Source organism: Acidilobus saccharovorans 345-15 (assembly GCF_000144915.1).
Classification (GTDB): domain Archaea; phylum Thermoproteota; class Thermoprotei_A; order Sulfolobales; family Acidilobaceae; genus Acidilobus; species Acidilobus saccharovorans.
This window is the reverse complement of the sequence record NC_014374.1, coordinates 1-115343: the sequence shown is the minus strand read 5'-3', so window position 1 is coordinate 115343 and position 115343 is coordinate 1. Positions and strand designations below refer to the sequence as shown.

Genomic DNA, 115343 nt, shown 5'->3' with positions numbered 1-115343 from the left:
AGCCGCCTTTATCATGGCGTACTCGCCGCTGACGTTATACGCCGCCAGGGGCACGTCTGGGTAGGTCCTCTTGACGAGGCTTATGACGTCGAGGTACATGAGGGCCGGCTTGACCATAACTATGTCGGCCCCCTCCTCAAGGTCCAGCCTGACCTCCTTTATGGCCTCCCTGGCGTTGCGCGGGTCCATCTGGTAGCTCTTCCTGTCGCCGAACCTCGGGGCCGAGTCCACGGCCTCCCTGAAGGGGCCGTACATGGAGCTCGCGTACTTGGCCGAGTAGGCCATTATGCCCACGTCAGTGAAGCCCGCGGTGTCAAGGGCCTCCCTTATGGCCCTGACCTGGCCGTCCATCATGCCTGAGGGGGCTATGAAGTCAGCCCCTGCCTGCGCCTGCGACACGGCTATCTTCTGGTAGACCTTAAGGGTTGAGTCATTGTCAATTACTGTGCCCCTCCTCGAGTTCACTGGGATTCCGCAGTGCCCGTGCGAGGTGTACTCGCATATGCAGAGGTCCGTCATGAGCACGGGCTCCCAGCCCACCTCGGACCTTATGGTCCTTAGGGCCCTCTGCACAGGGCCATCCTCAGCGAAGGCCCTTGAGCCCACCTCGTCCTTGGTGGACGGGACCCCGAAGATCAGGAACGACTTTACGCCGACCTCCATGGCGGCATTGACCAGGTTTATGAGTTCTTTTGAGTCAGGCGGGTACGTGGTGTAGCCTTCAAGGCCGGGCGTTGGAATCGGCGACTTCAGGTTCTCGTCCACGAAGAGCGGCATTATGAACCTAGAGGGCGAGAGGTCAACCTCAGCTATTAGCGACCTGAGGGCGCTGGAGGACCTCAGCCTCCTCGGCCTTATCCTTGGGAAGCCGGTCAAGGTCTCCTTCCCCTCAGGCCTATCATAGAGTTGTACCTGTTCATAAGCTCTTTAGCTAGCTCCGCCCTGGACTCCGGGCTCTCCCTTAGGTATGAGAATATTGGGAACATGGTCTTCTTCACGGTGCTGTTCAGCGCCGTTAAGACCGCCTGGTAGGGGTCCTGGCCCCCAGCTATGTTCTTAGCCGTCAGCTTAGCCTCCTCGTCAACTATGACGCTTATGACCCTCATTATTGAAGAAATTGCCCTGTCCACGGCCTTCCTGAGTATCATCTGCTGAAGGCTCTCAAGCTCCTCCTCTATAATGCTCTCGGCCCTGGAGACCTCCGAGAGCCTCGCGGAGAGGTTCGCGTTTACAAACTCCTTGATTTCATCGATGCCCACGTGGAAGAGGGGCGACGCCGGAGGAGTCGAGATGTCCACGACGAGGCCTGACCTCCTCGCCGCCACCTCAAGCTCAGGCCTCATGCCGCCCTTTATGGCCACGAGCATCACGTCAAAGGGGGCCAGCGAGGGCAGCTGCTGAAGGGTGGCTGTCTCAACTTTGGCCTGCTGGCAGAGGCTTCCCAGGGCCCTGGCCTTCTCAGGGCTCCTGTCGGCTATAACCAGGGAGGAGGGCCTCCACTTAGAGCAGACCTGCTGAAGCATCTCGCCCGCTGCCATGCCAGCGCCGACCACTGCAACCCTCCTGCCGTCAAGCCCTCCCAGCCTGGCCGCGGCCACCTCAACCGCCGCCCTCGGGTACCCGAGGACGCCCCTTGATATGTTAGTGGAGCTCCTCACCCTGGCGCCGGCTGAGATAGCGCTGTGGAACACCGTGTCCAGGAGCTCGCTGCTGTACCCGGCCCTCCTGGAGTACACCCAGGCGTCCCTGACCTGGCCAAGCACCTCGTCCTCGCCAAGTATTGCGGACTCGAGGCCTGAGGCAACGCGGAGGAGGTGCCTGGCCGCGTCAACTCCTGTCAGGTGGACGTGGCACCCGAGCATCTCGCTAATTGCGCTGTCAGCCCTGTCGTGGGCGGGCGAGTCCAGGTACACCTCAAAGCGGTTGCACGTGGAGAGCACCACGACGCCGCGGGACAGGGGCAGCAGCTCCTGGTAGGCCCTTTCTACAAGCCTTCCGGCGTGCGAGGAGATGCTGAGGAAGCACGAGTCCCTGAATGTGACCCCGTACATCTCCAGCGAGCTTATGTCTAGGCTCTCCTGGTCCTCCAAGAGCGACGCCAAGGGTTCCTATGGGCAGGTCCCAATAAGGGCCTTGCATATGCCTGCGGCCCAACTAGACTAAACTAGTATATACACGTCTATTTTAAACATATACTGCAGCTGAAAAGACTGACCTGCTTTGCTCTATGTAGTCTATCATGATCCTGGAGGCGACAATTCAAAACTGGTAGAGATGGTCAGGCAGGTAGAGGGCGCCCTCCTCGTCAAGGTCTCGGAGGCCGCGTCAATAAGTCCGTCAGCTGATGACAACGTGGTCCTCCTGATGCCAATGAGGGGAGGGCACTCAAGGGAGGTCATGGAGGTCGCCGCGAGGTCAGGGGCCTCGTGGAGGGGCACGATACCGCCCGAGCTGACCGCGTCAGCGATAGCCAGGGCCGCCAGGGAGGCCGGGTGCTCCAGCGTCAGGCTCTACTTCTGGCCGGCCAAGAGGTTCCTTGAGGACCAGCTCGACGACGTGGGAAGGATAGCGGCTATGATAACGCTCAGCGGGCTGACCGTGGTTAATGACGGCTGCGCGGACTGCATAGCCCCCCTCGCGCTCCTCCCGGGCAAGATAGTCAGCGAGGCCGAGGAGGCGGCCAAGGCCTGCGGCTCAAGGGCCCTGGGCCCACTCATTGACGTGGCATTTGTTGAGATTAGGGAGTGGCTCAGGGAGCTCAGCAGGGGCCTCACGCTTAAAAGTTAGCCAAAGTATAGCTTCAGGGGCACTCAAGCGTGAGCGTGGAGTGGGACAAGGAGAGGCTCAAGCTGCTCGAGGAGCTGAGGTCCAAGGGGGTCAACCCCTACCCTCACAAGTACCCCATAACGCACACCATCAGGCAGATAAAGGACCTGGCGGCCTCAAGGGGCGACAGGCCTCACGAGCCCTTCCTCAGGGACATCTCAACAGCTGGGAGGGTGGCCAACATAAGGAGGCACGGCAAGGCGTCCTTCGTTGACATCTTTGACGAGGGCGAGAGGCTGCAGCTTTACCTGAGAGTTAACGAGCTCGGGGACAGGTACAAGGAGTTCCTCTATTATGTGGGAAGGGGCGACATAATTGGGGTCAGGGGGGACCTCTTCTACACCATGAAGGGGGAGCTGTCGCTCCTGGTTAAGGACTACCAGCTGCTGGCCAAGGCGCTGATAGAGCCGCCTGACTGGACCAAGCTGAGCCCGGAGTTCAGGTACGCCCACAGGTACGTTGACTTCCTTTACAACGACCAGGCCAGGAGGGCCATGGAGGTGAGGTTTAACACGATTAAGGAGATCAGGCAGTACCTCTACTCCAAGGGCTTCGTTGAGGTCGAGACGCCCGTGCTCCAGCCGGTCTACGGCGGCGCCCTGGCTAAGCCCTTCATGACCCACGTGAACGCCCTTGACGAGGACTGGTACCTCAGGATATCGCTGGAGCTCTACCTCAAGAGGTTCATAGTGGGAGGCTTTGACAAGGTCTTTGAGATAGGGAAGGTGTTCAGGAACGAGGACATAGACGTCACCCACAACCCGGAGTTCACCATGATGGAGCTGTACTGGGCCTACGCAGACTACAACGACATAATGGACCTGACCGAGGACATGATAAGGACGGTGGCAGCCAAGGTGCTCGGGACCACCCAGCTGAGGATACCCATGCCTGACGGCAGCGTGGCCGAGGTAGACGTGGGCCAGAGGTTCAGGAGGGAGACAATGTTCGACCTCCTCTCGGAGGCTCTGGGCAAGAACATAGAGGAGGTGAGCGACGACGAGATGAAGAGGATGCTCGACCAGATGGGCCTGGTGCCCAGGGGAGGGGTGTACTCAAGGGGCCTTATGGTAGAGAAGCTGTTCGACAAGCTAGTCACGCCCAAGCTTATACAGCCCACGTTCGTGCTGGACTACCCCATTGAGACCACCCCGCTCTGCAAGCCCCACAGGTCGAAACCGGGGCTCGTCGAGAGGTTCGAGCTCTACGTGGCTGGCGTGGAGCTGGCAAACGCCTACACGGAGCTAAATGACCCCGTGCTCCAGGACAGGCTCTTCAAGGAGGAGCAGGAGATGAGGAAGAGGGGCGACCTGGAGGCGCACCCCTACGACGTCGACTTCGTCAGGGCCCTCAGCTACGGCATGCCCCCCACCGGCGGCCTGGGCGTGGGCATCGACAGGCTCGTCATGATGTTCACAGGCGTGAGCAGCATAAAGGAGGTCCTGCCGTTCCCCATGGTAAGCGCTAAGCTGGTCCAGGGGGGCTGACCTCACGGCGTAGTTAGTTGGCCGGCGCCGGTTTCAAGCTTATATATCTTGTCCCCGTCTTTTCCCTTGGTGGGCCCGTAGTCCAGTCTGGCAGGATGCGGGGTACGCCAATGCCGAGGACTTGGCGCCCGACTCGGGTCCCTGTGGTCGGGGGTTCAAATCCCCCCGGGCCCACCAGTTGCTTCTGAAGAAAAGGCGGAGGAGGTTCTACCGATAAGGGTCAATGTTGGCTAGGACTCCTTGGGCGCGGTCAGCACTGAGACGAAGTAGGCGACCAGCGTCACCGCCGCCACGGCAACGAGGTCGAAGGGGAACGGTATGGGCGGGTCGCCCCCGTACACCGAGGAGAGGCCGTAGGGGCCTAGTATGTCAACCAGCATTATTGACGTCACAAGCCCCACGTACCACGCGCCGCCCCTGATTGAGGGCCTGAGGCCCCTGTCAATGAGGTAGCCGGCGGCCAGCGCGGCCGCGGTGGAAAGCACGGAGAGCAGCATGGCAAGGGCCAGGTAGCGCACCACCGCCTGCTCAGGGACGCTTATCCCTGAGCTTAGCGGGTAGAACACCTTGACCGCAAGTATGTAGTCTGAGAACGCTACGGCGGCCGCGTAGGGCAGGGCCACCGCTAACATTGAGGTGCGCGAAGAGAAGGCCCTTATTATCATGAACGCCGCCAGGGCTGATATGAACGTTATGAACACCGGTATCATGGGTATCATGCCGGCCCAGTAGGCTATCAGCGAGGCCCCTACGGCGCCCAGCGCGCCCGCCATAAGCAGCTTAACTGACCTGCTCCTGGCCGTGAAGGCGCCTAGGGCTGTCCCTCCAGTCACATAGGTCAGCAGGGTCGTGAGCACGGCGTAGCTTCCTATAGCGTACCAGCTTGGGAAGGGCAGAAGGAAGATGAGGCCAAGCGCTAGGGCCACTATAAGTCCAAGGCCAGGCACTGCGTACCTGTTGAGGCCGCTCAGCCTGCGGGGCAGGTGCCCGTTGGCTGCCATGCCGTAGACTATCCTGCCCAGGTTGCCCATCTGCACTACTGCGTTGCCCAGGGGCGAGACCCAGGCGTCTATTATCATGACTATGCTGAGCACCCCGAGGCCCACAATGGCCAGCTCGCTGGCCAGCGGGGCCGCGGCTATGTTTGACACGGCCAGGGCGCTCCAGTTGCCCGGGGTCACGGGCTCGAGGCGCCTCACTACGGTTCCGTTGCTGAGCCTGACGGTCTCGTTAACCTCTATGCTAGACCACCTGAGGCCCCCTATGAAGGCCACCTGAAGCAGTATGAATATGATCGCCGTTAACGCCACCGAGAGTATGACCGCCTTAGGGACGTCGCTGGAGGCCTTCCTGCCCTCGCCGCTGTACTCAACCGCCTGCCTGAAGCCCAGCAGGGCGTAAGCTATGCCTGTTACTGGTATGGCTGCAAATATGGCTGCTGCGCTCGAGAGCCCCTCGCCGGAGGCCTGGGTGCTAACGGCAAGGGCGAAGTTGTGCGGGTTAAAGGCGAGGGCCAGCAGGGCGGCTATCACTGTCAGGGGGACCGCTATTTTCCAGACCATCAGGGCGAGGCTCACGTTGCCCACGAGCGAAACCCCGAAGTAGTTAATGACGAAGATTACAATCACTATCGCCAGCGCCAGGAGGAGCCCCTTGGGGGTCAGCACCGTCAGCTGCTGCCCGAGCACCGTGGCGCTCTTGACGAGCCCTGGCACGTAATAGCTTGCGTAGTAGACCGTTGCCACCGCCTCAGCTGGAAGCAGCGACGATATTGAGAGCAGGTAGAGCGCGCCTGTAGAGAACCCCACGAGGTCCCCGTGGGCCATCTGCGGGTACCTGACCACGGCACCGGTCCTTGGCGCCGCCGAGGCCAGGTAGGCGTAGGCAATTGCCATGAAGGCCACGAGGGCGGCCGCCACCACCCACGAGGCCACCGAGAGGGGCCCGTTGAAGGCGGAAGCTCCAAGGGGCGCGAGGAGCCAGCCGGAGCCTATTATTGCGCCTATGTTTATTGCCACGTAGTGCCAGAGGCCCAGGGAGCGGCTGAGCTTCCTGTCCTCCTCTATAATGCCGCGGTCAGCCAAGCGGCCTCACCCCGCGCTTCATAAAGGAACTATAATGAGCACTACCAAAAAGCCATGAAGTTAAGCCTGAGATTCCTCCAGGCCCGATGACGGGCCTATGAGCCTCCACCACAAAGGTGGGTCGCCTGAGGCTTGGCCACAGGAAAGGATATTTAAGCTTTCCTACTGAGTGGCCTGGCCGTTACTGTATACAATTAACAAAAACAATGTTACGGGTAAGTTAAAAGGGAACTGAAGGCTATCAGGACTTAACTACTGGACCTATTACCTCCTTTCCGGCCAGCTTGTTTATCTCGGCCACCCTCTCATCAACGAGCTTCTGTACCTCCTCTATCTCGGCGGGCGTCAGGTGGGCGAACCTGCCCTGCAGCTTAAGGTACTCCGACACCGGCTTCCTCTTGGCTATCGGGAACGTGACCCTGAAGTTGCCGTGGTCAATCTCATAGAGCGGGAACACGCCGGTTTCAGTGGCAAGCCTTGATATGGTTATTCCGAGGGCGGGGTCGAACCTCCAGCCTGTTGTGCATGCCATCAGCACGTGTATGAACGACGGTCCCTCGTCGAGGACCTCCAGGCCCCTTATGAACTTGTTTATCATGTCCTGCGGGTAGGCAGGGTTGGCAGTAGCCACGTAGGGTATCCTGTGGGCGGCGACTATCATAGCTATGTCCTTCTTGGTCCTCCACTCGCCCCTCCACACCTTGCCTGCAGGCGTCGTTGTAGTCCACGCGTGGAACGGCGTCGCGCCGCTCCTCTGTATGCCGGTGTTCATGTAGGCCTCGTTGTCGTAGAGCACGTACATTACTGGGTCCCTCCTCTCCAGCATGCCGCTCAGGCTCTGCAGGCCTATGTCAACGGTGCCGCCGTCGCCGCCGACCGCTATCACCTTGACCTGCTTGTCCTTGGGTATCATGCCCTTCCTCTTCATCACCTCGATGGCCCTGGCTATTCCTCCAGCGCTGGCGCCCGCGTTCTCGAAGGCGGAGTGGAACCACGGCACCAACCAGTTGGAGTACGGGTACCTGGTCGTTGAGACCTCGACGCAGCCGGTGGCGTTCACTATTATTGCGTCCTTGCCCGCCACCTTGGTCAGCATCCTCATTATCGTGCCAGCCGTGCACCCTGCGCAGAGGCCGTGACCGCTCAGGAAGTACTCGTCCCTGGGCAGGTCGAACAGGCTCTTTATCCTGGGAAGCTTCTTAGCCTGCTCCGCCATCACTCCCTCACCCCATAGAATATGGTCTCAGGGTACTTCCTCGTCCTGGCCTCCCAGGCCAGGCGAGCAATAGCCAAGAAGTCCTCGTTCTCCATGGCCCTCTGCCCTATGCCTGCCACGACGCTGGTCAGGTTGAAGCCGAGGTCCTCCCTGACCTTGAGGCCGGCTATCTCGTTGGCCAGAGGCCCCTGGTAGGGCGCGCCGTAGCTTATGGCCCTGTCTATTACAAGCACGCTCTTCACGTTGGACGTGTAGTTGACGAAGTGCTTGACTGGGAACGGCCTGTAGAGCCTGAGCCTCAGCAGGCCTACCTTGAGTCCCTGCTTCCAGGCGTCCGGCAGCACGCTCTTCATGGTGGCGGCGTAGCTGGCGTTAGCAACTATTAGCGCCTCAGCTCCGTCGCACATGTAGCACTCCATGATGCCGTAGCTCCTGCCGAAGGTCTTGCCGAACTCCCTGTCTATCTCCTCAGCCTTCTCCGGCACCCCCTCCATGGCCTTGACCTGCTGGTACTTTATCTCATAGTAGTACTCAGGCGGCACTATGGGTCCTATGGTCACCGGGTGGTCCGGGTCAAGCCTGTACGGGTAGGGCCTCTTGGGCGCGAACTTGAGCACGGACTCCCTGTCCTCGACCACCACGGGCTCTGTGGTGTGGCTCATGACGTAGCCGTCATAGCCCACCATGACGGGCAGCAGCACGTCCCTGTCCTCGGCGAGCCTGTAGGCCTGTATTATGGTGTCGTAGGCCTCCTGGGCAGTGTGGACGAAGTAGATTATCCAGCCGGCGTCCCTCGCGTTGAACAGGTCCGTCTGGTCGTTCCATATGCTTATCGGTGCGCTGAGGGCCCTCATGGCTACGCTCATGACTATGGGGGCCCTCAGGCCAGAGGCCACGTGAAGCATCTCGTGCATGAATGCCAGTCCCTGGCTGGCCGTGGCGGTGAAGGCCCTCGCGCCCGCCAGCGAGGCGGCCAGGGTGGCGCTAAGGGCGCTGTGCTCGCTTTCCACGTGTATGAACTCAGCGTCAAGCTCGCCGTTGGCGACGAACTCTGAGAGCTTCTCGACCACCGTGGTCTGCGGGGTTATAGGGTAGGCCGCTATGACGTCAACGTCTAAGTCCTTGGCCGCGTGGGCCACCGCGTAGTTAGTGCTCAGGGGTATGGGCCTCTTGTACTGGACCTGTGCCTGCACCTCAGCTCACCTCCACAGGAACCATGTCGATCGCCTTAACTGGGCACTCCTGGGCGCACATGCCGCACCCCTTGCAGTAGTCATAGTCAACGTCATAGCTTATCTTGTAGACCCTCTTGGCCTTAGTTGTGTGGGGCTTGTCGAGCTCCTTTATGGCGTTGTCGGGGCAGACGTACCAGCAGATCCTGCACCTTATGCACTTGTCCTGGTCTATCACGGGCATGAGGACCTTCCAGTCGCCCGTCTTGTACTCGAGGCTGTTCCCAGGGTTCACTATTATGCCGCCGATCGCCATCTCCTTCCAGCCTGGCAACCTCACGGACATCCTGCTCACCTCCACGAGAGCTGGGTCAGGTCGTAGGCCTCCTTGACTGCCATCACGTTCGCCTCCGCAATCTTACCATGGAACCTGGACCTTATTACGTCTAACACGGTGTCTAACTTTACTATCTCCGTTGACTTGACCAGCGCCCCCAGTATTGCCGTGTTAACTATGTTGGCCTTCAGCCACTTCATGGCCACCGATGTAGCGTCGACCGTTGCGGCCCTGTACCTGTTGGCGAAGCCGAGCTTCTGGAGGAGCTCGTCCGGCTTGAGGGGGCTGTTGGCCACCAGGATGCCCCCGTCCTTCAGGCCCTCTATGTAGGAGGGCTTGAGCAGGCTCCTGTCGAGCACGACCACCACGTCAGGGTGCTCTATGGGGGTCCTGGGTATGAGGGGGCTGTCAGTTACCCTGGTGTAGGCCCTCACGGGCGCCCCTCTCCTCTCAGCGCCGAACTCAGGGAACGCCAGCGCGTACTTGCCCTCAATGATTGACGCCGACGCTATGACCTCGCTCGCCGTTACAGCTCCCTGTCCTCCCCTGCCGTGCCACCTGATCTCTAGCATAACCAACTTTGAGCGCCTCACCTGCAGTTCTGTGAGAAGCCGCAAATATAAGTAAATTGAGCTCTCCTCCCATAAAAAGTACCCAACTTAGATGATTTTCTTTTTAGAATAACATCTAATTTTCTTTAACGGCGTTAAAGTTATATATACGGCCATATACCTGTAGAGTCGGGTGCGGGAAGCTTGAGTGAAACCGCGACCACAAGGAAGGTCCAGAGGCTCGGAGGGTCAAGCCTGATAATAACGCTGCCGAAGCAGTGGGCCAGGAGGCTAGGGATAAAGGTGGGCGACGAGATAGAGGTGATCGAGAGCGGCGGCAAGCTGCTTGTGCAGCCCAGGGACCAGAGGGCAGAGGACAGGGCCGGCACGGTTGCCATAAGGTATAATGGGATAGCCAGGATGGCCGGCGTTGAGGCAATAGTTAACTGCGCCTTTGTGCACGGCTACGACAAGGTGGAGATACTTATCAAGGGCCTAGGGGAGGCCGACGTCAAGAGGCTCATGGCCGAGCTCAACGCCAGCAAGAAGGTGGCCTCCGTGGAGAGGGGCACGGACAGGCTGATAGTGACCCTGGCCCCCTCCCTGAACCTCGACGCTGCCAGACTCATAAAGGAGGCCAGCAGCTCGCTCCAGCAACTGCTCGAGGCCGCGGCCTCCGGGGCCGAGGAGGCCGAGATAAGGAGGCTTGAGGGGCAGGCCCTGGAGCTCATAGAGTCCTCCCTCAGGAGCAGCTCTAAGGGCTCAGACATCGTGGACCCCATGGCCTACGGGGTGCTCCTGGCCCTCCCCTCTATGGTGGCCGACTCCTCGGTTGTGCTGAAGGGCAGGGCTGACCTGCTCAACAAGCTGAAGGAGGCAGTGGGCGAGTTCCTGGGAGGCCTTGCAAGCGCCAGCGGCAGGAGGCTGCTTAACGCGGCCATGATTGCCTCGGAGCTGAGGGACATGGCACTCCACGAGGGTGGCGCCGCAGCGGTAGTGGTGCCGCTGGCCGACGCGCTGCTGAGCGCGTCAATGAAGCTCATATGCCCGAGCATACTTGAGCAGGAGGCCGAGGGCCTCGCCGAGTGATCACCTTATCTCTATGATGTCGCCGTCCTGAGGCACGTAGTCGGGCCCCACCCTCTGGCCCTCGTACTTGGCCCCCTTGCCCCATATCCTGGCGTACCTCATGCTGGTGGCCAGCGACGGGCTTATCTTCTCAGCTATCTCCCTGACGGTGGCGTCAGCCTTAACTATCAGGGGCTCAGGGCTGGGCGGCTGGCCAGGCTTCTTGGTGTAGATCCTCTTCACGTTGAGCAGCCTATAGGCCACGGGCCCCACGCTGCTCAGCCCCACGCCGGTCTCGGCAGATGCAAGTATCCAGGGCACGTCCCTCGGCAGCAGCCTCGCCGCCTCCCTGGCCCTCGACTCGGAGGCGGGTAGGTCTGCCTTGTTGAATATCACGAAGGTGGGCTTGTAGACCTTGAAGCTGAATATGGCCTCCTCAAGGTCGTCAAGCGTGGCGGGGCCGTAGACCTCAACGACGGCGTTGTAGACCCTGTAGCTGTTGAGCAGCCTCCTCGCCTCCTCCTCGGTGAACTTGGGGGTGCCCCTATAGATGAAGGTAAGCCCTCCCTGGGTCCTCCTCTCAACCTTGACGAAGCCCTTCTCCAGGGAGTAGGCTATGCCCCTGTCCTCGATGGCCTCGAGGCTGGCCGTCAGGTCCTTGGTTGGCTCAGGGGAGTCGAGCCCAATGACGACGGCTATGACGTCGGCGTTCCTGGCCAGGGCCACGACCCTGGAGTTGACGCTCCCGTCCGGGTTAAGGAGCGGCGGCGTGTCGACAAGCTGCAGCTTTACGTCAAGGTAGGTCATCATGCCCGGCACCGGGAGCTGCGTGGTGTAAGGTATTGGGCTCACTGTCACCTTGGCGTTCGTCAGCCTGGCCACTATGGAGCTCTTGCCAGAGTTGGGGGGGCCAAGCAGCACCACCTGGCCCGCCCCGGCCTTCTCAACGAACATGCCGGGCCTTGAGCCGCCCGACCTCCTCTGCCTCTCCCTCTCGGACTCCTCCCTGAGCTCGGCCAGCCTCCTGGTTGCCCACAGCCTCAGCTTCTCGGTGCCCTTGTGCTTGGGCACGGAGCTCAGGAAGTCCTCAAGGGCTTTGATCTTCTCCTCCGTAGTCCTGGCCTCGCTGTACCTGTTAAGCTTAGCTATGGCCTCAGCGGGCAGGTTGGTTACGATGGCTGGCCCCCAGGGTCTTCAGCTCCTTGAAATGCTTTTATCCGTTCCGAGCGGCCCTCGCTTTATAGCTGTCGGGCTTATCGCTTTGAGGTGAGTGGGGAGCATGTCCCTGGAGGCCGAGGCCAGGAGGCTGGCGGAGATGCTTCTGGCAGCTAAGAACGCCGTTATCCTAACGGGCGCCGGCGTCAGCACCGCAAGCGGCATACCTGACTTCAGGGGCCCAAGCGGCCTGTGGAGGAGGCTGGACCCGTCATTCTTTGAGATATCCTACTTCTACCAGGACCCCCTGGGCTCGTGGAGGCTCTTCATGGAGAGGTTCGGGCAGCTCAGGGGGGTCAGGCCAAACCCAGCGCACGTGGCCATAGCCAGGCTGGAGGAGCTGGGGCTCGTGAAGGCCGTCATAACGCAGAACATCGATGGGCTCCACCAGGCGGCCGGGAGCAGGAGGGTGATAGAGCTCCACGGCAACGCCTCGAGGGCCGTGTGCACTGAGTGCGGGAGGAAATATGACATAGAGGAGGCATTTAAGGCCGTCAAGGAGGGGAGGCTCCCCACCTGCCCTGTGTGCGGGGGGCTCCTGAAGCCTGACGTGGTCTACTTCGGCGAGCCCCTGCCACCTGACGCCCTCGAGGAGGCGTTCTCCCTCGCCGAGTCCTCGGACCTCTTCATAGTTGTGGGCTCGAGCCTTGCCGTGAGCCCAGCCAACCAGCTCCCCATAATGGCTAAGGCGAGGGGGGCGAAGCTGGCCATAGTAAACGTCGGGGAGACAGCGCTTGACGACATGGCTGACTTGAGGGTCGACGCCCCGGTCGAGAAGTTCATGCCAATGGTCTGCGCGATCGCTGAGGACATGATGGCTAAGGGCAGCGGCTGCAGGGCCGCGGCGGGCCTAGGCTAACTTAAAGAGCACCTGGCCCTCCCGGCTGACCTCCTCAACCTCTCCTATGACCTCAAGGTGCCTCAGGTGGGCCAGGGCCTCGCCTATGGCGAAGTACCTCTCGTAGGGGCTCATCTGGTCCCACGAGCTGGCCGAGGTCCTCCAGTTCATTCGCCTGGCCACGTCATAGAGCGTGGCCGGGGCCGAGAGGAGGGACCTCACCTCGTTAAGCCTGGCGCGGTGGTGCTCCATTATTTCATCAGCCCTCCTGGCCAGGGCGCCTATGGCCTCCCCGTGGCCTGGCATGGCAGTGCTGACGTTCATTGACTTGACCCTCTCGAGCGTCCTCATGTAGTCGCCCAGGGGGTCCCTCGAGGCCCGCGGGGTGTCCAGTATGACGTGGGGCGTTATCCTGTCCAGCACCACGTCCCCGACAATGGCAACCCTGTCGCCCACCAGGGCTATGTGCCCCGGCGTGTGGCCCGGCAGCTCCACAACCTTCATCATCCCGCCATAGGCATCCAGCGAGTCCCCCTCCCTCAGGGGCCTGGCGGCGTCTGCGAGCTCATCATACACGTCCCCAAGCCTCGGCACCGGGTGCACCTCCCTCATAGCATTGACCTCGGCCTCCGGGACGCCGTAGTGCCTGTAGGTCTCCAGCACCCCCTCAAAGTAGTCCCTGAACCCCCTCCTCACCACCTCGAGGTCAGCTGCCCCCATGTAGACCTCGGCCCCGGTCAAGTTGGCCAGCACGGGGGCCGCCGTGGCGTGGTCAACGTGAAAGTGGGTCACAATTATTGACTTCAGTTGCCTCAGGCTTAACCCGGCGCCCCTCAGCTCCCTGGCCAGGCCGTCAAAGCTGTTGGCCCAGTACATGCCCGGGTCGACGAGGCTGAAGCCGTCATAGTCAGCTATTACGTAGGAGTTCACGTGGCCGAGGGCCTTAATTGGTATCGCCACCTTCAGCCTCTGGACCTCCAAGGCATTCCCAGGCCCCGTGGGGCCCGCCCAAAGTTAATTTCTCCCCTGCTAGACAGCTGCCGAAAGGAGCTTAGGACACCCCTTTAATAGGTTCCGTCACCCATACTCTTACAACGGGTGAAAGGAGTGAGCGTGGAAGCGGGAAAGGTTGAGGTGAGCGCGAGGGAGAGGAGGGTGAAGTTCGAGGTGTCCGCCGAGGACGAGGCGAAGCTCGACTGGTACCTCTCCAGCGCCTTTGCCGAGGGCGCATAAACCTTAGCATTGTTGTGTCAACCTTAATGAAAAGCGATTCCTTAAAACTCAGCCGTGCCAACAAAACCCGGTACCTGGCTTGAAGCTCTCGCTGCTGGGCCTTGACGCCCTGTCGCCAGCCCTGCTCTCAAGGGCTGTCGAGAGGCTGAAGCTGAAGAACATAGGCGACGCAGTGAGGAATGGCAGGCCCGTGCCCCTCCACTCAATGCCCCCGATAACGCCCACCGCGTGGACGAGCATCGCCACTGGAGTAAACCCTGCCAAGCACGGGGTCTGGGGCTTCACGAAGTACTACAGGGGGCCAAAGGGCGAGCACCTCTCAAGGCCCTACACGTCATTGGACGTCATGTTCCCCAGGGTCTTCGAGGACGCTGCCCTGATGGGGCTTGACGTGGCCGTGGTCAACTACCCCCTGACCTGGCCCCTCGACGGCCTCTGCTGCCTTGACAGGATGACCGTGGTCGGGGACACCTTCCTGGCGCCCAGGGTTGACTACAGCCCCAGGGACCTGGCAGGCAGGCTGGGCAGGCACTTCATAACGTTCAGCGACATGCCTGACCCTTACGAGAGGACCAGGAGGCTGGTCGAGGGGACCCTTGAGCTCCTCTCAGAGGTTGACGCGGACGCTTACTTCGTGGTTCTCCCCTACCCGGACCAGGCCTTCCACAGGGACCACAGGGAGGTGCTCTCCGTTGGGCCGAGGTCCGCCGAGGTGTGGGAGGCCATAGACGAGCTCGCCGGCGAGCTCATGAGGAGGTCCAAGGCATTCGTGCTGGTCTCAGACCACGGCGCCGGGGTGCACAGGACCTGCGTCAATGCGCTCGCGCCCCTGATGAGGGAGTTCGGCGTCGGCGTGCCGAGGGGCCTCAGGGGCAGGCTGGCCCTTTACCTTGTGACGGCCGCCGACGTCATCTCAAGGGCGCTTCCCCCCTCGGTCTCGCCCAGGGAGCTCTCCAGGAGGGGGCCGCTGGCAAGGCTAAGGGGCAGGCTGGGCGGGGAGCTGGCAAACATAGCCGTGGCGGCCACCCACGAGTCCCCGGGCGAGAGCGAGCTGGCCAGGCAGCCGTTCACCTACGACGCGGGGGGCCTCTCAATAGACAGGATACTCTACTTCAGGGACGAGGCCTCCAGGGAGAGGGGCCTCAGGGCAATAGAGGGCTCCCCCGCCTCAAGGTACCTCAGGGTTTCAAGGCTTGAGGAGAGGTTCAGGGGGGCCTACATGCCCCCCTACCCGAGCCTCTTCGTCGAGTCCGTGGACGAGTCCAGGTACCACGTGGTCTCAAGCAGGTCCCTGGCGGCCCTCAGGCACGACATGATGCCCGACCACGAGGTGTACGGCGTCCTGCTCGTGAAGGGCGCCGAGGTGAGGGCTGAAGCCGCGGAGGTTTACGACGTTGCGCCCACGCTGCTCTCCCTGCTGGGCCTCAAGGTTCCCAGGGGGGCTGACGGCAGGAGCCTCGTGGGGGCGAGCGCCGGCGAGTACCCCTATGACGCGGCCGTCAGGCTGAAGGCGAGACTCAGGGGTCGTGCTGGCCAGCTGGGATGAGAGAAGGAAGGCTTAACAGGCTGTGGGAGTATAGTTGCACACAGTGTATGGTACATATACTTGTTCATAACTTCATAAAGGCATTTATATCGCATTAAAAATATTATTTACTGCAGCACAGTTTTGGGGGTGCATAGAGTGAGGTCAAGGAGTAGGAGGTCCATATCTACAGCGGCTCTGGCGGCTATTATAATAGTTGTAATAGTTATCGTGGCCGTCGGAGGCTACCTCGCGTACGTCTCGACGAGGCACCACGTCACAACCACAACGCCCACGACCACCACAACCAGCACGACCTCTACGACCACTTCATCTACAACTACGACGACCACAACTACGACATTTACGACCACAACTACAACCACGACCCCTCCGCCCACCACAACGACACAGGTGGTCACGCTTACGGTTGCAGACTCCTACAGCACCAGCGAGAACATAGCGTTCAACAAGTCCCTGGCAGCCTTTGAGCAGGAGTACCCGTGGATACACGTTGAGGTCGAGTACGGGGCCGGCGTAGGGACAAGCCCATACACCTCCGAGGCACAGGCCCACGACGCGCCTATAATTATAAGGGACACCAGCGACTCAGCCGGCGCCCTGTTCGCGGCCGGGATACTGGTAAACCTCTCCCAGTACTTGCCGCAGAGCTACTTCCAGAGGTTCAACCCAACCGCCATTGAGGACTGGACCCTCAACGGCTCTGTTTACGGGCTCCCTGACAACATAAACTACATAGTCATGTTCTACAACAAGAAGTACGTGCCCGAGCCGCCCAACACCACTGACCAGCTGATACAGATAGCCGAGCAGGTGAACAAGAGCGGGGTCTGGGGCATAGCCTACGGCGCCAGCGACGAGTACGGCTACAGGTTCGCGGCCTGGTTCGCGGGCTTCGGCGGGCAGATATTTGTGACCCAGAACGGCAAGGTGGTGCCAGCCCTCAACTCAACTGCAATGGTCAACGCCCTCAACTTCTGGTACAACCTGACGTACAACCTCAAGATAAACTACCTGGCCCCGAGCACTGGGGCTGGAGGCGCCGAGGGACAGCTCTTCATGGAGAACAAGGCGGCGATAATATTCGACGGCCCGTGGGACCTTAAGCCCTACTTCCAGGCCCTCGGCTGCGACCTCGGCGCTGCCCCGCTGCCCGTGGTGAGCCAGACGGGCCTCTACGCTGAGCCGTTCATAGGCAGCACCGGCTGGTCAATAACCACGCCGCAGGCCAACGGCGTGCCGGCGAGCCAGTGGAACGCCACGCTGCACGCCGCCCTGCTCTTCATAGAGTTCATGACTAACTACAGCAACGAGTACGGCCTCTTCGAGTACGCCGGTGACATACCTGCGCTTAACAGCGCCTACCAGGCGGCCCTGCAGAACCTGAGCGCGCCGACCAGCAACCAGACCCTGGCCTGCCTGCACCAGGTGATAAAGGGAATACTTGAGCAGAGCCAGCACGGCCAGAAGTTCCCGAACGTGCCGCAGATGGCTTACTACTGGAACTCGTTCCACCAGTATGCCAGCGAGTTCTTCGCCGGTAAGATAAACGCCCAGCAGGCCGCGCAGGGCATGGAACAGGCCTTCGTGAGCTCGCTGCAGAGCGCCGGGCTGCTGAGCCCTGCCCAGCTGCCTCCAAGCGAAGTTTTAACGGCGCCCGAGCTCCCCGCCAGCAGGTACTGAGGCGGGGAGCTGATGCCAAAAGTTTCACCTAAGCTTGAAGGTCTACTATATTTTTTACCTCTCCTGGCCGCAGTGCTGTTCCTGTTCCTGTACCCGCTCCTATACTCTGTTTACATATCAATGACCGACATGAGCCTGCTTCACTTCTACAGCTACAAGTTCGTGGGGCTGCTCAACTACGTCTTAGCGATAAAGCTGCACTACATCTCAACGCTGCTGATAAACACAGTCATCTGGACCGTTGGGAGCCTCGTCCCAATGATGGCCCTCGGCTTCGCGCTGGCCCTCATATTAAACCAGAGGGACCTCAAAGGGAAGTCGTTTTTCTATGCAATACTGATACTCCCGTGGGCCTTCCCCGGCTTCATATCGCTGCTGGTGTGGCAGGGCATGTGGGTGTACCCATATGGGTTCATGAACAGGTACCTGCTCCCCCTGCTCCACCTGCCCCCCATAAACTCTCTGTCTTCAGTGCCGGGCGCCTGGGCGGAGCTCATAATAACTAACCTCTGGCTTAGCTTTCCCTATTACATGACGGTCTTCTACTCGGGGCTGCAGAGCATACCTACTGAGCTCTACGAGCTGGCGGACGTCGACGGGGCTGGGGCCCTGACTAAGTTCCTTAAGATAACGGTGCCGTCCCTCAGGAAGACCATAGCCTTCGTGGCAATAACGAGCTTCGTGTTCACCTGGAACAACTTCTACCCAATATATGTGCTGACGGGCGGCGGGCCTGGAATTTCCACTGAGACCTACATAGTTTACGCGTACCAGCAGGCCTTTGCCTACAACAACTACGCCATGGCTGCTGCCCTCTCAATAATATCAACGCTGATAACCATCGTGCTAGCTATAGTGGTTATGAAGTACACGGGGGTCCTGGAGGGCATAACGTGAGGAGGGGGTGAGGCGCTTGAGCTCCAGGAGCCGCGCTAAGGCGCTGAAAGCGCTAAGGCTTACAGTGTCGTACTTAGTGCTGATAGTGATGGCCGCCTGGTCCATTCTGCCCATCTATTATATAATACTTATCTCGTTCAGCAACGTCACTAAGCTCTTCGCCTTCTCCGCGAGGGATCTCATACCCAGCCATGTGACGCTCGCGGCCTACAGGCAGCTGCTCCTTGGCCGCTTCCTGCCAACCATAAAGGCCCCCAACTTCCCGCTGTGGGTCATGCACAGCATAGAGCTGGCGGCTGCCACCTCCCTGCTCTCAATAGTGTTGGCCATGGTGGCGGGCTACGGGCTCTCCAGGCTTGACATGCCTGCCAAGAAGACGCTGGCCATGTTCACCTACATAATAACCTTCCTGCCGGTGACTGCGACCACCGTGCCGCTCTTCCTCCTGTTCGCCAGGCTTCATCTGCTTAACTACGTCGGCCTCGTGCTGGCCTACACCCCGGGCACGGCGGTCTTCGCCGCCTTCCTGGCCAAGCTGGCCATAGACTCAATACCGCCCGACTACGAGGAGTCTGCAATGGTCGACGGCCTCTCGAGGTTCGGGGCCTTCATAAGGATAGTGTTCAGGCTGGCGATGCCCGTGGTGGCGCTAACGGCGCTCCTTGGCTTCCTCGGGGCCTACATGGACTACGCGACGGCCTACGCCTTCATAGGCATAAACCCCAAGATGTGGACCGCCATGTTAGGCCTCTACTACCTGGCCGGCCTCTACAACCCGGCCTCCGCGCCTAACTATAACATATTCGCGGCAGGGGCCGTGCTGATGGGAATACCGCTCATGGCCCTGTTCCTGGTGTCGCAGAGGATGATGACCAAGGCCTACAGCAGCCTGGCCGGCATAAAGTGATTTTAAATGCAGGCATGCTAAGCTCAGGTGGGGTTGACATGGAGTACATAAGGCTTGAGGACGTGTGGAAGACCTACAGGACCAAGAACGTCACCGCGACCCCCCTCAGGGGCCTCAACATGAACGTCGACAAGGGCGAGCTGGTCGTGGTGCTGGGCCCCTCAGGGGAGGGCAAGACGACGCTGCTGAGAATCATAGCCGGCCTCCTGAGGCAGGACAAGGGGCACGTGTACTTGAGGGGTGAGCTAGTCGACGACATGCCGCCCAAGGACAGGAGGGTGGCCATGGTCTTCCAGAGCTACGCCATCTACCCGTTCATGAACGTGTACGACAACATAGCCTTCCCTCTGAGGCTGGCCCACAGGCCCAAGGACGAGATAGACCGCGAGGTCAGGAGGGTCGCGGAGATGCTAAGGATAAGCGACATCCTTCAGAAGAAGCCCTCGGAGCTCAGCGGGGGGCAGAAGCAGAGGGTCGCCATAGCCAAGGCCCTGGTCAAGGGGGCCGACATACTTCTCATGGACGAGCCCATGGCGAACCTCGACGCCCAGGTCAGGGTATTCGCCAGGGAGGAGCTCAAGCAGCTCCACAGGCAGCTCGGCACAACCATAGTTTACGTGACGCACGACCAGGTGGAGGCCCTGTCCCTGGCGACCAAGCTGGCGGTCCTCCACGACGGGGTAATACAGGACTTCGGGGACCCAATGGAGGTCTACAGGAGGCCGAAGAACGCCTGGGTGGCGTCGTTCGTGGGCAACCCGCCCATGAACCTGTTCGACGGGGTCGTGTCAGGCAACTACATAGTTGCCAAGAAGGGCAAGCTTAGGGTCCCCGTGCCCGAGGAGTACAGGAAGCTCGTCAAGGAGGGCCAGGAGGTCATATTTGGCTTCAGGCCGGAGGACATAAGGGTCGGCGAGGGGGAGCTCTCAGGCACCGTATCCATGGTGGAGAGGGTTGGAGCCTACACCGTAATACACCTTGACATGGGCGATGGGCAGCTGCTGAGGGTCGTCTACCCGTCGCTCTCAACGGTTAACAGGGGGGACAGGGTCAGCTTCAGCGTGCCCGCCGAGGCGGTCTCGCTTTACGACCCCAGCACGGGCAATAACTTAGAGCAGAGGCGGTGACTTTCCAGAACTAATAAGCTGTTGCCCTGGCCTTCTCATTGTAACGCTTAAATAGGGGGGCTCCATTAACCCCCCGAGACCCGAGGTGGAAGCTGGATATAGGAGCGGCGTGCGCCTTAAGGTCCTTGCAATCGTTGTCATACTAGTGGTTGTAGCTGCCCTGGCGGCCTCCTACGTCCAACATACAAGGTCCCAGGGAAGTCGCACGGTCCTGCAGCTCTCCCCGCCGGCCCCCAGCACCTACTCAGCGGTGGCGGGCCAGCAGCTCAGCCTCTACATACCGTCGCCGGCGGGCTACTCGGCTGAGGTGTTCCTGGGCAACGGCTCCAGCGTCACGGTCAGGGGCGACTACCTGACCGTAAGCTACAGGTGGCCCGGCAGGTACCTGATATACTACGCGCTCATGAAGGGGGGCAGGGTCGTGGCCTCCACGTCGCAGGAACTCATAGAGGTCCTGGTGACCCCCAACGTCAGCGGGCGGCTGTCCCAGGAGGTCAGCGTGCCGGTAATTGCGGTGAGCGGCTTAAACGGCACCCCAGTCTTTGATGTTGGGCAGAGGGTCAGTGTCTTCATAGGCTACCTTCAGCCGCCCTCGGGGCAGAACATGACCATATACAAATACTTCCTCAGCCTCGGCAACGGCACGACAATAGAGGTGAGCCCAAGGAACTACACGGCGTACCTGGATACCGGCAACTACACTTACCTGAGGCCCTCCGAGGACCCGGTGAACGTCAGCTTCAGCGAGCCCGGCCTCTACCCGCTGACGCTGACCATAGAGACGCTCAACGTGTCAAGCGGCCAGACCTTCAACTACAGCTACACGCAGACCGTGGCTGTCGAGTCCAGGGGCCTGAGGTTCTCCATGTTTAAGCTTGACGTCGACCTTCCGAACCCTGGAACAATAGTCGTAGCTAAGAACGTGCCAGGAGGTCCCTTCAGCTTCGACCCAGACATAGACTACGGCAACATAGGCTTTGAGGTGCTCCTTAACGTCTATTCAACGCTCGTAGAGTACTTTGGGGCTAACACTACCAAGTTCATACCCATGGCTGCTGAGTACATACCTACCGTGGGCAACTGGTCAAACGTGACCGCCAGGCACCTCTACGGGGCCATATCGCCGAACTACACTGTTTACGTTTTCAAGGTCAGGCCAGGCCTCAGGGCCGCCAACGGCGACCCGATAACCGCCTATGACGTGTGGTACAGCGTCATAAGGGACATGCTCTGCGCCGGCGGCACTCCCGGCACGCCAGGCTGGATACTCACCCAGTACCTCATACCCAACTACACGCCGTTCACCTTCGTTGTGACCTCCCCCAACGACACTCAGGGCGCGGAGGAGATCGTGAACGCCATAACCTACGACAACGCCACCGACACCGTGACGTTCCACCTGGTGAGGCCCGTGGGCCCCGTGGCGTTCTTTGACGCGCTTGCAGACCCGCAGGGCGGCTCGATCCTTGACGCCAAGTGGCTTGAGGAGGTGGGGGACGGCATAAACTTCACTGGGCTCTACGACCACAACCTCACCCAGCTGGCGGAGGCCTTCTACAGCTACGAGCAGACCTGCAGCGAGGGGAGCTACAACACGGCGGTCCAGTGGCCCTCGGGCCCAAGCGCTGGGTTCACCGGGCCGTACTACATAGCCGTTTACACTCCGGGCCAGAGCGTGGTTCTCAAGCCTAACCCGTACTGGCCCACGAACATAACTTACTTCCCGAGGCCCAACGACACCGTTATCATAGAGTGGGTCAAGGACCCGACGACAGCTTACGAGCTGTTCGCCTCAGGCCAGGCCGACATAGTGACGAACCTGCCGACAAGCTACATACCGAGGCTGCTTCAGCTTGAGTCCCAGGGCAAGGCGGTCATCTACTCCTTCTCGCCCTCGCTGCTTGAGTGGTTCTTCGCCTTCAACCTTCAGGTCAACGAGTCCCTGCTCTCCCAGCTCAACCCGGCCTACCACATACCGGGCTGGTACTTCGCCAACCCGCTCGTCAGGGAGGCCTTCGCCTACGCCTTCAACTACACCGAGTACATAGACGACATAGTCGGCAACGTGAAGTATCACTTCAACTTCGGCAGCCTTTACTGCGGAGCCCTGGTCCCAGGGCTTGACATTTACATACCCCCCTCTGAGCTCACGGGCTGCCCCACCTTCAACCTCACATACGCTAAGCAGCTGCTGGAGGAGAGCGGGTTCTACAACGTGAGCGTCTACTTCCCCATCGTGATATCAAGCGGCGACACCACCGACTACACCGCCGCCCAGATGTGGGCCGCGGCCCTCCACAACATAGACCCGAACATAAACGCTGTGCCAATGTACCTGCCCCAGGCGGTGATCGAGGCATACCAGGTTCCAGGGCAGAACGGCCTGCCTATATATTACTGGTACTGGAGCGCCGACTACCCAATGGCTGACGACTTCATGAACGGCATGTACCTGGAGGCCGGGGACTACGCCCTGCCGGACGGCTGGAACGCGACCTACCTTGAGAACCTCAGCGCGTACTTCAATCAGTCAAGGGTAAGCTACCCGGGACTGAGCCCGAGCGTCGAGCCTGAGATAGGCAGGTGGCTCTGGCAGGAGGCGGTGGAGTACATTAACATGAACAACACCATAGGTGTTGCGAACTACTATGATATAGCTGGCAACTACACGGGGGCGTATGAGCTCTACAGGCAGGCCGAGCAGGAGGCGATGAGCCTCTACATGTACGTCTACACGATATACCAGAACGCGCTGATGGTTACGAAGCCGTACATGCACGGCTACATGGGCATGATATCGTGGCAGGAGAACCCCATGTGGGGAGGCATTGACGACTACGCGTACTTCTGGTGGGTCAAGGGCTAGCCTTAGCAGTTATATAATTGCCGCACCATTTAAGCGGTCTGTGAAAGCATAAATTCTAAAACATGACCTGAGGGGCCAGGTGACGTGCGCTTGTCCCAGCAGGGTCCACAGGACAAGGCCACGCCTCAGGCGGCTCAGAAGCCTGCAGCGCAGTCGCAGGCAAGGCCCCAGGCAGCTGCGGCGCCCCAGGCCGCCAAGCCAGCCCCAGGGGCAGCCAAGCCTCCCGCCCCAGCGGCCCAGCAGGCGGCCAAGCCCCAGGCGCCGCAGCCTGTGATACTTCCGCCTCCCCCACCCGTTGACGTCGGAACCGTTGCCGTGGTGGAGCTCCTCGACGCCATAGTAAAGCTGAAGAGGAGCGGCCTGCTGGGCATGATCTCCTACCTTGCGGACAAGGCAGAGGACTCGTTCCTCTCAGCCGCCACCGACCCGGCGTTGATGAGGCTCATGGCTCTGCTGGCCTCTGTTAGCTATGGCGTCTCCAGGGTCCCACCTGATGACATAGCCCTGGCCCAGAACTCGGTGCAGGACCTCACATCCTGTGCCGTGACGGCCCTCGGAAGGGTTGACATAACGGAGGAGCGCAGATATGGGGCCCTCGGCATGGGCTACAGGCTCAGGGACCCCGACGTTGGGACCTCGCTCTGGATACTCCTTCAGATAGCTAAGGGGCTGGGCCGCTGCGTGAGGGAGAGGAACAAGTCAAAGTGATCCGGGGCCCGAGGCCCCATGTGGTGGGCCCGGAGGGACTCGAACCCCCGACCTACGGGTCTGGAGCCCGCCGCTCTAACCTGGCTGAGCTACGGGCCCGCCACTGAGGTCCTTGTCCTCCGAAAATTTAAAGCGTTAGGGCAGCTCAGAATTTTAACTCAAGGCCCTGACCAAGAGGGGGGTAGGCCTTGGACTTAGGCAGGGCAAGGGACGTGGTAAGCGCCATAAGGTCCGCCGTGAGGACCTACTACGCGGGCAACGACGAGGCCCTCGACACCGCCCTGGCAGCCATACTGGCCGAGGGGCACGTGCTCCTTGAGGGCCCCCCAGGGGTGGGCAAGACGACGCTGGCCAAGCTCCTGGCCCAGGCAATGGGGGGACAGTTCAAGAGGGTCCAGATGACCTCCGACCTGCTGCCCTCCGACGTGATAGGGGCAATGGTGTGGGACCAGGCCAAGGGGGAGTTCAGGTTCAGGCCGGGCCCCATATTTGCTAACGTGGTCCTCGTTGACGAGCTCAACAGGGCGACCCCGAGGACCCAGAGCGCCCTGCTCGAGGCCATGGCCGAGGGCCAGGTTACGGTTGACGTCAACACGCACCAGCTTCCGAGGCCCTTCCTGGTGATAGCCACCCAGGTCCCCAGGGACACGGGAGGCGTCTTCCCGCTCACGGCAACCCAGGTGGACAGGTTTGCGGCCAAGGTTGAGGTGGGGGCTCCGCGGAAGGAGGAGGAGCTGAAGATCATAAGGATGGCAGACGAGCTTATGTCGCCCCAGATAAAGGCCGTGGCCAGCCTTAAGGACATGGTGGAGGCTCAGGAGGCGGTCAAACGTATCAGGGTTGACGACTCGGTGGCCGAGTACATGGTTAACATCATAGACGAGCTCAGGAGGTCGAACCTGGCGGAGCCCCTGAGCGTCAGGGCGTCCCTCTGGCTCTACCGCATGTCAAGGGCTAAGGCCCTCATGGAGGGCAGGGACTTCGTGACCCCAGACGACGTTAAGGCTGTGGCCCTCCCGGTGCTGAGGCACAGGGTGGCTGTCAGCGAGGGGCTCTCCCCGGACTCACTCATAAGGTCAGTCCTTGAGAGGGTGCCCGTGCCGAGGGGCTGAAGTTGATAGGGGCCACCTCAAGGGGAGCCGGCGTCCTGGCCCTCTCGGCCTCCCTGTTGGTTATAGGCATTGCCGTGGGGGCCTACTTACTCGTCGCCTTGGGGGTCCTCCTGGCCCTGGCGTCCCTTGCGGACCTGGCAGTCCTCGTGGCGTCGTCAAGGCCCACGACCCTCAGGCCCTCGCAGGGCGAGGTGGCGTGCTCCGCGGGCTCCGGGGCCACAGTAGCCTTGTCGCACGGAAGGCTCAGGGGCAACCTAGTCAAGGATCAGCTGGTGGCCGGGCTTGAGGCGGGCGAGGGCGGCTCCCTGCTTAGGCTCAGCTGCCCCCACGCTGGCAGCTATCTCCTCTCCTTTGTCAGGTTCACGCTGAGGTCCCCCCTTGGCCTCTTCGAGGCCTCCTGGGAGGACCCCGTGAGGCCGCCCGTCAGGGCGTCGGCGAGCCCCAGGTTCCTGCCGCTGGCGGTCGCGGCCCTGGCCGGGGCAGGGGCAATGGGAGGCCAGGGGACTACGGCTTTCGAGGCCCCCTACACGCTGCCTAGGGGCGAGGACTACGCGTGGACCGAGAGGCTGCAGCCCGGCGAGCCGGCCGAGGTGATAGACTGGAGGGCCACGGCCAGGAGGGGAGAACTCATGGTAAAGAGGTTCTACCCCCAGGGCTCAAGGGAGGTGTCGCTCGTGGTTGACCTGACAGCGACCGACCCTGAGTCGGCTGACGAGCTGGCGGCTGCCTCGCTCTCCATAGCCCTTGGCCTCTCGGGGAGCCTCAGCGTGACGCCTTACATATATGACGGCGAGAGACTGGCCAGAGTTAACGGCATTGATGGCCTGGCCAGGGCGCTGCTTGAAAGGCTGGGGAGGCACTACCCGGAGGCCTTCAGGGTCCTAGATGATTACCCCGGCAGGCTCAGGCTCTCCGAGGGAGTCCCCGAGGGCAAGGTAATAGCTGTGACCCAGCTCCTCAGCCCCCTGCCCTCGCTCCTGCCTCCGGGGTGCACCGTTGTGCAGCCCACCAGGCCCTGGCTCAGGGCCCCCTCCCTGGAGGAGGCTTACCTCATGAAGGAGAGGCACGACCGCGAGGTTTCTCTGCTGAGGGCCTCGGGGTGCCAGGTGCTCTTCACCTACAGGAGGCTAACAACTATTATTATGTAGTTAGGTAGTCCTAGCCAGAGCTCTGCCCCCTCTTCATGGACCTCATGTGCTTCAGCAGCCTGTACTCCATCCTCTTCAGGTACATGCTCAGTATGCCGAGGAGCAGGCTGTTGAAGCCAGTTGCCGTGACCACAAGGGCCATTATGGCGTTGACAAAGTGGTCAACGTGCATGAAGTAGAACTGGTAGGCCGTCATGCCGCCCACCAGCAGGCCGGGCACCATGAGGAGCGCACCTGCAAGGAAGAGCGTGCTAGTCGGGTTGTACCTCCATGAGAGCCTGACCATGTCAAGGGCTATGCTGAGGCCGTGCCAGGGCCTCAGCTTCTTCCTCCCCAGCCTCTTCCTGTACTCTATGTCCACCTCGCCCACGGAGCCCCCGGTTGAGACTATGTGGGCCGCTATCTCGCTCTCCACGCTGAAGCCGCCCATCTCAAAGTTGGCGTCGGCTATGGCCTCCCTCCTCACCAGGTAGAGGCCGCTGAGCACGTCCCTGAGCCTGACCCCAAACATGGAGTCGAAGAGCCACGTGAGCAGCGCGTTGCCGACCCTGTAGACGAGGGGCTGCGAGCTGCCGGGCCTCACGCCTATAACCTCGTCGTAGCCCCCCTCCTTGAGCGCATTTACCATAAGTGGCACGTACTTAGCCGGATACGTGTGGTCAGCATCTATAACAAGTATGAGAGGGGTCCTGGCGTGCTTAAGGCCGCACCTTATGGCGTCTGCCTTGCCCCTGCCCCTCTGCCTGACCACCCTCACCCCAAGCTTTGACGCTATTTCAGGTGTCCCATCGGTGCTGCCGCCGTCGACCACAATTATGTTGTACGGCTGTATGCCGACGTCTATGAGCTCCTGTACCGTGGGCCCTATTCCCTCAGACTCGTTAAAGGCGGGCACTATGGCTGTCACGTCGTCTAAGTTCATGTTTTTACCCCAAAGGTGAGCCCCAGAAACCATGGTGGGAGGGCTTATTTAAGGGTTGAGGTCCCTGCCTCGGCGACGGACGTTATAACTTACACATTTAAACCCCCAGGGGGTTTCTCTAGCAAGAGATAACCATGAGCCTCAGGAGCAACTCCGTGGGGTTCCTGCAGCTGGCCTTTCTGAGCGTGTGCGCCATACTTCCAGGCTCCATATACCTTGTGGTCTCCAGGAACGCCATAGCCTACGCTGGGGCGGCGGCGCCCTTAGCGTTCCTGCTGGGGGCCCTGCTCGTCTTCACCAACGTGAACTCCATATACCAGTTCAGCTCTAGGGTCTCCAGCGCCGGCGGCTTCTACAAGTTCGTCGAGGCCGCATGGGGCAGGAGGGTGGCGGGCGTCATAGGAATGGCCCAGCTCCTGGCCCAGCTGTCGCCAATTATAATAACTCCCATAGCGCTCGCCTGGATCCTTGACGTGGCCCTCAGGGCCCTCTATAATATAGCGGTGCCCCTGTCGCTTCTCGTGGCCCTGGGCCTCCTGACGCAGGCCTTCATGTTTGCCGTGAGCTACCTCGGCGTGAGGCTCTCCGCCAGGGTCGCAATGATAAGCGGGGCCGCCCAGATAGCGGCGATACTCGCTGGAAGCGTAGTCATAGTCCTGAGGAGCAGGTACCTGAGCCTCGAGCCCTTCACGATGCCAAGCGTCGGGCCGGCCGGCTTCTTCCTGGCAGTGCTCACGGGGCCCTACACGGCGTACATAGGGTACTCAACGATAGTTAACTTCGGCGAGGAGGCCAGGGCGCCGAGGGAGACCATAAGGAAGGCCATAGTTGCGGCCATAATAATGATGGCTGCCTTCTACACGTTCGTCGAGTACTCCCTGGTGGTCTCGGTGCCGCCCTCGGGGGTTCAGGGCCTCAGGTCGCTCTTCCTTCCAGCGGTGGCCGTGTTCTCAAGGTACACTGGGAGGGCGTACTCAGCCCTGGTGCTCGCCATAGCCATTTCCGGCTACTTCACTGGAGTCCTGGTGTTCGGCAGCTCCGCCGAGAGGACCATGTTCTCCCTGGCCAGGGACGGCCTGCTGCCCAGGTACCTATGCAGAGTCCATGAGAGGTACGGCTCCCCCTCGAGCGCGTGCATAACCACCTTCGCGGTGGCCGTGGTCATGTCCCTCCTGACGGAGGCTGTCATGGTCGAGCTCTACGGCGTGGTCCGCGGGCTGCTCTATGGAATCCTCTTCTGGATAACCGTGATGAGCGTCCTCAACCTTGCCTATCACGTGGCCGTTAACATCTCGCTCTCCAGGGTGGCCGTAAGGGAGAGGCTCAGGGGACTTGCCACTGCCCTGAGCCACCACCTGCTGCCGGCTATAGGGACAGCAATATCGCTGGTGATAATATACTTCAGCCTGGTCGGCCTCAACGTTCCTGTGCTCTACGCCGTGCCTGCCATGGCGGCCTACCTGGCAGCGGCGATAGCCCTGGTCGTGAGGAGGCTCAGGGGCTGACGGGCTTCTCCACCTTCTCCCAGACGTACTCCCTTCCCCTGAGGTTCTTTACCATGGCCGTCACCAGGAACAGCTGCTCCAGGGCCCAGGTCCTGGCCATGCCTAAAGTCATGGAGGCGGCTATCAGCGCCAGGACCACGGCCGCCGGCAGCGAGCCCAGCGCGGCTGAAGCCACCAGCGACGCGAGCGACGCCAGGGCCAGCCAGGGGTTCACGAGGTGAAGGAACGACTCCCACGCCAGGACGGCCCTGTAGCCCTTGGGGGCCCTCGGCAGGTCCCTGGAGGCCCTGGCCATGTGCTCGACCAGGTGCTGGGCCCTCCTGAGCTTCCACCTGAAGTAGCCCCTGCCGGGCACGTACTCCCTGCAGACGGCGTCGGGCAGCGCTATTGACCTGAGGCCCTCCATCGCGACCCTGTGCGCCAGGTCGCTGTCGTCAGCGCCGGGCCTGAGGCCTCCAAGCTTAGTTGCTAGGTCCCTCCTCACGGCGAGGAGCTCGCCGTGGGCTATGGGGGTGCTGTGCGCCTGGCTCTCCCCAAGCCTGAGCACGTTGTAGAGGGACCTGTAGGTGCCCTCAACCCCCCTCGGGGGCTCCTTTATGCAGGTCACGAGGCCGACGCCTGGGGCGGCAAGTGATGAGAGGGCCGAGCGAAGCGAGCCGGGGGACCACTCACAGTCAGCGTCAGTAAAGACGACGACGTCGCCCCTGGCCTCCCTGAGGGCCCAGTTCTCGGCGGCGTGCTTGCCCGACCTGGAGGCCTCCCTAAGCACCTTGACTGGGAGCCCCCTCCCCCTGGACCACCTCTCGACCTCGTCAGCGGTGCCGTCCGTGCTGGAGTCAACGACTATTATCTCAAGCCTCGAGGGGTCCCACTGCGACGCCACGTTGTCGAGCTTCCCCCTTATTATCTTGGACTCGTTGTAGGTTGGTATGACAACCGTGACCGTGCCGCTGAAGGCGCCCTTCGGCGGCCTGTAGGCCCTCGACCTCCTTAACATTAAGGCATAGTATGCCAGCGCCGAGGCCGCGTGCCAGAGGAGCAGGGCAACGCCCGTTGCAAGCAGCAGGGCGGCGACGTACATGGCTCTCCCAGGCCTTGATGCGCTCCGAGCTTAAAGGCCTGGCCCCTACGCCTCACATGATAGGGCATGAGGAGGAGCCCATACTACATTGACGTCATGCTGGGAATGCCTTACTACTACCTTGACTTCGACTGGGGCCCGCTGGGGGCCCAGGTGCCGAGGCCCGACGGCTTCAGGGTTGTCGAGGAGGTGGCCGGGGCGCCGTGCACGGAGTTCAGGCCCAGCGGCTCGGGCAACATGCACGTTTACCTTCTGACCAAGGTTGGGGTTGACCACTCCACAGCAATGAGGCTCGCCTCAAGGCTCCTGGGCTCCAGGCCCCACGTGATTGGCATCAAGGACTCCAACGCGGTTACATGCCAGCTGGTCTACACGGTTGGGGGCAGCCCGAGGGTCAGGGAGGCCAGGCGGGGCGGCGTCGAGGTCAGGTACCTGGGGGACCACGACAGGAGGGTTGAGCACACGGGCAACAGGTTCTCAATAAGGGTGGTCACCCAGAGGCTCGACGAGCTGGCCAGGAGGGTCTCGGCCCTGGCCTCAGCTAAGAGGCTTCCCGCTTACTTCGGCTACCAGCGGTTTGGCCTCGTGAGGCCCAACAGCCACACGGTGGGCAGGGCCATAGTCAGGGGGAACCTGAGGGAGGCCCTGGACCTCCTCCTCGGGAGGCCCTTCAGCGGCGAGCCCGAGGCCTGGAGGGAGTTCAGGGAGCTCTACGACAGGGGCATGTACAGGGAGGCCCTGGAGGCCGCCCCTCGCAGCCTCTGGCCCGAGGCCAGGGTGCTCAGGGAGCTGCTCAGGAGCGGGGACCCCGCCAGGGCGATGAGGAGGTACCCCATGCCCCTCAGCTTCTTCGTTGAGGCATACCAGTCCTACCTGTTTAACCTGTGCCTCTCAAGGTACCTTGAGGCCAACGAGGTGCCGGAGAGGATAGTGGTGCCCTCCAGCGCCTCAAGGGCCGAGGGGGCCTGCAGGGATGTTATGAATGAGGAGGGGGTCAGTGAGCTGGCCTCCAGCGAGCTCAGCATAAGGGCCAGGGACATGGTGAGGGACTCCTTCATGGAGGTCAGGGGGCTGGGCCTCTCGGGCGAGTGGCTTGAGTTCTCGCTGGGCAGGGGCATGTACGCCACGGTGGTGCTCAGGGAGCTCCTCAGGCAAGACCCGTTAACCTTCGCCGGATAACCTTTAGAAATAATAGTCGCCCCGGCCCAGCTCCCCCGGGCTTAAGCGATGATTAGGTGGGCGGTCCTGCTGATAGTCATCGCGGCTGTCCTCCTGCCCGTAGTCCACGCCCAGGTTGAAGTGAGCTACGTCGGCGCGGTGGAGGCGTTGAGCTTCAACGTGACCTCCGCCCCGCAGCTCCTTAAGCTGCCGCTGTGCGCTGAGCCCTACTCGTATGCGGCCTATGAGCAGGGAGTCGGGAGCCTCTACGCTGAGTACTCAAACGGCACCCTGCAGGTCTCGGTGCTCAGCCCAGGCACGGTTAACGTGAGCGTCTACCTGCCCCCCGCTCAGTCCAGGGGGCGGTGGCCGCCTACTGGATGTACCTCCCCTACAGGACCTACGTGAGCGTGGCCAACGGCAGCGTGCTGGTCTACTACTCAGGCGCCAACGCGACCCTGGTAAACGTGACGACCCTGCTGGCCGGGCCGGGCAACCTCACGCTCTACGTGACCCCGCAGCCCGTGACGACCACATCAACGACTACGACTACAACTACCACGACAACGACTAGCACGACAACCACGATCACAACAACCACTACCACCACGACAACCTCGACTAAGCCCGTAACCACAACCACGTCTACAACTACTACAGCCACTACATCAACGACGACCAGCCCCACGACAACCACTACCACTCCGACAACCACGACGACGCCGAAGCCCACGTCGGACGTCTTCAGGTACGTCACAATAGTGGTGGTCCTGGTGGCTTTGGCCATAGCCGTCTCCGTGGCCGTGACCAGGAGGTGAACCGCTTGAGGCCCAGGCAGCTGCTCGCGGCTTCACTGCTCCTGCTCATCTTGTTGGCAGCAGTCCCCCTGTCGCTCCCGGCCTCCTCGCCGCCCCCTCAGCTGAGCGCAGCCTCGACCGACCTCTCAGTGCTGAGGGCCTACGGGGCTAACGTGAGCTCCCTCAACGCCACGCTCTCCAGGGCCCTCCAGCTGTACGCCGAGGGCAACTACACCGGCGCGGAGGAGCTGAGCCTGCGCGTGATGGAGGCCTCATACCTGTACCTCAGGGCCCAGTCCCCGAGGCCCGCCCCCTGGGCGGAGGCCGCGGGATACCTGGCGGTGCTGGAGTACCTTGCCTCCTCGCTCCGCTTCAACTCCACGTACTCTTCTGCGCTGGAGTCCTACGCTGCCAAGGCCTACGCGCTGCTGTCCCAGGGCAACTACAGCGGCTCCCTGGGCGTGAGCCTCAGGGGCCTTGGGCTTGCCAGCGGGTACTCGGCGGCCATGTCATCGTCTGGCCTGTCGGAGGGGCTGGCCCAGCTTCTCTCCCTGGCCCAGCGCGACGTGCTGGAACTGAACGCCACGGCAAGCGGCGAGGCCAGGGCAAACATGTACAGCGAGGCTGAGGAGCTCTACCTGCTCGTGTCAAGCGCCAACGTCACGTCGCCGGGGCAGCTGGTCGAGCTCTACTCGCTGCTGGCCCTCATAAACAGGAGCGCCCAGCAGCTGCAGCCGCTCCTCAACATGAGCTTCAGGGAGCGGGTGGCCGCCCAGGTCTCAGCCAACTTAAGCCTCGCCGAGGGGCTCCTGGCCAGGGCCGCCAACGAGACCAGCGCCCTGAACTCCACGTACGCGGTCATAATGAAGGAGCTCTCAAACGCCTCCTCGGCCCTCTCGTGCCTGCAGGGGGCCCTCGAGGAGGAGTACCTGCTGAGGGAGCCCGGGAACTGCAGCGCCCCGAGCCTCAGGCCTGGGCAGCTGGAGGGCAACATAAGCCGGGCCCTGGCTGACATCGTTGCTGTGGCCCAGCGGCTCCCGGGCGTCAACGTGAGCCTAGGCCTCCAGGCCGCCTATGAGAACCTGAGCCAGGCCATGGGCTACCTGAACCAGACCTACCTGCTCGTAGAGCAGGCCCTGGGCAGGATGTCAACTGGGGCGACGCCAGCTTTCAGCAACGCAGCGCTCTCCAGCGCCCTTAAGCTAATCAACTACGTCAACGCCTCCCCCCAGGGCCCCTACGTCAGGAGCGCGACGGCCTCGCTTGAGTCCCTGGCCTCCGCCCTGGGCGAGCTCGTGGCCGTAGTTAACGGGAGCGGGGCGAACCTGAGCCTCTCGGCCTCCATAGCCAGGGCCTCCCGCGCCCAGGCCTCAGAGCTGGCCATGCTCGACTACGAGGCCCTTGGGAACACGTCCCTGGCCATAACGGCTTACATAGGCGGCAACGACGGCCTGACCCTTGAGTACTCCTCGGCCTCCCAGCAGCTCGCGGATGAGGCCCTCCAGGACGCCACGACTTACTACATATACGTCAGCGCCCCCGTGAGGGAGCTGCTGGGAAACGTCAGCGCTGCCATAGCCTCGCTCGACGGCTACATAAACTACGCCGTGAACCAGTACCCGACCCCGCCGTCGAAGTACGTCCCCTACCTTAAGGAGGCCGCTAACGCCACCATGCTGCTCTCCATGTCGCTGCTCATGGACGCCGAGGCCTTCAACGTCACGGGCCCCCAGGCGGGCGGCGCCCTGGCCAACGCTACTGGCTACCTCTGGGAGGCGGCCCCTTACGTTGTCGGCTTGAAGGACGTGGCCTACTCAAAGGACCCCAGCCTGGCCCAGCAGCTCTCCCAGGCCGTCGCTGACCTCGGCGAGCTGAGCTACGCTGCATGGTCATCCCTTCTGCTCGGGGAGGCCCTGGGGCAGGCATACCTGGGCAACTACAGCGGCGCCTTAATCCTGGCCAACGCCTCCGCGGCCAAGGCGGCGGGGATAGGCAACTACTCAGCCGCCGTGAGGGGGACGCCCAACCTGCCGTGGCTCAACGCGACGCTCCTGGCGGCCTCGAGGGACGTGGAGGCAATAGTAAACGCCAGCGCGCCCCTGCGGGGGCTCCAGGCCGAGGCCCTTGACCAGGTGAGCCAGGTGGGCTCGTGGGCCTCCCAGGCTTCAGCTGACTGGAGGGACCTGGGCGGGGCCCTTTACCTTGACTCCGAGGCGGCGGGCTACGCCGCAGAGGGGAACTACAGCGAGGCTGAAGCCTACGCCTCAAGGGCCGAGGCCCTCACCCAGGGGGTAACAGGCGGCGGGCCCGTCGAGCTCATCTCGTCGCTGGCCCCGCTCGTAAGCAACCTGAGCGGCTCCCTGATGATGGCCTCCCTGAGGATGGGGGAGCTCTACTCCGAGGCCCAGGAGGACGCGGCCGCCGGAGGGGCCTCCGTGCAGGCCTACGCCTACCTGGGCCAGGCGGTGGGCCTGCTAGAAAGGGCCGAGGCGGAGCTCCTTGAGGGGGGCCAGGGGTCCGCCTACGCTTTAGGGGCCTACAACTACTCGCTCAGGGCAATGGAGGTGGCCAGCGAGGCCGGCGGCGAGGTTACTGCCTTTGAGGCCCCGGCCAAGCTTATAGCGTGGGCTGCCCTGGCCCTGGAGGGGGCCTTCGTGGAGGTTAACGTGACCCAGCTCAACGTTACGGTCATCTCATGCGCTGAGGTTAACGGCACCGCCTACCTGGTCGCCTTCAAGGCGGGGGGCAACATGTACCTGGGGCTCTCGCCGCGGCCCCTTGAGGGCAGCGTTGAAGTGAGGGCCGAGGGGAGGCTCGGTATTATCTACCTGGTGGCCCCCGAGGGCTGAAGTCCCTCTCCAGGGCGGGCGCATAACCCCTATCCCACAGGTGGGATTCTATGTGCCGCATACCCGGGTGTTACTTCTTAAATACCTCAATGGAGACCAAGTAGTCTGGCCAAGCATAGGTGAGCCATGTTGAGATCGTATAAGGCCCTAGCAGCGGTAGTCCTGGCCCTGGTGCTGCTCGCCCCCCTGCTGGGGGCGGCGGCAGCCAAGGCCTACTCGCTGCAGCCAGGAACTGGCAAGGTATTCACCAAGGAGGTCAGCGTCAACGGCATGGTCGAGTTCGCCTTCAACCTGTCGCCAGCTTACGAGGGAGCTGAGGCCCACATATACCTCTCCGCCAACGGCTTGCCAAACGTCTACTACGGCGACGTCGCTATAACTCCCGCCTTCTCGACCAGCAACGTGACGGCAGTGATAGGCAACATTACCATATCAGCCGGTGACGTGTACAACTTCCTCTGGAGCCTGAGCACCAACGGCTCCTCAGAGGACGCCCTCTCCGCAGGGGCAACTAAGGAAACCACGGTGCTCAAAGACCTGATCACCCAGGGATGGGCCCTCGTCTACCTTAAGTACTCGACGGCCGCGCCCGTGCAGTATGGAGGCTCAGCGCCAGCGATAGCGGCTGGGCCATTCAACCTGACCATAAAGCCAATGATAAAAGTCACAATTAAGCCGATGAACAACCTGAGCTACGTGCCAATAGCCCAGGTGACAACGGCCAACAAGGCCTTCCTCAACGTCACTGGCGCCAACCAGTTCGCCTCAGGCATAATAAGCGACGTAGTGAGCAACAAAATGGACTACGACCTATATGGCTCCTTCTCGAACTTCAGCGTGACGACCGGGTCTCTCCTGATAGGGGGTAACTACCCAACCACATCGTCAGACGTCTTCAGCTCAGTCAGTCTAAACTCCAGCGCGACCCCGCCCTCGCTGGGCATATCCGGCACCCTCCTCTCGGGTAGCATAATACTGCCGGCCCTCACAAACGCCGTCCACCTCAAGTCGGGCGCTATGACAAGCTACTTCAACATGAGCGCCTTCCAGCTCAACGTAATTAGCAGCGCGACATCGATAACCATCGGGACGAGCAGCACCGCGTACGTGAAGCTTGAGCCCAGCGGCACCTACACCTACGGCACTGGCAGCGTGACCTTCAGCCCAGTGAACTACAGCCTCACGAACTACGGCGTGAGCCCGTCGACCTTCAGGCCCTACGGCCTCTTCACGCCAAACACGACCTACGGGACCCTGAACATATTCCCGAGCTTTGAGGTAGTCTCAGAGAGCCCAGGCGTTGCCGGTCCAACAGGCCAGCTCAACCCAGGCGACATGCTTACCTTCGAAATCTACGACGTGCCTGAGGACACCACTTTCGCCGCGGTGGCGGCCATAGGCAACGACACGCTCCTGCCGACCAGCCCGTACCTCTACCCGGCCGAGGAGAACTCAGAGAGCTTCTACACCTCAAGCGGCTACTTCGTTGAGTCCCTTGGCTTAACCTTCGCCAACTACTCGTTCACGTACATAGTGTCGCCGCTAAGCGGCTCCGGGTCATTCTATGGCCTCATACCCAACGCGCCCTACTACCCGCTCTCCTACCTGGGCCTCGAGTACGAGCTGCACTACTCGCCGATAGTGGTGTCAGGGACCATAAGCCCGTACAACTTCATAGCCAACGACACGCTCTGGTACAATAAAGCAGGCGTCCCGGTGTACCCGTTCTACCAGGTCTTCACCAGCAACAGGTACGGCATGTTCTACTTCAATACCACCGCCACTGGCAACTACCTGCTGCTCGGCAACTACCTGCTCGTGAGGGGCTTCGGCTTCACCACGTCCCTGGCGCCGGCCGAGTACCCAGTCATGACGTACTCGACGTACTCCTCAACGCTGGCGCCGCTCAGCAGCTCCCTGGTGGCAGCTGACACGTACGGCGACTTCGCCTACATAAGCCAGGTGCCTGTGAGCGGCAGCCTCTACCTCAATGTGTTCTCAAAGGCCCCAGGCACCTACCCTGTAACCGTGGCGAACCCGACCTACACGTCCCTGACCACGAACGCCAGCGGCTTCACGGTGCCCATAAGCGAGCACTCCGGCAACGCCATAGTATACGTCAACCCGACGCCTGAGGTCTTCGGCCCAACGCCCATAGTCACCGGGCTGCTCGGCCAGGTGATGCTGCCGAGCTTCCTGCTGAAGTACCCATACGAGGCAACCCAGTACATAACTAACATGACCGCGCCGCTCATACCCGCCTCGGAGGGCGAGATAAGCACAGTAGTGGTCGCAGGCGCAGGCTTCACTGCCAACGTGAGCACAGGCAAGTACGGCACCGTGGTCCTGCAGTTCAACATGTCCTCGCCGTCGCTGTCGGAGTACTACTTCGCAGGAGTGAACATATCCCAGGTAACCCCGTTCGACGACAAGGCGTTCAGCGGCACCTGGTACGCCGGAGGCTACGGAGTGTTCTACAACGTGCCAGTGCCGAACCTGCCGGGAACCGCGGCGTACATACCTAACGCCTACGACTACGCGTACAACATAAGCATATACAACGCCTCAGTGCAGGCGGGCTCAACCCCGAGCTACACCGGCGTCTTCGTGGCGAGGGCCGCTGACATACTCGTTGGGCAGTATTCGATAGGCTACCTGCTGACCAACTTCACGCACTACAACGGAAGCGTGATAGTCAAGCTGTCGCCTCTGCTCACGAGCCCAGGCTACCTGCTGACCCTTGTAGGCACGCCGTTCACCGAGTACATCTTCGGCTCGCCGATAAGCTACAACACCACGCAGACGCTGAAGAACCCGTACTCACTGCCCGTGTACATAAATGTAACCACTCTGTGCGGCCTGGCGTTAGTGCAGGTACCCATAGGCTACATAATCAACGGCACCCTGTTCAACTTGCAGCTCACTGGCGTGGGCTCAACCCTGCAGGCTGGCGTGACGCTGCAGCTCTGCCCAGGCTACAACACGATAAGCGAGAGCATAACTGGACCATACGTGCCGCAGACAGCCATACCGCCGGTCACAGTGACCAGGACCATAGCGCCGGGCGAGGTGACGCTCTACTTCGTGCAGACCCTGCCAGCGTACCCAGTGCAGGTGCAGGTAGTGGCGCCTGCCTCGGCCAGCGGCTCCCCGGTTGAGGTGCTGGTGCCCACCGAGGTGCCGGTGCTCGGCCTGCCGGTGACCTACACCTCCGACTTCTTCGTGCTCTCGAAGCCTGTCATTGCTGCATACATAAGCACGCCGACCGGCGTGGAGCAGCTGCCGTCCTCAGACATAATGTACGTGACCACGATACCGGGCTACTACGTGTACTTCATAGTACTGCCGAGCAACGTGACCGGAGGGACCCTGGCTGTGACCGTGACGCAGACTGCCACGTACATATTCACTGGCGAGCAGTTCACGGGCGAGGCGGCCGCGGCGACTGGCGTAGTGCAGGTCAACACAACCGCTATACAGGCTGCCCTCAACAAGTTCGAGAGCCAGATAGGCTCGCTGCTGCAGGGACTCAACTCAACGGTCAGGAGCGAGTACGCGGGCCTCTCATCGCAGCTGAGCGGCCTCTCAACCCAGGTCTCAGGCCTCAACGCCACGATAGCCAAGGACTACGCCTCCATGGCCTCAATGCTCAGCGGCCTCTCAACCAAGGTCTCGAGCCTCAACTCAACCATAGCCTCCGAGGCCTCAATGCTCTCATCAGAGATAGGCACCGCTGAGTCCACGCTGAGCGGCTACATAGCTGGCAACTTCAGCGCGGTGAACGCCTCGCTCAACACGCTGGAGACCGACATAACTAACCTGGGAGGCCAGCTGGGCGCCATAGCAAGCAACGTGGAGTCCATAAAGGGCACCGTTAACACCGTGGCCAGCGACCTCAGCGGCATATACTCGTCGCTGCAGAGCGTCAACAGCACAGTGAGCTCTGCCGCCTCAACGATAAGCAGCGTGGCCTCGAGCCTCAGCTCGCTCAGCAGCACAGTAAGCTCAATGAGCAGCACTGTCAGCTCCATAAGCTCAACCGTGACAAGCATGAGCTCAACCCTTAACAGCGTGAGCAGCACAGTAAGCTCAATAAGCAGCACTGTCACAAGCATGAGCTCAACGCTCAGCTCTCTCAGCAGCACGGCCTCAGGCGCTGAGAGTGAGGCCCACAGCGCGGCCTCAACGGCGGCCTCGGCCGCGACCTACAGCCTCGGCGCGCTGATAGTCGCCATAATAGCCCTGGCCCTGATAGCATACGTGGCCTTCGCCAAGTTCTGAGGGCCCTAACTTAACCAACTTTTTCTTTTTATTATTTTTATATTTTTATTTAATTTTCTTCTTCCCGTCGCCTGGCAGGGCTCCACTTATTTAACCCTCCAGGCATCAAGGCAACCCGTGAGGCGCTTTGGCCAGGAGGCTGTTCGTCCTGGGCCTTGACTCGCTGCCGCCATATGTCCTCTACGAGGGCCACGACGGCGGGGGCTTCAAGTTCATAAGGGGGCTCGTCGAGGACTCCGCCAGGTACCTCATGAGGACCTGCCACCCTCCCATAACCGTGCCCGCCTGGATGGTCATGTTCACGGGGAGGAGCCCGGGCGAGCTGGGAATCTACGGCTTCAGGCACAGGAGGCCGGGGACCTTTGACTCCTACGTGGTCACGTCGCAGGACGTGAGGGAGCCTGCCATATGGGACGACCTGGGCAGGAGGGGACTCAGGTTCGGGCTCTTCGGGGTCCCCCCGACGTACCCTCCCAGGCCGCTCAACGGCTTCATGGTGACCGACTTCAACACGCCGGGCCCGCAGAAGCCCTACACGTGGCCGCCCTGGCTCAGGCAGGAGCTCCAGTCCAGCGTGGGCGACCCGCTGTTCGACATCGTCTACAGGACCGAGGACAGGGACGCCGCCAGGAGGGACCTGCTGGCGATGGTTGAGAACCACGGCAGGATAGTGAAGTACCTGGCCGAGGGCAAGGCCTGGGACGCCTTCATATACGTGGAGATAGGCATAGACAGGGCCCACCACGCCTTCTGGAAGTACTTCGACGAGAGGCACCCAAGGTACACCTACCACGAGGTCTACAGCAGGGTGATACCGGAGGTCTACAGCAGGGTCGACTCATGGCTTGAGGAGATGGCCAGGGGTCCCCTCAGGGACTCGATAATAGTGATAGTCAGCGACCACGGCACAAAGTCGATGCACGGGGCCTTCGCAATAAACCAGTGGCTCGAGCAGGAGGGCTACCTGAAGCTTAAGGAGAGGCCGAGGTCCCCCGGCACGGACCTGACGCCAGACATTATAGACTGGGACCACACCAGGGTCTGGGCATGGGGAGGCTACTACTCCCGCTTCTTCTTCAACGTGAGGGGCAGGGAGCCCCACGGCATAGTTGGCAGGGAGGAGCTGGAGGACCTGGTCAGGGAGGTGAAGGGGGCCATCATGAAGATAAGGGGGCCTAACGGGGAGGCCTGGAGGAACGAGGCCTACGAGCCGCAGGAGATATACCCTGTTGCCAAGGGCGACGCCCCGGACCTCACCGTTTACCTAGACGACCTCAACTGGAGGCCCATAGGCACCGTCGGGTGGCCCTCAAACTACACGGACAGGAACGACAAGGGGCCTGACGACTCCATGCACGACTGGCTCGGGGTGCTCTCGGTGTACGACCCGGAGGGCACGGTCAGCAGGGGCGACATGGGCGTAATAGACATAACCAGGGTCAGGGGGCTGCTGGAGGAGCTCTTGGCATCCCGCTGAGGACGCCGTCGCAGAGGGGCACGTCGCCGACGTATATCAGCCTGTTCCCCTCAAGCCTGAACTTGTGGGCCTCCACCCTAGCCCCCGCCTCAACCATTTTGACGAACTGCGAGGAGAACGCTGGGTCCGTTGACCAGTTGGGGGACACGCAGAGGGCGTCGTCCCTCATTATGAGGAACATCATCGTGGCCCCGTGGCCCTCCTCCCTCAGCCTAGCCAGCTCCTCTGCGTGCCTCCTGCCCCTCTCGGTGGGCGCGTCGGGGAAGAGCGCGACCCCGCCAACTACCAGGGTGCAGCCCTTCACCTCGACGTAGGTGTCGTCATACTTGAAGTCCAGCCTGCTGTCCCCGACCCTGACCTCCGGCGTGGCCTCAGGGGGCAGGAAGAGGGAGGCGACCCTGTTGTGGATCCTGCTGTCGACCACCACCCACCTGCCGTTTGACCACGCTGCCGTCACTGAGCAGGACGTCCTCAGCCCCCTGGTGGGCCTCACGAGGACCCTGTTGCCGGGGTATATGAGCTCCCTCAGCCTCCCTGGGTCGTGGAGGTGGCATTCAGTGCCGTCATCAAGTATAACGAGGAACCTGTTGGGCCTCCCCCTCACCCTGGCCTCCCTCAGGGGGCCCTCAAAGGTGTAGGCCACGTCGCCCGGCCTAATGACCCTTCGCCCTCTCGAAGGTTGCTAACAGGCTGGAGTATATGAACTCCCAGGCGCCGGCCTCCCTGAGCCTCAGGTCCTCCGGCCTCCCCTCGCCGACCAGCAGCCTCAGCCTCCCCCTCCTGGCCTCCAGGGCCGAGGGTATGCAGTAGGAGCCGTGGGCCGCTATGACCACCTGGGCCCCGGCCTCCCTGCAGGCCCTTATGAAGGTTGGCCTCCTCTCCCTGGCGTTTAAGGCCGGGTTCTCCACGACCTTCTCCACGGCAACAGAGGTGCCGTCCAGGACACCTAAGGCCATGTACTTTGCCCTGGAGGACACCGCGACCCTTCCGCCCTCGTCAAGTGGTAAGCACGCCCTCAAGCTGGCCCTGGAGCCTGAGGGGCTCGGCCGGGGCTATAAGCGACCTCCTATACCCGAGCAGCATGTTGCCAGTAGCCATGAGGCCGCCGGCGGCCCCGACCTTAGCGCCGGGGCCCAGGAGCACGGATATCGCCGTGACGGCGGCCGCCACAGCGACTATCAGCCAGTGCGGGGCGTCGTAGACCAGGTGCCTCAGGGCGCTCCTCGAGGGCGAGGCTATGTCCCAGTGCACCAGGTAGTGGTCCCTGTACTCCCTCACGTGCACCGACCTCCCGTCAGGCATTACCTTCTCCCAGTCGGCCCTCTGGCCCCTCGGCTCCGAGAGCCACCTCCTCCTGAAGCCGGAGAGCCTGGGGCTCGGCAGCTGGGACTTGAGGAGCGCCAGGTCCCTGTGAGGGGGCATGGAGAGCACGACCTTAACTACGTCGTCCCAGTTCAAGCCCTTCGGCCCACCCTGCCTGGCGCGGCTGCGGTTAATAATCCGTGCTCCCGGCAGGGCCCTGAGGGGCCTTGGCGTCGCTGCTCAGGTACGCCAGGAGGATAATGGGAAGGAGGCTCACGTGGGCCGCCTACAACGCGATGGCCACAGTGGCGAGGGGCCTCAGGCTCGTTGACCCGTCGAGGGAGGGCAGGCCCCTTGGCATAAGCGCCACCGTGATAGTTTACAACGACCCGGACTGGCTCCCCCTGGCCCTTGAGGACGCGGCCTCCGTGGCTGACGAGGTGCTCGTGGTGGACTCCTCCGACCCGTGGGACGAGACGGAGCAGGTGCTTGAGGACGCCAGGTCTAGGCTGGGCGTGAGGGTGGTCAGGCAGTACCCTCCCAGGGGCTACGCCGAGGCCAGGGAGCTGGCCCTCAGGGAGTCCAGGTACAGGTACATACTTGTCTGGGACTCAGACTTCATAGCCTTCGAGGGCCTGGGCAGGGCCCTCAGGGACTTCGTGGAGGGCGAGGGGAGGGACAGGTACGTGCTCCTCTACTGGCCCTTCATAACGCTCTGCGGCGACCTGAGCCACAGGTGCAGGGCTGACAGGCTCCACGAGGAGCACTGGGCCTTCACCTACTCGAGGAGGCTCAGGTACCTGTGGGACGGGAGGTTCGAGTACCTCTACGCCCCGCCCTACTACTTCAGGAGGAGGCTCTCGTCAAGCCCCATGGGGCTCCACCTCACGGGGGTCAGGAGGCCCGAGAGGGTGGCGGTGAAGAGGCTCATGCCGAGAGCTGACTTTTACTCAATAGCCTCGACCCAGGGGGTTGGGAAGGCAATGGAGGCCGTCAGGGCTGAGGCGAGGAGGCTCTACGGCACCGACGACCTCAGGGAGGTGGGCCTCAGGATCATGGAGGAGGACGCCAGGGGGAGGCCGTGCTTCGACGTGGGTCTCCTGCCTAGCAAGGTGCTGAGGCGGGCCAGGGAGATAGGGGTGCCCCTGGGCTCCTGCGGCTCCAACGCTTAAAACTAGGACCAGGACAACGCCCTCGGGAGGGGCTTGCTGCAGGAGGCAGTGGTCGCAGTAATATCGTCGCTCGTCGCCATGGGCTCAGTGATGGCTTTAGAACCATCGTGGATAGCGGTGGCCAGCTCAAGGGGGCTCGTGGGCTCCGACATGAACAAGCCAGACAGAAGGAAGGTGGCCGAGGCGGGCGGGCTCTGGGTCATAGTGGGGGCCTCCCTCGGCCTCCTGGTAATGGAGGCCATAAACACCTTCGTCAACGGCTCCCTCTACAACCCGGTGCCGCTGTTCTCCATGCTCTCCCTCCTCATGCTCACGGGGCTCATAGGGCTCCTGGACGACATACTTGGCTGGAAGAAGGGCATACCCCCCGCGGTGAGGGTGCTGTCAACCATACCCGCCGCCCTGCCGCTCATGATAGCCAAGTACAACGCCTACATAGTTCACGTGCCGATACTTCACGTGCTCTACCTGGGGCTTCTGTTCCCGCTCGTCGTGGTTCCAGTAGGCGTCATGGGGGCCTCCAACGCCTACAACATGATAGCCGGCTACAACGGCCTGGAGGCCGGCATGGGGGTGGTAATGCTTGCCTTCACGGCGGCCTTCTCCATAGTCAAGGGCCTCTGGCTCACTGCGTACCTCTCGCTAATAATGATGGCGGCCCTCCTGGGCTTCCTGTTCTACAACTGGTACCCTGCCAAGGTGTTCCCGGGCAACACGATGACTTACGCTGTAGGCGCCTACTACGCCGGCATAGTGGTCCTGGGCGACATAGCGGCCTTCGGCCTCTTCATGTACATGCTCTACTACGCGGAGCTCCTGCTCTTCATAAGGGGGCTGATGCACGGCGTCTACAAGGAGAACTTCGGCAGGGTGCGCCCTGACGGCTCCCTTGAGCCCCCCTACGACAGGTCCTACAGCCTGACGCACCTCATGATAAGGCTTCAGAGGAGGCTGATGGGGAGGGCCACTGAGAGGGGGGTCACGGTTGGCCTCATGGCGCTGCAGGCCGTAGTCGGCGCCGCTGCCCTGCTGATATTCCTCAGGCTCTCCTGAGCTCGTAGACTATGAAGGCCTCGGAGTAGGCGGCCCTCTGCCTTGAGAACCTCATGTAGCCGTCGGCGTCGCCGGCGACGAAGAACGGCGGGTCCGTGTCAAGTACCTTGACCTGGCCGTTTGAGAAGACCCTGCCCCTGTAGTACTCAATGGGCCTCCAGGTCCAGGAGTCCACGTAGCCGGGCCCCTCCAGGCTGACGTCCTTGGCCTCGTCGAGGCCGAGCCTCCTGGCCAGCTCCGGGGCCGTGACCCTTGCGCCGTCGCTGAAGTACACCCTGTCCACCTCCTTGAACCCGAGCGACAGGGCCAGGGCGTTTGACGGCACATTCCTCTCGCTCGCCATGACCCTGAACACCTTGCCTCCCGTGAGCTCCATAACGTACGCCGCGAGCTGCCTCCCGACGCCCTTCCTCCTTATGTCGCTGCTCACCCCGATGCCCTCCATCCACACGGCGTCCTCGAGCTGCCTGGCGTGAAGGACGCCCACGATCCTGTTGTCGGAGTCAACGGCCTTTATGAAGTAGCCCTCCCTGAGCCACCTGTCGAAGGTGGCGTTTATGTCGACGTGGCTCAGCTCGGGCGCACCCCTCAATATGGACAGCACTGCCTCCCTGTCATCGGCAGTGACCCTCGCGAAGGAGACCTTGACCCTTGAGAGCACGCGCACCACCTTGGTTTAAGTTGCATACAGCTCACGCTTACAGTTCGCATTGGATCTATTTATTTTTTCCCAGCGACCGCTGGGGCCAGCATTAAGATTTATAAGGCTTGTATCGAATATTCGAGTTGGGTGAGCGATATGGGCTGGTGGAGGTTTGGGCGGTGGGGCGGAGGGCCCTGGCCAGGCCACGGGCCCTTCTCGTACCTGCCCCCGTGGGAGAGGCCCGGCTGGGCCATGGCGTGGTACGGCTACTACGGCTACTATGATAAGGACTCAGAGCTCAGGGCCCTTGAGGCCTACAGGCTCTACCTGGAGGACCTCAGGTCGTGGGCCGACGGGCAGCTGAAGGAGGTTGACAGGAGGATAGCCGAGCTGAAGGGCCAGCAGGCCAATGCCTAGGTCCCTAACCTTTTTTAAGTTCTAGCCCCCTGAGCTAAAGGTGAAAGGGGGCTCCATTGAGTGTTAACGTGAATGTGCTAAGTAGCCAGCAGATTATAACGACGTTCCACCAGTACCTGCAGAGCCTGCACCTCAGCATATCGACTTCGAGGGCCCTGATGGCCTACGCCGCCGGGAGCGCCATAACTGTTGGCGTGGCCCTCGTGGTGGAGCTGGTGATAATACTTCACGGCCTCCCCAGGGGCAGGGCGCAGGGGGCCAGGCAGCCCCTGCCTGCAACCCCAAGGGTCTCGGTGATAGTGCCCACCTACAGGGAGGGCGAGAGGGCCCTCAGGGCGGTCAGGTCGCTCCTTAACCAGGACTACCCCAGGGGCCTCTATGAGATAATAATAGCGGCCGAGGCCGACGACCCAACGGTTGACGGCGTGCTGAGGGCCCTCGGCCTCAGGAAGGTCAACGGCTCCGAGGCGACAGTGGATGGCGTCAGGGTCAGGCTTTCCCTGGGCGACGGGATGACCAGGGGCAAGCCGGCGGCCCTCAACAGGGCTGAGTCCATGGCTACGGGTGACATAATAGGGGTCCTTGACGCCGACGGCGTCGCTCCCCCGGACGCCATATCAAGGGCCGTGTCGGCACTCGCGTCAGGCTACTCCGCGGCCCAGCTGCCCAGGGAGGTGGCCCTGCCGCCTGAGGCCAGGAGGACCTTCGCCGGGGCCCACATGAGGGCCCAGGCGGCGGAGATGAGGCTCTACAACCAGTTCCTGGCGCCGGCCCTGATGGGCTTCACGGGCTCCGCCTGGATAACGGGCTCCGGCTACTTCGTGAGGAGGGAGGACCTGGAGGCGGTGGGCCTCTGGACTCCCTGGGCCCCCACAGAGGACCTGGACCTCTCGGCTAAGCTGCTCAGCAGGGACATGAAGGTGGCGTTCCTCAGCGGCAGCCCTGTAGTCGAGGAGCCCCTGACCTCCATAAGGGCTGTGATCAGGCAGAAGGAGAGGTGGGTCAGGGGGTCGATGCTGGCCACCTTCACGGCCCTCAGGGGGGTCAGGAGGACGTGGCCCCTGCTGCTGTTTCTCATAATGCCGGCCTGGGGCTACCTCATAACTCCGTGGCTGGGCATGTTAGCCGTCGCCAGGCTTCACCCGGAGCTGCTGACGTGGACCCTGGCCTGGTCAGCAGTGTGGCTGGTGCCGAGCGCGGCGTACTACATAATCGCCGTGGCCAAGGCTGGGAAGGCCGTGAGGCCCCTGCCGGCGGCCATAGCCCTCTACCTGCTCGCCGGCCTCGTGGCCCTGCCAAAGATGGCCTTCAGGAGGTACGAGTGGAGGGGCTCAAGGTCTTAGTCTCTCCCTCATGTAGCTGTAGGTCAGCCTGAGGCCCTCCTCGAGGCTCACCCTGGGCTCCCAGCCAAGGCTCTCCCTGGCCCTGCTTACGTCGGCGCAGCTCCTCCTTATGTCCCCCGGCCTCGGCTCCCTGAACTCGGGCCTCAGCTCAACGCCCGCCACCTTAGATATGAGCCTGAGGAGGTCCAGGACGCTCACCTCCCTGCCCGTGCCCACGTTAAAGGGCCCCGTGGCCCTCCTCCTGACCGCCTCGACGAAGGCCCTGGCGACGTCGTCAACGTAGACGAAGTCCCTCGTGTTGAGGCCGTCGCCGTATATCACCGGCCTGAGCCCCCTTATGGCGGCCTCCATGAAGTTGTAGATCACGCTCGCATACGGCCCCCTCCTCATCCCTGGGCCGTAGACGTTGAACAGCCTCAGGTAGGAGGACCTCAGCCCGTAGTCCCTGTAGGCCTGCTCAGCAAGCTGCTCGTCAAAGAGCTTAGTGAGGCCGTAGAGGCTCGTGGGCCTGAGCGGCGCGTCCTCCTTAACAGGGACGTCGCTGACGTCGCCGTAGACCGCGGCGCTGCTGGCGATAGTTACGTAGGCGTCGAGCCTCCTAGCCATGTCGAGGACCTCCTGGGTGCCGAGCACGTTGGCCCTCACGGCCCTCGAGGGGTCTTCCCTGGCCTCCACGACGCCCGAGACCGCGGCCAGGTGGACTATGGCGACCTCGTCGCCCCTGGCCATGGCTTCCACGCCCTCAAGGGCCCTCCTGTCGGAGACGTCACCTATGACGAGCCTTGCGCCGGCGGGCACGTTTTCCCTGGCGCCCGAGGACAGGTCGTCAACAACTATTACATCGTGCCCCTCGCTGAGGAGGAGCCGGGACAGGTTGCTCCCTATGAAGCCGGCGCCCCCGGTCACTATGAACTTCAAGCTCGCCCCCGGGCTACCTGCGCCAGGAGGTTATTATCTGAGCCAGTTTGACCGAGCCGTCGTCGCAGGCGGCCGGCTTAGCCTTCATGGCCTCCTCCACGGCCCTCTCTACTCCCTCGGGGGTCACCTGGTCTGGCGGCAGCAGGACGGCGCCTATCCTCTTGGCCATCATGCTGGCCTCGACCATCCTCACCGGGTTCCTCATCCACACCCACTCGGTGTTCGGGGCCAGGACTGTTGGCTTGCCGTACTTGCATGCGGCCTCCACGGCGGTCCTCCCGAAGTGGGTCACAACGACGCTGGCCCCGGCTATCATGTCCTCCAGCTCCGGGCTGAAGCTGAAGGCCCTGAGGCCCGCCCTGACGTAGGGCCCCGGGTCCACCCTGCCTGTCTGCAGCACCAGCCTGTCCCTGATGCCTGAGGCGGCGGCAGCGTCAAAGAGCGCCCTGTAGCCGTAGCTTCCGGCCGTCACAAGGACATAGCCCTCGTCCCTGACCCTGTAGTGGAGCTTCCCGAGCAGGGGGCCCACTACAACCCCCTTGGGCGCGAACCTCCTCTGCTCCTCCCACTGAAGGGCTACCAGCTTAGATATGGGGGACAGGGCCCTGACGGCCCTGCTCGGCTCCACGAACCTCTCAGTGGCCTCTATTGTGACCAGCCTCGCCCCCTTGAGCCACGCCGCTATGCCAGAGGCTATGCTGTGGTTGCTCCCGCTAGCCACGGCCACGTCGTAGCCCCTGGGGACCCTGGCAAGCGACCTGAGCAGGGCCCCCGGGAGCCTCAGAACCCCCTCTGCGAGCCCCTCGCCCGGGTCAAGGAACTTCGGCGTCCTCGCGACAACCCTGCCCAGCCTGGAGACCTGCTCCTCGCTCCACCTGTCGCCCTCCGGTATAACGAAGTCAACTATCGCCCCTGAGTCCACGAGCCTCTCCGCCAGGGCCAGGGCGTGCCCGGTGTGGCCGCCGCCGCTCGCTATTATCAGCGCCCTCAAGCTCCTTCGCGGCTTTAAGCTGGCTAGGGGCTCTTAACGCTAACCGTCCTCGGAGCCAGTGTTAAAGGAAGCCCCTACGGGTGAGGCTTATCATGTTTAGGTAAAGTAATCATAACATATATTGAAAGGTAGCGGCACCGCCTTACGAAAGTCAACAGATAAATTCTCTGAATGTAATACCACAAGGCAGCGTGGTAGCATGCGGCACGCGTTGAAGCTAGTCCTTGTAGCCTCCCTGTTCGTAGTGTTCAGCCTGGTGCTGCTCAACCCGCTCGCCTTCACTGCGAGGGCCCAGACGTCAGGGCAGCCCGCCTCCACAATAATACTGAAGAGCTACTCCGGCTCAGACACTGCAGGCGTCGGCGACTTTGACCACGGCTACATAGCGTTCTATGACTACGCAATACCTCCATACAAGATGGGCACGCTGCCCTCAGGGGCGGTGGCCTACGAGATGCCCTCAACCTACTACGACGTGCTCCTGAACCCGGTTGAGTACATACAGAACCCCAGCGGGCAGGAGGTCCTCAACCCGTTCTACTACCAGAGCGTCAGGTTCGCAATTAACTACATAGTTGACAGGAGCTACTTTGTCAACGACGTCCTCTACGGCTATGGGATACCGTCCCTGACCCTGTACGGTGGGGAGTATGAGATGCTGACCACCTCAAACGTGACCGCGAAGTTCTCCAACATAACCTACAACCCGTCCTACGCGAACGAGACCATATACAAGACCCTCACGGCCCACGGCTACAAGTACATAAACGGCCAGTGGTACTACCCCAACGGCCAGCCCGTGGTGATATACGTCTTCGTCAGGAGTGACACCACCGTGAGGTACATCTACGCCTCATTCCTTATAGACCAGCTCAAGAGCCTGGGCTTCGAGGTGCAGCCGATATACGGCAACCTGCAGAAGGAGATAACAGACATATACAGCATGGTGCCTAACGAGACCACCTGGAACGTGCTCATAGAGGCCTGGGGCGGCACCTACGGCTTCTACGACTGGAGCCTGCCGGCCTCGCTCTACGGTGCTGCATTCGGTAATCTGCCCGCAAGCGACGCCTACGGCACGGCGTGGGGCCTAGGGGTCAACACGACCAACATACAGGAGCCTGAGCTGACCCAGGAGCTCAACATCATAGACAACCTGAGCCTCAGGCTCGCCCTCAGCGAGTTCACAAGTGAGCAGCAGTACTACGAGTGGCTTAACACGATAAACTACTATGGCATAGTCTCAGCCATAAGGATCGGCCTGGGCATGAGCCTGATACCGATATTCGTCAACAGCAACATGGTGACTGGGCTGGTGCCCAACTACATAGAGGGCCTGGTGACCCCGTTCAGCTTCCTGAACGCCAGGACCCCAACAGGAACCCTCACCATAGGTGTGAGGCACCTGGCCATGGGAAGCATGAACCCGGTGGCCGGCTTCACTGACTCCTACAGCGTCGCCACAGCCTCGAGCGTCTTCCTGCCGATAATATACTACATACCTGGCAACGGCTTCCCTGTGCCCGCTGGCTTCACCTACAAGCTCGTGGCCCTGTCCCCGGTGGCCAACATAACCGTGCCCACGTCGGCCCTCATGTACAACGCCACCAGCATGAAGGTGCAGCACGTGCCCCCGAACACAACTGCCAAGGTGGCTGTAATAGTTAACTTCGCCCCGCTCCTGCAGAACGACAGGTTCGTTGACGGCCAGCCGATAACGCTTGCTGACCTCATAGAGCAGTACCTGATAGCGGCCAACGTGAGCCTGTCAAGCAACAGCCCAATATACGACTCGACGGCGGCCGCGGTTTACGGCCCGTCGCTGCAGCAGATAGTCGGATTTGAGATACTGAACAGCACCTCGCTGGAGATCTGGAGCACCGCGTGGTGGTTCAACCCTGAGTACGCCGCCCTGAGCACCGTGGGCGACTTCATAATACTCGGCTACGCAGAGCCCGGAGGCGGAATGATGCCCTGGCCGCTCTACGCAGCCATGGCATACGTGGTGGCCCACGGCGAGGCGGCGTGGAGCACGGGCGCTGCCACCAGCGAGCACGTCGACTGGCTCAGCCTAGTGAACCCAACTGACGTGGGCAACGTGCTCAAGGCCATGCAGCTCTACAACAGCACGGGCTACATACCAGAGGGCCTGCTCGAGGTCCAGAGCCTGAGCGGCGTCCAGCTCGTTAACGAGACGTTCGCACATGAGGCCTACACTGACGCCATAAACTACATCAACACCTACGGCAACGCAGTCATAGGCGAAGGGCCCTACATGCTGGTGGCCTACCAGCCCGGCCAGTACGCCAAGCTCGTGAGGAACCCCTACTTCAACGTTCCAGTGCCCAGCATACTAACCAGCACCCCGGTGCTGTACTCCGTTCACGTGGCCCTGCCGCCGCTGGGCATGGTGCCGGCCGGAGGCAGCATAAGCGCCACAGTCTACGGCACGCCTGACGGGACGAACGTCACGACAACGCAGAGCGGCGTGTTCGTGATAGCACAGTTCGTGACTCCTGAGGGCGCCGTAGTAGCGCAGGAGAACCTGACCAGCGGCGCTGACGGCTCGGTGAGCATACCTGTGCCCGCGAGCCTGTCGCCTGGAAGCTACTACCTGGTGCTGTGGGCCTACACGCCTGCGAACATACTGCTTGACCCAGTGAAGGTGCCCATAACTGTGACTCCGATGGTGACCACCACGACCACCACTACAACCACCACAAGCACGACCACAACAACGACGACCACAACAACGCCTGTGGCCACCACAAGCACGACCACAACAACGACGACCACAACAACTTCAACCACGCCGGTAACTACCACGACACCTAAGCCTGTGACCATCTCGACTACACTGATAGTGGGAATAGTCGTCGTTGTAATAGTTATAATAGCCGCCGTGGCACTCCTGGCCAGGAGAAAGTGAATGGCCAGGGGTGACAGCCACTAATGGGTTATAAGACTTTTTTAGCTAAGACTGCGATTATATACATTACTGTACTTTTTGCCGCCATGATTATACTCTATGTCTTCACCTACCCCGTGATACAGAAGCTTTACGCCGACTACGTGAAGTACTCGGCCAGCCAGCTGAAGACGGAGCTCATAAGGCACGCCAGGGGAAGCCTCAACCTGACCCAGGTAAACCTTGAAGTCGAGAGTTACGAGAAGTCCCTGGAGGCCGCCTACGGGCTCAACCAGCCCCTCATAGTCAGGTTTGCCCTGCAGATGAAGGCCCTGATAACCTTTCACTTCGGCGTCACCCCTCCGGGCGTAAGCTACCCGGGCTACACGTCATCTAATAACATAGCCCAGATAATTGCCGTAGCCCTGCCGAGGACTATAATACTGTTCACGACTGGAACAATAATAATAATTGCGGTGGGAACGCTCCTTGGAGTGCTGGCGGCCAGGTACCAGGGCTCCGCCTACGATAAGGCCATACCCGTGATAGCCGTCGTGCACCAGAGCCTGCCCACGTGGTGGATAGGCTTCCTGCTCATAGCGGGCCTGGCCTACGGTCTCCGCTGGTTCCCGCCCGGGGGCATAGTGAGCGCCGGGCTCAACTTCTCCAGGGAGCCCCTTCAGTACGTGGCGAGCCTCCTGGACCACATGACCTTGCCGCTCCTGGCGTTCTTCATAGTTAACGTGGGAGGCTTCGCCTACGTGGTCAGGAGCCTGACCCTGGCAACAACCAAGGAGGACTTCGTGCTCACGGCTAAGGCCAGGGGGCTGCCAGAGAGGAGGATAGTGTTCGGCCACATACTTAAGACGGCATCGCCCTCAATAGCGACTCAGGCCATGCTGTGGCTGGCGAGCTCCTTCGCCGGAGGCCTGACCACCGAGATAGTGTTCGTGTGGCCAGGCATAGGGCTGCTTACGTATTATGCCGTGCTTGAGTCGGACGAGGCGACCGTTATGGCGATAACTTACGTGCTGACCCTTGTGCTTGTAATAGCGTTGTTCCTTAACGAGATAATAAAGGGGATACTGGACCCGAGGATAAGGGCAAGCCAAGGGTGAATTTGAATGTCGGAGGAGGCAGGATCCAGCTTTACGTTCTACCTGAAGTACGTGCTGAAGAGTAAGAGCGCCCTGGCAGCGCTCGTGATAATATTTGTGTTTGTTGGGCTCGCCGCCTACGTGAGCACGTGGCCCAAGAGCGTGGCTTTCAACTACATAAACAACCTCCAGTACTGGGAGAGCGCATACCCAACGGTCGCGGCGCCTTCCTGGATGGCGGCGCTGAGCCCCTCCAGCTACGCCCCCTCCCTGTACGTGAACCCCCACTCCGTGAAGGTGTATGAGCACGTCGGCACCGTCTACGTGTATGAGCTCACGTACATCTTTGAGTGGCGCTACTCAAAGGTCCCAACGGACGTGGTATTCAACTTCGCCTCCAACGCAACGATGCAGTACATGCTGGTGGAGTGGGTTAAGCCCTCAGGGTCAACTGTCAATGCCACAGTGACCGTGACGGGAACGACGTACTCCTTTGACCTCAGCGCCCTGGCCAAGCCTCTCTCGGCCTACCTGCTCCAGAAGACGGGCACCGTGCCCACGGTGCTGACCACGCAGGCCCTCGCAACGGCCCTGTTCAGCAACCTCTCCAGGAGGACCGTGGGCCCAACGGAGCTGGGCACCTACAGGGTGAATGTCTTCATCGCGACCGCCGGGCCCGCCAAGTTCAAGGCCGCCCAGGTGAGGGTCATGGGGAACGCCTACGGGGCGCTGGGCACAGACATCTACGGCAGGCCGATATTCCTTGGCATACTGCTTGGGCTCCCCAACGCGCTTGAGATAGGGGTGGTCACCTCGCTGCTGGGGGTGCTCATAGGCGCCTTCATAGGTGGATACGCGGGCTTCCTGGGCGGCAAGACGGACGCCGCGCTCAACTGGTTCAGCACGGTCATACTGGCCCTGCCAGCCCTGCCGTTCCTGGTGGCCCTTGGGCTGCTGCTGAAGTCGGGCCTCTCAATAATGGAGGAGGCCCTCCTGATAACCTTCCTGAGCTGGCCGTTTTACGCAATAATAGCCAGGAGCGCGGCCCAGAGCATAAAGACAAACTCGTTCGTCGAGGCTGACAAGCTGATGGGCATACCCTCCTACAGGACGTTCCTGACGCACTTCCTGCCCAGGCTGGTGCCGTTCATAGTGGCCTACACCGTGCTCGGGATACCCGGGGCGATACTGCTTGTTGAGACGCTCGCCTTCATAGGCATAGCCCCGCCCAACATAGTGACGTGGGGAGGCATACTTGACGCCGCGTACGACGCCAACGCCGCGCTCAACGGGTGGTGGTGGTGGATACTGTTCCCAGGCCTTATGATAGTCTTCGTCAGCCTGCCCTTCGTAGTGGTGGGCTTCGCGATAGAGAGGGCCTCGTTCGGCGGAAGGTAAGTGCATAAGCCTTTTTGCCAGGCCCCTTCTTTCTCCTGGGACCAGCGTTGAGGATAGCGGTCGTCGGCAGCAGGGGCTTCGGCTCCGTCCACCTGGCCGCCATGTCGAGGCTTAAGGACGAGGGCTTCGACATAGAGTACTACACCTACAGCTCCTCCGAGCAGGAGGCCAAGGCCATAGCGGAGAGGTTCGGGGCCGCGGGCTACTTCACAAACTATGATGACGTCCTCTCGTCGAAGGTTGACGCGGTTGACCTGGTCATAAGCCACGACGCCCACATGCCCATGGCGACGAGGGCCCTCAGGGCGGGCAAGCACGTCATGCTTGAGAAGCCCATAGCCAGGAACATGGAGGAGGCAGAGGCCATAGTCAGGGCCGCTGAGTCCTCCGGCCTCAAGTTCATGGTTGCCGAGAACTACCACTTTGACGAGACTTTCAACGAGCTCTACAGGCAGCTGCCCAACGTGGGCAGGGTTCACACGGTGATAGTGAGGGACATACACTACAACCAGCCGAGGACCTGGAGGAAGGTCAAGGAGCTCATGGGCGGCGGGGCAGTCATAGACGGCGGCATACACATGATACACGTCATGCTTAACGTGGCGGGCGACTACTCGTCCGTGTGCTCCATGGTCTACCGCACGGGCAGCGTCGACATGGAGGGGGAGGACGTGGGGGTCGCGATGTTTAACTTCAGGTCGGGCGCCAGGGGGGTCTACATGTACGGCTGGGCCTTCAGGAGCGCCGCCCCGGCGCCCATAATAGAGGTCTACGGCGACAAGGGGTCCATATACGAGGACCCCTCCTCGAGGCTCTTCCTGGAGTCCAGGGGCTTCAGGTACTTCGCCAGGCACGGGGACCTGGTGGTCAACGGCTCAAGGGTTGAGGTGGCGAAGAAGGACATGATAGGTGAGGAGGTAAGGGCGTTCGCCGACTACGTTGACGGCAGGAGGAAGGACAACCCTATGCCCACCGAGCTTGAGCTCAGGGACCTCAGGGCCGTCCTCGACATATACTCCTCCTCAAGGTGCTGACCACTTCTTGGCCCTCTCCACCTTGTCCTTAATGCAGAGGAGCGCGACGTCGTAGGCATACTCCACGTCCCTCTGGGTCAGCACCCTGTAGGCGGTGCCGCTCCTCAGCATGTAGTGTCTCCTGAGCACTGCAGGCACTATGGAGTCCAGGTCCTCGCCCCTCATTATCATGGCGGCCACCTCCCTCACGACCTCGTTGTTGCAGTCCCCTGGCCTGAACGGGGTGGACCAGCTCCTGACCTTTACTAGGCCTTCCTCGACGCACTTGGCGGCCCTGAAGTAAAGGGACTCGAACTGCTCGTCGTTCATGTCAAGCTTAAAGTCGTAGTGTAGGGCGGCCCTTATCATCTCCTTAGTCATCCCCAGCGCTATGAGCCCTGCCACGGCCCTCAGGGTGCCCCTGCACTCCTCGCTCATTTTGCAGCACATGCTAACTGTTTTATTTTACGGCAAATTACGCCTTCGTGGCGGTCCAATGGACTGGCTGGCCATAGAGAGGGCAATGGTCAAGGCGCCTTACCACGTTGACTACGTTGTGCCCAAGGACTCCGTGCCCAGGCCTGAGGAGCAGTGCCTCGAGCCCTCCTTCGGGAAGCCCAGGGGGCAGCTGAGAAACTGGAGGGCCACACTGAGCGACGGCAGCTGCCTCCACGTGCTCGAGTTCAAGCACTTCTACGTGGTGCACAGGGACAGGGCCAACCTGAACGACAGCGTGATAAGGCACGTGGCCCTTGACGAGCCCAGCATGGCCGTGCTCTCCTTCTGGCTCCCCCTGCTGGAGCTTCTCAGGGCGCTGCTTAGGGCCAGGAGGAGGAAGAGGCTCAGGGCCATGGGGAGCCCCTGCTACTAGCCTTATTAGCTTCACAGCCAGGCGCAGGCCGGGGATGGCGTTGACCGAGGAGAGGGCCCAGGTGTCCATACCCAGGGACCTCTACGAGAAGGCCAAGAACTACGTGGAGGCCCAGGGGACCTTCAAGTCCGTTGACGAGCTCGTTGAGTTCCTCCTCAGGCAGCTGCTGGAGGAGCAGGAGACCAGCGTCATGAGCAAGGAGGACGAGGAGGCCGTGAAGGACAGGCTCAGGAGGCTCGGCTACCTCTGAGCCTTGAGGTTATGAGGTTAACCAGCTTCTCGGCGTTCTCCTCAACGCTGTTGTTTACAGTGTCAAGCACCAGGTCGGGGCTCAGCGGCTCCTCGTAGGGGTCCGAGATCCCCGTGAAGTGCCTGATCTCACCTGCTAGGGCCTTCCTGTAGAGGCCCTTGGGGTCCCTCCTTATGCACTCCTCCAGCGGGCACTTGACGTAGACCTCGAGGAAGTCCGCCTCCTCGGATATTATCTTCCTGACCTCCTCCCTGGCGTCCCTGTAGGGGGAGACGAAGCTGCATATCACTATTACCCCGTTCCTTGCCAGGAGCCTGGCCACCCACGAGGCCCTGACCAGGTGCCTCACCCTCTCCTCCTTTGTGTAGCCCGCCTCGGGGTCTATGTGGGACCTGAACCAGTCGCCGTCAAGCACCTCGACCCTGTAGCCCATGGCCCTGAGCCTCTCGGCCGCGGCGTTTGCTATCGTGGTCTTGCCGCTTCCCGGCAGGCCTGTCAGCCAGGCAACTAGCCCCCTCAAGCCCCAACACCGCCGAGCCGACGCGTCCTAAGGGGCTTTAAAGCGTGGGCTTTAATTAAGCTTAATTAAGCTTAAATATCCCTAATTAAATTTAATTAGGCGGTGAAGCCAATGGCCAGGAGGCCTGAGGGCGAGAGGGGGAGGTACACGACAGTCTCAATACCGACCCCGCTCTACGACAGGATAAAGAGCCTCATAGCAGGCACCGGCTTCAACAGCGTCTCCCAGTTCGTCACGTACGTCCTCAGGGAGGTGGTGAGCGACATGGAGAGGGAGAAGGTGCAGAGCGCCGTGAGCGAGGAGGAGAAGGAGGAGATACTGAGGAAGCTCAAGAGCCTGGGCTACCTGTGAGGTGTCCAGGATGGCATCCCAGCCCCACGGAGGAAGGCTTATTGACAGGGTGGCCAGGGGGCCCAGGGCGGAGAAGCTCTCCTGCGAGGCCGCTGAGCTTCCGGCCGTTGAGCTCTCCGGGGCGTTAGCGTATGACGTGGCCAACATAACGCACGGAGTCTACAGCCCCCTCGAGGGCTTTATGACAGAGGACGAGTACGAGAGCGTGCTGAGGAACTCGAGGCTCACGAACGACCTCCCGTGGACCATACCCATAGTGCTTGACGTGGAGCCCAGGCTGGCCAAGGAGGTCCTCGGCTCGGAGATAGCGCTGTCCTACAAGGGCGTCAGGTTCGCCATAATGAGCGTTGAGGACGCCTACCAGTGGGACAGGAAGGCCTTCGCCGAGAGAGTCTTCGGCACCACCGACCAGGCCCACCCGGGCGTGGCCCTCCTCTACAGGAGGGAGGGGCAGGCCCTCATAGGAGGCAAGGTTGAGCAGTTCGCTGAGCTGCCCGAGCCGTTCGAGAAGTACAGGCTGTGGCCCAAGGAGACCAGGGTGCTCTTCGACCAGCTGGGCTGGAGGAGCGTAGCGGCGTTTCAGACAAGGAACGCCCCTCACATGGGGCACGAGTACGTCATGAAGGCGGCCCTGAGCTTCGTCGACGGCCTCTTCGTGAACCCCCTCGTCGGCTGGAAGAAGCCAGGCGACTTCACGGACGACGCCATAGTTGCTGCCTATGAGGTCCTGCTGAGGGACTACTTCCCCAGGTCGAGCTACGTCTTCAGCGTGCTCAGGATGAAGATGGTCTACGCAGGCCCCAAGGAGGCCATACACCACGCCATAATAAGGAAGAACTTCGGGGCAACCCACATAATAGTTGGCAGGGACCACGCTGGCGTCGGCTCCTTCTACGGCCCCTACGACGCGTGGAACATATTCAAGGAGTTCCCAGACCTTGGGATAACCCCGCTGTTCCTCAGGGAGGCGTTCTACTGCGTGAAGTGCGGCGGCATAGTTAATGACAAGATATGCCCTCACGGCGACGAGTACAGGAGGAGGATAAGCGGGACCGAGATAAGGAAGCTCCTCTCGGAGGGCCAGAGGCCGCCGGACTACATGATGAGGCCAGAGGTGGCCGACGCCCTGATAAAGCTCAGGGACAGGCTCTTCATAAGCTCCTCCTCTCAGTGAACGCAAGTATTATGGTGCCGACTATTATTGCGTCAACAGAGTAGCCCACGGCGTTGTTATAGAAGCCGTGCTCCAGCCTAATGGGCTCCAGCCTCAGCGGGCCCGTCGGCGCGGGCTCCCCGCGCGAGGCGCTGACGTTAAGCCCCTGCAGGGACAGCCTGTAGGATCCCAGGGGGCTCAGGTGGGACCTCTCCAGGAGGGAGGGGGTGACCACCGCGGGCCTTGAGGACGTGGCCCACCCTATGACGGAGCCGTTGGCCTCAAGGTAGCCCTGCACGGTCCCATTGATGTAGAGAGCTATGTAGTCGCTCCCTGAGCCCACGAACAGCTGGCCGAGGTACACGATGCCGTGGAGGAACGGGTAGGCGGCGGTCAGGGAGAACGGGTAGTCGAGCGCCGCCGTGGTCTCGGCCTCTGGAAGTCCGCCGTAGGTGTATAGCACTGAGGCCCACCCGGACGGCGGCCTAAGGTAAAGGGCGAGGCCGTTCAGAGTCCTAGCAGCAGCGAAGACGTAGGCCTCATCGCTGTAGACATATGCCGTCCCGTTAAGGGATATCATGGCCTCCTGCAGGTCGTTGACCATCTCCGAGCCCGCCAGGAGCGGCGCCCCGTCGTAGCTGCCAACGTAGTCTATGGTGACGTTGCTGCCGTAGTAGTACGCCTGGGCCCCCGAGGGGTTCACGTAGACTAGGTAGCTGTCGCTGAAAGCTACGGCAACCCCGCCACTGAGCGGGGCCGCGCTGTAAGGGGGCACCAGGGTGGTGAAGTTAGTCGCGTACGCCCTCAGCGAGCCGTTCCTCAGCGAGACCGCCAGGAGCCTGTAGGGCGGGAACGGGGTCGTGTTGAGCACGCCGGCCGCGGCAACGACGCCGTTTTGACAGGAGACGGCAGTGAGGTAGCCGTAATCATCAACGCTGTAGTACGTGGCCTCGGAGCCGCTGAGGTCCACCAGCGAGGGCCTGTCGTGGGATGAGCCGACCACTATGAGCTGGTCCCCCAGCTGGCACGCGGCCGTCGCGGTGACGTTAAGCGAGAGCCACCTGCCGTTGAAGTAGGCCACAGCCGTGCCGTTCCCATCGGCGACCACCCACCCGCTGCTTGGGCTGAAGTAGATGAGCCTGCGGCCCTCCAGGAGCACCCCCCAGTCGGTGGAGGCGCTCACGTAGGGGTAGGCGGCAGCGAAGATGGCCCCGGCTATCAGTATTGAGTAAACTAGGACCGCCACAGCCCACCTAGGTATCAAGCTTGAGCCCCGTGCTCGGTCGCCTGTGAAGTTAAAAGCGGTGAGCAGTGCGCGAGGGAATGGAAGCCCAGCGTTGCATTATGCAGATATGCATATAACTCTTCCCGACACTTTAAGTTCCTTGAGGTGAAGTTATTGGACATCAGGAGGGCCCTCGCCGCGGCCGCGTCAATGCTGTTAATAGCGGCCATAGTCCTCTACCCCGCGACCTCGCTTGCTGAGGGCGTTCACGTCAACAAGAGCAACTACATCTACGTCTACCCCAACAGCGCGGTAGTCGTGTTGGTTAACGGGACGGCGTCGCTTGAGCACGAGGTCCCCAGGGAGAACCTGAGCCTTGAGGTCACGTACTACAGCGCATCGACCTACCTGAGGCTCACATACAGCGGCCAGCTGCCCAGGCACGCGCACTTCAAGTTCAGCGGGATGGGCAAGTTCGAGGGCAGCGGGCTGGGCCTGCAGTCGCTTAACGCCTCAGGCTTCATCAACAGGACCTCCAACGGGAGGGCGTCGGAGCTCAGGTTCAACGGCACTGTGGCCGTGGTGGGCAGCGAGGGCCAGTTTGAGGCCAACGTGAGCCTCTACAGGCTCATAGAGGCGGTTACGTCGCCCTCGCCCGAGTACGTTATAACGTTAAATGTGAACGTGTCCCACACCCCGTACCTTGCGCCCATACAGCTGGCCAAGTACGAGAGCCTGAACACTACGGGCATAAACATAACTGAGCTCAAGGTCTACGAGAACTCGACGTTCACAGAGGTGCTGCTCAAGGCTGTAGTTAACGCCACGCCAGCGCCGCCCAACACCACCCTGGGCCTGGTGCAGGCCCTCATAGGGGCGGCCCTGACGCCCGGCTTCATAAACGGCAGCTACCACTATTACGTTAACTACCAGGCCAGGGTGGCCTCAGGGGAGGTCAGCGTAAACGCCTCCAACGACCTGATAGGGCTTCTGGGGAAGGCCTTAACTGGGGGCGCGCAGGCCCTAGCCAAGCAGGGCGACCTCCAGGGAGGCGCGGACCTGGGTGACTACGGTGGCCTCCTGGGCGAGCTGGCTGACAACGCCGAGCCATTCATCAACGCCACGTCAGAGCTCATAAGTTACATACAGCAGAACTTCAGGGTAGTGGTGCCCTCGACGGAGGAGATAAACGTAACGGGCTACGGCCACAGCGTGACTTTCAGCTTCAGGAGCCCCATGATAATAAAGGCCAACGCCAAGAGCCCCAAGGACACGCTGGTCGCCATACAGTACCTCTTCAGCAACGCGTCGCAGTTCTACGAGCAGAACGGGCTTGACCACATAGCTAAGGCCTTCGCCTCCGTCGAGGGGGAGGAGGTCACCCTTGTTGGCGTCGACGGCGTCGCTGTGAAGCCGTCGCAGACCACGATAGGCAACCTGAGCTCCGTGGTGGTAACTGTGCCGAGCGGCAGCGCGCCAGCCAAGGAGGTCATAGGAGGCTCTGCAGTGGTAGTCGGACTCCTTCTCGTGGCCTTCTTCCTGCTCAGGAGGCACTGAGGCCCGTCGTTTAGCCCCTTCATTTGTTCCTTCACAAGTGCTAACACTTTTTATGTAGTTGTATAACAGGCCTCTGGGACTAAGCTTGGCGTTCGGTCCCAAGGCCACGATAAAGAGGTATGTAATATTCATGGACTTTGATGGCTTCAGGTACAGGGGCCACGAGTCCATAGAGCTTGAGACGCAGGAGGACCTGAGGCTTGACGCAAAGGGCGTGAAGGTGACCTCGGTCAAGGCCAACGGGTCCCCGGTCCAGTTCGCGCAGGACGACGAGGGGGTCACGGTAAGGACCGGCAGGTTCTCGGGCACCCTCGAGGTGGACTTTGAGGGCGAGGCGGCTGAGAAGCTTGTGGGCATATACAGGGCCCCCTACGAGGGCGGCTACGTCATATCGACGCAGTTCGAGTCCGTCCACGCCAGGGAGATGTTCCCGTGCGTCGACAACCCGGCCTACAAGGCCAGGTTCAAGCTCTCGGTGAGGGTGCCCAGGGACCTCCACGCCATATCAAACATGCCCATAGAGAGGGTGACGCTTGATGGCGACAAGAAGGTAGTTGAGTTCATGGAGACCCCGCCCATGTCGACCTACCTGCTATACGTAGGCATAGGCAAGTGGGAGGAGGTAGTCGACAGCGGCGGCCGCTACGTGCTCGCCGCCGTCCCGGGCAAGACAAAGTACGGCTCCCTGGCCCTGTGGGCCGCCAGGAACAGCGTGGACTTCTACGAGAGGTACTTCGGCATACCATACCCGCTGCCCAAGATGCACCTGATAGCCGTCCCGGAGTTCGCCTTCGGCGCCATGGAGAACTGGGGCGCCATAACCTTCAGGGAGAGCGCCCTCCTCGCGCCTGAGGACGCCGACATGGCCCAGCGCAGGAGGGTCGCCGAGGTGGTGGCCCATGAGATAGCCCACCAGTGGTTCGGCGACCTTGTGACCATGAAGTGGTGGGACGACCTCTGGCTGAACGAGAGCTTCGCGACATTCATGAGCTACAAGGCGGTCAGCTCCTTCGCCCCGGAGCTCCTCATGTGGGAGAACTTCCTGCTCGGCGAGACCGACGGCGCCATGGTGAGGGACTCCCTGAGCACGACCCACCCAATACACGTGGAGGTCTCGTCACCTGATGAGATAGAGGAGATATTTGATGACATAAGCTACGGCAAGGGAGCAAGCATACTCAGGATGGTCGAGTACTTCCTGGGCGAGTCGTTCAGGAAAGGGCTGTCGTCGTACCTGGAGCACCACGCCTACTCAAACGCCGTGGCCCAGGACCTCTGGACCGCCATACAGCCGTTCACGTCGGTGCCGGTGGCGGACCTCATGAACGACTGGATCACGAAGCCCGGCTACCCGTACCTCAGGGTCACGGTGGAGGGCAGCAGGGTGAGGCTCGAGCAGCACAGGTTCTCGCTCTCAGGAAAGCTGGAGGACCTGACGTACATGGTGCCGGCCACCATCGAGGTCAACGGCAGGAGGGTAGACGCCATATTCAGCTCCAGGGTCCACGAGGTCGACGTGGGCGAGGAGGTGAGGCAGCTCAAGGTGAACCTCGACAGGGCTGGCTTCTACAGGGTCCTCTACCCGGACCTCTCGAGGCTCGCCAGGCTGAACCAGTTTGAAACCTACGGGCTCCTCAACGACTACTACTACTTCATGCTCGCCGGCCTGGTCAGCAGGGACGACTACCTCAGGGTAGTTGACATGAACTTCAGCGTCCCCGACTACCTGCCCGCCCTCGAGCTGAGCAGCGAGCTCTTCAACCTGTTCCTTGTAAACCCGGCCGTGTTCGCCCAGAGGGCCATAGACTACCACAGGTCGCAGTTCGCCCTCCAGTCCAGGAGGCCCGAGGAGCAGCACAGGGAGCTGGCGGGGAGGGTGGCGAACAGGCTGGCCATAATGGACCGCTCCTTCGCCAACGAGCTCGCGTCCCAGTTCGGCAAGGAAGTCGACCCAAACATGAGGCAGGCGGTATACACGGCTTACGCGGTGGCCGCAGGCGACCTTGAGGGCCTGAGGAGGGAGCACGAGAGGCAGCAGCTGGACTCTGAGAGGATAAAGGTCCTCGTGGCCGCGGCCCAGATAAGGGACAGGTCGGCCCTGCAGCAGGCCATAGAGTGGATAGCCTCAGGGAAGAGGCAGGACATGCTCTACGTGCTCACGGTTGGGCTCAACCCCGATGGCAGGGACCTGGTCTGGGGCTGGCTCAGGGACGGGGGCCTCGACAGGCTGGAGAAGGCCTTCGAGGGGACGGCGATAGTGCAGAGGTGGCTCCTGGGCTACCTGCCGTTCATAGGGCTCGGGAGGGAGAAGGAGGTCAGCGACTTCTTCGCCTCAAGGCCGGACGGCAGGAGCGCGGAGGTAAGGGGAGGCCTGGAGATCCTGGAGGCCTACTCAAGGCTGAGGCAGTGAGGCCTTCAGGCCCTAGCTTTTATTTTTCCCACCGCAGCGATACCTGGGGTTCAACTTGTCAGGCATGTCGCCTGAGGACCTCTCCAAGCTCACCTTAGTCTCAAGCCCGGCGGCCTCGCCCGACGGCTCCAGGGCCCTGTTCGTGGTCTCAAGGCCTGACCTTCAGCAGAACAGGTACGACAGCTCCATATGGCTCTACGACGGCAGGTCCTACTACCCCGTGACCTCAGGCCCTGGGGACTCCTGCCCCGCATGGTCCCCGGACGGTCAGACGATAGCCTTCATCAGGACAGTGAGGCAGGAGGGGCAGCCGGCCCAGACCTCCGTCATGTTAATGAGGCCCGGCTACGAGCCCGTGCCCCTCTTCACCTGGAGCTTCGGGGCCTCAGCAATATCGTGGTCCCCTGCGGGGAGCTCAATAGCGTTCCTGGCCAGGAGGCCGCTTGGGCAGGGCGAGTGGAAGGACTACTCCAAGAGGGAGGCCCTGGTGATAGAGAGGCTCCCGCCCTTCTTCAACGGGGAGGGCTACATATTTGACAGGCCCAGGAACATCTACCTGGTCAGCGCCAACGGAGGGGAGCCCAGGAGGCTGACCTCCCACGCGCTTGACGTGAGCGACTTCGCCTGGTCCCCGGACGGCAGGAGCATAGCGTACGTTAAGCAGCTCGAGGAGGTGCACGCCCAGTACGACGAGCTGAGGCTCATTAACGTTGAGACTGGCGAGGACGTGCAGCTGCTCTCCAAGGTCTCGATAGCTGGCCTGGCCTGGTCCTCGGACGGCAACAGCATTGCCCTGCTCATGCACAGGTTCGAGAGGGGGCTCTCGAGCCACTACAAGCTTCACTCCTATAACTTGAAGACCGGGGAGTTGACAAAGGTAGAGCTTGGCCTCGACAGGAACCTGCTCAACAGCGTCAACAGCGAGGCCAGGGGGCCCTCCTGCACTAAGCCAATACAGGCCTCGGGCGGCTGGCTCTACTTCAGCGTCAGCGACGCCGGCAGGGCGTGGCTGTACAGGGCGACACTCAGCGGCAGGGTGGAGCCCGTGCTCAGGCCTGAGGACGCGGTGATCGACGACTTCAGCGTGGCCCAGTCCTCCGACGTGGTCTACTACACGCAGATGAACGAGTCCGAGCCCGCGGAGCTCTACGTGCTAAGGGGGACCTCGGGCAAGAGGCTCACGTCCTTCAACGACGACTTCCTAAGGCAGGCCTCGCTGCCGAGGGCCTTCAAGGCCAGGGCAAGGGCGAGGGACGGCACGGAGCTTGACTTCTGGGCGCTGCTGCCCAGGGACGCCAAGGGGAAGGTGCCGTGGATGCTCTACATACATGGAGGGCCTAAGACGAGCTACGGCTACGGCTTCATGGTGGCCTTCCACGTCCTCGCCTCGGCTGGGATAGCCGTGGTCTACGGCAACCCGAGGGGGAGCGACGGCTACAGCGAGGACTTCGCTGACATAAGGGGCAGGTGGGGCACCGTCGACTACGAGGACCTCATGACTATAGCTGACGAGGCCACGAGGCAGTTCCAGCAGCTCGACCCCGGCAGGGCGGGCGTGGCCGGCGGGAGCTACGGGGGGTTCATGACCAACTGGGTTATAACCCACACCTCCAGGTTCAGGGCAGCCATGACTGAGAGGAGCTGCGTGGAGTTCTACAGCGACTGGGGCACAAGCGACATAGGCTGGTTCTTCGACGAGGACCAGCTGATGGCCCAGCCTCCGTGGAAGTCGGCCGAGCAGTACCTCAAGGCGAGCCCGATGACCTACATAGAGTCCGTTACAACGCCGCTGCTCATAATGCACGCCCTTGAGGACTACAGGTGCCCCGTGAGCCAGGCCCTCCAGCTCTTCACCGCGCTCAAGGTGCTCGGCGTTGAGGTTAAGCTGGCCCTCTTCCCCGGCGAGGACCACGACCTGACCAGGAGCGGCAGGCCCAAGACAAGGGTTGAGTACCTCAAGCTGATGCTTGACTGGATGAAGGGCCACCTGGGTGAGGGCAGGTGAGCGAGCCCAGGCTGAGCTCGAGCGAGGAGCTCTGCTCGGGGGCCAGGGTGAGGCTTGAGAGGGTAAGGTTCTCCTACAACGGCAGGGAGTTCGACGCCGACAGGGTGACCTTCGGCCTCTCCGTGGCCGTGCTGCCCGTGCTTGAGGACGGCAGGGTCATACTTGAGAGGCAGTGGAGGCCCGCCACTGGCTCCTGGGTCCTTGAGGCCCCGGCGGGCAGGGTTGAGCGGGGCGAGACGCCCGAGGAGGCGGCCATGAGGGAGCTGGAGGAGGAGACGGGCTACAGGGCGTCAAGGCTGACGAAGGTTTACGAGGCCTACGTGAGCCCGGGCTACAGCGATGAGGTGCAGCACGGCTACATAGCTGAGGGCCTGACAAGGGTTGGCCAGAGGCTTGAGCCTGACGAGGTCATAAGCCTCGCCTTCATGAGGCCCGAGGAGGCCCTTGGGCAGGCGAGGGACCTCAAGACCATAGCCCTGTTGGAGGCCTACGTCAACTTAAGGCGGGGCTAAATCTGTAGAAAGATATAACGGTCACGGGGCCACATGATTTCAGGTGGGCCATGCAGTCCCAGCTAAGCCTAACTGAGGAGGACATGAGGAAGATAGAGGCCTACTGCAGGGACGAGCTGGGCACATACCTGCTCTACGAGGCCCTGGCTGACGAGGAGGAGGGCGAGCTCTCGCAGAAGCTGAGGCAGGCAGCCGAGCAGGAGAGGGGCCACTACCTCTTCTGGAGGTCCCTCCTAGGCAGGGACTGCCAGGCGTCGCCGCCGGGCAGGGCTTTCAGGCTGCTTTACAAGGTCTTTGGGCCAGTGTTCACCTTGGAGGCCCTGGAGAGGAGGGAGGCCAGCGCCGCGAGGGAGTACAGGAGGTTCATGCCCAGGATGCCCCAGGAGCTCAGGCCAAGGCTTGAGCAGATAATAGCCGACGAGGAGGGCCACGAGTCGGAGTTCCTCAGGGGGCTCAAGGACGTCAGGGTTGAGTACCTGGGCTTCGTGGCCCTCGGGATGGCAGATGCGATAACTGAGCTAGTTGGCGTCTACGCTGGCTTCCTGGGGGCCACGGCGAGGACCCTCATAGTTGGGCTCGCCGGCCTCCTGGTGGGCTTCTCGGCAGCCATATCCATGGCCGCGGCGGCCTTCCTGCAGTCCAGGCAGGAGGGGACCACGAGGCCAGGCCTCAGCGCGGCGGCCACGGGCCTCTCCTACTTCGTGACGGCCCTGCTGCTGGGCATACCTTACCTGCTGCTGAGCAGCACCGCCGAGGCCCTGGCGGCGTCCCTGATGATAGGCATAGGTGTCCTGGCGGCGTTCCACTTCTACAGCGCCACGGTCAACGGGACCAGCTTCGCCAGGGAGCTCGGCCTGGGGCTGCTGATACTCCTCGGGGCCACCGCCGCGGGCCTCCTGTTCGGCGACGTGATAGGGAGGGCCTTCCACCTCACGGGCCTCTTCTCTGTGGCGCTTCAGGCCCTGAGGTAGCCTCATACCTCTTTTATTGATCTTCACTAATTAGGCCACGAGGACCAGGTAACAGGCGGGGGTCGGTCTTGTCCCAGTCAAAGGTTGACAAGTACACCGTGATAGAGCTGAGGCTGACTGACGCGGAGCTGGCGGCCCTTGAGAGGAGGGCCAAGGACGCCGGCTACCAGGACGTGAGGTCGTACCTGGAGGCCATAGTCAAGGGCGGGGGCCCTTCTCCCCCGGCCCAGGGGGAGAGCTTAGAGGGGCTTGCCAAGAGGCTCGAGAGGCTAATACAGGACATGCTGAACCCGTTCACCCAGAAGGTGGACGACCTGGCCAAGAGGCTGGCCCAGATAGAGGAGGACATAGAGTCGCTGAGGCAGGAGAGGCAGGCCGCGCAGCCGCAGGCCGAGAGGAGGGAGGCCGAGGCTGGGGGCAGGCAGGGTGGCAGCACGGCGGTTGAGAGGCTGAGGAGGCAGGGGGTGGTCTTCCAGGAGGAGCTGCCGTGGCTCAAGGCCCCTGACAAGTTCTTCGCCAAGCTGGGCAGGGAGGGGGCGGTGGTGCTCACCCTGAGCGACGGCAAGGCAGCGGTGGACCCGGAGTTCTGGAAGAAGTTCGTGGCCGAGGTGGAGTCCACCTCGCTCAAGGACCCGAGGCAGGTGAGCGACAAGGTGCAGGCCGACATGGGTGACAGGGCGGCAGCGCTGTTCAACAAGATGGTGAGGAGCGGCCTCATAATATACGACGAGGACACAAAGAAGTGGAGGGTGGCTAAGACCGCTGGGAAGGGGAGCGGCGGGCCGCCGGAGTACGAGGCCGAGGAGGACGAAGAGGACGAGGAGGGCTACCTCTGAATGCCATAAGGGGTTACGTAAACGCGCCGCAGGCAGGCTAATTAGCTTGGGCCAGCCTCAGGGGCTCAGTGTCAGGCTTGAAGTTCGCTGAGCTCCTTAACCTCATGGCGGAGCTCGACGAGAGGACGGGCTACCCAATGCCAGTGCCCCCGGGGTTCGCGTCGAGGTGGTCCGAGGGCCTTGGCCTTGGGAGGAGGGGGGAGCGGGAGGCTGCTCTTCACCGGGGCCCTCTACCAGCTGGTGCCCTACATAGAGGGCACGGTGGAGCTCCTCCGAAGCCTTGAGAGGGCCGAGGGGGTCAGCTGGGCGGCCCTGAGGGCCGCAAGGGTGGCCTCAAGGAGGCTCGACCTCTCACTGCTCGTCAGGCCTGACCCCGAGCTCGTGGAGTGGTCAAGGAGGGTCCTGAGGTCGATGGCGAGGCTGCTGCTCGCCTCCGGCGCGGAGTTCGACTACGTGCCCGAGCTCTCTGACATGTACAGCGGGGCGCTGCTCAGGGACTACGGCATGGCTGAGGCCTTCAGGAGGCACGCCGAGAGGGTGGTGAGGGCAGTGAGGTCCGCCGGCTACGAGGAGCTCATAGTGGTGGACCCCCACACCATGGACACCGTCACCAGGGGCTACCAGGAGGTCCTCGGGGAGGGCCTAAGGGCCGTGAACTACATGGAGCTCGTGAGGCCCACGGCCAGGCGCGGGCTGGCGGCGACCGTGCACGACTCGTGCGTGTACGCGAGGAAGCTCGGCATTGTAGACAGGCCCAGGGAGCTCCTGAGGGAGGCGGGCGTCAATGTGACGGAGGTCAGCAGGTCCGGCAGGTGGACCTACTGCTGCGGCGGCCCCCTCGAGGCCCTCCTCCCCTCGCTTGCCCAGGCTGTGGCGGCGACCAGGGTCAGGGAGCTGGCGGGCGCGGGCGACACGGCGATAACCATGTGCCCCATATGCTACGTGAACCTCCGCAGGGCCTCGAGGTCCTCAGGGGTCCCGATAAGGCTCCTTGACCTGGCCGAGGTGATAGGCGGTGAGTGACGAGCTCCTCGAGGGGTACGCCAGGGCCATACTGAGGGCCCTGGAGGACCCAGACCTTCAGGAGGCCCTCCACACCTACGTGCCTGGCTCCGAGGAGAGGGTGAGGAGGTTCCTGGAGTCCAGGCCTGACATAGTCCAGCTGGCCAGGGAGGTCAAGGCAATAAAGGAGTACTCCATAGCCCACATGGACGAGCTCATAGACGAGGCCATGAGGTCGCTTAAGTCTGTTAACGCGGTCCCCCACTACGCCGCCGACGCCAGGGAGGCCAGGGAGCTGGCCCTCAGCCTGGTGGGCAGGGGCAAGGTTGTAGTCATGTCGAAGTCCATGACTGCCGAGGAGCTCGGCATAAGGGAGGCCCTGGAGGAGGCCGGCAACGAGGTCTGGGAGACCGACCTGGGGCAGCTGCTCGTGCAGCTTGAGGGAGGGAAGCCCATGCACTCCATAGCGCCTGCAATACACATGACTGTGGCCAGGGTGGCGCAGCTGCTGAGGGACAGGCTGGGCCTTGACGTCAGCCCCAGCGACGCGCCCCAGCAGATGGTGGCCAAGGTGAGGGAGTTCCTCAGGTCCAAGTTCGTAAGCGCAGACGTGGGCATAAGCGGGGGCAACGCGTTGGCCGCCAGGGAGGGGGCCCTGCTGCTTGTCGAGAACGAGGGCAACATAAGGATGGTCACGAACCTGCCCAGGCTTCACATAGCCTTCGTGGGGGTCGAGAAGCTGGTCCCAACGATGCTTGACGCATTCAAGGTAATACTCGTGCAGGCGGCCTTCGCCGGCCTCTACCCGCCCACCTACGTAAGCCTCATAGCCGGCCCGAGCAGCACCGGCGACATAGGGCACAGGAGGGTCTACGGCGCCCACGGCCCCGTTGAGGTCCACGTTGTCCTTGTGGACCACGGCAGGAGGGCGGCAGCCAAGGACGTGGTGCTCAGGGAGCAGCTCAGGTGCATAAGGTGCGGCTACTGCCAGTTCGTCTGCCCCGTGTGGGGCCAGGTGGCAAACAACTGGGGAGGCTCAACGTACGGTGGGCCCATGGGCGTCAACTGGACTGCCATAACCGAGGGAGTTGACAGGGGCGCGGCCCTGGCGATGCTCTGCCTCGGCTGCGGCAGGTGCGACGTGGCGTGCCCCGTCGAGATACCCATCTCCGGCATACTCGCTGACCTGAAGAGGAGGTTCACGTCATCCCTTTGACTTGCTCACCCTTAGCTGGTGGCTCCTGGGGAACTCGAAGTCAATGAGCCTCCTGAGCAGCTGCCTCAGCTCCTCCTCGCCCACCTCGTAGGTGGCGTTCTTGAAGCCGTGCTCCGTGACTGAGAAACCGTCGCCCCTCTTCCTGGTGATCTCAAGCCAGCGGTCCCCCTTGAAGCTCTCGACCCTGAGGGTCTCGCCGTCCTTGAGCTTGAGCGACTGGGATATCACCAGCCTGTCGGCGGAGCCCGCTGGGACCCACGGCAGCCCAGCTCACCTCGGCTCGAGGGCCCGTATGGAATAATACGTTTAAATTACTACTGGCAGTAGTAACAAGGATTCCCATGTCGGGCAGGAGGCTTCCGGTGATAGTGGCCAGCGCCACGGTGACCATGTTCGCCTGGGGAGTGGTGCTCGCGCTGGCGCCGCTGCTGACCGAGTGGCCCGTGGTCCCCAGCAGCTACGACGTGTACCTCCTGGTCGCCTCCCCCGCCTCCCTCCTGGCCGGCAGCTTCATAATGGGCAGGTTCACGGACGCCTTCGGCAGGAAGAGCGGCTTCATAGTTGACATGGTGCTCTTCGCCGCCTCCATACCGTTTATACTGTTCGCCACCGGCCCCCTGGACCTCATAGTCGGCATAGCCCTCGCGGAGTTCTCGCTGGGCGGCGACGAGACCACCCTGCTGGCCTACCTAGCCGAGGAGGCGCCGGAGGCCCACAGGGGCAAGATACTTGTGGGGGTCACAAACGCCGCGAACGTGGGCGCCCTCACGGCTTCAGCCATATCGCTCGTCACGAGCTTTTCAGTGGGCCTCCAGAGGCTCGCCTTCGCCCTCCTGCTGGCATCGGCAGTGCCCGTGATAGTTGTCACCAGGTTCATGGCGCCGGAGTCCTTCAGGTGGCTCAAGTACAGGTCAGGGGAGAGGGTCTCGCTGGGGAGGGGCGACTACGCGGTCAGGGTTTACCTCCTGCTGACCATGGCCATAACCGTCGTGCTCACCTACGCCCTCATGGCCCTGGTTATAGGCCCCTACCTGTTCCCCAGGCTGACGAGCCTGATAGTGTTCACCTACAACCTGGGCGAGTCCCTCGCAGGCTTCGCCCTCCTGCCTATAATAGACTCGACAAGCAGGAGGACGTTCCCGTTCATAGCATACCTCGGGGGCGTCATAACCATGGCCCTGTTCATACCCCAGTACGTGGTGGCCAGGTCGTCGCTGATGGCGTTTGAGTCCCTGCTCTTCCTCAACGGGGTCTTCGGCGAGATGGCCTGGGCGGCCAGGGTGGTCCTGGAGCCCGAGCTGTTCCCCACGAGGCTCAGGGCCACCGGGGTTGGCGCGGTGAGGGCGGCGGCCTACGCGCTCTACACGGCCTCCATATTCTTCACGCAGCCCTTCAGCGAGTTCTCGTACCTGGTCTACAACGTGGGCCTGTGGGCTGTTGGCCTCTCCGGTGCGGCCCTCTGGCTCGCCAGGGGCATGGACACGGCGCGCAGGCCCCTTGAGGCCATATCAGATATACAGGTCCCCGTGAGGAAGCGCTAGCCCCTGCCCTGGAGGGCCTCGTCTATGGCCTTCATGTCGTCGTCCTTCAGGCTCACGCTGAGGGCCTCGACCGCCTCGTCTATGTGAGAGGCCTTGGTGGCGCTGGTTATGGGTATGAGCGTGACGCCCAGCTGCTCCGACCTCTTGATCACCCAGGCCAGGGCGAGCTGGGCCATGGTTATGCCCTTCGAGTCCGCGACCTCCTTCATGGCTTTCAGAACTGCCGCCGTCCTGTCGCTGAAGTACCTCCTGCGTATCTCATCCGTTATTGACGCCCTGCTCAGCTCCGGCACGGCCCACCTGTTCTCCTTGAAGTCGTAGTACTTGCCCGTCAGCACCCCCTGGGCCAGTGGGCTGTACACCATCACCGCCAGGCCATACCTCTTGGCCACCTCAAGCCTGCCGTCCCTCTCTATGCCCCTCTCGAGTATGTTGTAGAGCTCCTGCATAGTTACGAAGCGGTCGACCCCCACCCTGTCCGCCAGCTCCAGGAACTCGACAACGTCGTGGGCGGGGTGATTGCTTATGCCCGTGTAGTTCACCAGGCCCATCCTCACCAGGTCCTGGAGGGCCCTCAGCGTCTCCAGCTTTGGTGTGTCGGGGTCCGGCCAGTGGAGCTGGTACAGGTCTATGTGGTCAGTGCCGAGCCTCCTCAGGCTCTCCCTCGCCTGCCACATTATGTGCTTCCTGCTGAGGCCCTCGCCGTTGGGCCACGCGGCCATCTGCCCCCTCACCTTGGTGGCCAGCACTATGGACTCCCTGTCAACGGTCGCCAGGAACTTGCCCACGACCCTCTCTGAGTTGCCGACGTGGTTCAGGTCCACGGGCTGCATTATGCCGTGGTACCTGTTGGCGGTGTCTATGAAGTTGACCCCGAGGTCGTAGGCCCTCCTCATGGCCTTCAGGGCCTCCTCCTCGTCGACCTTGAGGACCCCGAACTCGTCGACCTGCCTTGAGGGCGGCAGGTGCCACGTGCCCAGGCACAGCCTGGAGACCTTCACGCCGCTCCAGCCGAGCCTCACGTAAATCATTTCAGGTCAGTGAAGGCGAGGATGGAGGGCTTTTAGGCGTTTCTACCTTACCCCGGCCCTCCTGAGGAAGTCGTCCTTGTTTACCACGACCCTCTCGTGCACCCCCTCGCCTACCAGCCTCCCGCAGCACTCGGCCCTGAAGCTGAGCCTGGCCCTCTTGCCGTCGAAGTTCTCAACCCTCACCGTTACCTTGACCGTCGCCCCCTGGGGCGCGGGGGCCTTGTGCCTCAGCTCCACGTAGGTGCCTACCGTGGTGTACCCCGGGCTCACGGCCCCCGAGAGGCACCTTGAGGCCACGGACTCGACAAACGCGAGGAGGCTCGGGGTGGAGAGGACCTCCACGTCTCCTGAGCCAACGGAGACCGCCAGGTGGGCCCTCTCTACCCTGAAGTCGTCGCTGCACTCCACCAGCTCAGCCATTGGGGTCCCTTGGAAGCGATGTTAAGGTTATTAAGCCTCGGATAAAAAGGCTTAGCCTGACCGGGAGGACGCCCCGCGCGAACTGACCCGCGTCCCGGGTCTGCGTGTGCGCGAGGCTTTCCCCAGCCCGGTGCTTGGCCTTGAAGTTCATAGTGATGGTGGGGCCCGCGGGCTCCGGCAAGAGCACACTAACCATGCAGTTAGCCTCAGCCATGGAGTCACTCGGGGCCACGGTGGTCAAGGTGAACTTTGACCCGGCCGAGGACAAGCCGCCCTACGAGCCTGACGTCGACGTGAGGGACTACGTGACGGCGGAGGAGTTCATGGAGAAGGGCCTAGGGCCGAACGGGGCCCTGGTGAGCGCCATAGACTCGCTGATAAACCACGTGGACAAGGTCAGGGAGGAGGTCGAGCAGTTCAGGCCGGACTACGTGATAGTGGACACCCCGGGCCAGCTAGAGCCCTTCGCCTACAGGGTGGGAGGCCCCCTGGTGCTCGACGCCCTCATACAGGACGACAAGGCGGTCACAGTGTTCCTCATGGACTCGGTGTTCTTCGAGAGCCCAGCCGACATAGTGTCCATACTGACCCTGGCGTCCTCCGTTAACGTGAGGCTCAGGAGGCCGCAGGTAAACGTGATCAGCAAGGCCGACCTGCTGAGCCCTGAGGTCGTGAACAACGTGCTCCCCATGCTGCACGAGGAGGGCTACCTCGAGGCGGCGGTCAGGGACTCGAAGGTGCTGAGCGGCACCGAGCTCAACCTGTCGCTGAGCCTCGCCAGGGCCCTGTACGAGGCGGGCTACATAGGTGAGATACTTCCCGTCAGCGCCTACGACGACGTGAGCCTGAAGGAGCTCTACGGCAAGGTGCAGGAGGTCCTCGAGGGAGGGGACGACTACAGGATATACGACGTTGACGAGGATCAGGGGGACTGAGCCAGGCTTACCAGCGCCAGGTAGCTTATCCCCCTGGACCTGTAGTTCAGGAGGGAGTTGATCGCCAGGCTAGTGATGTTATCCACCTCAACTGTTATGTAGACCCTCTCGACCCTCGCCAGGGCCTCCTCGGTGGCCACGCTCGAGAGGCTTATGCCAACCTTCCTGCTCCTGTACTCGGGGTCCACGAAGAGGGAGCCCAGGTACCACCAGCCCTCGGCCATGGCGTAGGTGGCGGCCACCCCAACCAGCCTCTCGCCGTCCCACGCCCCAAAGGCGGTGCTCCTCATTATCATGTCGTCGGCCCACTGGGCCCTTGACTCGTCCCACTTGGAGAGGAGGTCCCTGAGGTCCTCTATGTGGTGCTCGTCCAGCGTCGAGAACTGGATGAAGTCCGGCCTCCCCTCGAACCTCCTGAAGCTGGCCCTGTCAACCTCCATGACGTGAAAGGCCGTCAGGCCCTCGACCCTGGCCCCGCCCCTAACCAGCTCCTGTATCACGCCGAAGTTTGACGTTGATACCCAGGCCCTGCCGTAAGACCTGAGGTAGTCAAGCGCGGCCCCTAGGGCGCCGGAGCAGGGCCCCCTGCACACGACGTCTATGAAGTAGTCCTCCGAGTAGTTGGACCTCTGGAGGCCAACGACGTCGCCGTCTACCTCCCTCACCTCCTCGAGGGAGCTGAGCCACTGGGTGCCCTCAAGGGAGCCGAGGAGGAATATCGAGGGCATGTCCATGGTGTCCCTCAGGAGCCTCGCGCCGTCCTCGCTCAGCATGCTGGCACCGCTGAAGCATTGTCATCAAGGCTTAAAAATCCTGAGCCTTAGCCCTGAGCCCAGTGGGAACGTGGACAGGGCGGTCGCAGTTATAGGCGCTGGAACCATAGGGGGCGCAATAATCAGGGGCCTCCTGAGGGCCGGAGGGGGCTACAGGGTAGTCGCCACCGCCAGGAGCAGCTCAACCGTGGAGAGGCTCAGGGGCCTGGGCGTCGAGGCCACCACGGATAACGTTGAGGCCGTCAGGGAGGCCGACCTGGTGATCCTCACTGTCAAGCCCTACGTCGTGGCTGACGTGCTCAGGGAGGTGGCGGCCGAGCTCGAGGGCAAGCCGCTCGTGTCCCTCGCGGCAGCCGTCAGCACGGGCTACATAGCCTCGAGGGCTCCGAAGGCCAAGGTGATAAGGGGGATGACAAACATAAACGTAGAGGTCAACGAGGGCTTCACCACGCTCTCGGCCGGCCCCAACTGTGACCAGGCCGCCAGGTCGGCCGCCGAGGAGCTCTTCAGGAGGCTCGGCACGGTGGAGTGGGTTGACGAGAGGTACATGGACGCCCTCACCGCCCTGAGCGGCAGCGCCCCGGCGTTCATAGCGGAGGTAATAGACGCGCTGGCCCTGGGCGGCATAGCGGCCGGCCTCCCGAGGGACCTGGCATACAGGGCCACCCTCATGGCTATGATGGGCACCTCCAGGAACCTGCTTGAGACCGGCAGGCCTCCCCACCAGGTCAGAGACATGGTGCTGACCCCCGCAGGCACAACCATAAGGGGGGTCATGGTGCTCCAGGGCAACGGGCTCAAGAGGACGCTCATGGAGGCCGTGCTGGAGGCCACCAGGAGGGCCAAGGAGATGAGGGACGAGATGGGCCTCTCCTAGGGCTTTAGGCGTACCTAAAATTAATAAGGGGCTGGACACAACTATAGATATGGAGTAGCCCCTTCCTGGCAGGGGGTGATGGCCAGAGGTGATGCCGCTTGATATCGAGGAGCCTGCTGAGGCACGCGTCAAGGCTGTTCCTGGTCACCGGGCTGGCGGGCCTCCCGCTGGCCGTCTACGAGCTCTACCTCGGCCTCGGGAGGGGCTACTACCTGCTTCAGGCTGACGGCTACCACGCCCTGTTCGACTCCCTCCTCGCGGTGCTGTACGCCGTCCTGCTGAAGGTCGCCTACAGGAGGTCCAGGTCGTTCCCCTGGGGCCTCTACAACGCCGAGGGCATAGTGACCATACTGGTGTCCATATTCGTGGTCTACCTTGTGGCCTCGGCCTTCGCCGACTCACTCGCCGGCCCCCAGGTGATGCCCTCCTGGACCTCCTGGATACTCTGGGCCAGCGCCGCCCTCTCGGCGTCAGTTGCCATAGCCGAGGTCAGGTACATGAGGCTGCTCATAGTGAAGTCGGACCTGATGCACGCCAGCGTCGACACCGCCCTTGACTTAGTCGCGGGGGGAGTGATATCGACGGCTTACTTCAGCCTCACGCCTGTGGTGTTGGGCGCTATGATGTTGGTAGTCCTCTACAACGCGGCTGAGAGCTCCTGGACCTCGCTCCAGTCGCTGCTGGGCGCCGAGGTCTTCGGCACCGGCCTCAGGGAGGCCATAGGCAGGGGCATAGCAGCCATGGGGCTGAGGCCCCTCAGGATATACGTGGCCAGGGCCGGCTCCTTCTACCTGGTGCAGGCCATAATAGCGCTGCCGCCGGAGACGACGCTGGCAAGGGCCTACAGGATCAAGAAGAGGGTGTCTCGCCTCATAGCATCCTTTGACGGCGTGGCCATCGCCGACGTCAGGGTGGTCCCGAGCTCTGAGCTGAGGCAGCAGGGGGCTAGAGCTCGTCGGACAGCCTCTTATCTTTGATCGCCAGCCCGGGCAGCTCCCCTTCCTCCTTCAGCTCCTCCTCGAATGACTTCACCTGCCTCGCCCTGCTCTCTATGGCGAAGGAGCACCTGCCGTCTGGCAGCATGGCCTTCTTCTCACAGTAGGCGTACCTGCACTGGGTGCCCACGCACCTGTCGCCCACCAGCGAGCACATGGCTACCTTTACAGGCCTTCCCCTGTAGTGCTCAACCGACACCCTCAGCGCCCTCTGGCCGCACCTGAAGAAGGGGCACAGGGGGTTGCACCTGTCCCCTATGGGCTTTGGCCTTGGCTCCTGCCTAGTCCCCTGGCTGGCCTCAGGCCTCGGGTCCCCTTGTCTTCTGTGGCCGAAGCTCACAGCTGTTCCGCCCTTCGCTCAGAGGAATTAGTTAGGGACGAAGCCATTTAAGCATTATATAATATGGCTCCTCCCCTACCTGGCCAGTGGTGGCGACGATGAACGTCTTCTTGACACTGTGGCTCAGCCTCCCGGCCCTCACCAGCTCAACGGGGTCGAAGGGCTCGTCGGGGTCGTAGTAGTGTATTATGAACGGGGCGTGCTCCAGCCCCGGCCCCTTCCTGTAGGCCACAAAGGAGGCCCCGTACTTGAGGCCTGACCTGACCACGAGCCCCCTTGACCTCAGGGACCTGTAGAGCAGGTACAGCTTCTCCTGCCTGCCGGTGAGCCCCAGGGCCTCCCTCAGGCCGCTGAAGTCAAGGACCCTGCCGTCCTCGCCCTCGACCTCTATCATGCCCCTTTCAACCAGGTACAGGGCCTCCAGGGGGTCAAGGACGAGGGGGGACGATATGGAGCTCGGGTCCCTGACCTTCTCCACGCCCATGGGCCTGCCGTAGAAGCCGATGGAGTAGAGCCTCCTGGAGCCCTCCACAGAGGGGACTACCACGACGCCGCCTATTAACTTGGCCCTGACGGGCTCAGCTGAGGAGTCCAAGGCCGACTAGCCTCACGTAGGTCGAGGCGTTGTAGGCGCAGTCTACAGCGTCCTCGAAGGAGTCTATGACCTCCTTGAGCATGAGCAGCTTGGCGGCCTCGTTGGAGTACCTCTCGGCCACCATGGCCAGCGCCTCGCGGTATATAGCGTCGGCCCTCTTCTCAGACTCGCTGACCAGGTCGAACTTGTCGTCGAGGAGCTTCCTCCTCGCGGCCGGGTCCTTCACAGGGCCCTCGCTGGCCCTCAGCATGTCGACCAGGGCTATTGAAGAGCCCTGCAGCTCCCTCAGCAGGCCCCTGACGCTCTCCACGAGGCTCTCGGGCAGGTTCCTCTCAAGGCTGAGGCTCAGCAGGAGCCTGTAGGTGCCCGCCTCGAGCCTGCTCATTATGCACTCCATCTGCAGGGCGGCCTCTATGTAGAACTCCTTGTAGGCTATGAGGCTGAGCCTCCCGTTGGCTATGTAGTCGAGGAGCCCCTCCTTGCCCTTGGTGACCACGTCCCTGAACTGGAGCAGGTCCTGCCTGTAGGTCTTCTCAATGAGCTCCGGCGAGATGGGGGCCGAGCTGAGCACCTGGAGCATGTGGCTTGAGGTGTCCTCAACCCCCTGGGCCATAGTTATGAGCCTCTCAATGATGGTGTTGGAGGTGATGCTCTCTCCCATTATTAACACCGGCCGGGCTGTATAGTCGCGCGTAACCATATAAGTTTAGCGTTAGGCGAACACGTGAGGGTCAGGCGTGGCCAGGAAGCTCATAGTGTTTGACTGCAGGGATGTCAGGGTCGTGGACCCGTCCCAGCTGTCCCAGCTGGACAGGGAGGGGCCCGGGGACCTGTTCATAGTGTTGATAGATGGTGACGTCATAGCCAGCGGCAGGCTGACGGTGGTCAGGAACATAGTGGAGGGCCAGCAGGAGGCCCAGCAGGCCCCCGCCGCCCAGCAGGCCCAGCGGGGCGAGAGAGGCGGCGTGGCCGCAGTCCTTGACCAGATGTTCAGGGGCTACTACCCTGACGTCATAGAGAGGGAGGAGCCTGACGTCGAGCTCCACGTGATAGTTGGGAGGGGCCTCCAGGCGCCCCAGCAGGCGGGGCCCAGGAGGGTGCTGGAGCCAGCCAACGACGACTTTGACGTGCTTAAGGTCGTTGAGAGGGTCGCCAGGGGGGCCAGGAGGGTGCTCTTCTTCACGGGCGACAAGAGGCTCGCCGGCCAGGCCGAGGTCACGGCCTCGCAGCTGGGCAACGTGGAGGTCCACTACATGCCCCCGAACGAGTTCCCGGGCAAGGAGAGCCTGGCCAAGGCGATGATAGAGGCCATAGAGAAGGCTAAGGCCTCCCTCCCCTCCACCTGAGGTAGAGGCTGTTGTCAACCCCCAGCGAGTCCAGGATCTTTCCAACCATGAAGTCTACCAGGTCCTCAACTGTCCTGGGCTTGGAGTAGAAGCCCGGGGCCAGGGGCATCACCACCGCCCCCATCTCGGCGAGCGAGAGCAGGTTCCTGAGCTCCGCCACCCCAAGCGGCGCCTCCCTGAAGGCCACCACGAGGGGCCTCCTGAGCCTAAGCATGGCAAGCGCCGCCCTGGCCACGAGGTTCAGCTCGAGGCCGTTGGCTATCAGGGCCACGGTCTTCATGCTGGCGGGCACTATTGCCATGCAGTCTGGCTGGCTGCTGGAGGAGGCCAGGGGGGAGGTCATGTCGTCCTCACTGTAGGTTTGCGAGTACCTTGAGGCCAGCTCAAGGAGCTCGCCGGCCCTCATGCCCTCCTCAGCCTGGGCCACCAGGTCGGCGGACCTGGTCACAATTACCCCCGAGAGCCTGAGCCCCAGCTCTGAGGCGGCCTGAAGGAGCCTTATGCCGTACCTTACCCCGCTGGCCCCGGTTATCGCAACTGAGAGGGTGCCGCAGGGCAAGCCAATCACTCAGCCGGCGGCTTGTCCGCTATGCCTGCCTCAACCTCCTTCCTGTGCTCCTGGTAGAACTTCTCTATCTCCTCAATGGGGGGCAGCGCGTTGGCCCCAAGCATAGTAACCTTGAGGGCGGCCACGGCCTGGGCGTAGACTAGGGCGTCCCTGAGCTTATCGCCCCTTGAGAGCCTCAGCAGCATGGCGGCCGCGAAGGTGTCCCCGCTGCCCGTCGAGTCCCTGACCACGCTGACCTTGAAGGCCGGCACGTAGCCCGTGAAGTCGTCGCTCAGGGCGTAGAGCCCCCTGGGGCCCATCTTCACTATCACTGTGGAGGGCCCCACCCTCTGTATCTCCTCGGCGCAGGCCACGGGGTCCCTTATTCCGGTTAGGTTGGCGCACTCCCTGCTGTTAAGCTCAACTATGTCGACGAACTTTATGAGCCCCCTGAGGGCCTTCAGGCCAGCCATGCTGAGCCTCCTCCCGGGGTCCCAGGAGACCATGGCGTCGAGCTCCTTGGCCCTGACGGCCGCCCTGAGGCTCGTGTCGGGCCTCAGGCTGGCTATGTGGACGAACTTGCCCCTAGCTATGACCTTCTCGTCTATCTCGTCTGGGTCGAGCTTCTCCGCGCAGCCCTTGTAGCCGTAGAGCACTATGTTGCCCTCCTTGTCTATCATGAGCACTGAGAAGCCCGTCGAGCCGAAGCCAACCTTGAGGCCAGATATGTCGACCTTGCTCCTGACCAGCTCCTCGACTATCTGCCTGCCGAAGTTGTCAAGCCCTATCTTGGTTATTACGGCTGCCTTGCCCCCGAGCCTTGAGGTTATCAGGGCCACGTTTATCGCTGAGCCGCCGGGGCCCGTGCTCTGCTCCTCTATGTCAGCCTCCTCGTCGGGGGAGGCGAACTTGCTCACCGTGAACCTGAGGTCGACGAGCGCGTGCCCTATGGCGACGACGTCAAGGTCCTTCTGCTCCATAAGCTTGGAACACCACCATCACTCAAGGTTGAAGCGCTTCGCCGCCTCCTCCGGGCTCAGGCCCTCGTGGACCACGGCCATTACTGCCCTGGCCATGGACTTTATGTCCTTGGCCCTAAACACGTTCCTCCCGACGGCCACGCCGCTGCCGCCGGCCGCTATCACGTTGCTGAGGTCGGTGAGGAAGTCGACCGGCCTGTCCCTCACGGCGCCGCCGCTCATGACGACGGGTATGCCCTGGGCCATCTCGACCACCTTGGCGAAGGTCTCCCTCGAGCCGGTGTAGTAGGTCTTTATCAGGTCAGCGCCGACCTCTATGGCGGCCCTCACGCCGTACATGACCACCTCGGGGTCGTACCAGTTCTTGAAGTGCGATCCCCTGGGGTACGCGAGCTGGAGGGCGGGCATGCCGTAGGCCTCCGCCTCCTCCTTTATTATCATCCAGTTCTCCATCATCTCCGACTCGTGCTCGCTGCCCCAGTAGACCGTGGCCGCGACGGCGTCGGCGCCGAGTGCAACGGCGTCCTCCACGGTGGCCAGCCTGGTCTGCAGGTATATGGAGCTCTCGGGCCTTAGCTCAGTCTTGCTGGTCAGCTTTACTATGAGGGCCGTCCTGCCGGCCCATATGTCGTGCGTCAGCCTGGCCATGCCGGGCAGGAGCATTATCGCGTCAACGCCGGCGTCGACGACCTGCTGTATTATGTTCCTGGCCGCCACCCTGTCCTCGGGGAAGTCCTTGGGGCCGTGCTCAAAGCCGTGGTCGAAGGCGAATATCACGGCCTTGCCGTCCCTGAGGATCCTGCCGAGCCTCACCCTGACGCCGACGGCACCGTAGTTAACGCCTGGGTGCGTCATAGCCTTAACCTCCACGAGGTGAGGGGTCACCGTGTCTAATAAGTTCAAGTTACAGCTCCTGAAGGGAGCGTTAACGGCCCTTAAGCGGGCCCCTTCAACGCTATTAACTTGAACAAGTTAAATTTCATGGAAAAGGTTTCAAGGATATTTATAAGCAATCTAAGGAGTGCTCCTGCTGGGTGTTGGCTTGAGGTCCCTGGGCCTTGTCGGGGTCGCGGTCGTCTTCTTTCTTGTGGGCCTGTTCCTTGGCGGCTTCGTCCTGGCCGCCCACGGCGGAGCGGGCGTAGGCCTCAGCCCTGGGGTCAGGGCCTCCTTCGTAAACGGCACCCCAGTAACGCCCTCGGCCCTCGAGAGAGTCCTCAGGACCCCCAGGGTGGGCATAGTGACGCCCATGGCAATGGAGATGGCGCCCCTGCTGGCGGCCATGAAGCTCGCGGCCATTGTCAACTACTCGGGCTACACCTTCTACGTGGGCAGCATAGGCGGCACGCCAGTTGTCCTGGTAAGGAGCGGCGAGAAGGAGTACGCCGCCGTGGAGGCCACGACGCTCATGGACGCGCTGTTTAACGTGAGGGCCGCCATACTATCGGGCACGGCGGGCAGCAGGAACCCCTACGTGGTCCCAGGCGACGTCGTGATAGGCGCCTTCGTGGTTGACAAGTCGAGCATACACTACCACAGGGCGTCCCTGGTGAACTCAACCATGGCCTACAGCGAGACGCCGTACTCGGGCGTCGAGGTCGTCAACGTGACGCCGCTCAGGGGCGACCTGGTGTCGGGCTTCGGCGAGGCCATGCCGTCGTACTCCAACGCCTCCTCCTACGGCTACGGCTATGGCGTCGACCTCAGCTACGTCTACGTTGAGTACCTGGCGGCCTCGGCCCAGCTGGTGGAGATAGCCGAGCGGGCTGCCTCAGCGCTGAGCCCCATTCCCCTGGCCAACGTGACCGGCCTCAACGTCAGCGGCGAGCTCGTGCCCAGGGTCATAGTGGGGGTCATAGGCTCGGCCAACCAGTGGACGGAGCCGCTCTCCTGGATGGCCCAGCAGAACGCGCTCTACGAGACCGACGCGGGGGAGAACGAGGGCATGGGGTTCGCCTACGTCAACTCGAGGCTCGGGATACCGTGGGTCATAGTGAGGGGCATCTCTGACAGCCCCTGGTTCCCGAGCGTCTACATAGGTCCTACCGCAGCGGAGGAGGCGGCCAACGTAACCATCTACATAGTTGAGCACCTGGACCTTAACAGCGTGAGCGACGCCCCGGCCGCGTTCTCAGCGCTGTCAAACGTGAGCAACGCCGCCATCCACGGCTACATAGTCGCTGCCAGGGCCTACTACCTTGGACTCAGGGTAATTGGGGTCTCCTACGTGAGCCAGCAGGGGCAAATGGTCAACGAGACCGGCCCTGCCTTTGAGTATGAGTACTACAGCGAGTACTCCTACTCGGCCGCCATGAAGGACCTGCTGGTGGCCAACAAGGTCATAGGCTAGCGGCCGGCCGCAGGGCGGCGGCCTGCAAAAAGTCAGCTAAGGCTGCTCAGGCACGAGCTCGTAGGTGAGGTAGCCCTCCGGCTCCCTCTTAACGACCTCCAGCCTGACCTTCATGCCGACCCTCAGCCTCTTCGGGTCCCTCTCCCTGACCCAGGCAAGCACCTGGACGCCGTTGCTGAGCCTGGCTATGCCCACCGTGTAGTCGTCGTAGTGGCTGAAGCTGTAGGGCTTAGTGTATATCACAGTGTAGGTCACCAGCTCGCCCTCCCTGGGCAGCTCCACCCACTCCACCTCGCCGTCCTTGACGCCGGGGCAGTCCACCTGCGGCGGGAAGAAGACCTCGCCCGTCTGCCTGCACCTGGTGGCGAGCACCTTGCCCTCGCTGAGGGCCTCGAAGAACCTCCTCGTCCTCTCGACGCTTATCAGGAACTTGAACCTCATCTCCCTCTGGTCGTACCATATGGCCACGTTTGTCTTGGGGTCCACTATGACCGGGACCCCGACGGACGACTTCATGGCGTTGGCGTAGGCCTCAAGCTGCTTTAGGTAGGCGTCGGCCTCCTGCCTCTGGCTCACGACCCCTCACCTCCCCCTGGGCTTCTCGAGGCCCAGCACGGTGACGTAGGCGTAGTGGCCCGTGCCGCCGACGTTGTGTGCCACGGCCATGCCCTTGTTTATGGTGGCCTGCCTCCCGGGCTCCACCTCGTGGAGGAGCTGCTTGGTCAGCTCAACCGCCATGCTTATCCCCGTGGCCCCCAGCGGGTGCCCCTTGGCCTTGAGCCCCCCGCTGAGGTTGACCGGTATGAGGCCGCCTATGTAGGTCTGCCCCTCCCTGACAAGCTTGTAGCCCTCGCCGCGCTTCACGAAGCCCAGGTCCTCGTAGGCCATGACCTCAGCTATGGTGAAGCAGTCGTGGACCTCGGCCACGTCAAAGTACCTTGCGGTGTTCTCAGCCTCAAGGCCGGCCACCTTGTAGGCCGCCCTGGCCGCCAGCTGGGCCGCCATGAGCCCAGTGAAGTCGTCCCTCCTGGACAGGTTCGCCGTGCCCGAGGCCATGCCTATGGAGTGTATCCACACCGGCGAGTCGGTCAGCTTCTTGGCGACCTCCTCGCTCGCCAGGACCACCGCGGCGGCCCCGTCGGTTATGGGCGAGGAGTCGTAGAGCTTTATGGGCCAGGCTATGTACCTGCTGCTCATGCAAGTCTCGAGGTCTATCTTCCTCGGGAACTGCGCCTTGGGGTTCATGCTGGCGTAGTAGTGGTTCTTGACGGCGACCCTGCAGAAGTCCTCCTCCGTGGCCCCGTACTTGTTCATGTAGGCCGTGGCGTAGAGGGCGTAGTAGCCGGGGAAGGTCAGGCCGAAGTTCTGGAACTCCCAGAAGTAGTTGCCGGCCCTGCCTATGAGCTCCACCACGTTGGGGGTCGGGCTCTCGTTCATCTTCTCAACTCCAACCGCGAGTGCTATGTCTGCCATGCCTGAGGCCACGGCCTCGTAGGCCGAGGCCAGGGCTGAGGAGCCGGAGGCGCAGGCGGCCTCCACCCTGTGCAGGGGCTTGCCGGAGAGCCCGGCGTACTCTGCAACCACCACGGCAGGCAGGGGCTCGCTGCTCCAGCCGCCCACGTTTGAGACGACCACGTGCTCCACGTCCTTAGGCTCCAGGCCCGCCTTCTCGAGGGCCTCCCTTATGGCCTCGTAGGCTAGCTCGGCCAGGTTCACCTCGTTCCTGACCCCGAACTTCGTGTGGCCGTATCCCACTATTGCCACGTTCCTCAAGCGCTCACCTGGTTAAGCGTAAGGCATGAGGGCCTTACGTGTTAAGGCTTGGGAAGTTAGATACATCAAGGCGTGGGGCCCTTTAAAACCGCCTCCAAGGCTTAAGGGGTTTAAAAGGGGCCAAGGCAAGCCCATAACTGCGGCTTGCCCATCCAGGGCTATTACCTACATCGGTCACCCCAGCCCTGGTGGGAGTTTGGTTACACTGGACGACGTTAGGAAGGCCCTCCAGCAGCTCTTCTCGAGGGCCGTGGAGGAGGTGCCGGAGATAAGGAGCTGGGACAAGGTCTACCAGTTCTCAGTGCAGGGCCTGGGGGACTTCTACGTTGAGATAAAGAGCGGCGCCCTTAGGGTGGTCGAGGGGAGGCACCCGAAGCCAATAGCGACCCTCACCACGACCTCCGACGTGCTGGAGAGGATGATGTCGGGCCAGCTCGACGCGATGAAGGCGTTCCTGGGAGGGCAGCTGAAGATAACCGGGGACGTGCTTGACACGATAAACCTGAAGAAGCTAATAGACGCCGGCCTTGGAAAGGTAAGCGAGATGTGAGCCGTCAACCCTGAGGGCCAGGCCGGCCCTGGCCCTCCTAACTATCGCCGAGGCAGTGTCCGCGGCCGAGAGTATGCCGGTGCTGTAGGCGTCCACGAGGACCGCGTGGAGCCTCCTGCCCTCCTCAACGGTCCTCGGCTCAAGGCCCGCCGCCCTGTAGCCTCCAACCATGAGGGCCTCCAGGACGGCGGCGGGGGCGCCCCTGAGGCCCTGGGACCTGGCTATGAGCATGGCCTCCTCGGCCTCGCCCCACGGGTCAGGCAGGTTCCAGGCGGCGTTGTCGCTGCCGAGGCCCAGGGTGACGCCGAGGCTTATGGCGTCGGCCACGGGAGGGGGCCTGAGGCCGTGCCACATGTTGCTCCTGGGGCACATGACAAGGGGGACCCCCTTCTCGGCGATCGCCTGAAGGTCGTCCCGCGAGAGGTGGGTGCCGTGCACTATTGCTGTGAAGCCGGCCCTCAGGGCCACCTCAAGGTCTCCCTCCCTCCTGTTCTCCGGGTCCTCGGCCACGTGCGTGAACGACGGCCTGAGCTGCGACGTGAGAGCCCTCAGCACCCCCTCGCTGTAGTCGAGGGGGCTGGAGAGCCCAAGGCCCTGGCACCAGCCGGGGAACGAGGGCCCTGGGGTGCCGAGCACCAGCACATCCATGTCAGGCACCATCGACCTGGCCCTCTGGGCCGCGAGGCACCCCAGGCCTCCCCCCTCCCTGAAGTCGACCAGGAGGCCGACCCCGAGCTCGTAGGCAGCCCTGTAGGTCCTCCAGATGCCCAGGGCCGTCTCAGTGGGGCCGAGCGTGGAGAGCAGCCTGTACTTGAGTCCATCAGGAGGGGCCACGAGCTCGTGAAGGCCCAGGTCCACGCCGAACTCCGGGAAGCGGCCGTCAGCGCTGTGCACGTGGGCGTTGGCCGGCTGGGGGAGGAGGGCGGCCCATCCCCCCTGCGGAGTCCCACGGGCAGCTGCCCCAGCCCTCCACGGACTCCACAAAGCCATCACCGTCTACAGTGACGCAGACGTCCCTGACCGCCCTCAGGTCGTCGCCTATGAGCGCGAGGGAGGCCCTCAGGTGCACTTGGCTCACCGCCTGGGCCTGAGGGCATTGGCATGTTAAGTCTTTAATCTCGGGCCCTGGAGTAGAGAGCGGAGGCTTCAGCCATGGCCTACATGGAGAAGATGGGCAGAATGGTGGCGCTGAACCAGCTCTACATATTGATATACAGCGCCCTGGCGGCGGTCATAGGCATAAACGTGTACCTCTTCCTGCTCATATTCGTGTTCATAGCCATAAGCATGTTCGTGCAGAGCATACTCATGAGCAGCGGCCTCAACGAGAAGTCCTCCTACGTGGCCGAGGTGCTCTCCGGCAAGAGGCTCTTCCACGAGGACAACACTAGGGCCATACAGAGCAAGGACACGCTGATATATGTCGACCTTCAGGAGCAGACGAAGTTCTCCCTCTACACGACCCTCGGCATACTCATAGGCCTGGCCTACTTCTTCGTGCTGTGGAGGTACGTGCCTGACCTGGCCGCGTACCTGTCCCTGGAGCTCTTCGGGAGGCAGATAAAGGACGTGGGCATCGAGTACCTCAGGCTCCTCCTCTTCATAGCCTTCCTGCTCTACTTTGAGGGGTACTTCGTGATAAACCAGGGAATAATGATGTGGTCGCTCTCAAGGATAAAGAAGCTCCCCGCCCTCAACGTGCCGACCTCCTACATAGTTACCGACAAGGGCATAGTGATCAAGGGGCTGATCACTACAAAGGGCATAAGGTTCCCCCTGCCCCCCGACATAGAGGTGGTACTTAACAAGGACAGGAGGTTCGTGGAGCTCACAAGGCAGGGCAAGAGGACCGTGACGAGGCTGAGGCTCTACACTAAGAACCCCGAGAAGCTGTACGAGATAATAAGGAAGGTCGCCTTCCCGGCCTCCTCAAGGGGGCAGGAGTCCTAGCGCTTGGAAGCCAGCGCCCCTCCTTAGCTGGGCTCAGGGGACCTCCGGGGGAAGGAGTAAGTATCGTACCCTATATTCCCCGGCCCGCCCAGGGTAGGGTTACGGGCATTAGCCTGTCCCAGGGCCCTGGGGAGTGGCGTTGCAGGACGACGAGGAAGTACTCTCGCTGCTGAGGCCCTACGTGGCCGCCTGGTTCAGGGAGAAGTACGGCTCCTTCACCGACCCGCAGAGGGAGGCCATACCGCTAATAAAGCAGGGGAGGAGCGTGCTGATATCGAGCCCCACTGGGACGGGCAAGACGCTCGCGGCCTTCCTTGCAATACTCGACGACCTCCTCGCCATGGGGGAGAGGGGGGAGCTGGAGGACAAGATATACGCGGTCTACGTCAGCCCCCTCAGGGCCCTGGACAACGACATGTACAGGAACCTGGTCCAGCCGCTGGGCGAGATATACGAGAAGGCAAAGTCCATGGGCTTCCAGCCCCCTGAGGTCAGGGTGGCCACCAGGACTAGCGACACGCCGGCCAACGAGAAGGCAAAGATGCTGAGGAGGCCCCCTCACATACTTATAACGACGCCCGAGAGCCTCGCCATAAGCCTCGTGGCCCCCAAGTTCAGGGAGAGGCTCTCGACCGCCAGGTGGGTCATAGTTGACGAGATACACGAGCTCGCCTCCAGCAAGAGGGGCTCGCACCTCGCCCTGACGCTGGAGAGGCTCGAGGAGCTGGTCAGCGAGGCCCAGGGAAGGGGGCTCCAGAGGGTAGGCCTCTCGGCAACCATATCGCCCCTCGAGGAGGTCGCCAGGTTCCTGGGCGGCTACTACGACGATGGGACGCCGAGGCCAGTGGAGATAGTGGACGCCAGGTTCGCCAAGCCCTTCGACATAAGGGTGATAACGCCTAAGGTGGACCTCATACACGGCGACCCGGAAAAGATAAACGAGGAAATATACAACACCGTGGCCGAGCTCTCGAGGACCGCCAGGACCACGCTGGTCTTCACAAACACCAGGAGCGCCACGGAGAGGGTGGTGTTCAAGCTCAAGAAGCTCATGTCCTCCAAGGGCTACGTTGACATGGATGAGATAGAGGCCCACCACAGCAGCCTCTCGAGGGAGGTGAGGCTCGACGTAGAGGAGAGGCTGAAGAGGGGCGAGCTCAAGCTGGTGGTGTCGAGCACCAGCCTAGAGCTCGGCATAGACATAGGCTACATAGACCTCGTGGTCCTCCTGAGCAGCCCGAAGAGCGTGAGCAGGCTCCTCCAGAGGGTTGGCAGGGCTGGGCACCACGTGAGCCAGGTGAGCAGGGGCGTCATGGTGGCTGTTAACAGGGACGACCTGATAGAGTGCACTGTGCTGGCCAAGGCAGCCATGGAGAGGAAGATAGACAACGTGAGGATACCAAGGAACCCGCTTGACGTGCTGGCCCAGCACATAGTTGGCATGTCAATAGAGAGGCCGTGGAAGGTGGAGGAGGCCTTCAGGGTGATAAGGAGGGCCTACCCGTTCCACGCGCTCAGCTGGGAGGACTACATGAGCGTCCTCCGCTTCCTCGGCGGCAAGAGCCAGGGGCTCGAGGACGAGGGGGTCTACTCAAAGATAAGGCTTGACGAGGACCTGGGGGAGTTCGGCAGGAAGAGGAGCGCCAGGATGATATACCAGCTCAACGCGGGCACGATACCGGACGAGGCCAAGATAAAGGTCATATCTAAGGGCAAGAGCATAGGCAGCCTGGAGGAGGAGTTCGTCGAGATACTTGAGCCCGGCGACATATTCGTCCTCGGGGGCAAGACCTACAGGTTCCTCAGGGCTGACGGCATGAAGGTTTACGTGGAGCCCGCCGAGAACGAGAGGCCCACGGTGCCGAGCTGGTTCAGCGAGATGCTGCCCCTGGCCTTCGACAGCGCCCTCCTGGTCGGGGAGTTCAGGGAGAGGGTTGGGGAGCTCATAGCCCAGGGCAAGTTAGACGAGGCCAGGAGGATGCTCGTGGAGGAGTACAGGCTGGAGCCCCACGCCGCCGAGGAGGTAATTCAGTACGTGTGGGAGCAGCTGGCCTACACCGGCGTCGTGCCGGGCAGGAGGAACATACTCATAGAGTACTTCCAGGGCGACGAGGGCGAGTGGAGCATAGCCTTCCACACCCTCTTCGGCAGGAGGACCAACGACGCACTCTCCAGGGCCTACGGCGCGGTGCTTTCCGACAGGCTCAACGTGCCCGTCAAGGTCTCGGTCACGGACAACGCCTTCATGCTCACCTACGAGGGCAGGGAGCCGGACGAGGGCCTCATAAGGTACCTGCTGAGCTCCGTGAGGAGCGACAACCTCAGGCAGCTCCTCGAGGGCGCCGTGGTGAGGACTGAGATGATGAGGAGGAGGTTCAGGCACGTGGCCCAGAGGAGCTTCATGATACTGAGGAGGTACAGGGGGCACGAGAGGAGCCCGGAGAGGATGCAGCTCTCGGCGCAGAAGCTGCTCGACGTCATGCTTGAGGAGATGCCGGGCAGCCCAGTCATAAGGGAGACCTACAGGGAGATACTTGAGGACTACATGGACATACAGGACGCGGGGAGGGTCCTCAGGTGGATAGAGGGCGGCGAGGTCAAGGTCACCGTAAGGGGGCCGCTGCCATACCCGTCGCCCTTCGCGCACAACCTGTTCATAAAGGAGTACAGCGACGTGGTGCTCATGGAGGACAAGCAGAGGATAATGGCGTACCTCCACGACAGGATAATGGAGTACCTGAGGTCAAAGGGCAAGGTCCTGGAGGAGGGCGTCCAGCAGGCCCAGGGCGAGGAGGCTCACACGTAGCCGGCCTCAACTATCCTCCTTGAGGCCGACCTCCAGAAGCCCCTGAGGGCCATGAAGGGGGCCGCCACAAGCAGCGAGGCGAGGCCGCTGTAGACGCTGACGCTAAGCGACGCCATCGCAGCTGAGATGAGGGCGAACGGCACTATAATTATAAAGGTTATCACCAGCCCCCTGGCCCTGACCTGGCCCGGCATGAACCCCTCGCTCCTCACCTGCGGCGACACCGCCATGTAGGCGGAGGCAGCGTATGAAAGCAGGGAGAAGGCGGGGCCCACCAGGAGCAGCTGCGGCACCATGTTAATCGCCTCCCTGAGGCCCATGAGCCAGAGGGTAAGGTAGGCGGCGGCGAAGGGGAGGGAGGCGAGGAGCACCACGAGGGACCAGGAGAGGGCGCCCAGCCACATGTAGGCGCCGGGGTCCGCGGCGGTGAAGGCAAGCCAGGGCCTCTCGTTGCCCACCTGGGAGGCGCTGGAGCCTATGAAGAAGGCCTCAACGGCGATGGCAGGCACGAAGAGGAGCCCGAAGAGCACCCCGTTCCCAGGGCCCTGGGGGGTCAGCCTCTGGGGGACGAGCCCCGTGGCCATTAGGGCCACGCCGACCGCCAGGTACGCCGCGGCGGCGAGCGACATGTAGCCCATGAACTTCCTCACGCTCACGGTGCGGGTGAAGTACCTGGAGCCCCCGGCGCCGAAGCCCCCGACCCTTCCAGTTATGGTAAGAGTGTTGAGCTTCATCCTGAGCTCGGCCCTGAGCCCCCTGACGCCCGCGAAGGAGAGCGCGCTCGAGGCCACCTGCCCCCTGCCCTCGCTGACCACCGAGGAGTAGCCGTAGAGCAGCGGGGCCCTGCCGAGCCTCGTGGCCACGTAGGAGGTGAGGCCCAGGGAGAGTATGGCTAGCGTGGCCGTGCCCGCCAGGTAGTAGCCGTCGAAGACCCCGGAGGGGCTGACGGGGTTCCTGAACAGGGCTGATATCGACCAGGCCGCCAGGGCAGCGGCCACGGCGACCCTCCTCTTGGCCTGCAGCTCCGCTATTGAAGCTGTCAGCGACGTCAGCAGGAGCACGAAGAGCACCATGTCGACTACAGCGTACCCCAGGGGCACGTCTATGAACGGGAAGTACCAGCCGAGCCAGGCGATGGCCAGCAGGCCGCTGAGCACCATCTGCCCTATGTAGAGCGAGAGCGCGAGGCTCCCCCTGCTTATTGGCAGGGTGAAGAGGTAGTCCCTGTCTGACTTTATCACAGTGACGCCTCCCTGCAGCGAGGCCAGGAATATGACTATGGCCGAGTATATGACGGCCATGGTCCTCTCCTGGGCCACCTCGCTCGGCGGGAGCTCTATGTGGTTCGCGTAGAGGTAGGCGCCGCTCATGACGCCGTAGAACAGCATTATCAGGGTTATTATGAGCAGGGGCCTGGATATCCTGGTCTTGACCACGAAGGCTATGAGCTTAAGCCTCGACACTCCTCATCAGCCTCGCCACGACGCTCTCCACCGGCTCCTCCTCCTTCGCCATCCTCCTCAGGTCGTCGAAGGTGCCCTGCCAGACGAGCCTCCCCCCGCTTATCATCAGTATGTGGTCCGTCAGCCTGCCGGCCACGCTCATTATGTGCGTCGACACGAGCATGGTGGAGCCCATCCTGCTCAGCACCCCTATGACCTCCTCCTGGGTCGGTATGTCGAGGTAGTTCAGGGGCTCGTCCAGGAACACCACCTTGGGCTCGTGGATTATGGCCAGCGCTATGGCGAGCTTCTGCACGTTGCCCCTGGAGAGCGCCGACACCCTGTAGTTCTCGTATTTCCTCAGACCCAGGAGGTCCATCATCTTCTCCGCCCTGTCCCTAGGGTCGTCGAGGCCCCTCAGGGCCGCTATGTACTCCAGGTTCTCCCTGACCGTGAGGGCCAGGTACGGCGTGGCGTCCTCGGGCAGGTAGCCCATTTGGGCCTTCACACTGTAGTCGTCGGCCGGGTCCCTGCCGAGGACCCTGACCTCGCCCCTGTCGGGCTTCATGAGGCCCACGAGCAGCCTCAGGGTGGTGCTCTTGCCAGCGCCGTTGGGGCCCAGGAGGGCGTACCTGCCGCCCTCGGGCACCTCGAAGCTGAGCCCCCTGAGGGCGGGCACGGTTCCGTAGAACTTGACTACGTCCCTTACCTCGATCGCGTTGGCCAAGGGGCTTCCCAAGGTGATGGGTGAGGCGGGGCTATAAAGCTTTGTAACGCTAGGCCCTCCTCCTCAGCCTGTCCAGGTCCTCGGGCCTTATCGCCACGGGCGAGCCCACCACCTCCCTGCCCCTGGCCATCCAGGCTGCAGAGGCCGCCAGGCCGAGGGCCCACATGGCGGTGGCGTACCACAGGAAGTCGACGACCCCCATGCCTGCCGTGGCGAAGAAGCTCGCCAGCATCAGCACGTAGGGCGCCGCCCTGACCAGGGCTATCCCCGTGGCCCTGAAAGTTGTGGGGAAGGACAGGGACTCCAGGACGTTCCTCGAGGCCCAGACGGTCTCGGTGAAGGCGCCGTTAACGAACAGCAGTGCCATGAATGGCGCTAGCCCGGCCCTGAGGGCAGGTATGGCTGCCAGCGACGTGGCGAAGCCGCCCGCGAAGCTGGCCAGCGTGAAGGCCCTTGAGCCCACCCTGTCCATTGCAGCTGCCGCTATGAGCCCGCCCAGGGCCTCGCCCGCGAAGTAGAGCATTATAATCTCGAGGGCGTGTGATGGGAACTCCTCGGGTCCTATGCTGAGGGCCAGGAGGCCGAAGGTGAGCACCGAGGAAACTGCCATGAGTGTTAGCAGGGCGAGCCAGAGCCTGGCCTCGGCCCCTAGGACAACCCTGCCCCTCTCCTCGGGCCTGAGGGAGAGCCAGGGCCTCGACTCGGGCACCATGGAGCGGGTCACAGCCATTATTGCTATGGCCCCGGCCACCAGGGCCCCTACGGCAGCCCTGCCGGAGGCAGCCGAGAGGCCGCCGAAGGCCAGGGCCACCGCGGATATGACAACTGCGCCGACGTTGCCCACGTTAGTTATGAGCACGACAAGCCTCTCCTTTATGTCGGCCGGGGCGCTCTCGACTATGTAGCTCAGCACTATGGGGACCTCTCCCCCCATGGCCGTCTGCGTTATGAGAAGGCCCGCCAGGACGGCGTAGAGGCTGTTGAAGGCAAGTATCAGCAGGGCCCCCAGGGCGTAGACCCCGAGCATGGCCATGTAAGTGGACTTCCTGCCCCTCAGGTCGGTGAGCCTGCCCAGGGCCAGGTTGCCTATGAGGGTGCCCACGGGAATGGTGGAGAAGACCAGCGGGGTGGCCCACGACGGTATTGACGAGAGCAGGGCCGACACAGATGGGAGGGTGACGAAGACTCCCTCCAGGAACATGTCTAGCGTGGTTGATACCAGCACCAGCCTCTGGTCCCTCGTGAGTACCATGGCAGCCCCAGAGGTGGCTAAGGGATGATGTTAATAAGCGCTGCGCGAGACCATGAGGGGAACTGTACATCGCTGCTTGGACTGCTCTTTGTTACCCCTAGCGCGGCTCCACGGCTGATACCTGGCTGCTATAAACGCCGCGGCAAGGGCGCTTCAAGGAATGGCCAGGCAGGGGATGACCCCAAGGACCCCCAGGGCCAACGGGCTCGGCCGCGCCTCGTGCACTAAGCCAGCTCCCTCGCCGCCACGCTGGGCAGCTATTATGTTCTCCAGGTAGTTAAAGATCTGCATGTCAGCGAACGCCTTGACCGCCCACAGGAGCCTCTGGTACGCGTAGACCGGCTTCACGACGAAACCCTGTGGCGTCCTTGAGAGCACCAGCGTGGCAAGGGGCGTAGTAGTTAATTTCAACTTCAACATCATTCTATGGCTTCCATCGCCATACTTATCATATTCTTCGACAAACCGCTTTCCAGTTTCAACATCATTCCTTGGTTTCCAGGTGGGGGAGAGTCTGGAAGAAGAATTGAAGAGGGAGGTGTTTCAACACCATTCCTTAGTTTCCTATGACATACCACAGCACGGCATTCTTGCGCAGAACGCCATGTTTCAACACCATTCCTTGGTTTCGCAAAGACAATAAGCGAGATAAAGCAAAGGAGAAAGCTTGCCACAGTTTCAACACCATTCCTTGGTTTCCGTGGAATCTACCCAACCCGTGCGAGGGAAACAGTGAGTTTCAACACCATTCCTTGGTTTCGAGTAGGTATCTCGACGAAGGATACTACCTTGTGGTGCATGTTTCAACACCATTCCTTAGTTTCCTAAACAACGCAATTGACATATTATATTTTGTTTCACCTGGTTTCAACACCATTCCTTGGTTTCCGCGGAAATAGTAGCGGCCTGGGGCGGCGAAGAAATAAGAGTTTCAACACCATTCCTTGGTTTCCACAGAAAAGCGAGGCGAGAGAGCGTGAGCGCGCAGGAAGTGTTTCAACACCATTCCTTGGTTTCTCGCTAAAACACCAATTGAACTTGTGGGCCTGGTGAGGACGTTTCAACACCATTCCTTGGTTTCTCTCGAGAGCAAAGGACATTGCCTCCACGGCGTAGTGTTTCAACACCATTCCTTGGTTTCTGTTCTACCGTAGAAGTGCCAAGGGGCCCGCTACCGGCATCCAGCAGTTTCAACACCATTCCTTGGTTTCTACTTCATGACAGAAAGATTTTCGTGAGCCCAAATATCTAGTTTCAACACCATTCCTTGGTTTCTTGAGGAAGTCCCTGGAGTGCCAATGGACGTCATTAGGATGTTTCAACACCATTCCTTGGTTTCAGAAGCTTACGAGTAGCCATGTAGTTCACCAGGTTTTATATAAAGTTTCAACACCATTCCTTGGTTTCACGTTTTCCTCAGCTATTTTTGCGATGTTTGAAGAACTGTTTCAACACCATTCCTTGGTTTCGTTTCCTCCTATTCCTCCCTGAAGCACGGTCATTACTGGTCCCTACGTTTCAACACCATTCCTTGGTTTCGGCGGCACAACAGTGGAAGAGGAAGTTCTGACTGCAAAGGTGTATGACGTAAACGACTCCTTTACAGCGGCACAACAGTGGAAGAGGAAGTGAGCGCCGAAAAGGCGTTTCAACACCATTCCTTGGTTTCTAGCCCACTATGCCGACCACGAATATCATTACGAGGTCAAGTGTTTCAACACCATTCCTTGGTTTCATATGAAAGAAGTGTATGAGATAGCAGAGAATGGCCCCAGTTTCAACACCATTCCTTGGTTTCAAGACCAGGGGCATGAACGTTAGGGACGTGATAGCAAGGTTTCAACACCATTCCTTGGTTTCTATAGTCCTCACGGCGCCTACCGTTAATATCATAAAGTTTCAACACCATTCCTTGGTTTCATATGAATACACTATTGAGGGAGAACTGGCAAAGCTGCGTTTCAACACCATTCCTTGGTTTCCGCAGAGTTTGTGAAAGAAGTGGAGCTTCCCCTATGGGTTTCAACACCATTCCTTGGTTTCGCTGGGGAGGCCGAAGCCGCTGGGGGCAGTATAACCTGTTTCAACACCATTCCTTGGTTTCTGTATATTGTTGACGTTCAGAATAGATATGAGTGGAAAGTGTTTCAACACCATTCCTTGGTTTCGACTGTAATTGCACAGAGGAAGTATGAACAGCTTACGCTGATGTTTCAACACCATTCCTTGGTTTCCCACAGGGGTATGCCAACAGATTATGCAAGCGAAATAATAGCAGGTTTCAACACCATTCCTTGGTTTCATATTATTATTCACTGTCGTATTTCTCGTTAATGTTAAACCCGCAAGTTTGTTCAGAGTTTCAACACCATTCCTTGGTTTCTGGCGGAAAGGCCAACAGGTTCAGTGTGCACTGTGCAGAGTTTCAACACCATTCCTTGGTTTCGCAATATTTCGATTTTGAGGGGGAAGACCACACGGACTTTTGGTTTCAACACCATTCCTTGGTTTCGCATACCACTTCGCAAACTATACCTACAGGCCAGTGGAGGGTTTCAACACCATTCCTTGGTTTCTAGTTAGCTGTGGCGATAACATCAAAGGCTATGATTGCGTGTTTCAACACCATTCCTTGGTTTCTTCAAGAGGGTAGCAAGTTTTATAAGGGCTTTGAAGATACTTAGTTTCAACACCATTCCTTGGTTTCTTGACTCGTTAATTATCTTTTTGTATGCGTCTAAGTTAATTGGTTTCTCGGTTTCAACACCATTCCTTGGTTTCGGCCATAACATGGTTTGTGGACATGGATAAAGTTCTAGTGTTTCAACACCATTCCTTGGTTTCTTATAGTTATGCTTATCCTGTCCCCGTTCACGCTAACGTCAGTTTCAACACCATTCCTTGGTTTCCTGAACCTATGGAAATTTAAACCCCTGAAACTATCTTTCTATGGTTTCAACACCATTCCTTGGTTTCTTCTTAACCAATTTAGGTCAGCCGGCCTTATCGGCATGAAGCGTTTCAACACCATTCCTTGGTTTCCCGTGGATAGTTGTCAATTTATATCCCAATGAACATGAGGGTTTCAACACCATTCCTTGGTTTCGCATTTACCAAGGATCAGAAGCCGATTGTATTTAGAGAGTTTCAACACCATTCCTTGGTTTCCGAGCTCTGGGACACCATACAGGTTATGTTCGCTTACCGTGCCAGGGGCCTGCCCCTTCCTCTGCCCCTCTGTCCCACCGTTGTCCTCTGCACGGGAATACTTAAGTTTACCGCCGGCTCCAGGGCAGCTTCCCACGTGGAACATGGGAAGCCCCCATAGGCCTTTAAATTTTCATAATGTTTAGTTAAGTAAAATTGATGTTCCCACCGCTCCCACCGGGCAAGTGACTTCCCATGTCTCACATGGGAATTACCCGGCTAAGTAGTTTATAAGGTAAATTAACAAAATAACAAAAGCATAACACTGTTTATAATGTTTATAAAATAGTTTAATAATAAGAAAAAGAAAGAGAGGAGAAGTGAATGGAAAGGGAGGGGCGGGTCCCGCGGGCAGCCTAAGGCGAGAGTCCAAGCCTTGACCTGGGAAGGTCCACTACAGCCCTGGGCAGCTGGACAACCGACGCCGCTCGCCTACCACATTGACCTGGCCGCAGGCGTTGAGGGCCAGCACAAGTTTACAGCCGTACATGAGCGCTATGGGCCGAGGGCTGACGCCCGCGATGACCGCTGCCTGTGTCATAAGTTGACGTCAGGAGGAGCGACGCGCGGCATCTAATGGTCAATGGAGTCACGAACTGGAGTGGGGCCAGCTTAAGGCTCTGCCCGCCACATGGCTCACAGGAGCTCAGCGGCGGGCAAAAGGGGCCTGAGGCCGCTGGGCTTGTCTCAGGGCTTCGGACGGCCCTGGGCCCAAGCCCCGAACACGTCCTCCGGCTCTTGCGAGGCCATGATGAGGGCGTGCCCTAAGCCCTTGCAATTCCGGGCTGCCCTTGGTCACGAAGTGATTCCCGAGGCGGCCAGGAGCTCCTCGGCCCACACAAGGTCATCCTTTACCACGGGGCCCAGGGAGAGCCTGCCGGAGTTGAGCCTGGCCGCTATTACAGTAACGAGCTCGTTCGCGTCCAGGTCCTCCAGCCTCGCCCCCACCTTCGCCCTCAGGGAGGTCACCGCGTCCCTCAGGGCCGTTGTGTGCAACAGCGGCACGCCAACGGTTGACTTCATGGCCTCGTGCCTGTAGTAGGCCAGGGCCGTTATGTTCCTCAGCATGAGGCCCAGGGTGAAGTAGGCCGCCTCGGCCTTGAAGCCGGGGGTTATGTTGAGCATTATAGTGTAGCCCTCGCCCTGGTCCCTGAGGGCCCTCGAGCCGACCTCTCTCATTATGTTCAGGAGCCCCGCGGCCAGGTTCCTCTCGCCCTCCCCGGCCGGGACAGCCTCGGCCGCCACGCCAGCCCGCTTAAGGTACTCGGTCAGGAGCAGGGCCACCAGGTGGGCCGCCCCGCTGTCCGAGTAGTAGTAAAGGACTACCCTCTGCACCATGCCGGCCTCCAGGAAGGGCTGAAGCGAGTTCAGCTCCGCTGAGGCCTCGTAGGGACTTGAGCTCAGGTACGACCTGAGCCTGTCAAGCAGCGGGTCGCTCCTGCCGGCCCCCGCGAGCCTCTCGCACTCGTCCTCGGCGTCAACATCAAGCCTCGAGCACCTCTCGAGGAGCTCCGCCTGCTCCCTGCTAAGGCCCGCTGACCTGGAGGCGTACCTCATCCATAGCGTATCGTTGAATCTGTATGTTATAATAAGGCCCGCTGACCTGGAGGCGTTCCTCAGGAATGAGGTGCCGACGGTCATGTGGTGGGAGAACCTCAGGGCCAACCGCTTCACCTTAGGTCATAGGGTTACGTGAGTATTTAACCCTTGCACGACCGCGGGGCCTGCGGCTGTCCCTTTATTTTGCAGGACCCCTAGCGGCAGGCGCTGCTTCCTGGCCGCGCTCCCCTGCGAGGCCCGGCTCGCCCTGAAGGACGCCCGCGTGCCGTGCACGTCCACACGAGCTCCATGTACGGCGTCCTCCTGAGTCCTAGGACTTGGGGACTTCCTCCACGCGCAGGCCCTCAACAAATACCACTCAAGAGGCCCTGCGGCCTGTGGTTCCATCCAAAATCGTAGGGCTGTAGCGGTGGTCGGTGCCTGACCCTCGGCGTGGCCCCCGAGCTGAGGTACAGGGCCGTCGTCGCTGTCCCGAGCCTGCTAGCCGTGTCTAGCATAGAGTCACAGGATCCTCCTTTCATAATGATTAACATGTTATTTTGTTATTTTACCTTATAAACTACTTAGCCGGGTATTTCCCATGTGAGACATGGGAGTGCCTTGCCCGGTGGGAGCGGTGGGAACATCAATTTTACTTAACTAAACATTATGAAAATTTAAAGGCCTATGGCGACTTCCCATGTTTCACATGGGAAGCGGCCGCAGGGCGGGCAGTAGGCTTAAGTATTCCCCTGCAGAAAACAGTGGTGGGACAGGAGGGCCGCCCCGGGCCACGTGAAGGCTAAGGCCGAGGCACGGCGTCCCATGGCTCGGAAACCACGAGATGGTGTTGTAACCTAGCCCCAGCCAGAACAAATGCTGATGGCAACCTCCTGATAGAAACCACGAGATGGTGTTGTAACGGCCATGGGGCCATGGGGCAAGGCGAAGAAAAAGAGCTAGAAACCACGAGATGGTGTTGTAACCTATGTAGCCAGCTGGGAAGGACATGTTTGTAGCGCTGAGAAACCACGAGATGGTGTTGTAACTTTCCAAACATGCGTAGAGCCCAAAAAAGACCCATACGAGAAACCACGAGATGGTGTTGTAACGGGTGTTGTTGTAAACATTGAACCGCTTTGTCCATAATGAATAGAAACCACGAGATGGTGTTGTAACCAACCGCTCCATGTTAGCCCTGATCTTGAGATGTAATGAAACCACGAGATGGTGTTGTAACCCCATAAGAGCGCAGCCGTTCCACGTCAATCCCGAACGGCTAGAAACCACGAGATGGTGTTGTAACAAAAGATTATGTCGTAGAAGTTCAACGAACTGAACTTCCTGAAACCACGAGATGGTGTTGTAACGGGTGGCCCACGACAGATGTGAACCCGTTCTTTAGCACCTCGAAACCACGAGATGGTGTTGTAACCCAAGTACTCTGGGTGCTCCTGCAGGCACTGAACAGCCGAAACCACGAGATGGTGTTGTAACTCATTCCCCCCTACTACCGTTCCGGTGATGGTTTCTTTCCCCGTGAAACCACGAGATGGTGTTGTAACCCAACTCGCTCTCCACATTCCTCACCTCGCTCACGTCTCTCGGAAACCACGAGATGGTGTTGTAACGAGTCTGGGGAGTCCCCTCCGAGCTTTCATTCTGAGACGAAACCACGAGATGGTGTTGTAACCTATAAGGCCCAGCTTCTTCAAACAGGCAAACGTGTTTGTAGAAACCACGAGATGGTGTTGTAACAAGGTTGGATGGACCCAGAACCCGTAGTTATCGTATACAACGAAACCACGAGATGGTGTTGTAACAAAACAAAATTCATGAATGGTCAATTATAAAGAAAGACGCGAAACCACGAGATGGTGTTGTAACTCTTCCACTGTTGCGCTGCCCCAGGTCGCGTGAATAAACGCGAAACCACGAGATGGTGTTGTAACAAGAAAGGCCAAGTTCTTTAAGGATTTTTTCATAAAAACTGAAACCACGAGATGGTGTTGTAACTTGAGTTGATTGATATGTGTTAGCAAGAATAGCTTAAACTTCGAAACCACGAGATGGTGTTGTAACGAGAAACCCTCTCACCCATGCTCTCACGCCTCAGATAGAAAGAAACCACGAGATGGTGTTGTAACGTCTGGGTTCTGTAGGGACAGTATGGCCTTCCAGAGCCTGCGAAACCACGAGATGGTGTTGTAACAAAGGCTCGGCCTTTCTGAGGCAGAGGACGTGAACATACTCGGGAAACCACGAGATGGTGTTGTAACAAAGAGTAGAAACTAAGTATGTTTGCCGCAAGTAATCCAGAAACCACGAGATGGTGTTGTAACCCTTATCACAAACTTCGGCTTTAGGTGATACATCCGCGAAACCACGAGATGGTGTTGTAACAAGAGGAAATCTATGCTTATAACATATCCTCGACACTGAAACCATAAGATTGTGTTGAAACCTGCAAACCCCTGACTCGGCCTGAGAGCCCAGCCGCGGCCATCTTCGCCTGACCGCCTCGACTAGGACAGCCGGTGGGGGTGCCGTCATGGTGGGTCACGAGCTGGAAATGCTTAAATGATCCTATAGCAAGATAACCGTGGGGCAGCTCCTGTGCCCGCTGGACCTAGGCACCTAATCGCTCAGCGGTCGCAGGCCCTCGGGGGCGACTTCAGATGGGCAAGGCGCTGACCCTCATAGTGGCCCCCCTGGGCTCGGTCAAGTACCTGAGGCCGGCCACCTACCTGGCCCAGGATCGCAGGGGCAGGTTTTCGTGCAGGGTGGAGTCTAAGGGCAAGGTGCCCTCGGCTGCGGTCACCTACGTCTACCTCAGGAGGATGTTCCCAGACGCCGTGGTAAGGGTGCTCGGTCTCGTGCCGGAGTCGCTTATAGCTGAACTTGGCATGGCCTCAGGCCCCTACTGGAAGGCTGTGGACGAGCTGTTAAGTCTTCAGAGGAGGCACATAGAGGAGGGGGTTGAGAGCTCAAGCGACTCATGCGGGCTACTGGGAGATTTCATAAAGGAGGATAACCTGGAGCTCAGGGCCGTGCCGCTGAGGGGCACCTTCAGGCTCAGCGGGGGCGGCTCCATGAGGATAGACGTCAGCCCCTATGACTCCCAGGCCATGGCGGCCTATCACATCTCAAGGAAGCTGCTGGAGCTCAGGGCCGCCGACTATGACGCTGTTTACGTGGTCTCAGACGTGACTAACGCCCCCAACCAGCTCCAGGTAATGACTGTGAGGGCCGTCCAAGGGGCCGCCTCGGCCCTCTCGCTGGCGGTCCCGGTGACGCTGGGGTTCTCGGCGTTGGACCCATATGTTGACGATAGGACGGAGCTGACGCTCAGCGTGACGTTTCAGAGGCAGCTGCCCAGCATAAGGCTGCCGACAAGGAGGACCTCCAGGCTCCTCTCCCCAAGGCGCTGCGCCCCGCGCGACGTGGTGAGGGCCCTGGTGGGGCTCCACGGGAAGCCGATAAGGGCCGCCATCTCCTCGCTTACGGCCGCGGCTGCGTCAATAAACGTCGGTGCCCTCTTCCTGATGCCGTACTTTCTGGAGGACGCCTTGGAGAAGCTGGAGGGCCTGGGCCGCGGCCCCTCCAGCTCTACCTGTTACAGCGCCGCGGCCCTCGACGCGGGGCAGCTGCAGCGCGCAATCCTCGACCTGGCAAGCACTTTTGTAGAAGAGTACTTCACGCTGACGAAGGTTACCCAGGGCGGCGACAGCGTAGAGGTCACGAGGTATGCTGACTTTAACGAGGACTTCGAGACTATGCTGTACCTGGCCCTCGCCGGCGGCACGACCATTAAGCCTGAGGGCGGCTGCCTTAACTTGAACGAGCTGGCCAGGGAGGCGGACAACTACAGCAGGAGAGGCCTGGGCATAACGATTACCACAGAAATTGAGCACGATAACATTGTCAACGCAATTAACTCCAGCAAGGATGAGGTGAAGGGGCGGCTCGCGTCTGACGGCGTGTGCCTTTATGAGCTGAAGGGACACACTTCTTCATCCGTAAATAATGAATACACGGCGAGAAACCTCGTGGCCCACGCTGGCATCCTGGAGAACGCGGTCAAGATAAAGGTTAGGGGCGACGGGTCACCCATGGCCTGCCTCTCGGGGGACTGCGGCGATTGCAGGATCCCGTGTGGGAAACTTATGGAAATCATTAAGAGGTCCCTATTTAAGGTCGTCAATCTCGATAAGGCCCATCGCTCGCCGCCTGGGGAAGCATCGCGCGGCCGCCTCAGCCTTGATATGTAAGTTTCTCGCCGCGCTCCCTCGACGCCCGTGGCCAGGGAGCCGGTAAGGCCCGCCGCAGAGCTTACCTGGCCGTAGGCCCCAGGCAAGACCCAACTTTGGCTAAAACGCGGCGCAACGCGGGGTAAATTTATAATGTATTACCACAGACATACAACTACCGTGGTGCTGCGCCTGTGGGCGGCTCGTTATTGGTCCTCGCCTACGCCGTGACGCCCGTTCACGTGGGCTCCGGCAGGTCCCCGGGCTTCGTTGACCTTCCATTTCAGAGGGACTCGATGGGCTACCCAGTCATATTAGGCTCCTCCTTCAAGGGCGCCCTGAGGTTTCACCTGACGCCCCCAAGCAGCGGCAAGCCCAACGACAAGGGCGGCGGTAACGATAAGGACAATAAGCTAGTGAGGTGCGCCTTCGGCCCAGACATTGACGAGGGCGGGGCTAAATTTATGGGAAGGCTCGTGTTCACCGACCTGGTGCCGTTCCTCTACCCGGCCCCAAGCCTCTCCGAGGGCTACATATATGTGACCACGAAGTACCTCCTTAACAGGGCTTATGACATCCTGTCAACCGTAGGGGTCAGCCCACCTAAGGCCTTGGGCGCCGGCGGCACAGTGACAGTGGGGCTGAGGGAGGTCCGTTACGCCTACACGGTAAACGTAAGCGACGTCCTTGGCGGCCGCGTCGACACGAGGTCTCTGGGGTACCTGCTAAAGGACAAGGCCTACGTCTTTGACGACGACGTCGGGCTGCAGGTTGTGGAGTCGTCCCTGGTAAGGGTCACAAGGAACGCCCTCGATGATAAGACGAAGACCGTCAAGGAGAGGGCCCTCTGGACTGAGGAGTACGTGCCCCAGGGCACGGTTATGGTTGGCGCCATGCTGGACTCCATGAGGGGCAGCGTGGACTCCATGGGGGGCAACGACGAGTGCAGGGACATAGACGTGATGACAGAGCTCAGCAACAAGCTTAACAGGGCCTCGCTCTTCATAGGGGGCAAGGAGACCGTGGGCAAGGGTCTCGTGAGGCTGCTCATCGTAAGCGGCACTGGCGCCGTCAGCGGCGCGGTGAGGTGAGCTGTCCTTGAGCGACTTCGTGGGCTTCGCGGCCGACGTGGGCACCAAGCTGATAGCCGCCGGCTGCCAGGGCGGCGGGAGCTCGAACTCGAAGCCCGGCATAGTCAGGAGGGCCGTGGACTTCCCGTCGCTCATGATAAGCCTGGGCTTCCAGCCGGCCTTCACGTTCTTCCTATCCAAGGTAGAGAGGTTCTCCGCAGTGAGCGCCATCTACAGCTACCTGACGGGCAAGGCAAAGCTCGATGATGGCGTCAAGGCAGCCATCTGTGACGAGCTGAGGAGGAGCGAGGGCGCAGGCTACGCGGGCTACGTCGCAATAATACTCTACGCGCTCAGCAGGGTAGGCGAGAGCGTGAGCGTTGGCGGCAACGAGGAGGAGATTTACAAGTCGCTGCTTGGGATAGCCTTAAAGGAGCTCGCGCTGGCGAAGGAGAGGCTGCTTTCAGAGTACCTCCTGGAGGTCAAGAAGGTGCTGGAGGCGATGCCCCTGTGAGCCTCGACGAGACCCTTGTTAAGGAAGCCAGGATGAGGGCGCTGGGGCTGTTCAATGAGAGGAGGCTGGTGGCGAGGCTCAGGCTGACCCCCACGACGCCCTGGTGGGGAGGCGACCACAGCACCAGAACGTCGCAGGAAGTGGATGAGGACGAAATTAATGGGAGGCTCCGGTGGTTCCTCAGGACCGTTTACAACAGGTTCTGCGCGAGAGACCTCAGCGACTACTCCGAGGCTGAGAAGTTCGTCAGCGGCTTCCTGGGCTCCACCGGGATGGTCTCGAGGTACGTCTTTAGGGCGAGCACGCTCGGGCCAGGCGATGTAGCGAAGCAGTTTGATCAGCTTCCCAGGGTAAAGCTGACGCTGTTAGGCAACAGGCGCGGGCTTTCAAAGGGCGACCTGTTGCCCTTGAACCTCAGGGGCCTGGATCTCAGCATATACAGGTCGCGGGCTGAAAAGGATCCTGGGTATGATGACCTGGTAGTTGGAGGGGTCCTGATAACCCTGGCTTTCGTGGGCGTAGGCAGGGGCGCAAACAGGGGCTTCGGCAGGTTCGCGCCCTCGGAGTGCCCGGCCGGGGGCTCCCAGTTCATTGAGAAGCTGTGCACGTACGTAAAGGACGGCAACGTAACTGAGGCGTTCAGACTGTACTACAACAGGTTTAAGGAGGTCGCAGGCTGCAGCTCCGAGAACTCGTGGGAGGAATCCGCTGTACCCCTTGCCCCACTGGTCGATGGCGAAGGCCCTGACGTGATCAGGGCGGTCCCCAACTGCACGGCCAGGGACAGCTACGAGGCGCTGAGGGTCCTTCAGGAGGCCTTCCTTAAGGTCAACCTAAGGTCTGTCATGGGGCGGGGCGGGCTCTCAAGCGCGGAGGTCCACAGCTGGCTCCTGGGGCTGCCGAGGCGGATAAAGAGCACCGGCTACTTCCTGGTCAGTGAGGAGTCCGAGGAGCCCGGCCGCAGGCAGTCAATGTTGGTGGCGTCGCCCGTGAGGGTTAACAACGCCTACAGGCTGTACTTCCTGCCGTTCCTTTCACTTCGTGACCACGAGCAGATCTACAGCATGCTGGAACACCGCAGCGGCTCAGGGGAAGTGACCAAGGTGGGCGACATGATCAGGGGTGAGGAACTCAGAGATGTCATAAGCGAATTAGTGGATGCCGTGGCTAGGGCTGCCGAGGCTAGGTGTCGTGGGGCCAAGCGCGTGACGAGGTGAGCCATATGGCGGCCCAGCAGGGGGGCAACAGGCTGCTTGGTGCGCTCCTGAAGTACCAGCAGGAGATGCTTAAGGGCAGCCCCAGGGAGGACGCCAGGTCGATGTCCCTCGAGGGCCTCGTGAAGGGCTGGGACCTGTCCCGCGCGAGGGGGTACGTAAACGAGGTCAGGCAATCGATCGTCAGCTCGGGCATGGACTTCATATCTTTGAAGCTCACCACCAAGAGGAAGTTCATGGGCGGGTGGAGCCCCATCTACTTCATAACTGAGGTCCCGCTGGCCTGGGACCTCATAATCGACGTCCCCTACATACCAGGGTCGCAGGCGAAGGGCATAGTGAGGGACGCCTTCCTCGAGGTCTCAGGCGATGATAAAATGGCTGACTGCGTCTTTGGCAGCAGGAAGGCCGAGGGCAAGGTGACGTTCACGGACTTCTACCCGGTGGCCTCGCAGGGCGGGCTACTTGTATATGACATAATAAACCCGCACTACAGCCCCGAGAGGAGGCCCTTCAACGAGTACAACGCTAACCCGGTCCCAGTTAAGTTTGTCGCGGTCAACTCTGGCGTCACATTTGAAGGCTTTGTTGTTTTTAGGAGGGATGAGCTTGAGCCGTGCGGCCAGGACGCGTTCAAGCTCCTCCTCCAGGCGATCTTTTACTCCTCCGTGTCCGGTTGGGGCAGGAGGACCACGAGGGGATATGGTGAGCTCGACCTTCAGGTTGAGCTTGAGGAGGTGAGGAGCGGTGCAGTCAGGTGACCTGTTAGAGCTGAAGCTCATAGCATACTTCCACGACCCGCCGTGGAAGGCGTGGATAGTCTCCAAGAGCCCTTCCAGGGCGATACTTGCTGACAAGGGAGGCCATGAGGATGATGCCAAGGAGCTGCTCTCCATGATGGGCGTCCCCGTCCAGGGAAACTTCCCACCGGCGGTGGCCTTAGCGGACCACCTTGCGTCCTCGCTCGACAGGTGGGTAATATCATTATTATTGAAGGATGTGGAGGCGGGGGCAAGGGCAGAAGAGATTGTTAAGAAGAACCTATTTGCGCCTTGGTACAAGATTAAAGTACCTCCCAACATAGATGCTAACAAAGTCAAAGAATACGCCAGGGAGCTCTCTGGCCTCGTCATGAATGCCGGGGGACTGAAGTATCACGTGGCCTACTACCTCGCCCCGCTCCTGTGGTACGAGCACTTCCCCTGCGCCCCGAACGGGCCCTGCTGGGTTCCAGTGGCCGACACTAGGGTCCCGACGCACACGATATTTGACCACGCCACCGCCACGGCCGCCATGCTGAACATACTTAGGTGCGACGGCACGAAGCCCCAGTTCTATGGATCGGTGGCCGTGATAGACTTCCCCTCGGTGCAGGAGTTCATATCATTTAGCAGGAAGACCAGCGACCTGTGGGCCTCCAGCTGGCTCACGTCGCTCCTCCTGTGGAGGTCCATCGAGCCCTTCGTGGAGAGGTACGGCCCCGACGTGGTCCTCAGGCCAGAGCTCAGCCTCAACCACTTCTTCATAGCGTGGCTCGCCAATAAGGTTCAGGACAAGCGTCTGAGAGATAGAATCGTTGAGCTCGGGAGGAAGTACGCTGGCCTTCAGGACGGGCCCTTGACGTCAATGATGGGGGACAAGGTCGTTTTGCTGCTGCCTGAGCAGCGCGATGACGTTGAGAGGCAGTTGAGGGATAACTTCAAGAAGGCCTGGGAGCAGGTGGCGTCGGAGGCGTTTAAGAGAACCGGTATAGATGGCCTCCTAAGGGACGGCCCCCTTAAGAGTTACATAGATAAGGCAAAGGAGACGCCCCCGGTCAGGCCAAGGGTAGTTGCCCTGGACGTTGGTGAAGCGTTTAAAAAGTACTCTGACGCGATCAGAGGGCTTGCCGAGGGGAGCCTTAGCTGCAGCGGACAGTACGTTTCCGTGGAGTACTCCCTGTTCTTTGAGTACCTACTGCACCGCATTAACAGCGAGGAGCTTAAGATAAAGGTCAAGTACATGTACGGCGTCGACCTGGCTGACACGGTTAGATCCCTGACCAGCTCGGGGGACTACCACCTCTGCACCATGTGCGGCATGCTCCCAGCGGCCGTGAGCTACGTCTCGTGGCGGACAGGTGCTGAGTTCAGGAGGCTCAGGGACGTGAAGGAGGGGGAGGAAGAGGAGGACAGGCTGTGCCCATACTGTGCCCTGAAGAGGTCCCTCAACGACGGCCGCGTGGTCATCGAAGTCCTCAAAGATATGGATCTCCTGGTCGGCAGCGGGGTGAGGCGCGGGTTCCCGTCAACCTCTGAAATAGCAATGCTCAACGTGGACGAGGTCCTCGGGCCCTACGTTGGGAATGAGAACGTCAGGGGCCCGTACCTGGCTGAGCTCTACGAGAAGTGTTACGGCGGCTCCAGGGAAGCCTGCGAGACCGTGTATAGCCTCATTAAGGACAGGGCCGCTAATCACATAAAGAACGAGGAGGAGCTCAGGAAGATCATAAGGAAGTATGGGGACGCCTACTTTGCAGTACTGAAGGCCGATGGGGACTTCATGGGGAAGGGCTACTGGAGCGGACTGCTCAGGAAGGGCGACGGCAAATGCTTCTCAATAGAAGACTACATAAAGACTGCCATGGCCATCCGCCTGGAGGACGAAAAGAAGCTGTCTGAAGAGGTCAAAAGGATAGTAGAGGTCAGGGAGCGGCTGGCCCACGAGGACAATGAGGCCAGCGAGGATAAGGGCTACGAGAGGTCCCTGGACCATGTGAAGAAGGCCGCGAGCGAGGAGCCGCCGTGCACTTTTGACGTGTCAAGCGGGGGTGGCACGGAGACCAGATACATGATACCTATAACTCCCGCCTATGCATATGCGCTGTCAAGGGCCCTGACAGCGCAGGCGGTGCTCGACATAAGGATCCTCACGGACAGGAGGGCCAGCCCCGTCTACGTAGGCGGTGACGACCTTCTGGCGTTCTCGCCGACCAAGTACAGGGGCGAGCTGGTGCCGCTTGACGCGGTCGAGGAGACCAGGAAGGCCTACTGGGGCTTCTCGGGCGGCGCGGTGAGCGGCTTTAAGTACCTGGGCGATGGAAAGGGCTACATGCCGGTCGACGCCCTGGCGAACTATGGCAGGAGCTACGTCATCCTCCCGGCGCACTACAAGGACCCACTGCCGCTGTCCTTAAGCACCGCCAGCGAGCTCCTTGAGGAGAAGGACCACGTTAAGGAGAAGGACGTCCTCTTCATCTACTCCGGCAGGGGGATCGCAAGGAGCCTGGAGTGGCTGGTGTCGACGCTTAAGCTGAGCGAGGCCGGCAGGCTTAACACTCAGCTGCTGGAGGCCGTGAGGGACTTGTACGACGCGATCAGCAGCAAGAGGCTAAGCGTTAGCTTTATACACGACTACTTCGGCATTAAGGACTACATGGAGATGGCCATGGGCAACGGCTCCGCAAAGGACGTCTACACCATGCTGGCGCTAGAAGTTGTAGAGAGGAACAAGGTGGGGAACTCGGACGTGAGCAAGGTGAAAAAGCACGTCAGCGACCTGGCCTCGGTGTCCTCCTGTCTGCCCTCAAGGGACGGCAGCTCCGTCTGCAGCGGGGACAGGCTCTACAGCGTGGTGCTTGCGGTGGACTACATGAGGTGACGAGGGATGACCTACCTGCTCATAAGGCCCTTGACGCCCGCGGTCTTCAGGTGGGGAGGCCTGAGCTCGGTCCTCCTGAGCGGCAGCATGTACCAGGGCTACTTTGAGGCCATGCCGCTGCCCTCAACGATCTACGGCTTCCTCAAGCTCGCCTACATAGTCAATGGCCTCGGCAGCGACGCTCCAAGATTCAGGGGCCCCATGTTCTACGTTGAGGGCAGCAGGGGGTCCTACCTCTGCGCCTACTCGTTTACAAAGAAGGGCAGGGCCATGCTCTGCCCCTCAGGCGAGTCGCTCAGGCTTTATAAGGTGGAGGACAGGCACTACATCAAGAAGATAGGCATAGCTCTTGACAAGGGCACCAAGGGCGCCAAGGAGAACTACATATACATGGAGAGGGACGTGGACCTAGGCCTGATAGCCAGGGACATCCTAGGCGAGGGTCCGACGAGGTACGGCGTGCTGGTCGAAGTTTATGACGACGAGGCCTATGACAAGACCTTAAAGCTCAACAACTCCATTGGCGCCTTTGGAGGCGAGTCCAGGCCAGCTAAGATAGAGGTCATAAAGGACATCAAGGTAAAGGAAGGCGCCCTCGGGCTAGGGAGTGTTTTGATTTCACCTGCCATAGTTGACGTAGTTGATGATAACAAGATAGTGTGGGACAAAAACCAGGCGACCGCGACGCCCGTTAAGGCGGAGACTAAGGAGGGGGACAGGGAGTGCACAGCCGTCATCTACAGGCTGCTCTCGTTAGGGTTTGATAACGGCAGGAGGCTGCCGATGGCACTTGCGGTCATGCCAGGGGTTAAGGTAGACGTGAAAGGGCCTGTGGGGCTTTGCACTGAGAGGGGCTGGGGCTCCGTGATGGAGTTCTGACACTTTTTTTCTTTTTCTGTTTTACTGGCAGGGGCCCCTCCTCCAGGCACCGCAGTGACGTCCTCCGCCTCACCGAACTCACCTTTACCCCTCTGACTCTGGAACCTTGGTCTCCTCAGGCCCCAGGGTGTTAAACATCATTCCGCGGTTGCCAATTGATCATCTCAATAAAGCAGCGCAGGCGTCTTGCTATTTTGGTTGCAACACCATTCCTTGGTTTCGCACGGAATGACGTGAAGCTACTGCAACACCTCATTGAGACGTTGCAACACCATCTCGTGGTTTCCTGATGGCGCTTTTTTGGCCGAACTGAAGGACTTCACTAGTTGCAACACCATCTCGTGGTTTCCTTCATTTCTTTCTTTCGCCTTGACCCTGAGGCCATGCCTCAGTTGCAACACCATCTCGTGGTTTCCAGGGTTATTTTAGCCAACGCCTTCTCCCTAGGCATGCTCCCCAGGTTGCAACACCATCTCGTGGTTTCCTCAAGGCACCAGGGTTCTAAGGTCCACGCCAGGGCAAGTTGCAACACCATCTCGTGGTTTCCACGGCATTCCAGCTTGGCGTCATTCCGCTAACGTTCTAGTTGCAACACCATCTCGTGGTTTCTTGAAAACGATGACGACTTTCTAGCACAAGTAGCGTTCAACCGTTGCAACACCATCTCGTGGTTTCCGGCTGACATCATGATCACGGTAGACATTGACGTAACGGAGTTGTTGCAACACCATCTCGTGGTTTCCTTAGGCTTCCTGACTCAGAGCCTGAGTCTGTTGGTCTTCGTTGCAACACCATCTCGTGGTTTCCCAAGCCATGGGATGCCGTGCCCTGGCCTTGGCCCTCACCTTGCCAGGGCCGGCCCTCCTGTCCCACCGTTGTCCTCTGCAGGGGAATACTTAAGTTTACCGCCGGCCCCCGGGGGACTTCCCATGTGAGACATGGGAAGCCCCCATGAATTTTTAACTTTCTCTGATGTTTAGTTAAGTAAAATTGATGTTCCCACCGCTCCCACCGGGCATGTGACTTCCCATGTGAAACGTGGGAATTACCCGGCTAAGTAGTTTATAAGGTAAATTAACAAAATAATCAAAACTGCTTATCCATTAAATGTACGTTTGTCACTTAACAATTGGGATTATCCCAGAGCGTGTTCAGATCATCAATAAGAGCTCCTCGCCCCACCTCCCCCTGGGGTGCCAGAGGGTGCTGCAGCTGCTCAGGCAGGAGCTCAAGTACCTGCACGGTCTTCAGCTCAGCGTCCCCTCTGAGCTGAGGGGCTGGGCCTGGGACAGGCCGCCCGTCAGGCCCAGGTACAGGGCCGGCCTCGGCGTGGCCGAGGTTGCCTACTACAGCTGCTGCCCGAGGGAGGCCCTCGAGGCGAGGCTCAGGGGGCCCAGGCAGGACGCGGCGATGCTCCTCGGGGCCGCAGTGCACGAGCTCTTCAGGAGGGTAGCCTACGGCCTCCAGGGCCTCGTGGGCCGCGGCGTGGAGCCGTGGGAGGCCGCCAGGAGGGTCATGGAGTCGAGGGCCTACGCCGAAGTCGCCTCCCAGCTCGGGCTCGCGGGCGAGGCCCAGAGGCTCAGGGACCTCCAGGGGGCCCTCGCCGTGATGCTCGCCGGGGACGCCACGCTGCAGAGGCTCCTGGGAGGCTCGGCAACTGGCTCCTGGGCCCCCTGGCTCTCCGAGTACGTGGTCGACGGGACGCCGCTGGGCCTGGCGAGGAGGCTGAGGGTCGACGCGCTGATGAGCGGCGCCGTCGTGGAGTTCAAGGTGGGCCAGGCCAGGGACTGGCACGCGGTCCAGATGGCCGGCTACGCCATGGCCCTTGAGTCGCAGCTCGAGGTGCCTTTCGACTACGGCCTCCTCGTCTCAGTTAGCCTCTCCCCGCCCTCGCTCAGCGTCCACGGCCTCCTGCTGGGCGAGGGCCCAAGGTCAAGGTTCCTGGAGGCCAGGGACTCCATGGCCGAGGAGCTGGCCTCGAGTGGGGTGGCGGCCGTTTGAGGGCGCTGCTCCTCACTGGCTACGGCCTCCTGCTGGGCGCCTCTGGCTCAAGCCTCGTGGTGAGGTCAAAGGACGGCAGGAGGGAGGAGGTGCCCCTCTCCCAGGTGGACCTCGTGGTGGTCGCCTCTGGCGGCGTGAGCGTGACATCTAGGGCGCTCAGGCTCATGGCAGCGGCGGGCGTCGAGATGGTGGTCCTCGACAGGGGAGGCATGCCAGTCTCGGTGACCTACATGAGCCACTACTCAAGGACGCCTGAGACCAGGAGGGCCCAGTACATGGCAGCCTCAGGGGAGCTCGGCGGCTCGATGGCCTCGTCCCTGGTCGCCTGCAAGGTGCTCTCCCAGGCGTCAACGCTGAGGAGGCTCGCCCTGAGGGCCGGGGCCACCGTTAAGTCTACCGTCTCAAGGATGAGGGAGCTGGCCAGGGAAGTCATGGAGCTGAGGGGGACTCCCAACGACCTCAGGCCCAGGCTCCTCGAGCTTGAGGCCGCGGCCGCGAGGGAGTACTGGGGCTTCGTGGCCTCGCTGCTGCCCAGGGACCTCGGCTTCGACGGCAGGGACCAGGAGGGCGACGACCCTGTCAACGCGTGCCTCAACTACATGTACGCGGTGCTCTACTCCCTTGGCCTCAGGGCCCTGCTGCTGGCGGGCCTCGACCCCTACGCCGGCTTCCTCCACGTGGACAGGAGCGGCAGGCCCGTGCTGGTCTATGACTACGTTGAGCAGTTCAGGGCGCCAGTCGTTGACGAGCCCCTGGTGGCGCTGGTGACGTCTGGCTGGAGGCCGAGGCTCGAGGGAGGGCTGCTCGACGTGGGCTCCAGGAGGGCTCTGCTTGAAGCGCTCTTCAACAGGCTCAAGGACCAGGCCCTCGGCGCCTACAGGCCCATGACGTACTCTGAGGCGCTCAGGGAGTACGCGTACAGGCTGGCCTCCTCGCTCAGGTCAGGGCAGGCGTACTCATGCTACGCCGGGGGTGAGCCCCTGTGAGGGTCCTGGTGGTTTACGACGTGAGCGACGACTCGAGGAGGCTCAGGCTCTCCAGGGAGCTGGAGAGGATGGGCCTCTCAAGGGTGCAGAGGAGCGCCTTCGTTGGCCCCGGGGGCCTCGCGGTGGCCAAGGAGGCTGCCAGGGCCGCGGCGCAGCTGGTCGACGACTCGACTGACGTGGTGCACGTCGTGCTCCTGAGCGAGGTTGAGTGGGCCAACGCCCTCGTGGTGGGCAGGCCCCTGGCGGCGCCAAGGGTTGCTGAGGTGACGCTCCTTGGCTGAGGCCGCGGTCACCGGCACAGCTGTTAAGGACTACTCGTACTGCCCGGCCCTCCCGTGGCTCAAGGTGAGGCTTGGCCTCAGGGAGCCCGAGACCTGGGGCATGAGGGCGGGCAGGTCTCTCAGGGCCTCGGACGTCGCCTATAAGCTTGGCCTTGAGAGGCCCTGGCTTGAGGAGGTGCCCCTGAGGGACAGGGGGCTTGGGGCGGCCGGGGTCGTTGACCTGGTCTCCGGGAGCGGGAGGCTGCGGGTCCTCGAGGTCAAGGCCTTCAGGGCCGCCGGGGAGAGGCTGAGGCCCTTCGCGAACCAGCTCAAGTTCTACGCCCTGCTGGCCAACAGGCTCCTGGGCAGGGTCAGGGAGGCCTACCTGTACCACGGGGGCGACCTCCTCGCCCTTGAGGTTGACGGCCACGTCCTCAGGGAGGCGGAGGAGCTCGTGGCCAGGGTCAGGGACGTACTTGAGTCGGAGGAGCCCCCAAGGGCGTACAGGTCTGAGAGGTGCAGCTCCTGCTGGTTCAGGAGGGTGTGCCCCGCATGGGACTGAGGCTCCTCCTCATGCCGTGGCTGAGGCCAGACGCTGCCTTCGCCGCCGCCGAGGAGCTCGGCGCCAGGGAGGGCGAGAGGGCCGTGCTCGTGTCATTCGACGGCGGCCGCCAGGCCCCGCTGGCCGCCCTCAGGTGGCTAAGGGCCTCGCAGCTCTCGGGCGACGCGGCCTCCCTGCTGGCAGGGCTCTCGGAGGAGCTTGCGAGGGGCTACGACGAGGTCCTCGCGTGGGCCGGGCCCAGGCCTGAGTCCCCGCTGCTGGCAGCCTTCGCGGCCGCGGCTGCAGTGATGGGCTTCAGGGCCTGGCTCCTCGTCCCTGGGGCCGGGCGGCTTGAGCTCACCCCACTCAGGCGACTGGGCGTCAGCGGCGACCAGCTTAAGGCGCTCAGGCTTGTCGTGGCCGGGGCCTCGAGCGTGGAGAGGCTGGCGGCCCGCATGGGCGTCAGCCTGAAGACCGCCAGCAACCTGGCCTGGTCTCTCAGGTCCGCGGGCCTCCTGGAGGGGCGCGGCCGCCTGAGGCCCACGCCCTGGGGCGCCGTGGCGGCTGCCCTCAGGAAGGATTAAGGCTCGGCGGGCCACCGGGCGGACGGGCGGAAGTTTGTCACTGCTTAACATAATAGAGTCCAACATGCCGAGGGCGCTCCTGAGGCTTGAGCTCGAGGTCACGCCCAGGGACGACGTAATACTTCAGCCCATGTCCTCCAAGGCCCTCAAGTCGGCGGCCGCCGACCCGAACGGCTGCCTTCACCCCCTCTGGGAGCTTTACCTGGCCCACAGGGAGGCGGTGACCTTCAGGTCCCTCGCGGACGGCAGCGGCAGGAGGCTCTACTCCCAGGGCGACAGGCCCATCGTGGTGAGGAAGGGCGAGAGGCTCAGGGGCGCCGTGGTGGCAGTCGCCTCGTCGCTCTCCGCGCCCCAGGTGGCCCAGCTGGCCTCCTGCGAGGGCAGCGTGAGCTTGGGCCCCGGGGCCCTGGAGTACAGGGTAACCTCGGCCTCCCTCGTCAGGGGGGAGGAGCTCTCGGTGGGCCTGGGCGGGAGGGGAGGGGCCGTGAGGCTCTTGTTCCTCACGCCGACAGCGATACCGCTCAAGGTCATGACCCCGCCCTGGGCCTCGCGTCTGTCAAGGAGGGTCCCAAACGCCTACAGGCTGCTGCCGGAGCCCGCGTACATAGCGGCATATGCAGCCAAGCTGCTCCTGGGGCTCTCCGGCGCGGGCGGCGACGCCCCGCTGTACCACTATTATGTAGGCAGGCTGGTCGACATGTACGCTGTCGAGGTGGACTACGACGTGAAGCCAACGACGGCCGTGATAGGCAGGGACTACCTAGGGAGGCTCAGGCTCCTCAGGGGCTTCACGGGCTGGGCCCTGTACAGCGTCAAGGGGGGCTTGGGCTCCGCGATACTTGACAGGCTGCTTGCCATAGCGTCGGAGCTGGGGGTCGGGAAGCTGAGGGCCATGGGCATGGGTGAGGTCAGGGCCGAGGTCGTTGGGCCCAAGGGGGCCCAGCCCGCCACTAGGCAGCAGTTTTGATTATTTTGTTAATTTACCTTATAAACTACTTAGCCGGGTAATTCCCACGTTTCACATGGGAAGTCCCCCGGGGGCCGGCGGTAAACTTAAGTATTTCCCAGCAGAGGACAACAGTGGGACAGAGGAGCGGGGGAAGGGCAGGCCCCAGGCCGCGCGGAGGACAGGGACAAGCATAACAGCTCAGGGCTCGGAAACCAAGGAATGGTGTTGAAACTTAACAACGTTACCCCTTTCCCTTCTTTCCTCTCTTTCCGAGAAACCAAGGAATGGTGTTGAAACAGAAATAGCTTGAATCTTTCAAGGCAATTTTCTGAACAAACTTGGAAACCAAGGAATGGTGTTGAAACTTAGGAACGACCGTTATGAGGTAGACGAGAACGAGAGAGTTATTTAGAAACCAAGGAATGGTGTTGAAACACTGTTAAATTTGCTGTCCTCTGCCTAAACAAAATGTGAAACCAAGGAATGGTGTTGAAACCCTTGTCTACGCAGAGTACCGCTTCCAGGTCTACGCGAAACCAAGGAATGGTGTTGAAACCTCTTTCCTTGTTGTCTACTGCGTCAAATAAAACTTCTCTTGGAAACCAAGGAATGGTGTTGAAACACATGGGGGCGGTTAGGGTTGTCGCTTGTGCTTGGCGAAACCAAGGAATGGTGTTGAAACAGGAACTTCTCGATATCTTCCTCCTTTATATGCTCTAGAAACCAAGGAATGGTGTTGAAACCTGATTACAAGGATATCAATGGCGTTGTTAAGAAAGTCCTCTAGAAACCAAGGAATGGTGTTGAAACTAGCAGGACAGCTCCACGAGGCAGCAAAGGAGTATGACATAAGAAACCAAGGAATGGTGTTGAAACCATAATTGCGTACCTGGGCAGGGACAAGAAGGAGATGAAACCAAGGAATGGTGTTGAAACGCCCTCCGCTTACGTTGGGGGAGTTAATTGACACTCTGGCGAAACCAAGGAATGGCGTTGAAACTTGACCTTGATAGGTATACCTTCAGCGTTCCATAGGGCACGTGAAACCAAGGAATGGTGTTGAAACCACCTACATGTACCCTGTCAGCGCCCCAGTTACAATCAGAAACCAAGGAATGGTGTTGAAACTGGAGGAGGTGGTGCACGACGACGAGGACTACTTCAACGGCGAAACCAAGGAATGGTGTTGAAACTTATGCTCTGGATGCGTAACCACAATCTCATTTACCAATGGGAAACCAAGGAATGGTGTTGAAAC

102 protein-coding genes, 2 tRNA genes and 5 CRISPR repeat arrays (1 of these 109 running past the window's edge) are annotated in these 115343 nt (G+C 61.2%); of the genes, 64 read left to right on the top strand and 40 right to left on the bottom strand.

The window, feature by feature from the left end; genetic code table 11:
- Positions 1-876, bottom strand: partial view of a porphobilinogen synthase gene (gene hemB / locus ASAC_RS00515; protein WP_013266024.1) — the 5' portion only. The gene continues 141 nt to the left of window position 1, outside the view; the window shows 876 of its 1017 coding nt (coding positions 1-876); the start codon lies at positions 874-876; its stop codon lies off the left edge, out of view.
- On the bottom strand, positions 873-2090 hold the full coding sequence (locus tag ASAC_RS00510; protein ID WP_148217072.1) for a glutamyl-tRNA reductase: 1218 nt from the start codon (positions 2088-2090) through the stop codon (positions 873-875). Before ASAC_RS00510 ends, hemB begins: the two co-directional genes overlap by 4 nt.
- Positions 2091-2274: 184 nt before the next feature.
- On the opposite strand from ASAC_RS00510, the gene ASAC_RS00505 reads away from it, so the two are divergent.
- From ASAC_RS00505 to ASAC_RS00495, 3 genes are all read left to right on the top strand, one after another.
- Entirely contained in the window at positions 2275-2787 is a 513-nt protein-coding gene (locus tag ASAC_RS00505) for a hypothetical protein (protein ID WP_048812692.1), read from the top strand.
- Between the two features lie 35 nt (positions 2788-2822).
- A complete protein-coding gene (gene lysS / locus ASAC_RS00500) occupies positions 2823-4313 on the top strand; it encodes a lysine--tRNA ligase (RefSeq protein ID WP_048812922.1) in 1491 nt (496 codons plus the stop codon).
- A 71-nt stretch (positions 4314-4384) separates the two neighbouring features.
- Positions 4385-4490 (top strand) — tRNA-Pro (locus tag ASAC_RS00495).
- Positions 4491-4543: 53 nt separating this feature from the next.
- On the opposite strand, the gene ASAC_RS00490 is transcribed toward ASAC_RS00495, so the two are convergent.
- From ASAC_RS00490 to ASAC_RS00470, 5 genes are all read right to left on the bottom strand, one after another.
- Positions 4544-6397, bottom strand: a complete 1854-nt coding sequence (locus tag ASAC_RS00490) for an APC family permease (protein WP_013266020.1) — start codon at positions 6395-6397, stop codon at positions 4544-4546.
- Positions 6398-6638: 241 nt separating this feature from the next.
- Positions 6639-7613 carry a thiamine pyrophosphate-dependent enzyme gene (locus ASAC_RS00485; RefSeq protein ID WP_013266019.1) on the bottom strand — a complete coding sequence of 325 codons (975 nt, stop codon included), beginning with the start codon at positions 7611-7613 and terminating at the stop codon, positions 6639-6641.
- Entirely contained in the window at positions 7613-8806 is a 1194-nt protein-coding gene (locus ASAC_RS00480) for a pyruvate:ferredoxin oxidoreductase (POR), subunit alpha (protein ID WP_013266018.1), read from the bottom strand. The genes ASAC_RS00485 and ASAC_RS00480 overlap by 1 nt, the downstream gene beginning before the upstream one ends.
- Position 8807: 1 nt before the next feature.
- Positions 8808-9131: a 4Fe-4S binding protein gene (locus ASAC_RS00475; protein WP_048812921.1), complete on the bottom strand. Its 324-nt coding sequence runs from the start codon at positions 9129-9131 to the stop codon at positions 8808-8810.
- Positions 9132-9136: 5 nt separating this feature from the next.
- On the bottom strand, positions 9137-9694 hold the full coding sequence (locus ASAC_RS00470; protein ID WP_048812920.1) for a 2-oxoacid:acceptor oxidoreductase family protein: 558 nt from the start codon (positions 9692-9694) through the stop codon (positions 9137-9139).
- 183 nt (positions 9695-9877) lie between these two features.
- On the opposite strand from ASAC_RS00470, the gene ASAC_RS00465 reads away from it, so the two are divergent.
- Positions 9878-10762, top strand: a complete 885-nt coding sequence (locus tag ASAC_RS00465; RefSeq protein WP_013266015.1) for an AbrB/MazE/SpoVT family DNA-binding domain-containing protein — start codon at positions 9878-9880, stop codon at positions 10760-10762.
- Here ASAC_RS00465 and ASAC_RS00460 read toward each other — a convergent pair whose 3' ends face one another.
- Positions 10763-11812, bottom strand: a complete 1050-nt coding sequence (locus tag ASAC_RS00460) for a GTPase (protein ID WP_013266014.1) — start codon at positions 11810-11812, stop codon at positions 10763-10765.
- Between the two features lie 208 nt (positions 11813-12020).
- On the opposite strand from ASAC_RS00460, the gene cobB reads away from it, so the two are divergent.
- Positions 12021-12815: an NAD-dependent protein deacetylase gene (gene cobB / locus ASAC_RS00455; RefSeq protein WP_013266012.1), complete on the top strand. Its 795-nt coding sequence runs from the start codon at positions 12021-12023 to the stop codon at positions 12813-12815.
- Here the strand turns inward: cobB and ASAC_RS00450 are convergent.
- The gene (locus tag ASAC_RS00450; protein WP_013266011.1) at positions 12807-13775 is read right to left on the bottom strand and encodes an MBL fold metallo-hydrolase; all 969 of its coding nucleotides are present in this window, start codon (positions 13773-13775) and stop codon (positions 12807-12809) included. The two genes, cobB and ASAC_RS00450, sit on opposite strands and share 9 nt — an antisense overlap.
- A 126-nt stretch (positions 13776-13901) precedes the next feature.
- On the opposite strand from ASAC_RS00450, the gene ASAC_RS07955 reads away from it, so the two are divergent.
- From ASAC_RS07955 to ASAC_RS00415, 8 genes are all read left to right on the top strand, one after another.
- A complete protein-coding gene (locus tag ASAC_RS07955) occupies positions 13902-14027 on the top strand; it encodes a hypothetical protein (RefSeq protein ID WP_013266010.1) in 126 nt (41 codons plus the stop codon).
- A 79-nt stretch (positions 14028-14106) separates the two neighbouring features.
- Entirely contained in the window at positions 14107-15573 is a 1467-nt protein-coding gene (locus ASAC_RS00445; RefSeq protein ID WP_013266009.1) for an alkaline phosphatase family protein, read from the top strand.
- Between the two features lie 138 nt (positions 15574-15711).
- On the top strand, positions 15712-17256 hold the full coding sequence (locus ASAC_RS07930) for an extracellular solute-binding protein (protein WP_013266008.1): 1545 nt from the start codon (positions 15712-15714) through the stop codon (positions 17254-17256).
- A gap of 12 nt (positions 17257-17268) precedes the next feature.
- A complete protein-coding gene (locus tag ASAC_RS00435) occupies positions 17269-18153 on the top strand; it encodes a carbohydrate ABC transporter permease (RefSeq protein WP_013266007.1) in 885 nt (294 codons plus the stop codon).
- Between the two features lie 16 nt (positions 18154-18169).
- Complete coding sequence (locus tag ASAC_RS00430) at positions 18170-19060, top strand: ABC transporter permease subunit (protein WP_048812689.1); 891 nt, start codon at positions 18170-18172, stop codon at positions 19058-19060.
- Positions 19061-19098: 38 nt separating this feature from the next.
- The gene (locus tag ASAC_RS00425) at positions 19099-20187 is read left to right on the top strand and encodes an ABC transporter ATP-binding protein (protein ID WP_148217071.1); all 1089 of its coding nucleotides are present in this window, start codon (positions 19099-19101) and stop codon (positions 20185-20187) included.
- Between the two features lie 109 nt (positions 20188-20296).
- Positions 20297-23053: an ABC transporter substrate-binding protein gene (locus ASAC_RS00420; protein ID WP_238523613.1), complete on the top strand. Its 2757-nt coding sequence runs from the start codon at positions 20297-20299 to the stop codon at positions 23051-23053.
- Positions 23054-23143: 90 nt separating this feature from the next.
- Positions 23144-23761, top strand: coding sequence for a helical membrane plugin domain-containing protein (locus tag ASAC_RS00415; protein WP_013266003.1), 618 nt, complete (start codon positions 23144-23146; stop codon positions 23759-23761).
- A 21-nt stretch (positions 23762-23782) separates the two neighbouring features.
- Here ASAC_RS00415 and ASAC_RS00410 read toward each other — a convergent pair.
- Positions 23783-23860: transfer RNA gene (locus tag ASAC_RS00410), tRNA-Trp, on the bottom strand.
- An 89-nt stretch (positions 23861-23949) separates the two neighbouring features.
- On the opposite strand from ASAC_RS00410, the gene ASAC_RS00405 reads away from it, so the two are divergent.
- Positions 23950-24873: an AAA family ATPase gene (locus ASAC_RS00405; protein WP_013266002.1), complete on the top strand. Its 924-nt coding sequence runs from the start codon at positions 23950-23952 to the stop codon at positions 24871-24873.
- A 2-nt stretch (positions 24874-24875) separates the two neighbouring features.
- Positions 24876-26021: a DUF58 domain-containing protein gene (locus ASAC_RS00400; protein ID WP_013266001.1), complete on the top strand. Its 1146-nt coding sequence runs from the start codon at positions 24876-24878 to the stop codon at positions 26019-26021.
- Positions 26022-26031: 10 nt separating this feature from the next.
- Here ASAC_RS00400 and ASAC_RS00395 read toward each other — a convergent pair whose 3' ends face one another.
- Positions 26032-26943 carry a glycosyltransferase family 2 protein gene (locus tag ASAC_RS00395; RefSeq protein ID WP_013266000.1) on the bottom strand — a complete coding sequence of 304 codons (912 nt, stop codon included), beginning with the start codon at positions 26941-26943 and terminating at the stop codon, positions 26032-26034.
- 134 nt (positions 26944-27077) lie between these two features.
- Between ASAC_RS00395 and ASAC_RS00390 the strand changes: the two genes are divergently transcribed.
- Complete coding sequence (locus tag ASAC_RS00390) at positions 27078-28448, top strand: APC family permease (RefSeq protein ID WP_013265999.1); 1371 nt, start codon at positions 27078-27080, stop codon at positions 28446-28448.
- Here ASAC_RS00390 and ASAC_RS00385 read toward each other — a convergent pair.
- Positions 28438-29529 (bottom strand): glycosyltransferase, encoded by a 1092-nt coding sequence (locus tag ASAC_RS00385; RefSeq protein ID WP_013265998.1) that lies wholly within the window; start codon positions 29527-29529, stop codon positions 28438-28440. The two genes, ASAC_RS00390 and ASAC_RS00385, sit on opposite strands and share 11 nt — an antisense overlap.
- Before the next feature lie 66 nt (positions 29530-29595).
- Between ASAC_RS00385 and truD the strand changes: the two genes are divergently transcribed.
- The 6 genes from truD (at position 29596) to ASAC_RS00355 (ending at position 40091) form a co-directional block, all read left to right on the top strand.
- Positions 29596-30708 carry a tRNA pseudouridine(13) synthase TruD gene (gene truD / locus ASAC_RS00380; RefSeq protein WP_013265997.1) on the top strand — a complete coding sequence of 371 codons (1113 nt, stop codon included), beginning with the start codon at positions 29596-29598 and terminating at the stop codon, positions 30706-30708.
- 48 nt (positions 30709-30756) lie between these two features.
- A complete protein-coding gene (locus ASAC_RS00375; RefSeq protein WP_013265996.1) occupies positions 30757-31095 on the top strand; it encodes a hypothetical protein in 339 nt (112 codons plus the stop codon).
- The gene (locus tag ASAC_RS07895) at positions 31053-31505 is read left to right on the top strand and encodes a hypothetical protein (protein WP_193760157.1); all 453 of its coding nucleotides are present in this window, start codon (positions 31053-31055) and stop codon (positions 31503-31505) included. Before ASAC_RS00375 ends, ASAC_RS07895 begins: the two co-directional genes overlap by 43 nt.
- A 5-nt stretch (positions 31506-31510) precedes the next feature.
- Positions 31511-34333, top strand: coding sequence for a hypothetical protein (locus ASAC_RS00365; protein WP_013265995.1), 2823 nt, complete (start codon positions 31511-31513; stop codon positions 34331-34333).
- A 129-nt stretch (positions 34334-34462) separates the two neighbouring features.
- Positions 34463-38614, top strand: coding sequence for a hypothetical protein (locus ASAC_RS00360; protein ID WP_048812687.1), 4152 nt, complete (start codon positions 34463-34465; stop codon positions 38612-38614).
- A 127-nt stretch (positions 38615-38741) separates the two neighbouring features.
- Positions 38742-40091 carry an alkaline phosphatase family protein gene (locus ASAC_RS00355; RefSeq protein ID WP_013265993.1) on the top strand — a complete coding sequence of 450 codons (1350 nt, stop codon included), beginning with the start codon at positions 38742-38744 and terminating at the stop codon, positions 40089-40091.
- On the opposite strand, the gene sfsA is transcribed toward ASAC_RS00355, so the two are convergent.
- Genes sfsA through ASAC_RS00340 form a run of 3 tightly spaced genes read right to left on the bottom strand, consistent with a single transcriptional unit; the run spans position 40054 to position 41549 of the window.
- Positions 40054-40734: a DNA/RNA nuclease SfsA gene (sfsA, locus tag ASAC_RS00350; protein WP_013265992.1), complete on the bottom strand. Its 681-nt coding sequence runs from the start codon at positions 40732-40734 to the stop codon at positions 40054-40056. The genes ASAC_RS00355 and sfsA overlap by 38 nt on opposite strands.
- A 10-nt stretch (positions 40735-40744) precedes the next feature.
- Entirely contained in the window at positions 40745-41110 is a 366-nt protein-coding gene (locus tag ASAC_RS00345) for a NifB/NifX family molybdenum-iron cluster-binding protein (protein WP_048812685.1), read from the bottom strand.
- Complete coding sequence (locus tag ASAC_RS00340; RefSeq protein WP_013265990.1) at positions 41088-41549, bottom strand: hypothetical protein; 462 nt, start codon at positions 41547-41549, stop codon at positions 41088-41090. The genes ASAC_RS00345 and ASAC_RS00340 overlap by 23 nt, the downstream gene beginning before the upstream one ends.
- 71 nt (positions 41550-41620) lie before the next feature.
- Here ASAC_RS00340 and ASAC_RS00335 point away from each other — a divergent pair, with 71 nt between their 5' ends.
- A complete protein-coding gene (locus ASAC_RS00335; protein WP_013265989.1) occupies positions 41621-42565 on the top strand; it encodes a glycosyltransferase family 2 protein in 945 nt (314 codons plus the stop codon).
- A 33-nt stretch (positions 42566-42598) separates the two neighbouring features.
- The gene (locus tag ASAC_RS00330; RefSeq protein WP_013265988.1) at positions 42599-43618 is read left to right on the top strand and encodes an MraY family glycosyltransferase; all 1020 of its coding nucleotides are present in this window, start codon (positions 42599-42601) and stop codon (positions 43616-43618) included.
- Here the strand turns inward: ASAC_RS00330 and ASAC_RS00325 are convergent.
- On the bottom strand, positions 43605-44279 hold the full coding sequence (locus ASAC_RS00325; RefSeq protein WP_013265987.1) for a GNAT family N-acetyltransferase: 675 nt from the start codon (positions 44277-44279) through the stop codon (positions 43605-43607). The genes ASAC_RS00330 and ASAC_RS00325 overlap by 14 nt on opposite strands.
- Before the next feature lie 138 nt (positions 44280-44417).
- On the opposite strand from ASAC_RS00325, the gene ASAC_RS00320 reads away from it, so the two are divergent.
- Both ASAC_RS00320 and ASAC_RS00315 read left to right on the top strand, forming a co-directional pair.
- A complete protein-coding gene (locus ASAC_RS00320) occupies positions 44418-44678 on the top strand; it encodes a DUF5320 domain-containing protein (RefSeq protein ID WP_013265986.1) in 261 nt (86 codons plus the stop codon).
- Between the two features lie 56 nt (positions 44679-44734).
- Positions 44735-46021, top strand: a complete 1287-nt coding sequence (locus ASAC_RS00315; protein ID WP_048812684.1) for a glycosyltransferase family 2 protein — start codon at positions 44735-44737, stop codon at positions 46019-46021.
- Here ASAC_RS00315 and ASAC_RS00310 read toward each other — a convergent pair.
- Together ASAC_RS00310 and ASAC_RS00305 are read right to left on the bottom strand one after the other, a co-directional pair.
- Positions 46010-46939 (bottom strand): GDP-mannose 4,6-dehydratase, encoded by a 930-nt coding sequence (locus ASAC_RS00310; protein ID WP_013265984.1) that lies wholly within the window; start codon positions 46937-46939, stop codon positions 46010-46012. The two genes, ASAC_RS00315 and ASAC_RS00310, sit on opposite strands and share 12 nt — an antisense overlap.
- A 13-nt stretch (positions 46940-46952) precedes the next feature.
- Complete coding sequence (locus tag ASAC_RS00305) at positions 46953-47930, bottom strand: UDP-N-acetylglucosamine--N-acetylmuramyl-(pentapeptide) pyrophosphoryl-undecaprenol N-acetylglucosamine transferase (protein WP_013265983.1); 978 nt, start codon at positions 47928-47930, stop codon at positions 46953-46955.
- Between the two features lie 211 nt (positions 47931-48141).
- Here ASAC_RS00305 and ASAC_RS00300 point away from each other — a divergent pair, with 211 nt between their 5' ends.
- From ASAC_RS00300 to ASAC_RS00285, 4 genes are all read left to right on the top strand, one after another.
- A complete protein-coding gene (locus ASAC_RS00300) occupies positions 48142-50859 on the top strand; it encodes an ABC transporter substrate-binding protein (RefSeq protein ID WP_013265982.1) in 2718 nt (905 codons plus the stop codon).
- 86 nt (positions 50860-50945) lie between these two features.
- A complete protein-coding gene (locus ASAC_RS00295; RefSeq protein ID WP_238523612.1) occupies positions 50946-51956 on the top strand; it encodes an ABC transporter permease in 1011 nt (336 codons plus the stop codon).
- A 6-nt stretch (positions 51957-51962) separates the two neighbouring features.
- Entirely contained in the window at positions 51963-53333 is a 1371-nt protein-coding gene (locus ASAC_RS00290; RefSeq protein WP_013265980.1) for an ABC transporter permease, read from the top strand.
- Between the two features lie 47 nt (positions 53334-53380).
- Positions 53381-54367 (top strand): Gfo/Idh/MocA family protein, encoded by a 987-nt coding sequence (locus tag ASAC_RS00285; protein WP_013265979.1) that lies wholly within the window; start codon positions 53381-53383, stop codon positions 54365-54367.
- Here ASAC_RS00285 and ASAC_RS00280 read toward each other — a convergent pair.
- Positions 54356-54784 carry a hypothetical protein gene (locus ASAC_RS00280; RefSeq protein ID WP_013265978.1) on the bottom strand — a complete coding sequence of 143 codons (429 nt, stop codon included), beginning with the start codon at positions 54782-54784 and terminating at the stop codon, positions 54356-54358. The two genes, ASAC_RS00285 and ASAC_RS00280, sit on opposite strands and share 12 nt — an antisense overlap.
- Before the next feature lie 58 nt (positions 54785-54842).
- Here ASAC_RS00280 and ASAC_RS00275 point away from each other — a divergent pair, with 58 nt between their 5' ends.
- A complete protein-coding gene (locus ASAC_RS00275; RefSeq protein ID WP_013265977.1) occupies positions 54843-55217 on the top strand; it encodes a hypothetical protein in 375 nt (124 codons plus the stop codon).
- Positions 55218-55251: 34 nt separating this feature from the next.
- Positions 55252-55467: a hypothetical protein gene (locus ASAC_RS00270; RefSeq protein WP_013265976.1), complete on the top strand. Its 216-nt coding sequence runs from the start codon at positions 55252-55254 to the stop codon at positions 55465-55467.
- Here ASAC_RS00270 and cysC read toward each other — a convergent pair.
- Complete coding sequence (cysC, locus tag ASAC_RS00265; RefSeq protein WP_013265975.1) at positions 55445-55987, bottom strand: adenylyl-sulfate kinase; 543 nt, start codon at positions 55985-55987, stop codon at positions 55445-55447. The two genes, ASAC_RS00270 and cysC, sit on opposite strands and share 23 nt — an antisense overlap.
- 111 nt (positions 55988-56098) lie before the next feature.
- On the opposite strand from cysC, the gene ASAC_RS00260 reads away from it, so the two are divergent.
- Positions 56099-56338, top strand: a complete 240-nt coding sequence (locus tag ASAC_RS00260; protein WP_013265974.1) for a hypothetical protein — start codon at positions 56099-56101, stop codon at positions 56336-56338.
- Between the two features lie 10 nt (positions 56339-56348).
- On the top strand, positions 56349-57512 hold the full coding sequence (gene sat, locus ASAC_RS00255; RefSeq protein ID WP_048812915.1) for a sulfate adenylyltransferase: 1164 nt from the start codon (positions 56349-56351) through the stop codon (positions 57510-57512).
- On the opposite strand, the gene ASAC_RS00250 is transcribed toward sat, so the two are convergent.
- Complete coding sequence (locus ASAC_RS00250; RefSeq protein ID WP_013265972.1) at positions 57490-58755, bottom strand: hypothetical protein; 1266 nt, start codon at positions 58753-58755, stop codon at positions 57490-57492. The two genes, sat and ASAC_RS00250, sit on opposite strands and share 23 nt — an antisense overlap.
- 135 nt (positions 58756-58890) lie before the next feature.
- Here ASAC_RS00250 and ASAC_RS00245 point away from each other — a divergent pair, with 135 nt between their 5' ends.
- The 8 genes from ASAC_RS00245 (at position 58891) to ASAC_RS00210 (ending at position 69225) form a co-directional block, all read left to right on the top strand.
- Positions 58891-60273 (top strand): hypothetical protein, encoded by a 1383-nt coding sequence (locus ASAC_RS00245; RefSeq protein ID WP_013265971.1) that lies wholly within the window; start codon positions 58891-58893, stop codon positions 60271-60273.
- An 85-nt stretch (positions 60274-60358) separates the two neighbouring features.
- Positions 60359-62683 (top strand): M1 family metallopeptidase, encoded by a 2325-nt coding sequence (locus ASAC_RS00240; protein ID WP_013265970.1) that lies wholly within the window; start codon positions 60359-60361, stop codon positions 62681-62683.
- A gap of 64 nt (positions 62684-62747) precedes the next feature.
- Positions 62748-64688, top strand: a complete 1941-nt coding sequence (locus ASAC_RS00235; RefSeq protein ID WP_013265969.1) for a S9 family peptidase — start codon at positions 62748-62750, stop codon at positions 64686-64688.
- On the top strand, positions 64685-65200 hold the full coding sequence (locus ASAC_RS00230) for an NUDIX hydrolase (protein ID WP_013265968.1): 516 nt from the start codon (positions 64685-64687) through the stop codon (positions 65198-65200). The genes ASAC_RS00235 and ASAC_RS00230 overlap by 4 nt, the downstream gene beginning before the upstream one ends.
- 50 nt (positions 65201-65250) lie before the next feature.
- Positions 65251-66171 (top strand): VIT1/CCC1 transporter family protein, encoded by a 921-nt coding sequence (locus tag ASAC_RS00225; RefSeq protein WP_013265967.1) that lies wholly within the window; start codon positions 65251-65253, stop codon positions 66169-66171.
- A gap of 68 nt (positions 66172-66239) precedes the next feature.
- Positions 66240-67007, top strand: a complete 768-nt coding sequence (locus ASAC_RS00220; protein WP_013265966.1) for a hypothetical protein — start codon at positions 66240-66242, stop codon at positions 67005-67007.
- A gap of 186 nt (positions 67008-67193) precedes the next feature.
- Positions 67194-68030 carry a heterodisulfide reductase-related iron-sulfur binding cluster gene (locus ASAC_RS00215; protein ID WP_048812682.1) on the top strand — a complete coding sequence of 279 codons (837 nt, stop codon included), beginning with the start codon at positions 67194-67196 and terminating at the stop codon, positions 68028-68030.
- The gene (locus ASAC_RS00210; protein ID WP_013265964.1) at positions 68023-69225 is read left to right on the top strand and encodes an LUD domain-containing protein; all 1203 of its coding nucleotides are present in this window, start codon (positions 68023-68025) and stop codon (positions 69223-69225) included. Before ASAC_RS00215 ends, ASAC_RS00210 begins: the two co-directional genes overlap by 8 nt.
- On the opposite strand, the gene ASAC_RS00205 is transcribed toward ASAC_RS00210, so the two are convergent.
- The gene (locus ASAC_RS00205; RefSeq protein WP_013265963.1) at positions 69214-69453 is read right to left on the bottom strand and encodes a hypothetical protein; all 240 of its coding nucleotides are present in this window, start codon (positions 69451-69453) and stop codon (positions 69214-69216) included. The genes ASAC_RS00210 and ASAC_RS00205 overlap by 12 nt on opposite strands.
- A gap of 113 nt (positions 69454-69566) precedes the next feature.
- On the opposite strand from ASAC_RS00205, the gene ASAC_RS00200 reads away from it, so the two are divergent.
- Positions 69567-70766 (top strand): MFS transporter, encoded by a 1200-nt coding sequence (locus ASAC_RS00200; protein WP_013265962.1) that lies wholly within the window; start codon positions 69567-69569, stop codon positions 70764-70766.
- On the opposite strand, the gene ASAC_RS00195 is transcribed toward ASAC_RS00200, so the two are convergent.
- Positions 70763-71797: an aldo/keto reductase gene (locus ASAC_RS00195; protein WP_013265961.1), complete on the bottom strand. Its 1035-nt coding sequence runs from the start codon at positions 71795-71797 to the stop codon at positions 70763-70765. The two genes, ASAC_RS00200 and ASAC_RS00195, sit on opposite strands and share 4 nt — an antisense overlap.
- 42 nt (positions 71798-71839) lie before the next feature.
- Complete coding sequence (locus ASAC_RS00190) at positions 71840-72217, bottom strand: thioesterase family protein (protein ID WP_013265960.1); 378 nt, start codon at positions 72215-72217, stop codon at positions 71840-71842.
- A 140-nt stretch (positions 72218-72357) separates the two neighbouring features.
- Between ASAC_RS00190 and ASAC_RS00185 the strand changes: the two genes are divergently transcribed.
- The gene (locus ASAC_RS00185) at positions 72358-73152 is read left to right on the top strand and encodes an ATP/GTP-binding protein (RefSeq protein WP_238523610.1); all 795 of its coding nucleotides are present in this window, start codon (positions 72358-72360) and stop codon (positions 73150-73152) included.
- Here ASAC_RS00185 and ASAC_RS00180 read toward each other — a convergent pair.
- A complete protein-coding gene (locus ASAC_RS00180) occupies positions 73140-73925 on the bottom strand; it encodes a GNAT family N-acetyltransferase (protein WP_013265958.1) in 786 nt (261 codons plus the stop codon). The genes ASAC_RS00185 and ASAC_RS00180 overlap by 13 nt on opposite strands.
- Before the next feature lie 70 nt (positions 73926-73995).
- Here ASAC_RS00180 and proC point away from each other — a divergent pair, with 70 nt between their 5' ends.
- Both proC and ASAC_RS00170 read left to right on the top strand, forming a co-directional pair.
- Positions 73996-74802, top strand: coding sequence for a pyrroline-5-carboxylate reductase (gene proC / locus ASAC_RS00175; protein WP_013265957.1), 807 nt, complete (start codon positions 73996-73998; stop codon positions 74800-74802).
- A 98-nt stretch (positions 74803-74900) separates the two neighbouring features.
- Positions 74901-75779: a cation efflux transmembrane domain-containing protein gene (locus tag ASAC_RS00170; RefSeq protein WP_013265956.1), complete on the top strand. Its 879-nt coding sequence runs from the start codon at positions 74901-74903 to the stop codon at positions 75777-75779.
- On the opposite strand, the gene ASAC_RS00165 is transcribed toward ASAC_RS00170, so the two are convergent.
- Genes ASAC_RS00165 through ASAC_RS00155 form a run of 3 tightly spaced genes read right to left on the bottom strand, consistent with a single transcriptional unit; the run spans position 75748 to position 77393 of the window.
- Positions 75748-76137 carry a hypothetical protein gene (locus tag ASAC_RS00165; protein WP_013265955.1) on the bottom strand — a complete coding sequence of 130 codons (390 nt, stop codon included), beginning with the start codon at positions 76135-76137 and terminating at the stop codon, positions 75748-75750. The genes ASAC_RS00170 and ASAC_RS00165 overlap by 32 nt on opposite strands.
- Before the next feature lie 31 nt (positions 76138-76168).
- The gene (endA, locus tag ASAC_RS00160; RefSeq protein WP_013265954.1) at positions 76169-76732 is read right to left on the bottom strand and encodes a tRNA-intron lyase; all 564 of its coding nucleotides are present in this window, start codon (positions 76730-76732) and stop codon (positions 76169-76171) included.
- Positions 76716-77393: a hypothetical protein gene (locus tag ASAC_RS00155; protein WP_148217068.1), complete on the bottom strand. Its 678-nt coding sequence runs from the start codon at positions 77391-77393 to the stop codon at positions 76716-76718. The genes endA and ASAC_RS00155 overlap by 17 nt, the downstream gene beginning before the upstream one ends.
- 76 nt (positions 77394-77469) lie before the next feature.
- On the opposite strand from ASAC_RS00155, the gene ASAC_RS00150 reads away from it, so the two are divergent.
- Positions 77470-78078, top strand: coding sequence for a hypothetical protein (locus ASAC_RS00150; protein ID WP_013265952.1), 609 nt, complete (start codon positions 77470-77472; stop codon positions 78076-78078).
- Here ASAC_RS00150 and ASAC_RS00145 read toward each other — a convergent pair.
- Genes ASAC_RS00145 through fba form a run of 3 tightly spaced genes read right to left on the bottom strand, consistent with a single transcriptional unit; the run spans position 78053 to position 80460 of the window.
- Positions 78053-78646, bottom strand: coding sequence for a UbiX family flavin prenyltransferase (locus ASAC_RS00145; protein WP_420805102.1), 594 nt, complete (start codon positions 78644-78646; stop codon positions 78053-78055). The two genes, ASAC_RS00150 and ASAC_RS00145, sit on opposite strands and share 26 nt — an antisense overlap.
- Entirely contained in the window at positions 78643-79605 is a 963-nt protein-coding gene (locus tag ASAC_RS00140) for a carbohydrate kinase family protein (RefSeq protein ID WP_013265950.1), read from the bottom strand. Before ASAC_RS00140 ends, ASAC_RS00145 begins: the two co-directional genes overlap by 4 nt.
- 18 nt (positions 79606-79623) lie before the next feature.
- The gene (gene fba / locus ASAC_RS00135) at positions 79624-80460 is read right to left on the bottom strand and encodes a class I fructose-bisphosphate aldolase (protein ID WP_048812913.1); all 837 of its coding nucleotides are present in this window, start codon (positions 80458-80460) and stop codon (positions 79624-79626) included.
- 187 nt (positions 80461-80647) lie between these two features.
- Here fba and ASAC_RS00130 point away from each other — a divergent pair, with 187 nt between their 5' ends.
- Complete coding sequence (locus ASAC_RS00130) at positions 80648-81952, top strand: 5'-methylthioadenosine/S-adenosylhomocysteine nucleosidase family protein (RefSeq protein WP_083774136.1); 1305 nt, start codon at positions 80648-80650, stop codon at positions 81950-81952.
- 36 nt (positions 81953-81988) lie between these two features.
- Here the strand turns inward: ASAC_RS00130 and ASAC_RS00125 are convergent, their stop codons facing one another.
- Positions 81989-82528 carry a Zn-ribbon domain-containing OB-fold protein gene (locus ASAC_RS00125; protein WP_013265947.1) on the bottom strand — a complete coding sequence of 180 codons (540 nt, stop codon included), beginning with the start codon at positions 82526-82528 and terminating at the stop codon, positions 81989-81991.
- A gap of 6 nt (positions 82529-82534) precedes the next feature.
- Positions 82535-83725, bottom strand: coding sequence for a thiolase domain-containing protein (locus ASAC_RS00120; RefSeq protein ID WP_013265946.1), 1191 nt, complete (start codon positions 83723-83725; stop codon positions 82535-82537).
- A 196-nt stretch (positions 83726-83921) separates the two neighbouring features.
- On the opposite strand from ASAC_RS00120, the gene ASAC_RS00115 reads away from it, so the two are divergent.
- Positions 83922-84275, top strand: coding sequence for an SCP2 sterol-binding domain-containing protein (locus ASAC_RS00115; protein ID WP_013265945.1), 354 nt, complete (start codon positions 83922-83924; stop codon positions 84273-84275).
- On the opposite strand, the gene ASAC_RS00110 is transcribed toward ASAC_RS00115, so the two are convergent.
- Complete coding sequence (locus ASAC_RS00110; protein ID WP_158303773.1) at positions 84237-85169, bottom strand: amidohydrolase family protein; 933 nt, start codon at positions 85167-85169, stop codon at positions 84237-84239. The two genes, ASAC_RS00115 and ASAC_RS00110, sit on opposite strands and share 39 nt — an antisense overlap.
- Positions 85156-85353: a hypothetical protein gene (locus tag ASAC_RS07830; RefSeq protein ID WP_158303772.1), complete on the bottom strand. Its 198-nt coding sequence runs from the start codon at positions 85351-85353 to the stop codon at positions 85156-85158. Before ASAC_RS07830 ends, ASAC_RS00110 begins: the two co-directional genes overlap by 14 nt.
- A 74-nt stretch (positions 85354-85427) precedes the next feature.
- Here ASAC_RS07830 and ASAC_RS00105 point away from each other — a divergent pair, with 74 nt between their 5' ends.
- Both ASAC_RS00105 and ASAC_RS00100 read left to right on the top strand, forming a co-directional pair.
- Positions 85428-86225 carry a DUF2208 domain-containing protein gene (locus tag ASAC_RS00105; protein ID WP_013265944.1) on the top strand — a complete coding sequence of 266 codons (798 nt, stop codon included), beginning with the start codon at positions 85428-85430 and terminating at the stop codon, positions 86223-86225.
- 133 nt (positions 86226-86358) lie between these two features.
- Complete coding sequence (locus tag ASAC_RS00100; protein ID WP_013265943.1) at positions 86359-89031, top strand: ATP-dependent helicase; 2673 nt, start codon at positions 86359-86361, stop codon at positions 89029-89031.
- Here the strand turns inward: ASAC_RS00100 and ASAC_RS00095 are convergent.
- The 5 genes from ASAC_RS00095 to ASAC_RS00075 all read right to left on the bottom strand — a co-directional run bounded on the left by ASAC_RS00095 (position 89022) and on the right by ASAC_RS00075 (position 97324).
- Positions 89022-90494, bottom strand: coding sequence for a hypothetical protein (locus ASAC_RS00095; RefSeq protein ID WP_013265942.1), 1473 nt, complete (start codon positions 90492-90494; stop codon positions 89022-89024). The genes ASAC_RS00100 and ASAC_RS00095 overlap by 10 nt on opposite strands.
- Positions 90481-91200: an ABC transporter ATP-binding protein gene (locus ASAC_RS00090; protein ID WP_148217065.1), complete on the bottom strand. Its 720-nt coding sequence runs from the start codon at positions 91198-91200 to the stop codon at positions 90481-90483. Before ASAC_RS00090 ends, ASAC_RS00095 begins: the two co-directional genes overlap by 14 nt.
- Before the next feature lie 49 nt (positions 91201-91249).
- A complete protein-coding gene (locus tag ASAC_RS00085; protein ID WP_013265940.1) occupies positions 91250-92452 on the bottom strand; it encodes an MFS transporter in 1203 nt (400 codons plus the stop codon).
- A gap of 153 nt (positions 92453-92605) precedes the next feature.
- Positions 92606-92863: a hypothetical protein gene (locus tag ASAC_RS00080; protein WP_420805101.1), complete on the bottom strand. Its 258-nt coding sequence runs from the start codon at positions 92861-92863 to the stop codon at positions 92606-92608.
- Between the two features lie 64 nt (positions 92864-92927).
- Positions 92928-93991: a CRISPR direct-repeat array (repeat unit 24 nt; unit sequence GTTTCAACACCATTCCTTGGTTTC).
- Between the two features lie 105 nt (positions 93992-94096).
- A CRISPR array of direct repeats spans positions 94097-95620; the repeat unit is 24 nt; unit sequence GTTTCAACACCATTCCTTGGTTTC.
- 834 nt (positions 95621-96454) lie between these two features.
- Complete coding sequence (locus ASAC_RS00075; RefSeq protein ID WP_048812679.1) at positions 96455-97324, bottom strand: putative CRISPR-associated protein; 870 nt, start codon at positions 97322-97324, stop codon at positions 96455-96457.
- A 707-nt stretch (positions 97325-98031) separates the two neighbouring features.
- Positions 98032-99662: direct repeats of the CRISPR family, unit length 24 nt; unit sequence GAAACCACGAGATGGTGTTGTAAC.
- 214 nt (positions 99663-99876) lie between these two features.
- Here ASAC_RS00075 and ASAC_RS00065 point away from each other — a divergent pair.
- From ASAC_RS00065 to cas6, 13 genes are all read left to right on the top strand, one after another.
- Positions 99877-101469: a hypothetical protein gene (locus tag ASAC_RS00065; RefSeq protein WP_013265935.1), complete on the top strand. Its 1593-nt coding sequence runs from the start codon at positions 99877-99879 to the stop codon at positions 101467-101469.
- A gap of 173 nt (positions 101470-101642) precedes the next feature.
- Positions 101643-102539: a type III-B CRISPR module RAMP protein Cmr4 gene (cmr4, locus tag ASAC_RS00060; protein WP_083773977.1), complete on the top strand. Its 897-nt coding sequence runs from the start codon at positions 101643-101645 to the stop codon at positions 102537-102539.
- Between the two features lie 7 nt (positions 102540-102546).
- Positions 102547-103032: a hypothetical protein gene (locus ASAC_RS00055; protein WP_013265933.1), complete on the top strand. Its 486-nt coding sequence runs from the start codon at positions 102547-102549 to the stop codon at positions 103030-103032.
- A complete protein-coding gene (cmr1, locus tag ASAC_RS00050; protein ID WP_013265932.1) occupies positions 103029-104249 on the top strand; it encodes a type III-B CRISPR module RAMP protein Cmr1 in 1221 nt (406 codons plus the stop codon). The genes ASAC_RS00055 and cmr1 overlap by 4 nt, the downstream gene beginning before the upstream one ends.
- A gap of 5 nt (positions 104250-104254) precedes the next feature.
- The gene (gene cmr6, locus ASAC_RS00045; RefSeq protein WP_013265931.1) at positions 104255-105007 is read left to right on the top strand and encodes a type III-B CRISPR module RAMP protein Cmr6; all 753 of its coding nucleotides are present in this window, start codon (positions 104255-104257) and stop codon (positions 105005-105007) included.
- Positions 104994-107885: a type III-B CRISPR-associated protein Cas10/Cmr2 gene (gene cas10, locus ASAC_RS00040; protein ID WP_013265930.1), complete on the top strand. Its 2892-nt coding sequence runs from the start codon at positions 104994-104996 to the stop codon at positions 107883-107885. Before cmr6 ends, cas10 begins: the two co-directional genes overlap by 14 nt.
- Before the next feature lie 6 nt (positions 107886-107891).
- Positions 107892-108764: a hypothetical protein gene (locus tag ASAC_RS00035; RefSeq protein ID WP_013265929.1), complete on the top strand. Its 873-nt coding sequence runs from the start codon at positions 107892-107894 to the stop codon at positions 108762-108764.
- Between the two features lie 197 nt (positions 108765-108961).
- Positions 108962-109571: direct repeats of the CRISPR family, unit length 25 nt; unit sequence GTTGCAACACCATCTCGTGGTTTCC.
- A 396-nt stretch (positions 109572-109967) separates the two neighbouring features.
- Positions 109968-110765: a type I-A CRISPR-associated protein Cas4/Csa1 gene (gene cas4a / locus ASAC_RS00030; protein WP_013265928.1), complete on the top strand. Its 798-nt coding sequence runs from the start codon at positions 109968-109970 to the stop codon at positions 110763-110765.
- Complete coding sequence (gene cas1, locus ASAC_RS00025) at positions 110762-111751, top strand: CRISPR-associated endonuclease Cas1 (RefSeq protein WP_013265927.1); 990 nt, start codon at positions 110762-110764, stop codon at positions 111749-111751. Before cas4a ends, cas1 begins: the two co-directional genes overlap by 4 nt.
- Positions 111748-112032 (top strand): CRISPR-associated endonuclease Cas2, encoded by a 285-nt coding sequence (gene cas2, locus ASAC_RS00020; RefSeq protein ID WP_013265926.1) that lies wholly within the window; start codon positions 111748-111750, stop codon positions 112030-112032. The genes cas1 and cas2 overlap by 4 nt, the downstream gene beginning before the upstream one ends.
- Entirely contained in the window at positions 112025-112573 is a 549-nt protein-coding gene (gene cas4, locus ASAC_RS00015; RefSeq protein ID WP_013265925.1) for a CRISPR-associated protein Cas4, read from the top strand. The genes cas2 and cas4 overlap by 8 nt, the downstream gene beginning before the upstream one ends.
- Positions 112528-113136 (top strand): hypothetical protein, encoded by a 609-nt coding sequence (locus ASAC_RS00010; protein ID WP_158303771.1) that lies wholly within the window; start codon positions 112528-112530, stop codon positions 113134-113136. Before cas4 ends, ASAC_RS00010 begins: the two co-directional genes overlap by 46 nt.
- 34 nt (positions 113137-113170) lie before the next feature.
- Positions 113171-114103 (top strand): CRISPR system precrRNA processing endoribonuclease RAMP protein Cas6, encoded by a 933-nt coding sequence (gene cas6 / locus ASAC_RS00005; protein ID WP_013265923.1) that lies wholly within the window; start codon positions 113171-113173, stop codon positions 114101-114103.
- A gap of 190 nt (positions 114104-114293) precedes the next feature.
- Positions 114294-115343: a CRISPR direct-repeat array (repeat unit 24 nt; unit sequence GAAACCAAGGAATGGTGTTGAAAC).

Bases quoted from the DNA above. Each gene is read 5' to 3' on its own strand.
- ASAC_RS00270 (WP_013265976.1), top strand. From the start codon at position 55,252: ATGGCGTTGACCGAGGAGAGGGCCCAGGTGTCCATACCCAGGGACCTC.
- ASAC_RS00275 (WP_013265977.1), top strand. From the start codon at position 54,843: ATGGACTGGCTGGCCATAGAGAGGGCAATGGTCAAGGCGCCTTACCAC.
- ASAC_RS00385 (WP_013265998.1), bottom strand. From the start codon at position 29,529: ATGTACGTCGCCGCCCTGCTGCTTGCAACGGGCGTTGCCCTGCTCCTC.
- ASAC_RS00470 (WP_048812920.1), bottom strand. From the start codon at position 9,694: ATGCTAGAGATCAGGTGGCACGGCAGGGGAGGACAGGGAGCTGTAACG.
- fba (WP_048812913.1), bottom strand. From the start codon at position 80,460: ATGACGCACCCAGGCGTTAACTACGGTGCCGTCGGCGTCAGGGTGAGG.
- ASAC_RS00065 (WP_013265935.1), top strand. From the start codon at position 99,877: ATGGGCAAGGCGCTGACCCTCATAGTGGCCCCCCTGGGCTCGGTCAAG.
- ASAC_RS00485 (WP_013266019.1), bottom strand. From the start codon at position 7,613: ATGGCGGAGCAGGCTAAGAAGCTTCCCAGGATAAAGAGCCTGTTCGAC.
- ASAC_RS00435 (WP_013266007.1), top strand. From the start codon at position 17,269: ATGCCAAAAGTTTCACCTAAGCTTGAAGGTCTACTATATTTTTTACCT.
- truD (WP_013265997.1), top strand. From the start codon at position 29,596: ATGAGGAGGAGCCCATACTACATTGACGTCATGCTGGGAATGCCTTAC.
- ASAC_RS00390 (WP_013265999.1), top strand. From the start codon at position 27,078: ATGAGCCTCAGGAGCAACTCCGTGGGGTTCCTGCAGCTGGCCTTTCTG.
- ASAC_RS00260 (WP_013265974.1), top strand. From the start codon at position 56,099: ATGGCCAGGAGGCCTGAGGGCGAGAGGGGGAGGTACACGACAGTCTCA.
- ASAC_RS00505 (WP_048812692.1), top strand. From the start codon at position 2,275: ATGGTCAGGCAGGTAGAGGGCGCCCTCCTCGTCAAGGTCTCGGAGGCC.
- ASAC_RS00320 (WP_013265986.1), top strand. From the start codon at position 44,418: ATGGGCTGGTGGAGGTTTGGGCGGTGGGGCGGAGGGCCCTGGCCAGGC.
- ASAC_RS00290 (WP_013265980.1), top strand. From the start codon at position 51,963: ATGTCGGAGGAGGCAGGATCCAGCTTTACGTTCTACCTGAAGTACGTG.
- ASAC_RS00425 (WP_148217071.1), top strand. From the start codon at position 19,099: ATGGAGTACATAAGGCTTGAGGACGTGTGGAAGACCTACAGGACCAAG.
- ASAC_RS00180 (WP_013265958.1), bottom strand. From the start codon at position 73,925: ATGCTGAGCGAGGACGGCGCGAGGCTCCTGAGGGACACCATGGACATG.
- ASAC_RS00085 (WP_013265940.1), bottom strand. From the start codon at position 92,452: ATGGTACTCACGAGGGACCAGAGGCTGGTGCTGGTATCAACCACGCTA.
- ASAC_RS00035 (WP_013265929.1), top strand. From the start codon at position 107,892: ATGACCTACCTGCTCATAAGGCCCTTGACGCCCGCGGTCTTCAGGTGG.
- ASAC_RS00190 (WP_013265960.1), bottom strand. From the start codon at position 72,217: ATGGCTGAGCTGGTGGAGTGCAGCGACGACTTCAGGGTAGAGAGGGCC.
- ASAC_RS00195 (WP_013265961.1), bottom strand. From the start codon at position 71,797: ATGATTTACGTGAGGCTCGGCTGGAGCGGCGTGAAGGTCTCCAGGCTG.
- cobB (WP_013266012.1), top strand. From the start codon at position 12,021: ATGTCCCTGGAGGCCGAGGCCAGGAGGCTGGCGGAGATGCTTCTGGCA.
- ASAC_RS00395 (WP_013266000.1), bottom strand. From the start codon at position 26,943: ATGAACTTAGACGACGTGACAGCCATAGTGCCCGCCTTTAACGAGTCT.
- ASAC_RS00140 (WP_013265950.1), bottom strand. From the start codon at position 79,605: ATGGAGCAGAAGGACCTTGACGTCGTCGCCATAGGGCACGCGCTCGTC.
- ASAC_RS00155 (WP_148217068.1), bottom strand. From the start codon at position 77,393: ATGGGAGAGAGCATCACCTCCAACACCATCATTGAGAGGCTCATAACT.
- ASAC_RS00105 (WP_013265944.1), top strand. From the start codon at position 85,428: ATGGCCTACATGGAGAAGATGGGCAGAATGGTGGCGCTGAACCAGCTC.
- ASAC_RS00375 (WP_013265996.1), top strand. From the start codon at position 30,757: ATGATTAGGTGGGCGGTCCTGCTGATAGTCATCGCGGCTGTCCTCCTG.
- cmr6 (WP_013265931.1), top strand. From the start codon at position 104,255: ATGGCGGCCCAGCAGGGGGGCAACAGGCTGCTTGGTGCGCTCCTGAAG.
- ASAC_RS00295 (WP_238523612.1), top strand. From the start codon at position 50,946: ATGATTATACTCTATGTCTTCACCTACCCCGTGATACAGAAGCTTTAC.
- sat (WP_048812915.1), top strand. From the start codon at position 56,349: ATGGCATCCCAGCCCCACGGAGGAAGGCTTATTGACAGGGTGGCCAGG.
- ASAC_RS00475 (WP_048812921.1), bottom strand. From the start codon at position 9,131: ATGTCCGTGAGGTTGCCAGGCTGGAAGGAGATGGCGATCGGCGGCATA.
- ASAC_RS00235 (WP_013265969.1), top strand. From the start codon at position 62,748: ATGTCGCCTGAGGACCTCTCCAAGCTCACCTTAGTCTCAAGCCCGGCG.
- ASAC_RS00200 (WP_013265962.1), top strand. From the start codon at position 69,567: ATGTCGGGCAGGAGGCTTCCGGTGATAGTGGCCAGCGCCACGGTGACC.
- ASAC_RS00280 (WP_013265978.1), bottom strand. From the start codon at position 54,784: ATGAGCGAGGAGTGCAGGGGCACCCTGAGGGCCGTGGCAGGGCTCATA.
- ASAC_RS00225 (WP_013265967.1), top strand. From the start codon at position 65,251: ATGCAGTCCCAGCTAAGCCTAACTGAGGAGGACATGAGGAAGATAGAG.